Annotated in this window: 106 protein-coding genes and 2 pseudogenes (2 of these 108 running past the window's edge); 75 read left to right on the top strand and 33 right to left on the bottom strand. The window is 55.8% G+C overall.

Annotation, left to right across the window (positions count from 1 at the left end; translation table 11 throughout):
- Positions 1 to 185, top strand: the end of a protein-coding gene (gene tcdA / locus IAE27_RS14665) for a tRNA cyclic N6-threonylcarbamoyladenosine(37) synthase TcdA (RefSeq protein WP_004105082.1). It extends 625 nt beyond the left edge of the window; the window shows 185 of its 810 coding nt (coding positions 626-810); its start codon lies beyond the left edge, outside the window; its stop codon occupies positions 183 to 185.
- Between the two features lie 141 nt (positions 186 to 326).
- Here tcdA and csdE read toward each other — a convergent pair whose 3' ends face one another.
- Together csdE and csdA are read right to left on the bottom strand one after the other, a co-directional pair.
- Entirely contained in the window at positions 327 to 764 is a 438-nt protein-coding gene (csdE, locus tag IAE27_RS14660) for a cysteine desulfurase sulfur acceptor subunit CsdE (RefSeq protein ID WP_004105080.1), read from the bottom strand.
- Positions 764 to 1,969, bottom strand: a complete 1,206-nt coding sequence (csdA, locus tag IAE27_RS14655) for a cysteine desulfurase CsdA (protein ID WP_004114970.1) — start codon at positions 1,967 to 1,969, stop codon at positions 764 to 766. The genes csdE and csdA overlap by 1 nt, the downstream gene beginning before the upstream one ends.
- Positions 1,970 to 2,167: 198 nt before the next feature.
- Here csdA and IAE27_RS14650 point away from each other — a divergent pair, with 198 nt between their 5' ends.
- The 4 genes from IAE27_RS14650 (at position 2,168) to rlmM (ending at position 5,171) form a co-directional block, all read left to right on the top strand.
- Positions 2,168 to 2,392: a YgdI/YgdR family lipoprotein gene (locus IAE27_RS14650; protein WP_024274638.1), complete on the top strand. Its 225-nt coding sequence runs from the start codon at positions 2,168 to 2,170 to the stop codon at positions 2,390 to 2,392.
- Between the two features lie 353 nt (positions 2,393 to 2,745).
- On the top strand, positions 2,746 to 3,663 hold the full coding sequence (gcvA, locus tag IAE27_RS14645) for a glycine cleavage system transcriptional regulator GcvA (RefSeq protein WP_004114967.1): 918 nt from the start codon (positions 2,746 to 2,748) through the stop codon (positions 3,661 to 3,663).
- A 19-nt stretch (positions 3,664 to 3,682) separates the two neighbouring features.
- Positions 3,683 to 4,078 carry a DUF423 domain-containing protein gene (locus IAE27_RS14640; protein WP_004105073.1) on the top strand — a complete coding sequence of 132 codons (396 nt, stop codon included), beginning with the start codon at positions 3,683 to 3,685 and terminating at the stop codon, positions 4,076 to 4,078.
- Positions 4,071 to 5,171, top strand: a complete 1,101-nt coding sequence (rlmM, locus tag IAE27_RS14635) for a 23S rRNA (cytidine(2498)-2'-O)-methyltransferase RlmM (RefSeq protein ID WP_004114964.1) — start codon at positions 4,071 to 4,073, stop codon at positions 5,169 to 5,171. Before IAE27_RS14640 ends, rlmM begins: the two co-directional genes overlap by 8 nt.
- 208 nt (positions 5,172 to 5,379) lie before the next feature.
- Here rlmM and fucR read toward each other — a convergent pair whose 3' ends face one another.
- From fucR to fucP, 5 genes are all read right to left on the bottom strand, one after another.
- Positions 5,380 to 6,090 (bottom strand): L-fucose operon activator, encoded by a 711-nt coding sequence (gene fucR, locus IAE27_RS14630; RefSeq protein WP_004105071.1) that lies wholly within the window; start codon positions 6,088 to 6,090, stop codon positions 5,380 to 5,382.
- A 57-nt stretch (positions 6,091 to 6,147) separates the two neighbouring features.
- Positions 6,148 to 6,570 (bottom strand): L-fucose mutarotase, encoded by a 423-nt coding sequence (gene fucU, locus IAE27_RS14625; protein WP_154022856.1) that lies wholly within the window; start codon positions 6,568 to 6,570, stop codon positions 6,148 to 6,150.
- Between the two features lies 1 nt (position 6,571).
- Positions 6,572 to 7,990, bottom strand: a complete 1,419-nt coding sequence (fucK, locus tag IAE27_RS14620) for an L-fuculokinase (protein WP_064370261.1) — start codon at positions 7,988 to 7,990, stop codon at positions 6,572 to 6,574.
- 103 nt (positions 7,991 to 8,093) lie between these two features.
- Positions 8,094 to 9,869 carry an L-fucose isomerase gene (gene fucI / locus IAE27_RS14615; protein ID WP_023321544.1) on the bottom strand — a complete coding sequence of 592 codons (1,776 nt, stop codon included), beginning with the start codon at positions 9,867 to 9,869 and terminating at the stop codon, positions 8,094 to 8,096.
- Between the two features lie 31 nt (positions 9,870 to 9,900).
- Positions 9,901 to 11,211, bottom strand: coding sequence for an L-fucose:H+ symporter permease (fucP, locus tag IAE27_RS14610; RefSeq protein WP_004105064.1), 1,311 nt, complete (start codon positions 11,209 to 11,211; stop codon positions 9,901 to 9,903).
- A gap of 559 nt (positions 11,212 to 11,770) precedes the next feature.
- Here fucP and fucA point away from each other — a divergent pair.
- On the top strand, positions 11,771 to 12,418 hold the full coding sequence (gene fucA, locus IAE27_RS14605; protein ID WP_004114950.1) for an L-fuculose-phosphate aldolase: 648 nt from the start codon (positions 11,771 to 11,773) through the stop codon (positions 12,416 to 12,418).
- A gap of 273 nt (positions 12,419 to 12,691) precedes the next feature.
- On the opposite strand, the gene xni is transcribed toward fucA, so the two are convergent.
- Both xni and IAE27_RS14595 read right to left on the bottom strand, forming a co-directional pair.
- A complete protein-coding gene (gene xni, locus IAE27_RS14600; RefSeq protein ID WP_154022859.1) occupies positions 12,692 to 13,447 on the bottom strand; it encodes a flap endonuclease Xni in 756 nt (251 codons plus the stop codon).
- Positions 13,448 to 13,691: 244 nt separating this feature from the next.
- Positions 13,692 to 15,635: a sigma-54-dependent Fis family transcriptional regulator gene (locus IAE27_RS14595; RefSeq protein WP_142475336.1), complete on the bottom strand. Its 1,944-nt coding sequence runs from the start codon at positions 15,633 to 15,635 to the stop codon at positions 13,692 to 13,694.
- A 271-nt stretch (positions 15,636 to 15,906) separates the two neighbouring features.
- On the opposite strand from IAE27_RS14595, the gene ssuD reads away from it, so the two are divergent.
- The 3 genes from ssuD (at position 15,907) to IAE27_RS14580 (ending at position 20,000) form a co-directional block, all read left to right on the top strand.
- Positions 15,907 to 17,079 (top strand): FMNH2-dependent alkanesulfonate monooxygenase, encoded by a 1,173-nt coding sequence (gene ssuD / locus IAE27_RS14590; protein WP_154022860.1) that lies wholly within the window; start codon positions 15,907 to 15,909, stop codon positions 17,077 to 17,079.
- Positions 17,080 to 17,120: 41 nt separating this feature from the next.
- On the top strand, positions 17,121 to 18,518 hold the full coding sequence (locus IAE27_RS14585; RefSeq protein WP_142475335.1) for an FAD/NAD(P)-binding protein: 1,398 nt from the start codon (positions 17,121 to 17,123) through the stop codon (positions 18,516 to 18,518).
- A gap of 75 nt (positions 18,519 to 18,593) precedes the next feature.
- Positions 18,594 to 20,000, top strand: a complete 1,407-nt coding sequence (locus tag IAE27_RS14580) for an LLM class flavin-dependent oxidoreductase (RefSeq protein ID WP_064343745.1) — start codon at positions 18,594 to 18,596, stop codon at positions 19,998 to 20,000.
- A 164-nt stretch (positions 20,001 to 20,164) separates the two neighbouring features.
- Here IAE27_RS14580 and IAE27_RS14575 read toward each other — a convergent pair whose 3' ends face one another.
- The 5 genes from IAE27_RS14575 to queF form a co-directional block, all read right to left on the bottom strand.
- A complete protein-coding gene (locus tag IAE27_RS14575) occupies positions 20,165 to 21,106 on the bottom strand; it encodes a sulfonate ABC transporter substrate-binding protein (protein WP_016809760.1) in 942 nt (313 codons plus the stop codon).
- A gap of 146 nt (positions 21,107 to 21,252) precedes the next feature.
- Entirely contained in the window at positions 21,253 to 22,620 is a 1,368-nt protein-coding gene (locus IAE27_RS14570) for an L-serine ammonia-lyase (RefSeq protein ID WP_154022861.1), read from the bottom strand.
- Between the two features lie 49 nt (positions 22,621 to 22,669).
- Positions 22,670 to 23,959 (bottom strand): HAAAP family serine/threonine permease, encoded by a 1,290-nt coding sequence (locus tag IAE27_RS14565; protein WP_004105047.1) that lies wholly within the window; start codon positions 23,957 to 23,959, stop codon positions 22,670 to 22,672.
- Positions 23,960 to 24,508: 549 nt separating this feature from the next.
- Positions 24,509 to 25,876 carry a nucleotide 5'-monophosphate nucleosidase PpnN gene (gene ppnN, locus IAE27_RS14560; protein WP_004105045.1) on the bottom strand — a complete coding sequence of 456 codons (1,368 nt, stop codon included), beginning with the start codon at positions 25,874 to 25,876 and terminating at the stop codon, positions 24,509 to 24,511.
- Positions 25,877 to 25,987: 111 nt separating this feature from the next.
- A complete protein-coding gene (gene queF, locus IAE27_RS14555) occupies positions 25,988 to 26,833 on the bottom strand; it encodes an NADPH-dependent 7-cyano-7-deazaguanine reductase QueF (protein ID WP_004114939.1) in 846 nt (281 codons plus the stop codon).
- Positions 26,834 to 26,902: 69 nt separating this feature from the next.
- Between queF and syd the strand changes: the two genes are divergently transcribed.
- The 8 genes from syd to IAE27_RS14515 all read left to right on the top strand — a co-directional run bounded on the left by syd (position 26,903) and on the right by IAE27_RS14515 (position 35,493).
- Complete coding sequence (syd, locus tag IAE27_RS14550) at positions 26,903 to 27,448, top strand: SecY-interacting protein (RefSeq protein ID WP_004105039.1); 546 nt, start codon at positions 26,903 to 26,905, stop codon at positions 27,446 to 27,448.
- Positions 27,449 to 28,079: 631 nt separating this feature from the next.
- Positions 28,080 to 28,409, top strand: a complete 330-nt coding sequence (locus IAE27_RS14545; protein WP_070555454.1) for a YqcC family protein — start codon at positions 28,080 to 28,082, stop codon at positions 28,407 to 28,409.
- Positions 28,409 to 29,203, top strand: a complete 795-nt coding sequence (truC, locus tag IAE27_RS14540) for a tRNA pseudouridine(65) synthase TruC (protein WP_004105035.1) — start codon at positions 28,409 to 28,411, stop codon at positions 29,201 to 29,203. Before IAE27_RS14545 ends, truC begins: the two co-directional genes overlap by 1 nt.
- 2 nt (positions 29,204 to 29,205) lie before the next feature.
- Positions 29,206 to 29,649 (top strand): flavodoxin, encoded by a 444-nt coding sequence (locus tag IAE27_RS14535; RefSeq protein ID WP_004105033.1) that lies wholly within the window; start codon positions 29,206 to 29,208, stop codon positions 29,647 to 29,649.
- 577 nt (positions 29,650 to 30,226) lie between these two features.
- Positions 30,227 to 31,585 carry a galactarate/glucarate/glycerate transporter GudP gene (gene gudP / locus IAE27_RS14530; protein WP_004105031.1) on the top strand — a complete coding sequence of 453 codons (1,359 nt, stop codon included), beginning with the start codon at positions 30,227 to 30,229 and terminating at the stop codon, positions 31,583 to 31,585.
- Positions 31,582 to 32,922 (top strand): enolase C-terminal domain-like protein, encoded by a 1,341-nt coding sequence (locus IAE27_RS14525; protein WP_004105029.1) that lies wholly within the window; start codon positions 31,582 to 31,584, stop codon positions 32,920 to 32,922. The genes gudP and IAE27_RS14525 overlap by 4 nt, the downstream gene beginning before the upstream one ends.
- A gap of 19 nt (positions 32,923 to 32,941) precedes the next feature.
- Positions 32,942 to 34,282, top strand: coding sequence for a glucarate dehydratase (gene gudD, locus IAE27_RS14520; protein ID WP_023329991.1), 1,341 nt, complete (start codon positions 32,942 to 32,944; stop codon positions 34,280 to 34,282).
- A 71-nt stretch (positions 34,283 to 34,353) separates the two neighbouring features.
- Entirely contained in the window at positions 34,354 to 35,493 is a 1,140-nt protein-coding gene (locus IAE27_RS14515; protein ID WP_070555458.1) for a glycerate kinase, read from the top strand.
- 40 nt (positions 35,494 to 35,533) lie between these two features.
- On the opposite strand, the gene barA is transcribed toward IAE27_RS14515, so the two are convergent.
- Positions 35,534 to 38,287: a two-component sensor histidine kinase BarA gene (barA, locus tag IAE27_RS14510; RefSeq protein ID WP_004105019.1), complete on the bottom strand. Its 2,754-nt coding sequence runs from the start codon at positions 38,285 to 38,287 to the stop codon at positions 35,534 to 35,536.
- Between the two features lie 124 nt (positions 38,288 to 38,411).
- Between barA and rlmD the strand changes: the two genes are divergently transcribed.
- The 6 genes from rlmD (at position 38,412) to eno (ending at position 46,593) form a co-directional block, all read left to right on the top strand.
- Complete coding sequence (rlmD, locus tag IAE27_RS14505) at positions 38,412 to 39,755, top strand: 23S rRNA (uracil(1939)-C(5))-methyltransferase RlmD (protein ID WP_070555461.1); 1,344 nt, start codon at positions 38,412 to 38,414, stop codon at positions 39,753 to 39,755.
- A 97-nt stretch (positions 39,756 to 39,852) separates the two neighbouring features.
- Positions 39,853 to 42,090, top strand: a complete 2,238-nt coding sequence (gene relA, locus IAE27_RS14500) for a GTP diphosphokinase (RefSeq protein WP_004105015.1) — start codon at positions 39,853 to 39,855, stop codon at positions 42,088 to 42,090.
- 157 nt (positions 42,091 to 42,247) lie between these two features.
- Positions 42,248 to 42,520 carry a hypothetical protein gene (locus IAE27_RS14495; RefSeq protein WP_224226417.1) on the top strand — a complete coding sequence of 91 codons (273 nt, stop codon included), beginning with the start codon at positions 42,248 to 42,250 and terminating at the stop codon, positions 42,518 to 42,520.
- A gap of 28 nt (positions 42,521 to 42,548) precedes the next feature.
- A complete protein-coding gene (gene mazG / locus IAE27_RS14490; protein WP_200092599.1) occupies positions 42,549 to 43,349 on the top strand; it encodes a nucleoside triphosphate pyrophosphohydrolase in 801 nt (266 codons plus the stop codon).
- A 227-nt stretch (positions 43,350 to 43,576) separates the two neighbouring features.
- Entirely contained in the window at positions 43,577 to 45,214 is a 1,638-nt protein-coding gene (gene pyrG, locus IAE27_RS14485) for a glutamine hydrolyzing CTP synthase (RefSeq protein ID WP_004105009.1), read from the top strand.
- Between the two features lie 80 nt (positions 45,215 to 45,294).
- Positions 45,295 to 46,593: a phosphopyruvate hydratase gene (eno, locus tag IAE27_RS14480; RefSeq protein WP_004105008.1), complete on the top strand. Its 1,299-nt coding sequence runs from the start codon at positions 45,295 to 45,297 to the stop codon at positions 46,591 to 46,593.
- A gap of 66 nt (positions 46,594 to 46,659) precedes the next feature.
- Here eno and IAE27_RS14475 read toward each other — a convergent pair whose 3' ends face one another.
- The gene (locus tag IAE27_RS14475; RefSeq protein WP_004114914.1) at positions 46,660 to 47,769 is read right to left on the bottom strand and encodes an SDR family oxidoreductase; all 1,110 of its coding nucleotides are present in this window, start codon (positions 47,767 to 47,769) and stop codon (positions 46,660 to 46,662) included.
- Positions 47,770 to 48,229: 460 nt separating this feature from the next.
- Between IAE27_RS14475 and queE the strand changes: the two genes are divergently transcribed.
- Positions 48,230 to 48,901, top strand: a complete 672-nt coding sequence (gene queE, locus IAE27_RS14470) for a 7-carboxy-7-deazaguanine synthase QueE (RefSeq protein ID WP_154022862.1) — start codon at positions 48,230 to 48,232, stop codon at positions 48,899 to 48,901.
- A 188-nt stretch (positions 48,902 to 49,089) separates the two neighbouring features.
- The gene (locus IAE27_RS14465; RefSeq protein ID WP_004114907.1) at positions 49,090 to 49,878 is read left to right on the top strand and encodes an SDR family oxidoreductase; all 789 of its coding nucleotides are present in this window, start codon (positions 49,090 to 49,092) and stop codon (positions 49,876 to 49,878) included.
- Between the two features lie 90 nt (positions 49,879 to 49,968).
- On the opposite strand, the gene queD is transcribed toward IAE27_RS14465, so the two are convergent.
- The gene (gene queD, locus IAE27_RS14460) at positions 49,969 to 50,331 is read right to left on the bottom strand and encodes a 6-carboxytetrahydropterin synthase QueD (protein ID WP_004104999.1); all 363 of its coding nucleotides are present in this window, start codon (positions 50,329 to 50,331) and stop codon (positions 49,969 to 49,971) included.
- 318 nt (positions 50,332 to 50,649) lie between these two features.
- On the opposite strand from queD, the gene cysJ reads away from it, so the two are divergent.
- The 8 genes from cysJ to IAE27_RS14420 all read left to right on the top strand — a co-directional run bounded on the left by cysJ (position 50,650) and on the right by IAE27_RS14420 (position 61,033).
- On the top strand, positions 50,650 to 52,449 hold the full coding sequence (gene cysJ, locus IAE27_RS14455; RefSeq protein WP_154022863.1) for an NADPH-dependent assimilatory sulfite reductase flavoprotein subunit: 1,800 nt from the start codon (positions 50,650 to 50,652) through the stop codon (positions 52,447 to 52,449).
- Positions 52,449 to 54,161, top strand: a complete 1,713-nt coding sequence (cysI, locus tag IAE27_RS14450) for an assimilatory sulfite reductase (NADPH) hemoprotein subunit (RefSeq protein ID WP_004104995.1) — start codon at positions 52,449 to 52,451, stop codon at positions 54,159 to 54,161. The genes cysJ and cysI overlap by 1 nt, the downstream gene beginning before the upstream one ends.
- 96 nt (positions 54,162 to 54,257) lie before the next feature.
- A complete protein-coding gene (gene cysH, locus IAE27_RS14445) occupies positions 54,258 to 54,992 on the top strand; it encodes a phosphoadenosine phosphosulfate reductase (RefSeq protein WP_049095061.1) in 735 nt (244 codons plus the stop codon).
- 648 nt (positions 54,993 to 55,640) lie between these two features.
- Positions 55,641 to 56,027, top strand: a complete 387-nt coding sequence (locus IAE27_RS14440) for a hypothetical protein (protein WP_154022864.1) — start codon at positions 55,641 to 55,643, stop codon at positions 56,025 to 56,027.
- A 684-nt stretch (positions 56,028 to 56,711) separates the two neighbouring features.
- Positions 56,712 to 57,242 (top strand): DUF3304 domain-containing protein, encoded by a 531-nt coding sequence (locus IAE27_RS14435; RefSeq protein ID WP_200092587.1) that lies wholly within the window; start codon positions 56,712 to 56,714, stop codon positions 57,240 to 57,242.
- Positions 57,243 to 57,320: 78 nt separating this feature from the next.
- A complete protein-coding gene (locus IAE27_RS14430; RefSeq protein WP_142472857.1) occupies positions 57,321 to 57,851 on the top strand; it encodes a DUF3304 domain-containing protein in 531 nt (176 codons plus the stop codon).
- 78 nt (positions 57,852 to 57,929) lie between these two features.
- Positions 57,930 to 58,451, top strand: coding sequence for a DUF3304 domain-containing protein (locus tag IAE27_RS14425; protein WP_142447869.1), 522 nt, complete (start codon positions 57,930 to 57,932; stop codon positions 58,449 to 58,451).
- Positions 58,439 to 61,033, top strand: a complete 2,595-nt coding sequence (locus tag IAE27_RS14420) for a T6SS phospholipase effector Tle1-like catalytic domain-containing protein (protein ID WP_154022373.1) — start codon at positions 58,439 to 58,441, stop codon at positions 61,031 to 61,033. The genes IAE27_RS14425 and IAE27_RS14420 overlap by 13 nt, the downstream gene beginning before the upstream one ends.
- Positions 61,034 to 61,229: 196 nt before the next feature.
- Here the strand turns inward: IAE27_RS14420 and IAE27_RS14415 are convergent.
- A pseudogene (locus IAE27_RS14415) lies at positions 61,230 to 62,285 on the bottom strand (aminopeptidase).
- 248 nt (positions 62,286 to 62,533) lie between these two features.
- Here IAE27_RS14415 and cysG point away from each other — a divergent pair.
- The 11 genes from cysG to IAE27_RS14360 all read left to right on the top strand — a co-directional run bounded on the left by cysG (position 62,534) and on the right by IAE27_RS14360 (position 71,354).
- Complete coding sequence (cysG, locus tag IAE27_RS14410) at positions 62,534 to 63,940, top strand: siroheme synthase CysG (RefSeq protein WP_181554164.1); 1,407 nt, start codon at positions 62,534 to 62,536, stop codon at positions 63,938 to 63,940.
- A gap of 9 nt (positions 63,941 to 63,949) precedes the next feature.
- Complete coding sequence (gene cysD / locus IAE27_RS14405) at positions 63,950 to 64,858, top strand: sulfate adenylyltransferase subunit CysD (RefSeq protein WP_004104981.1); 909 nt, start codon at positions 63,950 to 63,952, stop codon at positions 64,856 to 64,858.
- Positions 64,859 to 64,867: 9 nt separating this feature from the next.
- Positions 64,868 to 66,295 (top strand): sulfate adenylyltransferase subunit CysN, encoded by a 1,428-nt coding sequence (gene cysN / locus IAE27_RS14400; RefSeq protein ID WP_070555479.1) that lies wholly within the window; start codon positions 64,868 to 64,870, stop codon positions 66,293 to 66,295.
- Positions 66,295 to 66,900: an adenylyl-sulfate kinase gene (cysC, locus tag IAE27_RS14395; protein ID WP_004114883.1), complete on the top strand. Its 606-nt coding sequence runs from the start codon at positions 66,295 to 66,297 to the stop codon at positions 66,898 to 66,900. Before cysN ends, cysC begins: the two co-directional genes overlap by 1 nt.
- Positions 66,901 to 66,953: 53 nt before the next feature.
- On the top strand, positions 66,954 to 67,280 hold the full coding sequence (locus tag IAE27_RS14390; protein WP_004104978.1) for a DUF3561 family protein: 327 nt from the start codon (positions 66,954 to 66,956) through the stop codon (positions 67,278 to 67,280).
- A 139-nt stretch (positions 67,281 to 67,419) separates the two neighbouring features.
- Positions 67,420 to 67,737 (top strand): cell division protein FtsB, encoded by a 318-nt coding sequence (gene ftsB / locus IAE27_RS14385; protein ID WP_004104977.1) that lies wholly within the window; start codon positions 67,420 to 67,422, stop codon positions 67,735 to 67,737.
- 19 nt (positions 67,738 to 67,756) lie between these two features.
- Positions 67,757 to 68,467 carry a 2-C-methyl-D-erythritol 4-phosphate cytidylyltransferase gene (gene ispD / locus IAE27_RS14380; RefSeq protein WP_004114882.1) on the top strand — a complete coding sequence of 237 codons (711 nt, stop codon included), beginning with the start codon at positions 67,757 to 67,759 and terminating at the stop codon, positions 68,465 to 68,467.
- A complete protein-coding gene (gene ispF, locus IAE27_RS14375; RefSeq protein WP_004104972.1) occupies positions 68,467 to 68,946 on the top strand; it encodes a 2-C-methyl-D-erythritol 2,4-cyclodiphosphate synthase in 480 nt (159 codons plus the stop codon). Before ispD ends, ispF begins: the two co-directional genes overlap by 1 nt.
- A complete protein-coding gene (gene truD / locus IAE27_RS14370) occupies positions 68,943 to 69,992 on the top strand; it encodes a tRNA pseudouridine(13) synthase TruD (RefSeq protein ID WP_070555482.1) in 1,050 nt (349 codons plus the stop codon). Before ispF ends, truD begins: the two co-directional genes overlap by 4 nt.
- Positions 69,973 to 70,734 (top strand): 5'/3'-nucleotidase SurE, encoded by a 762-nt coding sequence (gene surE / locus IAE27_RS14365; RefSeq protein ID WP_200092585.1) that lies wholly within the window; start codon positions 69,973 to 69,975, stop codon positions 70,732 to 70,734. The genes truD and surE overlap by 20 nt, the downstream gene beginning before the upstream one ends.
- Complete coding sequence (locus IAE27_RS14360) at positions 70,728 to 71,354, top strand: protein-L-isoaspartate(D-aspartate) O-methyltransferase (protein ID WP_004104966.1); 627 nt, start codon at positions 70,728 to 70,730, stop codon at positions 71,352 to 71,354. The genes surE and IAE27_RS14360 overlap by 7 nt, the downstream gene beginning before the upstream one ends.
- A 99-nt stretch (positions 71,355 to 71,453) precedes the next feature.
- On the opposite strand, the gene IAE27_RS29930 is transcribed toward IAE27_RS14360, so the two are convergent.
- Positions 71,454 to 71,588: a peptidase gene (locus IAE27_RS29930; RefSeq protein WP_224226457.1), complete on the bottom strand. Its 135-nt coding sequence runs from the start codon at positions 71,586 to 71,588 to the stop codon at positions 71,454 to 71,456.
- On the opposite strand from IAE27_RS29930, the gene nlpD reads away from it, so the two are divergent.
- Complete coding sequence (gene nlpD, locus IAE27_RS14355) at positions 71,530 to 72,594, top strand: murein hydrolase activator NlpD (protein ID WP_230133338.1); 1,065 nt, start codon at positions 71,530 to 71,532, stop codon at positions 72,592 to 72,594. The two genes, IAE27_RS29930 and nlpD, sit on opposite strands and share 59 nt — an antisense overlap.
- A gap of 156 nt (positions 72,595 to 72,750) precedes the next feature.
- Positions 72,751 to 73,743 (top strand): RNA polymerase sigma factor RpoS, encoded by a 993-nt coding sequence (gene rpoS, locus IAE27_RS14350; RefSeq protein WP_004104962.1) that lies wholly within the window; start codon positions 72,751 to 72,753, stop codon positions 73,741 to 73,743.
- 67 nt (positions 73,744 to 73,810) lie between these two features.
- On the opposite strand, the gene IAE27_RS14345 is transcribed toward rpoS, so the two are convergent.
- Entirely contained in the window at positions 73,811 to 74,188 is a 378-nt protein-coding gene (locus IAE27_RS14345; RefSeq protein WP_135800251.1) for a DUF4440 domain-containing protein, read from the bottom strand.
- Positions 74,185 to 75,398: pseudogene (locus tag IAE27_RS14340) on the bottom strand (MFS transporter). The gene IAE27_RS14345 and the pseudogene IAE27_RS14340 overlap by 4 nt, the downstream one beginning before the upstream one ends.
- A 107-nt stretch (positions 75,399 to 75,505) precedes the next feature.
- Between IAE27_RS14340 and IAE27_RS14335 the strand changes: the two are divergent.
- Positions 75,506 to 76,393 (top strand): LysR family transcriptional regulator, encoded by an 888-nt coding sequence (locus IAE27_RS14335; RefSeq protein ID WP_135800279.1) that lies wholly within the window; start codon positions 75,506 to 75,508, stop codon positions 76,391 to 76,393.
- Here IAE27_RS14335 and IAE27_RS14330 read toward each other — a convergent pair.
- Positions 76,390 to 76,803, bottom strand: coding sequence for a MarR family winged helix-turn-helix transcriptional regulator (locus tag IAE27_RS14330; protein WP_004104957.1), 414 nt, complete (start codon positions 76,801 to 76,803; stop codon positions 76,390 to 76,392). The two genes, IAE27_RS14335 and IAE27_RS14330, sit on opposite strands and share 4 nt — an antisense overlap.
- A gap of 170 nt (positions 76,804 to 76,973) precedes the next feature.
- Here IAE27_RS14330 and IAE27_RS14325 point away from each other — a divergent pair, with 170 nt between their 5' ends.
- The 4 genes from IAE27_RS14325 (at position 76,974) to IAE27_RS14310 (ending at position 79,733) form a co-directional block, all read left to right on the top strand.
- On the top strand, positions 76,974 to 77,567 hold the full coding sequence (locus tag IAE27_RS14325) for a non-oxidative hydroxyarylic acid decarboxylases subunit B (protein WP_004104955.1): 594 nt from the start codon (positions 76,974 to 76,976) through the stop codon (positions 77,565 to 77,567).
- A complete protein-coding gene (locus IAE27_RS14320) occupies positions 77,567 to 78,994 on the top strand; it encodes a non-oxidative hydroxyarylic acid decarboxylases subunit C (RefSeq protein WP_004114871.1) in 1,428 nt (475 codons plus the stop codon). Before IAE27_RS14325 ends, IAE27_RS14320 begins: the two co-directional genes overlap by 1 nt.
- Positions 78,995 to 79,004: 10 nt before the next feature.
- Entirely contained in the window at positions 79,005 to 79,241 is a 237-nt protein-coding gene (locus tag IAE27_RS14315) for a non-oxidative hydroxyarylic acid decarboxylases subunit D (RefSeq protein ID WP_004104951.1), read from the top strand.
- A gap of 339 nt (positions 79,242 to 79,580) precedes the next feature.
- Positions 79,581 to 79,733, top strand: coding sequence for a Hok/Gef family protein (locus IAE27_RS14310; protein ID WP_009651623.1), 153 nt, complete (start codon positions 79,581 to 79,583; stop codon positions 79,731 to 79,733).
- Between the two features lie 120 nt (positions 79,734 to 79,853).
- On the opposite strand, the gene mutS is transcribed toward IAE27_RS14310, so the two are convergent.
- Positions 79,854 to 82,415: a DNA mismatch repair protein MutS gene (mutS, locus tag IAE27_RS14305; RefSeq protein WP_200092583.1), complete on the bottom strand. Its 2,562-nt coding sequence runs from the start codon at positions 82,413 to 82,415 to the stop codon at positions 79,854 to 79,856.
- Positions 82,416 to 83,035: 620 nt separating this feature from the next.
- Here mutS and IAE27_RS14300 point away from each other — a divergent pair.
- From IAE27_RS14300 to IAE27_RS14210, 19 genes are all read left to right on the top strand, one after another.
- A complete protein-coding gene (locus IAE27_RS14300; protein WP_004104944.1) occupies positions 83,036 to 83,578 on the top strand; it encodes a fimbrial protein in 543 nt (180 codons plus the stop codon).
- 79 nt (positions 83,579 to 83,657) lie between these two features.
- Complete coding sequence (locus IAE27_RS14295) at positions 83,658 to 84,212, top strand: fimbrial protein (protein WP_004104942.1); 555 nt, start codon at positions 83,658 to 83,660, stop codon at positions 84,210 to 84,212.
- Positions 84,213 to 84,287: 75 nt separating this feature from the next.
- The gene (locus IAE27_RS14290) at positions 84,288 to 86,756 is read left to right on the top strand and encodes a fimbria/pilus outer membrane usher protein (protein WP_004104940.1); all 2,469 of its coding nucleotides are present in this window, start codon (positions 84,288 to 84,290) and stop codon (positions 86,754 to 86,756) included.
- A 25-nt stretch (positions 86,757 to 86,781) separates the two neighbouring features.
- Entirely contained in the window at positions 86,782 to 87,525 is a 744-nt protein-coding gene (locus tag IAE27_RS14285) for a molecular chaperone (protein WP_004104938.1), read from the top strand.
- An 18-nt stretch (positions 87,526 to 87,543) separates the two neighbouring features.
- Entirely contained in the window at positions 87,544 to 88,173 is a 630-nt protein-coding gene (locus tag IAE27_RS14280) for a fimbrial protein (protein WP_004104936.1), read from the top strand.
- Positions 88,173 to 89,225, top strand: coding sequence for a fimbrial protein (locus IAE27_RS14275; RefSeq protein WP_070555496.1), 1,053 nt, complete (start codon positions 88,173 to 88,175; stop codon positions 89,223 to 89,225). Before IAE27_RS14280 ends, IAE27_RS14275 begins: the two co-directional genes overlap by 1 nt.
- 9 nt (positions 89,226 to 89,234) lie before the next feature.
- Positions 89,235 to 89,783 carry a fimbrial protein gene (locus tag IAE27_RS14270; protein WP_070555499.1) on the top strand — a complete coding sequence of 183 codons (549 nt, stop codon included), beginning with the start codon at positions 89,235 to 89,237 and terminating at the stop codon, positions 89,781 to 89,783.
- Between the two features lie 22 nt (positions 89,784 to 89,805).
- A complete protein-coding gene (locus tag IAE27_RS14265) occupies positions 89,806 to 90,477 on the top strand; it encodes a hypothetical protein (RefSeq protein ID WP_004104924.1) in 672 nt (223 codons plus the stop codon).
- A gap of 103 nt (positions 90,478 to 90,580) precedes the next feature.
- On the top strand, positions 90,581 to 90,790 hold the full coding sequence (locus IAE27_RS14260; protein ID WP_004104922.1) for a DUF4762 family protein: 210 nt from the start codon (positions 90,581 to 90,583) through the stop codon (positions 90,788 to 90,790).
- 70 nt (positions 90,791 to 90,860) lie between these two features.
- Positions 90,861 to 91,529, top strand: coding sequence for a DsbA family protein (locus IAE27_RS14255; protein ID WP_004104920.1), 669 nt, complete (start codon positions 90,861 to 90,863; stop codon positions 91,527 to 91,529).
- A 2-nt stretch (positions 91,530 to 91,531) separates the two neighbouring features.
- Positions 91,532 to 92,482 carry an ABC transporter gene (locus IAE27_RS14250; protein WP_004104910.1) on the top strand — a complete coding sequence of 317 codons (951 nt, stop codon included), beginning with the start codon at positions 91,532 to 91,534 and terminating at the stop codon, positions 92,480 to 92,482.
- 9 nt (positions 92,483 to 92,491) lie between these two features.
- A complete protein-coding gene (locus IAE27_RS14245) occupies positions 92,492 to 94,603 on the top strand; it encodes a peptidase domain-containing ABC transporter (RefSeq protein ID WP_023321512.1) in 2,112 nt (703 codons plus the stop codon).
- Positions 94,600 to 95,760: an efflux RND transporter periplasmic adaptor subunit gene (locus IAE27_RS14240; RefSeq protein WP_200092570.1), complete on the top strand. Its 1,161-nt coding sequence runs from the start codon at positions 94,600 to 94,602 to the stop codon at positions 95,758 to 95,760. The genes IAE27_RS14245 and IAE27_RS14240 overlap by 4 nt, the downstream gene beginning before the upstream one ends.
- Positions 95,760 to 97,703, top strand: coding sequence for an ABC transporter permease (locus IAE27_RS14235; protein ID WP_105889071.1), 1,944 nt, complete (start codon positions 95,760 to 95,762; stop codon positions 97,701 to 97,703). Before IAE27_RS14240 ends, IAE27_RS14235 begins: the two co-directional genes overlap by 1 nt.
- Entirely contained in the window at positions 97,700 to 99,097 is a 1,398-nt protein-coding gene (locus tag IAE27_RS14230; RefSeq protein ID WP_154022376.1) for a TolC family protein, read from the top strand. Before IAE27_RS14235 ends, IAE27_RS14230 begins: the two co-directional genes overlap by 4 nt.
- Positions 99,084 to 100,337, top strand: coding sequence for a beta-ketoacyl-[acyl-carrier-protein] synthase family protein (locus tag IAE27_RS14225; protein WP_154022377.1), 1,254 nt, complete (start codon positions 99,084 to 99,086; stop codon positions 100,335 to 100,337). Before IAE27_RS14230 ends, IAE27_RS14225 begins: the two co-directional genes overlap by 14 nt.
- Positions 100,334 to 101,128 carry a MaoC/PaaZ C-terminal domain-containing protein gene (locus IAE27_RS14220; RefSeq protein ID WP_154022378.1) on the top strand — a complete coding sequence of 265 codons (795 nt, stop codon included), beginning with the start codon at positions 100,334 to 100,336 and terminating at the stop codon, positions 101,126 to 101,128. The genes IAE27_RS14225 and IAE27_RS14220 overlap by 4 nt, the downstream gene beginning before the upstream one ends.
- 16 nt (positions 101,129 to 101,144) lie before the next feature.
- Positions 101,145 to 101,396 carry an acyl carrier protein gene (locus IAE27_RS14215; protein ID WP_004104899.1) on the top strand — a complete coding sequence of 84 codons (252 nt, stop codon included), beginning with the start codon at positions 101,145 to 101,147 and terminating at the stop codon, positions 101,394 to 101,396.
- 1 nt (position 101,397) lies between these two features.
- Positions 101,398 to 102,129: an SDR family NAD(P)-dependent oxidoreductase gene (locus tag IAE27_RS14210; RefSeq protein ID WP_004114789.1), complete on the top strand. Its 732-nt coding sequence runs from the start codon at positions 101,398 to 101,400 to the stop codon at positions 102,127 to 102,129.
- Positions 102,130 to 102,152: 23 nt separating this feature from the next.
- Here IAE27_RS14210 and IAE27_RS14205 read toward each other — a convergent pair whose 3' ends face one another.
- The 3 genes from IAE27_RS14205 to IAE27_RS14195 are packed head-to-tail and all read right to left on the bottom strand — an operon-like array spanning position 102,153 to position 104,605.
- Positions 102,153 to 103,349 (bottom strand): HD domain-containing protein, encoded by a 1,197-nt coding sequence (locus IAE27_RS14205; protein WP_023321509.1) that lies wholly within the window; start codon positions 103,347 to 103,349, stop codon positions 102,153 to 102,155.
- Positions 103,350 to 103,383: 34 nt separating this feature from the next.
- Positions 103,384 to 103,872: a hypothetical protein gene (locus tag IAE27_RS14200; RefSeq protein WP_200092567.1), complete on the bottom strand. Its 489-nt coding sequence runs from the start codon at positions 103,870 to 103,872 to the stop codon at positions 103,384 to 103,386.
- The gene (locus IAE27_RS14195) at positions 103,865 to 104,605 is read right to left on the bottom strand and encodes a winged helix-turn-helix domain-containing protein (RefSeq protein WP_004104891.1); all 741 of its coding nucleotides are present in this window, start codon (positions 104,603 to 104,605) and stop codon (positions 103,865 to 103,867) included. The genes IAE27_RS14200 and IAE27_RS14195 overlap by 8 nt, the downstream gene beginning before the upstream one ends.
- A gap of 171 nt (positions 104,606 to 104,776) precedes the next feature.
- Here IAE27_RS14195 and IAE27_RS14190 point away from each other — a divergent pair, with 171 nt between their 5' ends.
- From IAE27_RS14190 to fucO, 3 genes are all read left to right on the top strand, one after another.
- Positions 104,777 to 105,097, top strand: coding sequence for a FaeA/PapI family transcriptional regulator (locus IAE27_RS14190; protein ID WP_004104889.1), 321 nt, complete (start codon positions 104,777 to 104,779; stop codon positions 105,095 to 105,097).
- Positions 105,098 to 105,460: 363 nt separating this feature from the next.
- Positions 105,461 to 105,646 (top strand): hypothetical protein, encoded by a 186-nt coding sequence (locus tag IAE27_RS14185; protein ID WP_070555515.1) that lies wholly within the window; start codon positions 105,461 to 105,463, stop codon positions 105,644 to 105,646.
- 216 nt (positions 105,647 to 105,862) lie between these two features.
- Positions 105,863 to 107,014, top strand: coding sequence for a lactaldehyde reductase (gene fucO, locus IAE27_RS14180; protein WP_070555517.1), 1,152 nt, complete (start codon positions 105,863 to 105,865; stop codon positions 107,012 to 107,014).
- Between the two features lie 112 nt (positions 107,015 to 107,126).
- Here the strand turns inward: fucO and IAE27_RS14175 are convergent, their stop codons facing one another.
- The 5 genes from IAE27_RS14175 to IAE27_RS14155 all read right to left on the bottom strand — a co-directional run bounded on the left by IAE27_RS14175 (position 107,127) and on the right by IAE27_RS14155 (position 113,190).
- A complete protein-coding gene (locus IAE27_RS14175) occupies positions 107,127 to 107,906 on the bottom strand; it encodes a heme ABC transporter ATP-binding protein (protein WP_070555519.1) in 780 nt (259 codons plus the stop codon).
- Positions 107,899 to 108,894 (bottom strand): FecCD family ABC transporter permease, encoded by a 996-nt coding sequence (locus tag IAE27_RS14170; protein WP_070555521.1) that lies wholly within the window; start codon positions 108,892 to 108,894, stop codon positions 107,899 to 107,901. The genes IAE27_RS14175 and IAE27_RS14170 overlap by 8 nt, the downstream gene beginning before the upstream one ends.
- Positions 108,894 to 109,712: a heme/hemin ABC transporter substrate-binding protein gene (locus IAE27_RS14165; protein ID WP_154022380.1), complete on the bottom strand. Its 819-nt coding sequence runs from the start codon at positions 109,710 to 109,712 to the stop codon at positions 108,894 to 108,896. The genes IAE27_RS14170 and IAE27_RS14165 overlap by 1 nt, the downstream gene beginning before the upstream one ends.
- The gene (locus IAE27_RS14160; RefSeq protein WP_064356447.1) at positions 109,709 to 110,749 is read right to left on the bottom strand and encodes a hemin-degrading factor; all 1,041 of its coding nucleotides are present in this window, start codon (positions 110,747 to 110,749) and stop codon (positions 109,709 to 109,711) included. Before IAE27_RS14160 ends, IAE27_RS14165 begins: the two co-directional genes overlap by 4 nt.
- A 71-nt stretch (positions 110,750 to 110,820) precedes the next feature.
- Complete coding sequence (locus IAE27_RS14155; RefSeq protein ID WP_115239278.1) at positions 110,821 to 113,190, bottom strand: TonB-dependent receptor domain-containing protein; 2,370 nt, start codon at positions 113,188 to 113,190, stop codon at positions 110,821 to 110,823.
- Between the two features lie 215 nt (positions 113,191 to 113,405).
- Here IAE27_RS14155 and IAE27_RS14150 point away from each other — a divergent pair, with 215 nt between their 5' ends.
- Together IAE27_RS14150 and IAE27_RS14145 are read left to right on the top strand one after the other, a co-directional pair.
- Positions 113,406 to 113,690, top strand: a complete 285-nt coding sequence (locus tag IAE27_RS14150) for a SelT/SelW/SelH family protein (protein ID WP_004104881.1) — start codon at positions 113,406 to 113,408, stop codon at positions 113,688 to 113,690.
- Positions 113,691 to 113,766: 76 nt separating this feature from the next.
- Positions 113,767 to 114,117 carry a nitrous oxide-stimulated promoter family protein gene (locus IAE27_RS14145; protein WP_004104880.1) on the top strand — a complete coding sequence of 117 codons (351 nt, stop codon included), beginning with the start codon at positions 113,767 to 113,769 and terminating at the stop codon, positions 114,115 to 114,117.
- Between the two features lie 177 nt (positions 114,118 to 114,294).
- On the opposite strand, the gene sitD is transcribed toward IAE27_RS14145, so the two are convergent.
- Positions 114,295 to 115,149, bottom strand: coding sequence for an iron/manganese ABC transporter permease subunit SitD (gene sitD / locus IAE27_RS14140; protein WP_070555525.1), 855 nt, complete (start codon positions 115,147 to 115,149; stop codon positions 114,295 to 114,297).
- Positions 115,143 to 115,343, bottom strand: partial view of an iron/manganese ABC transporter permease subunit SitC gene (sitC, locus tag IAE27_RS14135; protein ID WP_049593564.1) — the 3' end only. Its footprint extends 648 nt past the window's final position; the window shows 201 of its 849 coding nt (coding positions 649-849); its start codon lies off the right edge, out of view; its stop codon occupies positions 115,143 to 115,145. The genes sitD and sitC overlap by 7 nt, the downstream gene beginning before the upstream one ends.

The raw sequence follows: 115,343 nt of genomic DNA, 5'->3' as shown, positions 1-115,343 counted from the left end.
CGCTGGTTTATCCGCAGGCGGACGGCAGCGTTTGTGCGATGAAAAGCACCGCTGAGGGGCCGAAGCGAATGGATTGCGCATCCGGGTTTGGCGCCGCGACGATGGTAACCGCAACCTTTGGCTTTGTCGCCGTCTCCCATGCGCTGAAGAAAATGCTGGCGAAGGCGGAGCGGCAGACGGCGTAAATTCCCGGGTCGCGGCGCAGGCGCCTTACCCGGGCTACAAGACAATTCCCCGGAGGCGGTGCTGCGCACCTGTCCGGGCGACAAAACCGCACGAACCCGTAGCCCGGACAAGGCGCGTCAAGCGCCGCCCCCGGGATGAGCTTAAACCTCAACCTCGCGGGCGGCGGCGAGCACCGCCTCACTCAGGGCGTTGAGCCCCTGGCTGCGCGAGGCGCTCAGCTGGCCGCGCAGCCCCAGCGCATCAAATAGCGCCAGCGGATCCTGCGCCAGCAGATCAGCGGCGCTTTTGCCTTCAATGGCGGTCAACAGCACCGCCAGCATGCCGCGTACGATACGGCCTTCGCTATCGCCGAAGAAATGCAGCTTGCCGTCGACGTCAATGAAGTGTCCCAGCCAGACGCGGTTTTCACAACCGGCAATCTCTTTGGCCCGCGCTTTGAGGTCGTCCGGCAGCGCAGGGAGCTGCTTACCCAGTAAAATTAGCTGGCGGTATTTATCCTCCCACTGGCTGAGCGGGGTAAACGTCTGGAGAAGGGTCGCTTCGGTGACGCGGGTACCAAAAGGGTGAGAAGTCGTCATTAATCCACCAGTATTTCCAGAGCGCGGTCCACGGCGTGCACCAGCGCGTAAACATCGTCCTGCGTGTTATAAGGCGCGAATGAGGCCCGCAGGGTACCGCTGACGCCAAGCGCCGCCAGCAGCGGCTGAGCGCAGTGCTGACCGGCGCGCAGCGCAATCCCCGATTCCGCCAGCAGCGTCACCATATCGCTATGGTGAACGCCGTCAAAATCAAACGCCAGCAGGCTGGCGTCCTGGCAGCGGAATGAACGGAATCCCGGACGTTTCGCCAGTTCCTCTTCCGCCAGCGTCGCCAGCCCACGGCTCCAGTTTTCCGCCTGTGCGATATCCGTCTCGTCCAGCCACTCCAGCGCTGCGCTCAGGCCAATCACCCCGGCGATATTGGGCGTTCCCGCTTCGAAGCGCCAGGGCGCGGGCTGGGTTTTAAAGCCGTCGAAAGTGACTTCGGCGATCATTTTACCGCCGCCGAGCCACGGCAACATCTCCGCCAGCCGTTCGCTTTTGCCATACAGCGCGCCGATGCCGGTCGGCCCGTAGAGCTTATGGCCCGAAAAAGCATAAAAGTCGATATCCAGCGTCTGAACGTCCGCCGGGAAATGCACCGCCCCCTGCGCGCCGTCGACCATTACCACCATCCCGGCATCGTGGGCCAGGCGAATCGCCTGCGCCAAATCCGGACAACCGCCGGTGACGTTGGACATCTGGCCAATCGCCAGCACCCGGCTGCGCGGCGTGATGAGGGCGCCAAGCGCGGCCACGTCCGGCAGGCGATCGGGAGCGATCGGTAGCTTCACTATCCTCGCGCCGGTTTGCTCTGCAACCATTAACCACGGCACCAGATTGGCATGATGTTCCGCTTCGCTGACGATAATCTCATCGCCGGGCTTCAGGCGCGGGCGCACGTAGCATTGCGCCACCATGTTAATGGCTTCAGTGGTGCCGCGCGTCCAGACGATATCCTGGCCGGAAGGGGCGTTGAGCAGCGCCGCCACGCGTTCGCGCGCGTTTTCATAGCGGTCGGTTAGCTGCCGGGCGGCAGCAAACTGGCTACGGTGGACGTTACCGCCGCTGAGGCGATAGAACTGGTCGCTGGCCTCAATGACCGCCAGCGGCTTGAGCGCCGTCGCTGCGCTATCAAGATAGACGCCAGCGTCGGCCAGCGCCGGAAACTGAGCGCGAAATTGGGCGGGGTTGAATGCGTTCATGAGACTCCTCGTATCGATACCAGGATCGTCGCGCAAATCAGCGGGTGATACAAGTTTTCTGCTAACTACTGGAATTTTCTGAATATGAATTCGCCGGCGTGAAAGATGGTTATGCTAAATAGTGTTGGGTTTGTGTTTTAACCTGGTACAGAACGAATCATAAACAGTATAAATAGTCGTAAGGAGAGAAAGATGAAAATGAATAAGACTGCCGCCATTATTTCTGCCTGTGTGCTGACCTTTGGCCTGAGCGCCTGTTCCTCTAACTACGTGATGCACACTAACGATGGGCGCACCATCGTCACCGACGGTAAACCGCAAACGGACAATGATACTGGCATGATTTCGTACAAAGATGCCTGGGGTAACAAGCAGCAGATTAACCGTTCTGACGTCAAACAGCTGGGCGAGCTGGATAACTGATTCAGGTATAGCAGGCAAAAAAAAGCACCGCGCAGTGCGGTGCTACATTAAATCACTATGGACAGACAGGGTAAATGTACAGGAAGTGAAAAGGGGTAGCTTCGCTACCATGGTCCGCAAACCCGGACCAATTGCAAACACAACAACACAACATCACAACCGTAAGCCAAAAGCTTGTTGGAACACGCATTCCAAAAAAAGCTCTTCGTTCCGGCTCAGGAAGTGCCGCCACTATAGGTATTTGCTGGTAGAAGCTCAACGGACAAATTATAATAGCTCAGATAAAAAAAACTAATAGGTTAACTGTTGTTTCCTATTTGTTAAATTGCCTTAACATCTAAGCCAGAATAACTATGTCCAAGCGTTTGCCACCTCTGAATGCATTACGTGTTTTTGATGCAGCCGCCCGCCACCTTAGCTTCACTCGCGCCGCCGATGAGCTTTTTGTGACGCAGGCCGCAGTCAGCCACCAAATCAAGTCCCTGGAGGATTTCCTCGGCCTCAAGCTGTTCCGTCGACGCAATCGTTCTCTTCTTTTAACGGAGGAGGGGCAGAGCTATTTTCAGGATATCAAAGAGATTTTTTCGCAGCTCACCGAAGCGACCCGCAAGCTTCAGGCCCGAAGTGCAAAAGGGGCCTTAACCGTCAGTATGCTCCCCAGTTTTGCCATCCAGTGGCTGGTGCCGAGGCTGACAAGCTTTAATTCAGCTTATCCGGGAATTGATGTCAGAATCCAGGCGGTGGACCGCCAGGAAGATAAGCTGGCCGACGATGTCGACGTGGCGATTTTTTATGGCCGCGGCAACTGGCCGGGGCTGCGCGTGGAAAAACTGTACGCCGAATATCTGCTTCCGGTATGTTCCCCGCTCTTACTTACCGGCGATAAAGCGTTGAAAACGCCTGCCGATCTGGCGCAACATACCCTGCTGCACGACGCTTCCCGCCGCGACTGGCAAACTTATACCCGTCAGCTGGGTCTAAACCATATCAATGTTCAACAGGGACCTATTTTTAGCCACAGCGCAATGGTGCTGCAGGCGGCAATCCATGGACAGGGGGTCGCGCTGGCCAACAATGTGATGGCGCAGTCCGAGATTGAGGCAGGCCGACTGGTCTGCCCGTTTAATGATGTTCTGGTCAGTAAGAATGCGTTTTATCTCGTTTGTCATGACAGTCAGGCAGAACTGGGTAAAATAGCCGCCTTCCGCCAGTGGATTCTGGCAAAAGCGGCTAATGAACAAGAAAAATTTCGCTTTCGTTATGAACAATAAATCATCGTAGGGTAAACACATGACCAGCCGTTTTATGCTGATATTCGCCGCGATAAGCGGTTTTATCTTTGTGGCTTTGGGCGCGTTTGGCGCGCACGTTTTAAGTAAAACGATGGGCGTTGCGGAAATGGGCTGGATCCACACCGGCCTGCAGTATCAGGCTTTCCATACGCTGGCTATTTTTGGCCTGGCGGTGGCGATGCAGCGCCGCATCAGCATCTGGTTTTACTGGAGCAGCGTCTTTATGGCGCTTGGTACCGTTCTTTTTAGCGGCAGCCTCTACTGCCTGGCGCTATCGCATTTACGCCTGTGGGCGTTCGTTACGCCGGTAGGGGGCGTCTGCTTCCTCGCCGGTTGGGTATTAATGTTAATTGGTGCAATTCGTCTGAAACGTAAGGGCGTTGTTCATGAATAAAGTTGTCCTCTATTGTCGCCCTGGGTTTGAGAAAGAGTGCGCAGCAGAAATTACCGATAAGGCCTCGCGCCTTGAAGTATTTGGTTTTGCCCGGGTCAAAGATGACTCCGGCTATGTGATTTTTGAGTGCTATCAGGCTGAAGATGGCGAAAAGCTGGTGCGCGAACTGCCGTTCAGCTCGCTGGTATTTGCCCGCCAGATGTTTGTGGTCGGCGAACTGCTGCGCGATCTGCCGCCGGAGGACAGGATTTCCCCAATCGTCGGTATGCTGCAGGGCGTTGTGGAAAAGGGCGGCGAGCTGCGCGTAGAGGTCGCCGATACCAACGAAAGCAAAGAGCTGATGAAGTTCTGCCGCAAGTTTACGGTACCGCTGCGCGCTGCGCTGCGCGAAGCGGGCGTGCTGACCAGCTATGAAACGACAAAACGTCCGGTGGTGCACGTTTTCTTTATCGCGCCGGGCTGCTGCTACACCGGCTATTCGTTGTCTAACAACAACTCACCGTTCTATATGGGCATTCCGCGCCTCAAGTTTCCGGCCGATGCGCCGAGCCGCTCGACTCTCAAGCTGGAAGAGGCGTTTCACGTCTTTATTCCGGCGGATGAGTGGGACGAGCGCCTGGCGAACGGTATGTACGCCGTGGATCTCGGTGCCTGCCCCGGCGGCTGGACCTATCAGCTGGTGAAACGCAATATGTGGGTCTCCTCGGTGGATAACGGCCCGATGGCGCAAAGCCTGATGGATACCGGCCAGGTGACCTGGCTGCGCGAAGATGGCTTCAAGTACCGCCCAACGCGCAACAACATCTCGTGGATGGTGTGCGATATGGTGGAGAAGCCGGCGAAAGTGGCTGCGCTGATGGCGCAGTGGCTGGTGAACGGCTGGTGCCGTGAAACCATCTTTAACCTTAAGCTGCCGATGAAAAAGCGCTATGAAGAGCTGTCGCGCAACCTGGCCTATATCCAGGAGCAGCTGGATGAGCACGGCATCAACGCGCAAATCCAGGCGCGCCAGCTGTATCACGATCGCGAAGAGGTGACGGTTCACGTTCGTCGCCTGTGGGCTGCCGTCGGCGGTCGCCGCGACGAACGCTAGTTTAGCCGCTTTTGTAGGCCGGATAAGGCACTAAGAGCCTATCCCATTAGGGCTATTTTGTTTGCCATTTTGAACCTGGGCAGTGCTCAGAATCCTCACGTACTACGTGTACGCTCCGGTTCTTCCGCGCTGTCCGTGTTCAAACTGACTGCACCAATAACGCCTATTGGGATAGGCTCTAAGCCGCTATCCGGCGCTGCAATAGCCGTTACGACTGCGACACGTCCGAAACAATATGCGTCACATCATCCAGATGGCCAATTCGGGCCTCCCCTGAACGATTAAACTTGCTCTTATCAATCAGCAAAAGCGATTGCGAGGCGCGCTTAAGCAGCAGCGATTTGAACTCGGCGTTGACCGTATTTGAATCCCAGAGCGCGCCGCCGCTGTCGATACCTTCACAGGAAAAAATGAACAGATCGATCTCCAGCGATTTGAGCTGGGAGATAAGCGATGAACTCACGTAACAGCCGTATTTACGCTGAAGCGTCCCCCCGGAGCAGGTGAGCTGAATGTTCTCTCGCTTGCTCAGCTCCTGGCATATCGGCTGACTGTTGGTAAAAACGTGAAGGTTGAGATCAGGTAGCTGGCGAGCCAGGTACCAGCAGGTGGAACTGGCATCGAGGGCGATAACCATCCCTTCGTCTATCCAGGCCAGCGCCTCGCGGGCGATATCCGCTTTGTGCGCATAGTGGCTTTTTAAACGAATATGAAAAGGGTCGCCGCTGTCCTGGCTTTGCCGGTGAATGACTTTTGCCCGACCGTGGTTACGCAGTACTTTTCCCTGGGACTGAAGCTCGCTGAGATCGCGGCGGATGGTTTCTCTGCTGACGTTAAGCTGTAGCGATAAGGCTTCGGTGGTCAGACTATTATGGTTTATGAGCAGGTCTAGTATCGCTTGCTGTCGTGCCGCTTTCATTTTTCTCACCCTGGCGTTCGCTGAGCGCCCGCACCAGACGGGCGCTGCGGCATGAGATTACGGCGTTACTCCTTTTTTTAAAAGAATATTCCCGTACTTAGCGCGCTCACCTGTGATAACGATCGCAAAGGCTTTTTGCGCCCGCTCGTAGAAAGCAAAGCGGTCAATGCGGGCGATCTCAGGGCAGGGTGCGGCGGCGGAAAGCGCCTCGCGATAGCGCGTTTCGACCTGCGGGTCGAGGGTGTCGCCTTCCACGGCGGCCATCATCACCAACGGCGGAGCGTAGCTGTCTAACTCAAACAGCGGAATAATCGCCTGCAGCAGGTCGCTTACCCGCAGACCGTCGGCGCGAATGACCTGTGGACCTATGCTGTGCGCCGGGAAGTGGGCATCGGAAAAGACGATCTCATCTCCGTGCCCCATTTCCGCCAGGACTTTCAGTAGCTCCGGCGATATTAACGGGGAAATCGTTTTTAGCATCTCATACTCCCTCAATCAGTTCGGGTTCGGTTTGCGGGTAAAAATAGCGATACTGATAGCTCACCTGCGCTCTGGCCTGTTCAGGGCTGTGGAATTCACCGACGCCGTACCAGCCAAACATGGCGGCGCCAGCCACGGTGGTTTCGGCGTCATCCAGTACTTTGACAGGCATATCGAGCGTATTGGCTTTGATCTGATTCCACAGCGCGTTGCGGCTGCCGCCGCCGACCAGCAGCAGTTCGCTGGCGTTAAAATGGCCGATTTTTTGTAGCGTTTGCAGGTTACGCGCCAGCTGTTCGGCTAATCCTTCCAGCGCGGCGCGATAGAAATGGCCGCGAGTGGTATTCAGCGTGACGCCCTGCCAGCCCGCATTCCGGCAGGAGAGCAGATCGCACTGCATCCTTACCCCCTCAGAACCGGCGGGAATGACGCGCGCTTCTTCAATCAGCGTGCGCCACGGCGTTTCTGGCGTCCACAGCAGCTGGCGTACCCACTCCAGCACGCCTGAAGCCAGCCACTGCATACCGGGGTTATAGCATCCCGGCTGGCTATCCAGTTCGCAGGTCGATCCCGCATAGTGGCTGAGCAGCGGCGTATTCACCTGAACGCTACGCACCATCAAAATTTCCCACGTACCGGAAGAGAGCACTGGTTCATCCTGCTCCGCGCCGGCGCCAAACAGCGCGAACTGGGTATCGTGCCCGGCGGAGATAACCGGGATCCCGGCGGGTAATCCCAGCATCTTCGCGGCATCGTTTTGCAGGGTACCAATCTGCTGGCCCGCCTCCACCAGCCGGGGAAACAGGCGGCGCGGCAATCCCGTTGCCTGCAGAATCTGCGCGCTGAAATCTCGCTGGTGGATATCCAGCATCTGGCTGGTACCCGCCATGGTGATATCGGTCGTGAATTCCCCGGTCAGGCGCTGGTTGATCAGCGAGGAGATGAATAGCCAGGCATGGGCCTGCTCCAGCAGCTGCGGGTGGTTTTCTTGCAGCCATATCAGCTTATAGAGGGTGTTAAAACCAAATGCGCCGACGCCGGCGATCTGCTGGAGCTGCTGCGCGGGCATAAAGCGGCCGATATTGTCCATCACCGCTGCGGTTCGCGGGCATTTCCAGCTGATGACCGGATAGAGCAGCTTGCCCTGTTCATCCACCAGCGCGCCGTCCACGCCGAAGGTGGTGACCGTGATGCCGCGAACCGTGCAGGATGAGAGCGCATCGCCAATCTGCCGACAGCACTCGGCGAAGCGTTGCAGGATGGCCTCCAGCGACCACTGGTGCCATGCGCTGTTCTCTGCGGCGATATCGCTGGCGTTAGCCGTTGCGGCGCGGGCGATAATATTCCCCTGGCGATCAACGGCAATCGCCCTGACGTTGGTGGCGCCGCAGTCGAGAACCAGGATGACTTCATTCTTCATAATCTCTCCCGAGACGTTGCCGGATGGCGGCGTAAACGCCTCATCCAGCCTACGGAGACGTTATCATCCGTAGGCCGGATAAGCGCAGCGCCATCAGGCATTTTTAACGTTTATACAGCGGGCCGTAGTTCTGGCAGGCGCGGTAATCCTGGCCTTCGCTATCCATCCCGTGCGCAGCCCAGCTGGACGGGCGGTAAATTTTCGCCTCTTCTACGTTATGCATGCATACCGGGATCCGCAGCATAGACGCCAGAGTGATAAAGTCGGCGCCAACGTGGCCGATGGTCAGCACGCCGTGGTTAGCGCCCCAGTTCGCCATCACCGAGTAGACGTCGGAGAACGGGCCCTTACCGGTCAGGCGCGGCGCAAACCAGGTGGTGGGCCAGGTGGAGTTGGTGCGGGCATCCAGCCGATCGTGCATCTCTTTCGGTAGTTCCACGCTCCAGCCTTCGGCGATTTGCAGAACCGGGCCAAGGCCTTTAATGATATTCACGCGAGTCATGGTAAAGGGCACGCCGCCTTCGGTCAGAAAGCGGGAGGAGAAGCCGCCGCCGCGGAAATATTCATGAATCGCCGGGCACCATTCGGTGGCGGCGAGGCAGGCGTCGGCCTCCTGCTGGCTGATTTCCCAGTGCGGCTTCATGGTTGGCTTGCCATCCGCATCGCGCTGTTTGCAGGCGCCGTCCAGCGCCGCCGATCCGGAGTTGATCAGATGGATAATGCCGTGTTCCGCCAGCCCGGTGAGCGGTTGGCCGGTGACGCGTTCTACCGCTTCCGGCGACCAGTAGGTACGCACGTCGGCAAACACCTGGGCGGTACCGGTCAGCTGATGGCCCATTAGCATCGCCACGCCGTTGAGGCTGTCGTTTTCCGTGGCGACAACGAAGGGTTCGCGTACGCCATTCCAGTCGAACGAGCTGTTAAGCAGCGCTTCGGCGGTGTCGCCGTTAGGGTATTGATCGGTCCAGTGACGCTGGCCCTGGAAGCCTGCGGCAATGGCGTTGTAGCCAAGCGACTCTTCGACCAGTCCTTTTTCCGCCAGCTTCTTGTTGCCCTGCATCATGTCGCGAATGCACATCGCCATCAGCAGGCTCTCTTTGAGTACCGCGCGGCTCTGCTCGGCATTACGTTTATACTGCTGCGCGTTCTGGTCTTCGCCGTAGCGGAAGGTTTTATCCGCCCACGCCAGCGCCATTTCCAGCTCGCTTTCATCATAGATTTTCTGATCGATACGGCGGCGCAGTTCGGTCATATCCACCGCCTGTACCTTCATACCGAGCCAGGACTCGAAGAAGTTGTGATCGACGATAGAACCGGCGATTCCCATCGATACGCCGCCGACGGAAAGATAGCTTTTGCCCTTCATGCTGGCGACCGCTAAACCGGCGCGGGCAAAGCGCAGCAGTTTTTCTTCAACATCAGACGGAATGGAGGTGTCGTCGGCGTCCTGTACGTCGTGGCCGTATATGGAGAACGCCGGGATGCCCTTCTGGCTGTGGGCTGCCAGCGCTGCCGCAAGGTAAACCGCGCCTGGTCGCTCGGTGCCGTTAAAGCCCCAGATAGCTTTTGGCCGCATCGGGTCCATATCGATAGTTTCGCTGCCGTAGCACCAGCAGGGGGTGACGGTGATGGTGACGCCGACGTTCTGGCTGCTGAATTTCTCTTCGCAGGCGGCGGATTCTGCCATCCCCGCAATGCAGCTATCGGCGATGACGCACTCGATCTGCGCGCCGCAGGCGTGGCGCAGCTTTTCCGTAATCAGCGCAGCGGTAGCCTTCGCCATATTCATGGTTTGCTCTTCCAGCGACTCGCGTACCCCCATGCGGCGTCCATCGATCACCGGGCGAATGCCAATTTTCGGTAAACTGATTTTTTTCATTCCAGATCCCTCACGTTATGCGGATAAATGTTTAGTTAGCTGCCGTTTGCGAACGGAAACGGGCAAAGATGAAGATGACGGCAAAGCACAGCGCCGGTACCAGCTCGGCGGTAGGGATGTTGCCGGCGGCGTCGCTGACAAAGCCCATAACCGGAGTGACGATGCCGCCACCAATAATGGTCATGACGATAAACGAGGAGCCGTATTTGGTGTCCTGCCCCAGATTCTTGATGCCCAGCGAGAAGATGGTCGGATACTGAATCGACATAAAGGCACTGCACAGCGTCAAGGCCAGCAGGCCCACATGGCCGCCGCTGAAAGCTGAGATCAGGCACAGGAGCATGGCGAGCAGGGCATAGGCCGCCAGCACTTTATGCGGCGCGAAGCGGCTGATGAGCCAGGTGCCGGAGAAACGGCCGATAAAGAAGCACACCATAGTGCCGGTCAAATAGTTGGCGGCGAAACCGGGCGTCATGCCGGGGATCTCTTCGATGGCGTAGCGAATCAGATAGCTCCAGCAGGCGGTTTGTGCGCCGACGTAGCAAAACTGCGCCAGCACCGCCCAGCGCCAGTGGCGAACGCGCACCAGGCGGGCAAGAGAAGCGGAGAAGGAACTCTGGTTGGCATCACTGTGGTCGTCGCTCTGCAGGGCCGGAAATTTGGTCAACATAATCAACAGAGCGACCAGTAAGACAACCGCGACGATGATCATATAGGGGGTTTGCACCGAGAGCACCAGGCTGTGCTTATAAGCGCTAAGCTGCTCCGGAGCCATTTTATCGAGTACATCCTGCGATTGATGCGGCACGTTAGACAAAATAAGGCTTTGCCCAAAGACCACCGCAATAATGGCGCCAAAAGAGTTAAAGGTCTGCGCCAGATTAAGCCGGAAGTGGCCGCCGCTTTCTGGCCCTAACACGGTAACAAAAGGGTTTGCTGCAGTTTCTAAACAGCCTAACCCCGCCGCAATAATAAACAGGCCGATCAGGAATAAGGTATAATTCATGACCTCGGCGGCGGGCCAGAATAGCGCGGCGCCAAAAGCGTATAAGAATAGCCCGGTAATAATGCCGGCTTTGTAACTGAGTTTTTTCATCAAGATCCCGGCCGGGATCGGAATAACAAAATAGCCAAAATAAAAAGCGGATTGAATCAAACCAGCCTGGAAGTTAGTTAAGGTAAAGGCTTGTTGAAATTGTGGTAATAAAATATCGTTAAGATTATTAGCGACCGCCCAAAGAAAAAATAGCGAGCACAGCAGGGCAAAGGGAATAATGTAGCGCTTGCTTTGCCCTGTCTCGACCGCATGAAAACTCTGCGTTTGTATCGTTGTGTTTCCCATAGCATCCTCATTGGTTCAGAAGCGTATTCAGCAGCCGGCTTTGCCCACCAGACCGCAAAAATCAGGTGAGTTCCTGTGACGAGAACGATGATGAAATAAACATCGCGGGATGAACTCATGAATTCATTTTCAAATAAAAAATGCCTTTTAATATGATGGCGGTCACACTAAGCATGCGGTGAGTGATTTTATGTGATTATCATCACTTTAATAATCAGGAAAACATGACCGTTTGAGAAAGATAATTCTAAAACCCACAGAACGAATGCCCGATTTAATTTATAATGTGGAAAACGGTCAGTTGTTAACATTATCGGTAAAATGACCGTTTTTAAATCTATTGATGATAACGGGCATTTTTTCACAACGTAAAAATGAGCAAACGGTTTTTTTAAGCTGAAATAAGTGAGGGGTATCACAGAACCAGTGGATGTAAATTCCTTTCTGATTATTCGGGATGATGATGGTGAGCAATTATTTGAGTTATTCAACAGCGTCGGCGCGCCATGCCCGGCGAGCGGTCTGTTGTCGTATTGCGCATTATTAAGAGAGGTAAAGAATGGAACGTAATAGACTGGCCCGGCAGATTATTGATACCTGCCTGGAGATGACCCGCCTGGGGTTAAATCAGGGGACGGCAGGCAACGTAAGCGTGCGGTACCAGGGGGGGATGCTGATCACACCAACCGGTATACCTTATGAAAAGCTGACGGAAGCGCACATTGTTTATATCGATGCTGAAGGTCAGCATGAACAGGGCAAACTGCCGTCAAGCGAGTGGCGTTTTCATATGGCGGCTTATCAGACGCGTCCTGATGCTCATGCGGTGGTGCATAATCATGCGGTTCACTGCACGGCGGTATCGATCCTCAATCGTCCCATTCCCGCCATTCACTATATGATTGCGGCGGCCGGCGGTAACTCCATTCCTTGCGCACCCTATGCCACTTTTGGTACTCGTGAGCTGTCTGAACACGTGGCCGTGGCGTTGAAAAATCGCAAAGCGACCCTGCTGCAGCACCATGGCCTGATCGCTTGTGAAGAGAATCTGGAAAAGGCCCTGTGGCTGGCGCATGAAGTTGAGGTACTGGCGCAGCTCTATCTCAGCACCCTGGCCATCATCGATCCGGTTCCGGTGCTTGATGATGAGGCTATCGCCATCGTGCTGGAGAAATTCAAAACCTACGGATTGCGTATCGAAGAGTGATCTCGTACGCGAACGTTTCTGCCGGCTGCGGTGTACAGATTCACCGCCGTCTGCGACTGGGTAACCCGGACAGATGCGCAGCATCGCCTCCGGGAAATTCAGCCACGGTGCACTTTGGTCCCGGGGGCGGCGCTTGACGCGCCTTGCCCGGGCTACAGGTACTCCGCCGTCTGCGGGCCGGTAGTCCCCACGGTTCACCGCCGTCTGCGGTTGGGTAGCCCGGACAGATGCGCAGCATCGCCTCCGGGAAGCTGGACGCTCCGTAGCCTGATGCTATCGTGCCAGCCGCAGCTGCTGCAGGTTGCCATCCAGCTGTAAATCGGTTTGCAGGCGCGCGATTTCCCGGCAGGTGAAGGCCATCTCTTTGTGTTCTTCCAGCTTTTTACGCCACTTATCCGGCACGTCCGCCAGCCGGGCGTAGATCCCTTCCAGATCCTGAAAATCGGTTAATAACTGGGCTGCGCTTTTGGGCCCAATGCCCGCCACGCCGGGAACCCTGGAGCTGCTGATGCCCGCCAGCCCCCAGTAGTCGGGTAGCTGCTCCGGCGTCACGCCGAACTCTTTGGCGATAAACGGCGCGTCGAGCCAGCGCTTCTGGAAATAGTCGCGGATGCGGATCGTCGGCGACAGTAGCTGGCAATAGCCTTTGTCGGTTGAAACGATGGTCGCCTGGTGCCCGGCCTGCGCCACCTTAACCGCCAGAGTCGCGGCAAGATCGTCGGCTTCGCTGCCGCTGAGCGCCCAGCAACGAAACCCGCGCTGCTCAAATGCCGCCCGCAGCGCCGGCATTTCCGCCTCGAGGGTTTCCGGCATCGGCGCGCGCCCGGCTTTATAATCGGGCAGGCGCTGGTGCCGCCAGCCGTGGCCGCGATCTTCGTCATCAAATACCGCCACCACGTGGGTCGGCTGGCTGTGGAGCACCAGCTGCTCGAGGGCATGTAAGCAGGTATCGACGCAGGGTGAACCCTGCACCGCGTGGATGCGGCGAATCAGATTAAGTGCGTCGACGATGAGTAAATGAACGGCCACGATTCTCCCCTTAAAACCTGGCCCATCAGGCTATTTTATTTGCTGGTTTGACGCCGGGCAGTGCGCAAAAGCCTCACGTACTACCTCTACGCTCCGGCTTCTGCACGCTCTTCGGGCCAAACTGTCTGCAACGATGATGCCTGGTGGGTTAGGCTCCTGTTCTCAATGCTTTTTAGGGTAACATCGCCGCGCCGATGAGGCTATTGGCGCCTGGAAAATCAGGAAGATGACTCGCAGTTTCCGGCTAATCGACGTGCATCAGCAGGCCGAGATCGCTATTGGTGGCTTCGCCGTACCACACGGCTTCGCGCACTGAAACCGGTTTGTTGATAAGCCCCAGCGCGTAAAACCGATCGGCGATACTTTGCTGGGCGCGAATCACCTTGAGGTCCATTGTGCGCGGGCGATGGCTGCGGCGCGCCAGGGCTCGGGTCAGAGAAGCGGCGTTAAGACCCAGCTCGGCGGAGAGCAGCTCCGCGGCTTCTTCCCGATGCTGGTCGATAAACTGCCCGGTCTGCGCCAGCTCGGCGAATAGCCGCTGCATAATATCGCTATTGCGGCTGGCGTAGCCGCGGCGCGACAGATAGAACTGATGGTTGTTGACGCGCCCCTCGCCGCTGGCTACTACCCGTAATTCGCCGCTATCTTCCGCGTCGCTAAGCAGTGGATCCCACATCATCCAGGCGTCCACCGCCAGGTAGTCGCTGGCGGTCAGCGGATATTTTGGCGGAATATAGACCGCTTTAACGTCGTTTAATCCCAGCCCGGCCTCTTCCAGAATATGCAGCAGCAGCCAGTGCACGTTCGAACCTTTATTCAGCGCGATACGCTTGCCGCGCAGGTCGGCAATGGTGCGAATGTCGCTGTGCTGTGGGACGACCATGGCCACGCTTTGCGGCGCGGGCGGTTCCCAGGCGACGTAGACCAGCTCGCTATTATTGGCCTGAGCGAAAACCGGCGGCGCTTCGCCGGTGGTGCCAAAGTCGATTTCATCGCAGGCCAGCGCGTGCAGGAGCTGCGGCCCGGCGGGAAACTCGCTCCACAGCACGCTGACGCCGCGGCTGGCAAAGGCTTTCTCCAGACTTTGCCGCGCCTTCAGAATGCCAAGATTGCCAAAACGCTGAAAGCCGATGCGCAGTTCCCGATCGCGAGAAACGTTATTGACCGCCGCTCCGAAGAGGGGTTCCTGGCGGCGGCGGCTTTTAATGATGCCAAAATTGGCCAGCTGCGTGCGCAGCGTGTGGCGGCTAATGCCGAGCAGCGCTGCGGCCTGGCTTTGGTTATCGTCGCATTGCGCCATCGCGCCGCGAATCAACGCCCCGGTGACCCTTTCCCACAGCGGCTCGCCCGGCAGGGAGAGTTGATGACGAATAAAGTCGTCCAGTTCGTTATCGCTTACCGCCGGTGAGGCGTCGCTTAGGGTGGTTAACCGGAGCTGAGCGGGGGCGATCTCCTCTTCTTTACTCAGCAATACCGCATTATGCAGAGTGTTCTCAAGTTCGCGAATATTGCCCGGCCAGGGGTACTCCATCAGCCTTGCCAGCGTCTCCGGGGCCAGACGACGAACCGACCGACCCAGGCGGCGGGCGTAGAGCGTAAGGAAATGGTCCGCCAGAACGGGAATATCCTGGCGGCGCTGGCGCAGCGGCGGCAGCGGGACGATGGCGATATTCAGGCGATAGTAGAGGTCTTCGCGGAAACGACGCTCGCGGATAGCCTGCATCAGGTCTACGTGGGTGGCGGCGATCACCCGGACATCGACCTTAATCGCTTTACGCGAGCCGACGCGGGTAATTTCGCGTTCCTGCAGGACGCGCAGGAGCTTCACCTGGAGCGCCAGGCTAAGTTCGCCGATTTCATCCAGCAGCAGCGTGCCGCCGTCTGCCGCTTCGAACCAGCCGGGATGGCTTTGTACCGCGCCGGTAAACGCGCCTTTTTCATGGCCGAACAGCTCCGCTTCCGCCAGGCTTTCGCTGAGCGCGCCGCAGTTAACGGCGAGAAACGGCCGCTGACGACGCGGACTGTGGTGATGCAGGTAACGGGCGACAACCTCTTTACCAGTACCGGTTTCGCCGACGATCAGCACGGTCGCTTCGGTGGGGGCCAGTTTATCCAGCAGGCTCTGAAAGGCTTTTGACGCCGGATCGATGAGCGCGGGCGTGGCGGCTGGGGTTTGCGGATTCAGCATGGGTGACCTCCGGTATGTGATGTCCTGAACTTATCCTTTGCCGGAGACGGAAACCAGAGGGCAAACCCGTCGTGCTGCTGCAAAGGCGGCAGCCTGAACTCATTGGCTGCTGCATTTGCAACAGCGTTATAAAACTAACTTTTATTTAACTCAATGATTTAAATATGTAAATTTTTTATTCACCATTGGCATGATTATCGCTAACACTCATATAACCAAATTAAAACATCTCTTCGATAAATATCGGATATGGTTATATAGGAAGTGGATAATGACGCAAAAAACCGACGATAAAATCAATGTGTTCTGGTTTCTGCCTACCCACGGCGATGGCCGCTATCTGGGTACCGCAGAAGGTGGCCGCCCGGTTGACCTGCCTTACCTGCAGCAGGTGGCGCTGGCGGCCGACAGTCTCTGCTACTACGGGGTGCTGATCCCGACGGGGAAAAGCTGTGAAGACTCATGGCTGGTGGCATCGGCCCTGGCGCCGCTGACCCGCCGCCTGCGCTATCTGGTGGCCGTTCGTCCTGGCCTGCAGCCGCCAACGCTGGCGGCGAGAATGGCGGCGACGCTCGATCGCCTGTCGGGCGGCCGGCTGCTGATTAACGTCGTTACCGGTGGCGATCCGGTGGAGAACAAAGGCGACGGCATTTTCCTCAGCCACGGCGAACGCTATCAGGTGACCCGCGAATTTCTCGACGTCTACTCGCGCCTGCTGCAAGGTGAAAAGGTGGACTATCGCGGTGAGCATATCCACGTGGAAGGCGCTGAAGTGCTGTTTCCACCGGTGCAGGAAAACGGCCCGCCGCTCTACTTTGGCGGATCGTCCGAGGAAGCCATCGACGTCGCCGCCGATCAAATTGATACCTACCTGACCTGGGGCGAGCCGCCTGCGCTGGTGGCCGAAAAGCTGGCTGTGGTGCGCGAGCGCGCCGCCGCCCGGGGCCGTACGCTGCAGTACGGGATTCGTTTGCACGTGATTGTTCGCGAAACCGAAGAAGAGGCGTGGGCCGCCGCCGATCGGCTGATTTCTCATCTTGACGACGAGACTATCGCCCAGGCGCAGAAAATTTTTGCCCGTATGGACTCTACCGGCCAGGCGCGAATGAGTTCGCTGCATAAAGGATCGCGCGACAATCTGCGTATTGCCCCGAATCTGTGGGCGGGCGTGGGGCTGGTGCGCGGCGGGGCCGGAACGGCGCTGGTTGGCAATCCGCAGCAGGTAGCAGAACGCATCCGTGAATATCAGGCACTCGGTATCACCAACTTTATCTTCTCCGGCTATCCGCATCTGGAAGAGGCCCATCGCTTTGCCGACCTGGTCATGCCGTTATTGCCGCTGGCAGGCCATGAGCAGCCGAAGGCGCGTAGCGTCAATACCGGCCCGTTCGGTGAAACTATCGGCGGCGATAAACGTCCGGTGAAACAGGTGAGCGCAAGCTGAGGGGGACCGTATGTTGCACAGGTTTCTGAAGGCGGTGGGCTATGCAAACTGAACCGCACGTAGTGATTGTCGGCGGCGGATTTAGCGGCGCGGCGGTGGCGATTCATCTCCTGCGCCTGGCGCCGGTTGGCGTGCGGGTCACGCTACTGGAGCCGCGCGAGGTGCCCGGCGCGGGCGTGGCCTACTCCACGACCGAACCGAGCCACAGAATCAACGTTCCCGCCGCGCGAATGCAGCTTGCCGGTGAAGAGGAGGGCGCGTTCGATCGCTGGTACCGCAGCCAGCCTGCTTTTGCAGAAGATCCGCAGGCGCTGCTGGAGGATGGCGCGGTTTATCCGCAGCGCGGTCAGTTTGGCCGCTACGTCGCCCAGCGTTTCGCTGAGGAGGCGCGCGCCAGCGCAGGGCGGCTGACGCATCTGCGCGAGCAGGCGCTGAGCATTCATCATGGCGAGGTCGTTACCGACAGCGGTCGGCGGCTATCGGCCGATCTACTGGTGCTGGCCATTAGCCATCCGCCCCCCTCTCTGCCGACGCTGACGATGCCGTTTGCGACTCATCCGGCGCTCATTGCTAATCCCTGGCGAGCGGGCGTGCTGGAAGCTATCGCACCGGAAGCGAGCGTCGCGATCGTGGGCACCGGCCTGACGATGGCGGATACCGTTGCCACCCTGACGCGGTTGGGCCATCGGGGGCCGATAACCGCATTTTCACGCCGCGGGCTGCTGTCCCGCAGCAACCTGAGCGGCAGCGGTGACCCCTGGCCAGGCGAATACGATCGCGGATCGCTGCGCCAGCGGCTGCGGCAGATCCGCGAGGATATCGCTCGCGCGGAGCAGCAGGGGCTGGCCTGGCAGGTGGTGATGGACGCGGTACGTAATCAGGGACAACGCATCTGGCAGGGGCTGACGGGCGCCGATCGCCAGCGCTTCTTGCGTCATTTGCGCAGCTACTGGGACGTTCACCGCTACCGTATCGCTCCGCAGGTCGCCGGGGTTATTGAGCAGCGCCAGCGCGACGGCAGCCTGCGGGTGCTGGCGGCCCGGCTGACGGCGCTGGAAGGCGACGCGCAAAGGCTGACGTTAACCCTGGCGCTCCGGTACGGTGAAGCACTGCGGGTGAGCGCTGACCACGTTATTTTAACCACCGGCCCGGCGCACGGGGCGCTGACCGATAGCCAGCCGCTGCTGCGCCAGCTAAGCCAGGATGGGCTGATTCGCGCCGACGCGTTCGGCCTCGGCCTGGACGTCGATCTTCGCTCGCGAGCCATTGGCCGGGAAGGGCAAGCTAATCCCAAACTACTGGTTTCCGGCCCTGCCGCGCGGGCCCGCTTCGGAGAGCTGATGGGGCTACCGCAGGTGGCTGACCATGCCGCTGACGTGGCCGCCGAAGCGCTGCAGACTCTGGGCGTCAAACAATCCGTCCGATGTCCGGCGTTCTGAACGCCTTTTATCCCCTGATTCCCTTAACTGATTATGCGCGCGGCCCGACTGTGGGGCGCGCCGTGGAGAAGCGCTATGTCATCACAACGTGAAATTCGTCTGAATGCTTTTGATATGAACTGCGTCGGCCACCAGTCGCCGGGGCTGTGGGCCCATCCGCGCGACCGCTCCTGGCAGTATAAAGACCTCGAATATTGGGTCGACCTGGCGCGTCTGCTGGAGCGCGGCAAGTTTGACGGGCTATTTATCGCCGATGTGCTGGGCGTCTATGATGTGCTGAACGGCAACGGCGATGCGGCGATCCGCCAGGCGGCGCAGGTGCCGGTCAACGATCCGCTGGCGCTGATTACGCCGATGGCGCTGGTGACGGAGCATCTGGGATTCGGCCTGACCGCTTCGCTCTCCTTTGAGCATCCCTATCCGTTCGCCCGCCGTCTTTCGACCCTCGACCATCTGACGAAGGGGCGGGTGGGCTGGAATATCGTGACCTCCTATCTGGAGAGCGGGGCGCGGAACATTGGGCAAAAAGCGCAGACCGACCATGACGCCCGCTACGACTACGCCGATGAATACCTGGAGGTGGTCTATAAACTGCTGGAAGGCAGCTGGGAAGACGGCGCGGTGCTGCGCGACAGGGAGCGCAGGATCTTCAGCGATCCGCGAAAAATTCATCCGATCAACCATCAGGGGAACTTCTTCTCGGTACCGGGGATCCACCTTTGTGAGCCGTCGCCGCAGCGTACGCCGGTGCTCTATCAGGCGGGCGCCTCCAGCCGCGGCAAGCAGTTCGCCGCCGGCCACGCGGAGTGCGTATTTGTCGGCGCGCCGTCGAAGGTACTGCTGAAAAAGACGGTGGCGGATATTCGCCGTCGCGCCGAGGAAGCCGGGCGCGATCCGCGCAGCATCCTGATCTTCAATATGCAGACGGTCATCGTCGGCGAAACCGACCGTGAAGCCCAGGCTAAATGGCAGGAGTATAAACCGTACGTCAGCTACGAAGGGGCGCTGGCGCTGCTCTCCGGCTGGACCGGTATCGACCTTGGCCAGTATCAGCCGGACCAGGTGCTGGAGTATCTGCATACCAATGCGATTCAGTCGATGGTGGAGGCGTTTTCCACTGCCGATCCGAACAGCCAGTGGACCGTGCAGAAGCTGGCGGACTGGGCGGGAATTGGCGGCTTCGGGCCGCTGGTGGTCGGCAGTCCACAGACGGTCGCCGATGAGCTGCAGTCCTGGGTCGAAGAGACCGACGTCGATGGGTTTAATCTCGCCTATGCGGTGACCCACGAAACCTTCCGCGACGTGGTGGATTTACTGGTCCCGGAGCTGCAAAAGCGCGGCGTGTTTAAGCAGGAGTATCGCGAAGGAACCCTGCGCGAGAAGCTGTTCGGCGCCGGCCCGCGGCTGGCTGCGCCGCATCCGGGTGCAGGTTATCGCCACGGCGCGCGGGTGACGGTCGGGAGCGAAGAGAAGGTGAGTTAATTTTGCTGGTCCCCCTCTCCCCGAAGGGCGGGGGACTGAACTGTGGGGCGGTAGGTTTTTCCCGGAGGCGGCGCTTGACGCGCCTGTCCGGGCTACGGGTCCATCGATGTCTGCGGGGCGATAGCCCGGGTAAGGCGCTGGCGCCGGACCCGGGAAGGGAAAGCTTACTGCTTATCCAGCGACCAGGTCGCGCTGCGGACGTCCACCTTCACCGGTAGCAGACCGATGCGGGTGAAAGTGTCCGCCAGCGCCTGCTGCTCGTTATAGACTGCAGGCGTCATCCGTTCGGCGCCATAGGGCAGGCGCGCCAGCGTCTTCAGCCAGATAGCCTTATCCAGCCCGGTAGAAGCCGAGAGGATCCCGGCGGCATCGTCCTGATGGCTGTTGGCCCATTCGCTCAGTTTACCCAGTTCATCGACCACCTGCTTCGCGGTTTCAGGATAAGCGTCGGCAAATTTGCGGCTGGCCAGGTAGAAGGTATAGTGCGGTACCAGCCCTTCGGCATTGCGGATCTGTCGGGCTTTGGCGTTTGTTTCCACCTCGGCGAGGAACGGATCCCAGATAACCCATGCGTCAATCGCGCCGCGCTGGAAGGCGGCGCGGGCGTCGGCAGGCGGCAAATAGACCGGAGTGATATCTTTATAGCTTAATCCGGCTTTCTCCAGCGCAGCCACCAGCAGGTAGTTTACGTCGGAGCCTTTGTTGAGCCCCACGCGCTTGCCCTTAAGGTCGGCCACGCTCTTAATCGCCGAGTTTTCCGCCACTACGATGGCCTCGGTTTTTGGATTCGCCGGCGAGTGGGCTAAGTAGACCAGATCTGCCTTCGCCGCCTGGGCAAAGGCCGGCGGCGCATCGCCGGTTGCGGCGAGGTCGATGCTGCCGACGTTCAGCCCTTCCAGCATTTGCGGCCCGGCGGGGAATTCAATCCAGCGCACGGCGATGCCCTGCTTTTTAAACGTTTCATCGAGGGTGCCGCGATATTTCAGCAGCGCGAAGATATTGGCTTTCTGATAGCCGATATTGACGGTTTCCGGCGTTTTCGCCAGCGCGGAAGCGGATACGCCAGCCAGCATGAGCAGCAGCGCCGGACGAGACAGTCTGAGCATGATTTGTTCTCCTTGAGCGGTTTACCGTAAGGTAACAAATCGTCTTTATAACTAATAAATAACTAAATTATCATTTATATAACATAAATGAAGGGGGAGAGCAGGGGAAGGAAACCCGGCATGCCGCAGCATACCGGGAGGGGGCGTTAATCGCAGGCGACAATCTTCATGGCCAGGCCGCCGCGTGAGGTTTCACGATATTTGGCGTTCATATCTTTGCCCGTTTCGTACATGGTCTCGATGACTTTATCGAGGCACACCCGCGGCTCGCTGGTGCGGCGCAGCGCCATGCGCGCGGCGTTGACCGCTTTAACCGCAGCGATAGCGTTACGCTCGATGCACGGCACCTGCACCTGACCGGCGACCGGGTCGCAGGTCAGACCGAGGTTATGCTCCATACCGATTTCGGCGGCGATGCACACCTGGCCCGGGCTGCCGCCCAGCAGTTCCGCCAGTCCGGCCGCCGCCATCGAACAGGCAACGCCGACTTCGCCCTGGCAGCCCACTTCGGCGCCGGAAATCGAGGCGTTCATCTTATAAAGTGAGCCAATGGCACTGGCGACCAGCATATAGCGCGCCAGCGAGTTGGCGTTCACTTTGCGGATAAATTTGTCGTAGTAGGCCAGTACCGCGGGCACGATGCCGCAGGCGCCGTTGGTTGGTGCGGTCACGACGCGTCCGCCGGCGGCGTTCTCTTCGTTAACCGCCAGGGCGAACATATTAATCCAGTCAACAACCGCCATCGGGTCGCTGCTGGTGTTGTCCTGGCTTACCAGCATCCGGCGCAGCGCGGCGGCGCGGCGGGGAACCCGCAGCTTGCCCGGCAGAACGCCCTCGGTGGTGATGCCGCGCTCAATGCCGCTGCTCATCACTTCCCAGACGGCGGCAAAGTGCTGTTCCAGCGCTTCTTTACTGTGCAGTGCCAGCTCGTTTTGCATCATCAGACCGGAAAGCGACAGCCCGCTTTCACGGCAGTGGCGCTGGAGGTCGGCGGCGTTTTTATATGGAAAAGGTACGGCGACCGGCGCTTCGCGGGTGACGCCGAAATGCGCTTCGTCGACGATAAACCCGCCGCCGATGGAGTAGTACGTCTGGCTGTAGAGAACCTGGTCGCCGGCGAGGGCGGTAATTCGCATGCCGTTCTCATGCAGCGACAGATTGTCGGCATGGAAATTCATGCACTGATCGACCGGGAACGCCACTTCCTGCTGGCCGTTTGCCATCATCAGGCGGCCATGGGTGTTGACGTCCTGGATAAAACTGGGGATAGCGTCAATGTCGACGGTATCCGGCAGGTTGCCCGCCAGGCCCATAATAATCGCGATGTCGGTATGGTGGCCTTTACCGGTCAGGGAAAGGGAGCCGTAGACATCGACGATGACTTTGGTCACCTCGGAGAGCAGCCCGCGCTCAATAAGATCGTCCGTGAATTGTTTGCCCGCTTTCATCGGTCCAACGGTGTGGGAGCTGGAAGGGCCAATGCCGATTTTAAAAATATCGAATACGCTGATCATGATGCATCCAGTGCTGTCGGGAGCGCCGCCGTCAGGCGGCGCGGGGATATTAGCTAAACAGAGAGTAGAAAATCGCGGAGATAGCAATCAGGCCCATAATCACCACGAAAACGTTGCTGACGTGGCCGCTGTATTTGCGCATAGCCGGGACTTTCTGAATGGCGTACATCGGCATCAGGAACAGAATCATCGCAATGATCGGGCCGCCCAGGGTCTCGATCATCCCGAGGATGCTTGGGTTCAGCGTTGCCACAATCCAGGTGGTGACCAGCATGAACAGGGCAGTGATTTTGTTCAGTTTATTGATTTCGATGGACTTGCCTTTACCGCGCAGGGATTTAATCACCATGCCGTTAAAGCCTTCGCGAGCGCCCAGATAGTGGCCGAGGAAGGATTTAGTGATGGCGATCATCGCGATGATCGGCGCCATCCAGGCGATGATTGGCGCGTTAAAGTGGTTCGCCAGGTAAGACAGAATCGAGATGTTCTGCTCTTTTGCCGCCGCCAGATCCGCCGGGGAGAGGCTCAGTACGCAGCTGAAGACGAAGAACATAACGGTCAGCACCATCATAATGTGCGCGCGGGCCAGAATGCTGGAGCATTTTTTCTCAGCGCCTTCGCCGTACTCTTCGCGTTTAGCAACGGCGAAGGAGGAGATGATCGGCGAGTGGTTAAAAGAGAATACCATCACCGGTATTGCCAGCCACAGGGTCATCCACAGGCCGTTGCCGGTTGCGGTAGCGCTACTCAGGGAGAGGGTTTCCAGCGCCGCGCCGTTCCACTGCGGGATCAGGTACAGAGCCAGAATCATCAGCGCGACCACGAACGGGAATACCAGCACGCTCATCGCTTTGACGATCATCTGCTCGCCGAAGCGCACGATAGTCATCATGCCGACAATCAGTATCAGGGAAAGAATGGCGCGCGGCGGCGGCGTTATGTGCAACTGGTGCGCCATAAAGCTTTCGACGGTATTGGTGATCGCCACGCTGTATACCAGCAGAATCGGGTAGATGGCGAAAAAGTAAAGCAGGGTAATCAGTTTACCTGCGCCGACGCCGAAGTGCTCCTCGACGACTTCGGTGATGTCTTCGCCCGGGTTCTTACCGGACAGCACGAAACGGGTCATTCCGCGGTGGGCGAAGAAGGTCATCGGAAAGGCCAGAATCGCCATGATGATCAGCGGGATCATACCGCCGACGCCGGCGTTGATCGGCAGGAACAGTACGCCCGCGCCGATAGCCGTGCCGTACAGGCCCAGCATCCACATGGTGTCCGTCTTACGCCAACCGCTACGGGTAGCATCCGTAACGATGGTGCTGGTTTGAGTGGTTTCCATCTGTATCTCCTGGAGGAAGCAACAAAATCTAATGAAAAAAAACGACTAAATAATATGAAATTCGTTTGTGTACGGTTTTTTAGGCATTTTCTCCGTAACAATTGGTGCGGGAAGATACATTTATATGGTGAATGCATCAGTGATCGCGATCCCAAATGCAATAATCCACTTTTAATGTGCGTATTTTTAGTCCAACAGCCTGTTTCTGGTGATCAGCCAGAGAATTGTGGCGCGGAGGCTATCATTTTCAGCATATGAGATAATAGTGGTGTGACGTAATAACGAGGTTTTTACTGTAAAAATGCGATGTTATCGACGTTTTTGCGTTAAAAGGCGTTTTTCCTGGTGATATTTATTGCTGTATCTGGAAACGCAAACGATTGGCTTTGTAAAAATGCATCTGGAAAATTCACAAAGTAAATGAATCATTTGGAAATAATACGCGCTGAGTGATGAACGAGGGAGCGGGGCAGCAGTACTGTGGCCTGGCGAGGAAGCGTTGCCCGGGCAGAGCGCGAACCGCTGCCCGGAAGAAGAACAGAAGAGAACTCAGGAACAGATTTCGTAGCAGGGGATATAGGCGGTGCCGCCCGGCAGCTTCATACGATGCTGAGCGACGAAGCCCTGCAGCAGATCGTCCATGCGGCGCATCATTGCCGGGTCGCCGTGAATTTTATACGGACCGAATTTCTCGATAGCCTGGATGCCCACCTCTTTGACGTTACCAGCGACGATACCGGAGAAGGCGCGGCGGAGATCCGCTGCCAGCACTTCTACCGGCTGGTCCGGATAGAGTTTGAGATTGGCCATATTCTCATGGGTAGGATCGAACGGCATCTGCAGATCCGGAGCAATGCGCATCGACCAGTTGAAGCTGTAAGCATCGCCGGTCTCGCGACGATTCTCTTTCACCATCGGCATTGCTTTTTTCATCTGGCGGGCTACTTCAGCGGCGTCGTCAACGATAATGCGATAGTGGCGACGGGCGGATTCGCCCAGCGTATGGACGATAAACTCATCCAGCACGCGGAAATAATCGGCGCTCTCTTTTGGCCCGGTAAGAATCAGCGGCAGAACCTGCGACTTGTTCGACGGATGCATCAAAATGCCCAGCAGATAGAGCAGCTCTTCCGCTGTACCTACGCCGCCCGGGAAGATGATAATGCCGTGAGCGATGCGCACGAAGGCTTCCAGACGTTTCTCGATATCCGGCATGATGATCAGCTCGTTGACCAGCGGGTTAGGCGGCTCGGCGGCGATAATGGACGGCTCGGTCATGCCGATAAAGCGGCTGTCTCTGTAGCGCTGCTGCGCGTGGCCGACGGCTGCGCCTTTCATCGGCGCTTCCATGGCGCCCGGACCGCAGCCGGTACAGATATTCAGCTCACGCAGGCCCAGCTGAGTGCCGACGCGGCGAGCGTAGAGATACTCGTTTTCATTAATCGAGTGGCCGCCCCAGCAGACAATCATATTTGGCGCTTCGCCGACGTGCAGGGCGCGGGCGTTGCGCAAAATAGAGAACACCAGGTTGGTGATATGTACCGAGCTTTCAAGATCGAGATTCGGGAAGCGGACGGTGTTATGGATCTGGCCGTAGACAAACAGGATATCGCGCAGTACGGCAAACAGGTTGGCCTGCAGGGAACGGATAATACGCCCGTCAACGAAAGCATCTTCCGGCGGGTTAATCAGTTCCAGCTTCACGCCGCGTTCGCGACGCAGCACGTTAATATCGAAGTTTTCAAAACGAGACAGGAGCTCCTTGCTGTTATCGGTCAGGCTCCCCGAGTTGAGCACAGCAAGCGAGCAGTTGCGAAAGAGTTGATACAGGTCACTGCTGGCGGTGCGTTTAAGCATATCCACTTCCAGCTGCGACAGCATATCCATTGAACCAAGCGGGCTAACATGTGTAATCAAGTGAACTCCTTACAGGACGATTATCGTCTTCCTGTGATTACAATAGCCCTGCTGATGGCGTTTTCACAACCTTGCGCACGGGTTAACGCACGCAAATTGTGAAAATGTTTACTATTGGCGAGCGAGGCGGCCGATGGCCGGAACAAAATCGGTGTTGCTGCGCCACGGGTTGATGTCCAGGCCGCCGCGTCGCGTATAGCGCGCATAAACGGAAAGGGCTTCCGGCTGGCAGAAACGCTGAATATCGCTGAAGATGCGCTCTACGCACTGTTCGTGGAATTCGTTGTGATGGCGGAACGAAACCAGATAGCGCAGCAGCTTTTCGCGATCGATTTTTGCCCCGCGATAGCGGATCTGTACCGAACCCCAGTCGGGCTGGTGGGTAATCAGGCAGTTGGATTTCAGTAAATGGCTGACCAGCGTCTCTTCTACCACTTTGCCGCCAGCGGCATCCTGCAGGTAATCAGCGCTGAACTGATAGTTATCAATTTCAATATCCTGATCGTCAATACAGGTGCCGTGCAGATGCGCCACCGGCTGGCCTTCGAGTTCATCGAGGCGATACAGCGACACCTTGACTTCCCCTTGCGCACAGGCGCTGAGATCGCGCGCCAGCGTCGCCTCGACCTCCTGCCAGTCGGCAAAACGCGTCTGGTTAAAGCTATTGAGATAGAGCTTAAAGCTTTTTGATTCCACCAGATTCACGGTCGTGTCGCTGAGCTCAACGTGGCCCACGGCAACCTGCGGCAGGCCTTTCGCATTCAGCCAGGAGAGTTCATACAGCGTCCAGATATCGGCGCCGTGAAACGGCAGGCTATCGGCGTGCAGGCCCAGCGGATCGCGGTTCAGGCTGCGCGGTACGCCCTGAAGCAGGCTGGCGTCGTAAGTATCGCGGTAATCGGTTGATTTACCGAGCGTCAGGCCGGCGAGCGCCTGGTGGTTATCGTAAGAAGACATGTTTCACCATAGTTAAAGCGGTTACACTATATGCCAAGTGTATCCTGTCTAACGTGAAGAGAGAAACCGGTGGATCAGCAAACCGCAGAAGCGCTACAAGCATTTACCCAACGTTATTGTGAGGCGTGGCAGCAGCAGCGCTCCAGCCTGCCGCGTAGCGAAGAGCTTTATGGCATTCCGTCGCCGTGCATCAGCGCCACGGATGATGATGGCGTTTTCTGGCAGCCGCAGCCGTTTTCTTTAGAACAAAACATTAACGCGGTTGAACGGGCGCTGGAGATTGTGGTACAACAACCGCTTCATGCTTATTATACCACTCAGTTTGCCGGCGATATGCAGGCACGTTTTGCCGATGAGAGCATGACGCTGCTGCAAACCTGGAGTCCGGACGACTTCCAGCGGGTGCAGGAAAATCTGATTGGCCATCTGCTGGTGCAAAAGCGTTTGAAGCTGTCTCCCACGCTGTTTATCGCCACGCTGGACAGCGAACTGGACGTCATTTCGGTCTGTAATATGAGCGGCGAAGTGATCAAAGAAACGCTCGGGACCCGTAAACGTACGACCCTTTCTCCCTCGCTTGCGAGTTTCCTTAATTCCCTTAAGCCCGTTCTGTAATCTAAAGTTCCTGAGCTTTTGTGAGAGATCTCTTACAAGACCTGTAAGAGATCGTCATCATTTGAGGCGATCCCCTGCAAATACTATTTCAATAAAATACATTAATTTCAAATGGTTAATGGTTTTATGATTCATCATGAAGACGATAAATCTTAAGATATTGTCTTAACAAGGGTTGTAAGACGGGGCGGAATCAGGGATTCTATACACGTCGACAGGGAGTCGATAAATGAAGTGAACATCAGGATGATGACGCTTCGAGAGGACCCGCCAGGACGGCGTCGCAAGGACAGGCTTCAGGATGAAGCACAGGATAGCGCAGGATTGCGTAAAGGACACCTCCAGGAAGGAGAAAGAGAGCCGGTCAGGATGCCCGGTGGATCAGGAAGATCGGGATAGACTTACGGATGAGTTATTTCACATCGGGGTGGTGTGAAAGCAGGATGCAACAGTTTACGGATGAACATGGTCAGGAGGCCTCAGGAAAAGTTTTCAAGGACGAGCAGGGAGCACCAATGTAGCTGGATTGCTGCAAAACGAACCGGGAGCACTGTTTATACAGTGCTCCCTTTTTTTATTTCTCTTCTGAATTTGCTATTCTGCGCCGGTTTTCAACTCATCGAGGTTTCCCATGACTCTTGACCATCGCGTGCGCGAGCGCCTGCTCGCCATTGAAGCGCTGCTGCGCGAAACGGAACACTGGCAGGATAACGCTCCCGACAGCCGCGCGTTTGCCAGCGAACAGCCGTTTTGCCTCGACACCATGGAGCCGCTTGAATGGCTGCAGTGGGTATTAATACCGCGCATGCATCAGCTTCTGGAAAGCGGCATGCCGCTGCCGCAAAATTTCGCCGTTGCTCCCTACTATGAGATGGCCCTGGATAATGCTCATCCCGTGCGCGAGCGGGTGCTTGCCGAGCTGCTTCTGCTGGATGCGCTGTTTGCCGGCGGCGACGCCTGATGCTGGAGATTTTATATCAGGACCCGTGGCTGGTAGCGGTGAACAAGCCTTCGGGCTGGCTGGTGCATCGTAGCTGGCTGGATCGTGATGAAAAAGTGGTGGTGATGCAGACCGTGCGCGACCAGATAGGCCAGCACGTGTTCACCGCTCACCGCCTCGACAGGCCGACTTCCGGCGTGCTGCTAATGGGACTGTCGAGCGAAGCAGGAAGACTGTTGTCGCAGCAGTTCGAGCAGCATCAAATGCAGAAACGCTATCATGCGATAGCCCGCGGCTGGTTGAGCGAAGAAGCGGAGCTTGATTATCCTCTGGTTGAGGAGCTGGATAAAATTGCCGATAAGTTCGCCCGCGAAAATAAAGATCCGCAGCCGGCGGTCACCCATTATCGCGGCCTGGCGACGATAGAAATGCCGGTGGCGACCGGACGTTATCCTACCACCCGCTATAGCCTGGTGGAGCTGGAACCGAAAACCGGACGTAAGCACCAGCTGCGCCGTCATCTTGCCCATCTTCGCCATCCGATTATCGGCGACAGTAAACACGGCGATCTGCGGCAGAATCGCAGCGCGGCCGAACACTTTGGCTGCGATCGGCTAATGCTTCATGCCAGCCAGCTATCGTTAACGCATCCTTTTACCGGTGAACCGCTGGTTATTCGCGCTGGCCTTGACGACGTCTGGATGCGCGCGCTGTCGCAGTTTGGCTGGCGCGGCCTTCTCCCGTTAAATGAAAGGGTTGAGTTTGCCGACGACTGCGGTCAGGATGAAGAGATACAGGTCACTTCAGGGAGATAGTCATGGCAGAAGTCGGAATTTTTGTCGGTACGATGTATGGAAATTCGCTCCTGGTCGCCGAAGAGGCGCAGGCTATTTTGAGCGGACTGGGGCATCAGGCGAAAGTCTTTGAAGATCCCGAAGTCAAAGACTGGGAGTCGTATACCGGAAAATATGCGCTGGTGGTGACATCGACCACCGGGCAGGGCGATTTACCGGACAGCATAGTGCCTTTATACGAAGGCATCAAAGATATGTATCAGCCGCATTTGCGCTATGGAATTATTGCCCTGGGCGATAGCACCTACGCTAACTTCTGCGGCGGCGGTTTGAAGTTTGATGCATTATTGCAGGAACAGGGCGGCACGCGCGTTGGCGATATGCTGACGATCGATGCCAGCGAAGATCCGGAACCTGAAAGCGTTGCTAACCCATGGGTAGCGCAGTGGGCGTCGCTGCTTGATTAACAACTTTATCCCACCAGGGCTATTTTGTTTGCCATTTTGCCCCCGGGCGGTGCTCAGACTGTTTGGCTAATATCCTGTCGGCACAGCTCCTAAAAGTTTCGCCCTCTCCCTACACTAGAGGCGCCCCTTTCTTTACTGATGTTAAATGCCAGTGGCCAGATAAACGGCCAAAATCATCGTAGCAATTCTTCAGGCGCACGGCTTCGGGCATTTGCCTTAAAACCTGTGTAATGCCATGGTCTTTACCGGGCTATTTCACGGGGTCAAGAGAGTTGATTCACACTCCTGTCTTTTGCACCGCGCTTTGCGTCTATGAACGGGCGCGGCTTTTCATTTCCGTGAACCATCCCCCATCTCATTAGGCATAAGCCATAAATCAGATTTACTCAGGCGGCGAAAGCTGTGTATTTGCACGGTGAGCCCGTCAGCCCCTCTTTTTATACTTTTCCTGCCAGTTAAAAATGCAGTGCCAGATATAACGAAAATTATGAAAAACACTAACACGTCATTCTGAGTACCCTACAGGTTGTGCTGTTCAGAATGAACGTAGCTAACGCTATGATTCAGGAGTGCAACAATGAGTTCATTAAGTCAGGCGGCAGGCGGCGCTGAAAAGCGCACCAATGCTCGCTACTGGATAGTGGTGATGTTGTTTATCGTCACATCCTTCAACTACGGCGACCGCGCCACCTTATCCATTGCCGGTTCGGAGATGGCCAAAGATATTGGTCTTGATGCCGTTGGCATGGGCTACGTCTTTTCCGCGTTCTCCTGGGCCTACGTGATCGGCCAGATCCCGGGCGGCTGGCTGCTTGACCGCTTCGGTTCTAAACGCGTCTACTTCTGGTCCATTTTTATCTGGTCCATGTTTACTCTGCTGCAGGGTTTCGTCGATATCTTTAGCGGCTTCGGCATTATCGTCGCGCTGTTCACCCTGCGTTTTCTTGTCGGCCTGGCCGAAGCGCCTTCCTTCCCCGGCAACAGCCGGATCGTCGCGGCGTGGTTCCCGGCGCAGGAGAGGGGCACGGCGGTGGCTATCTTTAACTCCGCGCAATATTTTGCCACCGTTATTTTTGCGCCGATCATGGGTTGGCTGACGCATGAGGTGGGCTGGTCGCACGTGTTCTTCTTTATGGGCGGTCTCGGCATTATCATCAGCTTTGTCTGGCTGAAGGTGATTCATGAACCTAACCAGCATCCGGGTGTAAACCAAAAAGAGCTCGATTACATCGCCGCAGGCGGCGCGCTGATCAATATGGATCAGGCGGCGGCCAAAGCTAAGGTGCCGTTTAGCGTAAAATGGGGGCAAATCAAGCAGCTGCTGGGTTCTCGCATGATGATTGGCGTCTATATCGGCCAGTACTGCATTAACGCTTTGACCTATTTCTTTATCACCTGGTTCCCGGTTTATCTGGTGCAGGCGCGCGGCATGTCGATCCTGAAGGCCGGTTTTGTCGCGTCGGTTCCGGCGATCTGCGGTTTCGCGGGCGGGGTTCTCGGCGGGATTATTTCCGACTGGCTGATGCGTCGTACCGGCTCGCTGAACATCGCACGTAAAACGCCTATCGTCATGGGGATGCTGCTGTCGATGGTGATGGTGTTCTGTAACTACGTCAACGTGGAGTGGATGATTATCGGCTTCATGGCGCTGGCCTTCTTCGGTAAAGGCATCGGTGCGCTGGGCTGGGCGGTCATGGCGGATACGGCGCCGAAAGAGATCAGCGGCCTGAGCGGCGGTCTGTTCAACATGTTCGGCAATATCTCCGGTATCGTGACGCCCATTGCTATCGGCTACATCGTTGGCACCACCGGTTCGTTTAACGGCGCGCTGATTTATGTGGGCGTTCATGCGCTGGTGGCGGTGCTGAGCTATCTGGTACTGGTGGGCGATATTAAACGTATCGAACTGAAACCTGTCGCAGGAAAATCATCATGACAACGCAATCGAGCCCTATTATCACCGATATGAAGGTTATCCCGGTGGCCGGGCAGGACAGTATGCTGCTTAACATCGGCGGCGCGCACAATGCGTACTTTACCCGCAATATTGTGGTGCTGACCGATAACGCCGGCAATACCGGGGTCGGCGAAGCACCGGGCGGCGAAGTGATTTATCAGACGCTGGTGGATGCCATCCCGACGGTATTAGGCCAGGAAGTCGCCCGCCTGAACAAAGTGGTTCAGCAGGTGCATAAAGGCAACCAGGCCGCGGACTTTGATACTTTTGGTAAAGGCGCCTGGACATTCGAACTGCGGGTGAACGCGGTGGCGGCGCTGGAGGCTGCGCTGCTGGATCTGCTGGGCAAGGCGCTCAACGTGCCGGTTTGCGAGCTGCTGGGGCCGGGCAAGCAGCGCGATGAGGTGACCGTGCTGGGCTATCTGTTCTACGTGGGCGATCGCACCAAAACCGATCTGCCCTATCTGGAAAGCACGCCGGGCAACCATGAGTGGTATCGTCTACGCCATCAGGAAGCGCTGAACAGCGAGGCGGTGGTGCGCCTGGCGGAGGCCTCACAGGACCGCTACGGCTTTAAAGATTTTAAACTGAAAGGTGGCGTGCTGCCCGGCGAGCAGGAGATCGAAACCGCCCGCGCGTTGAAAAAGCGTTTTCCCGATGCGCGCATTACGGTTGATCCCAACGGCGCCTGGCTGCTGGATGAAGCCATCGCCCTGTGTAAAGGGCTGAACGAGGTGCTGACCTACGCGGAAGACCCCTGCGGCGCCGAACAGGGCTTCTCTGGCCGTGAAGTGATGGCGGAGTTTCGCCGCGCCACCGGTCTGCCGGTGGCAACCAATATGATCGCCACTAACTGGCGCGAAATGGGCCACGCGGTGATGCTGAATGCCGTGGATATTCCGCTGGCCGATCCGCACTTCTGGACCCTTTCCGGCGCGGTGCGCGTGGCGCAGCTGTGCGATGACTGGGGTCTGACCTGGGGCTGCCATTCCAATAACCACTTTGATATTTCACTGGCCATGTTCACCCACGTCGGCGCAGCGGCGCCGGGTAACCCCACGGCCATCGATACCCACTGGATTTGGCAGGAGGGAGATTGCCGCCTGACCAAAAATCCGCTGGAGATTAAGCACGGAAAAATTGCTGTTCCGGACGCGCCTGGACTCGGCGTCGAGCTGGACTGGGAGCAGGTGCAGAAAGCGCATGAGGCGTATAAAAAGCTGCCCGGCGGCGCGCGTAATGACGCAGGCCCAATGCAGTATCTGATCCCCGGATGGACTTTTGACCGTAAACGCCCCGTTTTCGGCCGTCACTGATTTGAATAAGGACTAAATTATGAGCGCACAATTTTCGACCCCCGTTGTTTCTTCTATGCAGGTCATTCCGGTCGCGGGTCACGACAGCATGCTGATGAACCTGAGCGGCGCGCACGCCCCGTTCTTCACGCGTAATATCGTGGTAATCAAAGATAATTCCGGCCATACCGGCGTCGGCGAAATTCCCGGCGGAGAGAAAATCCGCAAGACCCTTGAGGACGCGATCCCGCTGGTGGTCGGTAAAACGCTGGGTGAATATAAAAACGTGCTGACCGCCGTACGCAATACTTTCGCCGATCGGGATGCCGGCGGACGCGGTTTGCAGACCTTCGATCTGCGTACCACAATTCACGTAGTGACCGGGATCGAAGCGGCGATGCTTGACCTGCTGGGCCAGCATCTGGGCGTGAACGTGGCGTCTCTGCTGGGCGATGGACAGCAGCGCAGCGAAGTGGAAATGCTGGGCTATCTGTTCTTCGTCGGCAATCGTAAAGCTACACCGCTGCCTTATCAGAGCCAGCCGGATGACCCGTGCGACTGGTATCGCCTGCGTCATGATGAGGCGATGACCCCGGATGCGGTGGTGCGTCTGGCGGAAGCCGCATATGAGAAATATGGTTTTAACGATTTTAAACTGAAAGGCGGCGTACTGGCCGGGGAAGAGGAAGCGGAGTCTATCGTCGCGCTGGCTAAGCGCTTCCCGCAGGCGCGCGTGACCCTCGATCCGAACGGCGCGTGGTCGCTGGATGAAGCGATCAAAATTGGTAAATACCTGAAAGGATCTCTGGCCTATGCGGAAGATCCGTGCGGCGCCGAGCAGGGCTTCTCCGGGCGTGAAGTGATGGCGGAGTTCCGCCGCGCCACCGGTCTGCCGACGGCGACCAATATGATCGCGACCGACTGGCGTCAGATGGGCCACACGCTGTCGCTGCAGTCCGTGGATATTCCGCTGGCGGATCCGCACTTCTGGACCATGCAGGGCTCCGTCCGCGTGGCGCAGATGTGCCACGAGTTCGGCCTGACCTGGGGCTCGCACTCTAACAACCACTTTGATATCTCGCTGGCGATGTTTACCCACGTGGCGGCAGCCGCGCCGGGTAAAATTACCGCTATTGATACGCACTGGATCTGGCAGGAAGGCAACCAGCGCCTGACCAAAGAACCGTTTGAAATTAAAGGTGGGATGGTACAGGTACCGACGAAACCGGGGCTGGGCGTGGAGCTCGATATGGATCAGGTGATGAAAGCCCATGAGCTGTATCAGAAACACGGTCTGGGCGCGCGCGATGATGCGATGGGAATGCAGTATTTGATCCCGAACTGGACGTTTGATAACAAGCGTCCGTGCATGGTGCGCTAAGGAGATTCCGGTCCCTTCGGGGGCCGGTTTCCTGCACGGCGTCGGGTAATCGTTCATTTTAAGGACAGCATATGAAGATAGTGATCGCACCGGATTCATACAAGGAGAGCCTGAGTGCGCTGGATGTTGCAACCGCGATAGAGCAAGGTTTTCGGGAAGTTTATTCCGATGCGGAATACGTCAAACTGCCGGTCGCCGACGGTGGCGAAGGAACCGTTGAAGCCATGGTTGCCGCGACCCAGGGATGCCGGATAGCGGTCACCGTCACCGGTCCGCTCGGCGAGCCCGTAGAGGCTTTTTTTGGTCTTTCGGGCGATAAGCAGTGCGCGTTTATTGAAATGGCGGCGGCAAGCGGTCTGGAGAGCGTGCCGCCGGCGCGACGTAACCCTCTTCTGACGACTTCATGGGGTACCGGCGAGCTGATTCGCCATGCGCTGGACGCGGGCGTCAGGCAAATTATTATCGGTATCGGCGGCAGCGCGACCAACGATGGCGGCGCCGGGATGGTGCAGGCGCTGGGGGCGAAACTACTGACCCGGGATAACCAGCAGATTGGCGCCGGCGGACAAGCGCTGGAGAGCCTCGCGCGCATCGACGTGAGCGAGTTAGATAAGCGCCTCGCCGGATGCCGCATTGACGTCGCTTGCGATGTCACCAATCCGCTGACGGGCCCGCAGGGCGCGACGGCAGTATTTGGCCCGCAGAAAGGGGCGACGGCGGAGATGATCGCCAGCCTCGATAAGGCGCTGGCCCATTTTGCTGAGATTATCCATCGCGACTTAGAGCTTGATGTGTTGCATCTTGAAGGCGGCGGCGCGGCGGGCGGCATGGGCGCAGGCCTGTATGCCTTTTGCGGGGCTAAGCTGCGGCCGGGCATTGAGATCGTGACCGACGCTTTGCATCTTGCCGATATCGTGGCGGATGCGGATCTGGTGATCACCGGCGAAGGGCGCATCGACAGCCAGACGATTCACGGCAAAGTGCCGGTTGGCGTGGCGCGGGTGGCAAAACGCTATAATCTGCCGGTTATCGCGATTGCCGGGAGCCTGACGGCGGACGTCGGCGTAGTCCATGAGCACGGGCTGGATGCGGTATTCAGCGTTATTTATTCCATTTGCACCCTGGATGAGGCGCTGGAAAATGCCGCCGAAAATGTGCGCATGACGGCGAGAAACGTCGCCGCTGTGCTGAAAATGGGCCTGGTATTATAGATTCTCCCCCGGTCGCAGTGCGCGAGCCGGGGCAGGCGTTTTAGATTCCCTGAAGCTTACAGGCTTCCCGCGCGACGTTGTCCATTTCATCCAGCAGTTCCAGAAGCTCCGGCTCCAGCTCCTCGGCGGCGGTGCCCGCGCGCAGCTGGCTCTCGAGAGTGTGGCAGAGTTTCTTCAGGCGCGGCACGCCGCTGTAGCTACAGCTGCCGTGCAGCTTATGAATGAGATCCAGCAGGCCTTCCGGCTGCTCTCCCACCAGCTGTTCTTCCACCTTGTTACGCACTTCCGGCATAAAAGCGAGCAGCATCTGCAGCATTTCCCGCGCCAGATCCGGTTTCATCGCCGCCTGGCGTAGCGCCAGCTGCCAGTCGAGGGTGATGTCATGGTTAACCGGTAGGTCAACCGGCTCCGCCGCGGCCTGCGGCGCAGCGGCCTGTCCCGGCTGGTAGCGCAGCAGCAGATTGTAGAGCTTATCTTCCTCAATGGGCTTCGCCAGATAATCGTTCATCCCCGCGCTGAGCAATTTCTCTCGCTGCCCTTCCAGAGCATGGGCCGTCACGGCGATCACCGGCGTTTGCTGTTGATGAGGGAGCTGATGGATCAATTCGCAGGCGCGGATGCCGTCCATTTCCGGCATTTGAATATCCATCAGAATCAGATCCTGCTGCATTTCTCTGGCTCGTTCAACGGCGTTCTGGCCGCTGTCGCAGAGGATGACATGCTGGACTAAATCTTCAAGCAGAGCGCCGATGAGCTTAAGATTCGCCGGATTGTCATCGACGGCCATTACCGTCATGGGCAGCTTTGTACTACCGGAGCGCGGCAGCAGGAGCGTCGGCTGGGTCTGGCAGGTGGCCGTCAGCGCCGGAAGCAAGCGCGTTGAGGTCAGGGGCTTAAGCAGACAGGCTGCGATACCGTCGTGTTTAAGCGTTTCGGCGCTCACCTGGGCGTGGCACGGTAGCGCCAGCAGCAGATGATCGGCAAGCTTACGGGCTCTGGCCAGCTTATCGCGATGCTGGTTCAGATCGCGTATCGACACCGGAATGCCCGCCAGCAGGATATCGTAATGGGCATCCGGTAGGGCAGTCATCGTCGGACTGTAGACCACCTCCAGCGGCGTTGTCGCCAGCAGCTCCATGGTGCACTGCGCCGCCGCTGCGTTAGCCTCAATGTAGGCCAGCTTTTTACCCGCCAGACATTGGGTCGGTACGCTGTCGGGTACCGCGTTAGGGTTGAGATCGAGGCTGATATGGAACCAGAACGTCGAGCCGCGATTAGGCTGGCTATGGAAGGAAATATCGCCGCCCATCTCTTTTACCAGCCGCTGGGTGATAACCAGCCCCAGCCCGGTTCCGCCGTGGCGACGGGAAATACTGGCGTCTGCCTGGCGGAAAGCCTGAAACAGACGCGACTGGTCGCGCTCGGGAATACCGATGCCGGTATCGTGGATCTGAACTTCGATTTGCACTCTTGAATTGCTGATAGCCCGCTGTTCCACCAGCACGTCAATGTTGCCATGTTCGGTGAACTTAATGGCGTTGCCCATCAGGTTAGTAATAATTTGCTGCAGGCGCAGCGGGTCGCCAATCACGTTATCCGGCACATCGTTTTTGATGTTCAGGGTCAGCTCCAGCCCCTTATCGTGCGCCGAATGCGCCAACAGCGTGACCACCTCGTCGAGCGAATTTCGCAGCAGGAACGGAATGCTCTCCAGAATGAGCTTCCCGGCTTCGAGCTTAGAGAAGTCCAGAACATCATTAATGATGGCCAGCAGATTGTTCGCTGAACGCTCAATAGTGGTCAGATGATCGCGTTGGGTGGTATTTAAATCGGTTTTCAGCGTCAGGCGGGTAAAGCCAATGACGCCGTTAAGCGGAGTGCGCAGCTCGTGGGACATATTGGCGAGGAATTCGGATTTGATTCGCGCCGCTTCCTGCGCGCGTTTTTTCGCCAGGTCCAGCTCAACGTTCTGGATTTCCATCTGTTCAAGCGTTTCACGCAGGTCGGAGGTGGCCTGATCGACGTTATGCTGCATCTCTTCATGATACGCCGCCAGCGACATCGCCATGGAGTTGATCCCGTTTTTCAGCATATCCAGTTCGCCGAGCATAAAACCTTCCACGCGGCTATCAAGCTGGCCCCGGCGGATGCGGTCAACGGTATTCACCATGTTGCGAATCGGCCCGGTCACGTCGCGCATCAGTCGCCAGCCGAAGATCAGCGCGATGCCGATGCAGAACAGCATCATCACGCTGGAGATGAAGATCTCTTTGTACTGCTGCAGCCGCACCGATTTGAGATCCAGCTCCAGCGCCACGTAGCCCAGCATATTGTCCGGCATCTTGGCATCGCTTCCCGGTGATTCATCCGGTGAATAGCTTTCTGAAATAATTGGGGTGCGCAAAATCATCAAATCGCCGTGACGAATCACGCTTAAACGGCGGGGAAAAGGCGCCCCTTTTGGTAGCTGAAGTTCGCCGGGATCGAGCTGAAAGTTGGAGGTGACAAACAGCCTGTTGTGCGAGTCATAGATGGAAATGGCGCGCACAATATCGGAATGGCGGCGATGCAGCACGCTGATCAGCTGCCCGATTGACTCGCGGTTTTGCAAATTCATGCCATATTCACTGGAGACCGCCAGCGGTTCGATGATACTGGCTCCGGCATCTTCCAGCTGGCGCTGTAGGTCGTTATAGCGGTGTGCGACGAAGAATATACTGAGCAGCAGACCGATCAGAACGGTTGGCGCCAGAATAAGAATCATCATGCGGGCACGAAGGCTGTAGTTGGTCATGCGGTTCCATTATGGGAGAATATATACATCATCCTTACAGGCTGCTGAGGCATTGGTTACGCTGGCTCACCCTGAAAGAACTCGTGTATAGAGTCAGTATATTTAATTGAGACAAATCTCTACGATGGCGCAATTCTACTCTGCAAAACGGCGTGTGACGACGCGCCAGATCATAACCGTTACAGTAAATGACCTTGATCCCTTTGGGCAGGGCGTTGCGCGTCACCAGGGTAAGGCGCTGTTTGTTAACGGTTTATTACCGCAGGAGCAGGCCGAAGTGGTCCTGGTCGAGGATAAAAAACAGTATGCCCGCGCGCAGGTTAAACGCCGTCTTAGCGACAGCCCGCAGCGGCAGGCGCCGCGCTGTCCGCATTTTGGTATCTGCGGCGGATGTCAGCAGCAGCACGCCAGCGTTGAGCTGCAGCAGCAGAGCAAACGCGCCGCCCTCGCGCGGTTAATGAAGCGCGAGGTTGATGACATTATAGCCGCTTCGCCGTGGGGCTATCGCCGCCGGGCGCGTCTGAGCTTGAATTATCAGCCAAAGACCCAACAATTACAGATAGGCTTCCGGAAGGCCAACTCCAGCGAAATTGTTGATGTGGTGCAGTGCCCTGTTTTGGTGCCCACTCTTGGTGCGCTACTGCCCGCGGTACGAGAATGTCTCAGCGGATTGCAATCGCTGCGTCAGCTTGGCCACGTGGAGCTGGTGCAGGCTGACAACGGCCCGCTGATGGTTTTACGCCATACCGCGGCCCTTCCGGCTGCAGATAAAGAAAAGCTGGAACGTTTTTCGCAATCTCACGGTCTTTCACTGTATCTCGCCCCGCAAAGCGAGATACTGGAACAGATTCGCGGGGAAGCGCCCTGGTATACGTCCGACGGTCTACGCTTAGTGTTCAGTCCGCGCGACTTTATTCAGGTCAACGACGGCGTAAACCAGCTCATGGTGCATACGGCGCTGGAATGGCTGGATATCCAGCCTCAGGATCGCGTGCTGGATCTCTTTTGCGGCATGGGCAACTTTACCCTGCCGCTGGCAAAGCGCGCGGCGCAGGTCGTGGGGGTTGAAGGTGTTCCGGCGCTGGTGGCGAAGGGGCAAGAAAACGCGGCGCTGAACGCGTTGCATAATGTGACGTTCTTTCATGAAAATCTTGAAGAGGACGTCACCCGCCAGGCGTGGGCGAAGCACGGTTTTGATAAAGTTCTGCTCGACCCGGCGCGCGCCGGTGCGGCGGGCGTTATGTTACATATAATTAAATTAGCGCCGCGTCGGGTGGTGTATGTTTCTTGTAATCCGGCGACTCTGGCGCGCGATAGCGACGTTTTATTGCAGGCGGGATATACCATTCAACGCCTGGCGATGCTGGATATGTTCCCGCATACCGGTCATCTGGAATCAATGGTGTTGTTTGAGCACAAGAATCATTCAAATCGCAGTGCAGCGGCATCCACAGGCGCAGGCGACTGAGATAAAAGACGAACGCCAACGTTGATGCGGTTTGAAGGATGAAGTGTAAAAGTTGAGGCTTGCCGACTTCGGCAGGCGGTCCCTTAAGGAGAGGACAATGGTTGCGGTAAGAAGTGCACATTTAAATAAAGCTGGTGAATTTGACCCGAAGAAATGGATCGCGAGTCTGGGAATTTCCAGCCAGCAGTCGTGTGAACGCTTAGCCGAAACCTGGGATTATTGTCGAGAGAAAACGCAGGGACACCCGCAGGCCGATCTCCTGCTATGGCGCGGCGTGGAGATGGTAGAAATTCTCTCCATGCTCAGTATGGACATCGATACGCTGCGAGCGGCGATGCTATTCCCGCTGGCGGATGGCAACGTCGTCAGCGAAGAAATCATGCAGGAGAGCGTCGGGAAATCCGTCGTCACCCTGATCCACGGCGTGCGGGATATGGCCGCGATACGTCAGCTTAAAGCCACCCATACGGATTCGGTCTCCTCTGAACAGGTGGACAACATTCGCCGCATGCTGCTGGCGATGGTTGATGACTTCCGCTGCGTGGTGATTAAAATCGCCGAGCGTATTGCCCATCTGCGTGAAGTGAAAGATGCGCCGGAAGATGAGCGCGTGCTGGCAGCGAAAGAGTGCACCAATATTTACGCGCCGCTGGCCAACCGTCTGGGGATCGGCCAGCTTAAGTGGGAGCTTGAAGATTACTGCTTCCGCTATCTGCACCCGGCGGAATATAAACGCATCGCTAAGCTGTTGCACGAGCGGCGCATCGATCGTGAACATTACATTGACGAGTTCGTCAGCCACTTACGCACGGAAATGAAAACCGAGGGCGTCAAGGCTGAGGTTTACGGTCGTCCTAAGCATATCTATAGCATCTGGCGCAAAATGCAGAAAAAACATCTCGCTTTCGACGAGCTGTTTGACGTGCGGGCGGTGCGGATTGTCGCCGAGCGCCTGCAGGACTGCTATGCCGCGCTGGGGATAGTGCATACTCACTACCGCCATCTGCCGGATGAGTTTGATGATTACGTCGCCAACCCTAAGCCCAATGGCTACCAGTCCATTCATACCGTCGTGCTTGGTCCCGGCGGCAAGACGATCGAAATTCAGATCCGTACCCGCCAGATGCATGAAGATGCCGAGCTGGGCGTGGCTGCGCACTGGAAGTACAAAGAGGGCGCCAGCGCGGGGGCCAGCGGCGGACGCGGCTATGAAGATCGCATTGCATGGCTGCGTAAACTGATCGCCTGGCAGGAAGAGATGGCCGATTCCGGCGAGATGCTGGATGAAGTGCGTAGCCAGGTCTTTGACGACCGGGTTTATGTCTTTACGCCGAAGGGTGACGTAGTGGATTTACCTTCGGGTTCGACTCCGCTCGATTTTGCCTACCATATTCACAGCGATGTCGGTCACCGCTGCATCGGGGCGAAAATCAGCGGACGTATTGTGCCGTTCACCTATCAGCTGCAGATGGGCGACCAGATTGAAATCATCACTCAAAAACAGCCTAACCCAAGCCGTGACTGGCTGAATCCGAACCTTGGCTACGTCACTACCAGCCGCGGGCGTTCCAAAATTCATGCCTGGTTCCGCAAGCAGGATCGCGACAAGAATATTCTTGCCGGACGGCAGATCCTCGATGATGAGCTGGAGCATCTGGGCATCAGCCTGAAGGATGCGGAAAAATATCTGCTGCCGCGCTACAACTTTAATGAGCAGGACGAACTGCTGGCGGCGATTGGCGGCGGCGATATTCGCCTCAACCAGATGGTTAATTTCCTGCAGGCGCAGTTTAATAAGCCCAGCGCGGCGGAGCAGGATGCGGCGGCACTTAAGCAGCTGCAGCAGAAAACCTATACTCCGCAGAATCGCAGCAAAGACAATGGTCGCGTGGTGGTGGAAGGCGTCGGCAATCTGATGCACCACATTGCGCGCTGCTGCCAGCCGATCCCCGGCGACGAGATTGTGGGCTTTATCACCCAGGGCCGAGGGATCTCGGTGCACCGGGCGGATTGCGATCAGCTCGCGGAGCTACAGTCTCATGCTCCGGAGCGCATCGTTGACGCAGTGTGGGGAGAGAGCTACTCGGCGGGCTACTCGCTGGTGGTGCGGGTCCAGGCCAACGATCGTAGCGGCCTGCTGCGCGATATCACTACTATTCTCGCCAATGAGAAGGTCAACGTGCTGGGCGTTGCCAGCCGCAGCGATACGAAGCAGCAGATGGCAACCATCGATATGACCATTGAGATCTACAACCTGCAGGTTCTGGGCCGGGTACTTGGCAAGCTGAATCAGGTTCCGGACGTCATCGACGCCCGTCGCCTGCACGGCGGATAAAGGAAAACGGTAAAAACGCAGCTCAGCTAACAGCTGCGTTTTTACCCTGATAGCCATGGAGCTCCCTGACGGGCGCTGGCTTACTGGATAGGCTTCAATGGATTTGAGCTTAAGTTTCTTTATTCTTTATCTCCTCTCATCCCTCACGCTGATCGCTGTGCAAATCTGGCTGTTTTTTATCGTTTATTCGCCAGACGGATCCTTGAGTTCACACCTGATATGCCGCGCTGCAAATGCCCTTGCCATGTTTGTGCAGCTTTGCGTGACGGTGAAAGGGGAGTTTCCTTTTAACATGCTTTCGTCGCAAATCCGCTATATTGACGACCCGGTGCGCATGCTGGCGTTGGTATTTATCGTGCTGCACGGCATAGTTTATGTTTTTGTAATACGCGGCGGCTTGCCAAAACCGAAACGCGAATGGCGTGACTGAAATGATGAAAAGTGCAGGATCAATAACTATGAAGGCAAATAATGAGATGGAACGGCTGCTCGGCATTATGCAGCGGCTACGCAATCCGGAAAACGGCTGTCCGTGGGACAAAGAGCAGACGTTTGCCACCATCGCTCCCTATACGCTTGAAGAAACCTATGAAGTGCTCGACGCCATCTCCCGCGAAGATTTTGACGATTTGCGCGGCGAGTTGGGCGATCTGCTGTTCCAGGTTGTCTTCTACGCTCAAATGGCGCAGGAAGAGGGGCGCTTTGATTTCAGCGATATCTGCGCCGCTATCAGCGACAAGCTTGAGCGCCGCCACCCGCATATTTTCGGCGATGCCTCCGCCGGTAGCAGCAGCGAAGCGCTGGCCCGCTGGGAGCAGATCAAAAGCGCTGAGCGAGCGGAAAAGTCCCAGCACTCCGCGCTGGACGATATTCCGCATAGCCTTCCGGCGTTGATGCGCGCGCATAAAATCCAAAAACGCTGCTCGGCGGTGGGTTTTGACTGGACCTCTCTCGGACCGGTGCTGGATAAAGTTCATGAAGAAATAGATGAAGTAATGCATGAAGCGCAGCAGGCCGTGGTGGATGAAGCTAAACTGGAGGAGGAAGTTGGCGACCTGCTGTTTGCAACGGTCAATTTATCCCGCCATTTAGGCGTCAAAGCCGAGGTTGCGTTGCAAAAAGCCAATCTCAAATTTGAACGTCGCTTCCGTGAAGTTGAGCGGATTGTCGCCGCGCGCGGCCTGGAAATGACCGGCGTCGACCTCGATACTATGGAGCAGGTGTGGCAGGAAGTAAAACGCCAGGAAACTGATCTCTAAAGAGTTTTCGTGATCAAGCGCTATTTGTGTGATTTTTTAAATAACAAGCGCTTGATTTACGTCAAAAACATTTCGCCAAAAGCGGCTATTTTCTCACTCCCCGCGTTTGTGTGGGCCTGATGAAAAGGAGGGATAATGAAAGTTTGTGGCGTCAGTCATGATCGGGTATACTGCTTTCCCGTCCTGGTTATTCCATCGTCTTTTAAACCTAACTTCTCAGGTTCAGCATGACAACGAACTATATTTTTGTGACCGGCGGGGTCGTATCCTCTCTGGGTAAAGGCATTGCCGCAGCTTCCCTCGCAGCCATTCTTGAAGCCCGTGGGCTTAACGTGACCATGATGAAACTGGATCCGTACATCAACGTCGATCCGGGTACCATGAGCCCAATCCAACACGGGGAAGTGTTCGTTACCGAAGACGGCGCTGAAACCGATCTGGACTTAGGTCACTACGAGCGCTTCATTCGCACCAAGATGACTCGTCGCAACAACTTCACCACCGGCCGTATCTACTCTGATGTCCTGCGCAAAGAGCGTCGTGGCGACTATCTGGGCGCGACCGTGCAGGTGATCCCGCACATCACCAACGCGATTAAAGAGCGCGTGCTGGCGGGCGGCGAAGGTCATGATGTGGTGCTGGTTGAAATCGGCGGTACCGTAGGCGATATCGAGTCGCTGCCGTTCCTTGAAGCGATTCGGCAGCTGGCGGTGGATATCGGTCGTGAAAACGCCCTGTTTATGCATTTGACCCTGGTGCCATACATGGCCGCCGCGGGCGAAGTCAAAACCAAACCGACCCAGCACTCCGTAAAAGAGCTGCTCTCCATCGGTATTCAGCCAGACATTCTGGTTTGCCGCTCCGATCGCGCCATTCCGGCGAACGAACGCGCCAAAATTGCTTTGTTCTGCAATGTGCCAGAAAAAGCCGTTATTTCGATGAAAGACGTCGATTCCATTTATAAAATTCCGGGCCTGTTGAAATCTCAGGGGCTGGACGATTATATTTGTAAACGATTCAGCTTAAACTGTCCGGAAGCGAACCTGGCCGAATGGGAACAGGTTATCTACGAAGAAGCGAACCCGGCAGGCGAAGTCACTATCGGTATGGTCGGCAAGTACATTGAACTGCCGGATGCCTATAAATCAGTGATTGAAGCGCTGAAACACGGCGGTCTGAAAAATCGCGTTACCGTCAACATCAAGCTGATTGATTCGCAGGATGTGGAAACGCGCGGCGTCGAAATTCTGAAGAATTTAGACGCTATCCTGATTCCTGGCGGCTTCGGCTATCGCGGCGTCGAAGGTAAGATCGCTACCGCGCGCTATGCGCGTGAAAACAACATTCCATATCTGGGTATTTGCCTGGGTATGCAGGTTGCGCTGATTGAGTTTGCGCGCAACGTAGCGGGGATGGAAAACGCCAACTCAACGGAATTTGTGCCAGACTGTAAGTACCCGGTCGTGGCCCTGATTACCGAATGGCGTGATGAAGACGGTAATGTCGAAGTTCGCTCTGATAAGAGCGATCTCGGCGGCACGATGCGCCTCGGCGCACAGCAGTGCCAGCTGGCTGAAGATAGCCTGGTGCGCCAGCTGTATGGCGAACCAACCATTACTGAGCGCCATCGTCACCGCTACGAAGTCAACAACATGCTGTTGAAGCCGATTGAAAATGCGGGCCTGCGCATTGCGGGCCGTTCCGGGGATGATCAGTTGGTCGAGATCATCGAGGTGCCTAACCATCCGTGGTTCGTCGCCTGTCAGTTCCATCCGGAGTTTACTTCGACGCCGCGTGATGGTCACCCGCTGTTTGCCGGCTTTGTGAAAGCCGCTGGCGAGTACCAGAAGCGTCAGGCGAAGTAAAAGAGTTAGAACGGCAATGCACCCATCCGGGTGCATTGTTTGTCTGGAGTTTTAGTTTAACTTGTACTGAGGAAAACCTAATGTCCAAAATCGTTAAAGTCATCGGTCGTGAAATCATCGACTCCCGTGGTAACCCGACTGTTGAAGCCGAAGTACACCTGGAAGGTGGTTTCGTCGGTATGGCAGCTGCTCCGTCAGGTGCTTCTACTGGCTCCCGCGAAGCGCTGGAACTGCGCGATGGCGACAAATCCCGTTTCATGGGTAAAGGCGTACTGAAAGCTGTTGCTGCGGTAAACGGCCCGATCGCTCAGGCAATCCTGGGCAAAGATGCCAAAGATCAGGCTGGCATCGACAAAATCATGATCGACCTGGACGGTACTGAAAACAAATCTAACTTCGGTGCGAACGCTATCCTGGCCGTCTCTCTGGCTAACGCCAAAGCTGCCGCTGCTTCTAAAGGTCAGCCGCTGTACGAGCACATCGCTGAGCTGAACGGCACTCCGGGCAAATACTCCATGCCGGTTCCGATGATGAACATCATCAACGGCGGCGAGCACGCTGACAACAACGTCGACATCCAGGAATTTATGATTCAGCCGGTAGGCGCTAAATCCCTGAAAGAAGCCGTACGTATGGGTTCTGAAGTGTTCCACAACCTGGCTAAAGTTCTGAAAGCTAAAGGCATGAACACTGCTGTTGGTGACGAAGGTGGCTACGCGCCGAACCTGGGTTCCAACGCTGAAGCGCTGGCTGTTATCGCTGAAGCCGTTAAAGCCGCTGGCTACGAGCTGGGCAAAGACATCACTCTGGCGATGGACTGCGCGGCTTCTGAATTCTACAAAGACGGTAAATACGTTCTGGCCGGCGAAGGCAACAAAGCGTTCACTTCCGAAGAGTTCACTCACTTCCTGGAAGAGCTGACCAAACAGTACCCGATCGTTTCTATCGAAGACGGTCTGGACGAATCTGATTGGGACGGTTTCGCATACCAGACTAAAGTACTGGGCGACAAAATCCAGCTGGTTGGTGACGATCTGTTCGTAACCAACACCAAGATCCTGAAAGAAGGTATCGAGAAAGGCATCGTTAACTCCATCCTGATCAAATTCAACCAGATCGGTTCTCTGACCGAAACTCTGGCTGCGATCAAAATGGCGAAAGACGCTGGCTACACTGCCGTTATCTCTCACCGTTCTGGCGAAACTGAAGACGCTACCATTGCTGACCTGGCTGTTGGTACCGCTGCAGGCCAGATCAAAACTGGTTCTATGAGCCGTTCTGACCGCGTTGCTAAATACAACCAGCTGATTCGTATCGAAGAAGCGCTGGGTGAAAAAGCGCCGTACAACGGTCGTAAAGAGATCAAAGGTCAGGCATAAGCCTGTCTTAATCTGATATGAAAAAGCCAGCCTACGGGCTGGCTTTTTTTATCTCTACAAAAGTGGCTACTTAAAATCTACCGCCATTTGCTGCGGGATAGAAAGCCCGCGCGTGGTCTGTACGCAGCGGTCAATGTAATCGGTAAAGCGCGGCGGTTTTGGCATACCCATGCTGAGCAGCTTGTCGTTGCTGAATCGTACGTTGAGCGTGGCGAAGGCGCCGTAAAGGCGCATGGCTTTTAGCATCAGCCGTTCGTTGCAGGGGCCAAAAATAGCCTTCAGCTCACGACGCATTTTGACCAGCGTTTCATAGCTGACCTGCGCGTATTTATCACCGACCGGCGCCTGTTCGAGGGCGGAGGCCATTGCGTTATCGATATCCGCAAACCTTACGCTGTTTTCTTCCCCCGCAGAAATATGCACCACTTCTCCGCGCGCCAGCGGGCTGACAAGCAGCATCAGCAGCGCATCGGCACAGTAATCGACGGGGATCACATCAATGCGGTCTTCCATCGAACACATAAATTTTTGCAGCATCAGCCCCATGCTGAATACCCAGAAAATACTGCTGGAGGGCTGACAGCCGTGATGAGTGTGGCCAACAACAATAGAGGGACGGGCGATCGCCAGCGGTAGGGTTGAGCATTCCTGCTGCATGAGACGCTCAATCATTGATTTAGAGTGCGTGTACTCGACCAGATGCGCAGCGCGTTCACGAAACGCTGTGCTTTCCGCTACCAGAGAATCGGGGTCTGGCGAGCAGGACATCGCGGTGCCGACGTGCAGAAAGCGCTCAAGGCGGCTGACCTGAGCCATCCGCCGGGCAAACTGCAGCGTACCTTCGACGTTGACCTTCCAGATAAGCGGGTTGTTACCAAATGAGGCGACGGCGGCGCAGTTGAGCACGTGGGTAACCTGATTCAGGCGCGGGTCGTCGAGAAAGGGCTGCGGATTGGCCAGATCCCCCAGCAGAATGTTGCCTGGCGTCAGGGCCGTTAGTCTCTCTTCGCTAATATTGAATTTTCGCAGATTTTCCTTTACCCGCTCTACGGCCGCTACACTATTATCTGCACGAACTAACAGTAATAGATTAGGCGCATTCTTTTTATTCAGAATGCTTTCTAACACTGCTCCACCGAGAAATCCGGTCGCGCCAGTAATTAATAATGTATTCATGAATGCAGTCTCATTATGGTTGGTGGACTGGATTCTAGGCGCGAAAAATTAAACGGATATTAAATGGGTGAAGATCATAACGTACGGTTTATTAAGGTTATTTTAAGGTTGTTTTACGTCGTGGATCGAATTTGACCCTTCGCTATGGCAATAAATTCATTATTTCGTGTATCCATTTGTACATCATTGAAATTTATTATTTTTAAATTTGTTATTTTTATTTTTGGCTTTCAGGGTGATACATGTTTTGTTACACCAAAAATTTCTGCTATGCCGCTTAATAGTAGCCTTATTATTATCAGGCTAGTTAAATCAGCCGCCCCTGGATAGAGATATCGACCACCTGACGGACGTTTATCAATAAGGATTAGGCTTACCCACCACGCGGCGCAGCGCAGGACAAGATCTGCGCGAGTAAATCTGCGATAATGCGCGCTCTTAACCCAATACAGAGATGATTATGCAGTACCCGATTAACGAGATGTTCCAGACCTTGCAAGGCGAAGGTTACTTCACCGGCGTTCCCGCCATTTTTATTCGTTTACAGGGATGCCCGGTTGGTTGCGCCTGGTGCGATACCAAACATACCTGGGATAAACTTGCCGATCGAGAAGTCTCTCTGTTCAGCATTCTGGCAAAAACCAAAGAGAGCGATAAATGGGGCCCGGCAAGTAGCGAAGATCTGCTGGCCATCATCGGGCGTCAGGGCTGGACTGCTCGTCACGTGGTGATTACCGGCGGCGAACCCTGTATTCATGATTTAACGCCGCTGACCTTGCTGCTGGAGCAAAACGGCTTTAGCTGCCAGATTGAAACCAGCGGCACTCACGAAGTTCGCTGTACGCCTCATACCTGGGTGACGGTATCGCCGAAGGTGAATATGCGCGGCGGCTATGATGTCCTTTCTCAGGCGCTGCAGCGAGCTGATGAAATAAAACATCCTGTTGGACGCGTGCGCGATATCGAAGCGCTCGAAGAACTGCTGGAGACGCTGGCTGACGACAAGCCGCGCATCATCGCGCTGCAGCCAATTAGCCAGAAAGAGGACGCGACGCGCCTGTGCATCGAAACCTGCATCGCGCGCAACTGGCGTTTATCTATGCAGACGCATAAGTATCTGAACATCGCCTGATCCCTCCTTTTTTGCCGGGCTGGCTGATAGCTGTCCGGCAAACACTTTATTCATATATGAATTCATCAAGCCCCCTCGCTTCAGCGTAGTAGTTAAGATTCCCGCTCATACCTGCGGTGGTATAATCGATTCGTACATCAGCCGCCCCGGCGCGCTGTCGATATGTTGACTTAAGGATCGAGTTAAACATGCAGCCAATTGAGCCATCCCATGCTTTTTCTATGGAGTTCTTCTCCCTCAAAGGGAAAACCGCCATCGTCACCGGGGGGAATAGCGGACTGGGGCAGGCTCTTGCCCTTGCTCTGGCCACGGCGGGAGCCAATCTGTTTATTCCCGGACGACGCGTCGATAATGCGCAAACCCGTGAACGCATTGAGCAGCAGGGCGCTGAAGTGGAGTTCATGCTGGCGAATATTACCGACAACGGCATGCCGCAGCGCATTATCGCCGCCTGCTGCCAGCGTTTCGGCACGGTCGATATCCTGGTGAACAATGCCGGTATTTGTCGTTTGAATAAGGTCCTGCGCTTTGGCCGCGCCGACTGGGACCCGATGATTGAGACCAACCTGACGGCGGCTTTCGAGCTCAGCCATGAAGCGGCGAAAATAATGGTTCCCCGCCGCGGTGGCAAAATTATCAATATCTGTTCGGTGTTTTCTTATTTAGGCGGCAGCTGGTCGCCGGCTTATGCAGCAACCAAACATGCCCTCGCGGGGTTAACCAAAGCCTATTGTGAAGAGCTCGGTCCATATAACATTCAGGTTAACGGTATTGCCCCCGGCTATTATGAGACCGACATGACGGCGATCGTCCGCAACACGCCTAAGGAAAACAGGCGCGTCCTGGCGCATATTCCGGCCGGCCGTTGGGGTGAGGCGCAGGATCTGATGGGCGCAGTCGTCTTCCTGGCCAGCCGGGCTTCGGATTACGTGAATGGCCATATCCTGGCGGTAGATGGCGGTTATCTGGTGCGCTAGCCGTGAACTTGCCCAGGCAAGGCGGGAAACGGCGAGAGGCGAAAAGGCCATCGCGCCGCTAACAGGCGACCTACGCGATGGCGAAAGGGATCACTCGCCGCGATAGACGCAGCCCGCCGTGCAGGTTTCTTTGATCATCACCGCGCTGAGTAGCGGAACCAAAGGCTTCATCTGCTCCCAGATCCATTTTGCCAGGACTTCGCTGGTAGGATTGGAAAGTCCCGGAATATCGTTCAGATAGTAGTGATCCAGGCGATCGTAGGTGGGTTTGAATGCGGCTTTCAGCTCGGCGAAATCCATGATCCACCCGGTATGGGGATCGACTTCACCGGTAATCTCCAGGCGCACCATAAAAGAGTGACCGTGCAGGCGTCCGCACTTGTGGCCTTCCGGTACGTGCGGCAGGCGGTGAGCGGCTTCGAAAGTGAAATCTTTAAACAGCGTGGTGGACATCTTTTATTCTCAATATGGCAAAAAAACCGCCGTAGGGTACCGGAAAGTACATTTTTGATCATTAACTAAAACGGTCCTGAACACAAAATGGACATATCCATGCGGTTTATGGGAATTATATCTTTATATTACAGCAGCTTATTTAATCGATTTTGTTGTTAATAACTATAACTAAAACAGGTTAGTCCATTTGGTTATTTGTTATTTCCATCCCTTCTTTAATTGTTACTATCTGCGCCGTTAACCTTCTATTCTCTTCTGTTTTATCACGCTGACAGGGCGTGAATCACAGCTTTGCTTACTGGAACATAACGACGCATGACGACACAGGCCCCACCTTCCAATTTGCTACCGCTGAGTCCGGAGCAAATGGCGCGCCTTCAGGCGGCCACGACTGACTTCACGCCTACCCAGCTAGCCTGGGTTTCCGGCTATTTTTGGGGGATGCTGAATCAGCAGCCCGGCGCGGCGGTTGTTGCGCCAGCCCAGGCGGCTGAAGTGCCGTCCATCACGCTGATTTCGGCCTCGCAAACCGGCAATGCCCGCCGCATCGCTGAAGCGCTGCGTGACGATCTACAGGCGGCGCAGCTGAATGTGAAGCTGATTAACGCAGGCGACTATAAATTTAAACAAATTGCCGCCGAAAAACTGCTGGTCGTCGTGACGTCAACACAAGGCGAAGGTGAGCCGCCGGAAGAAGCCGTCGCACTGCATAAGTTCCTGTTCTCGAAGAAAGCGCCCAAGCTGACCGATACGGCATTTGCCGTGTTTGGCCTCGGCGATACCTCCTATGAATTCTTCTGCCAGTCCGGCAAAGATTTTGATAACAAGCTGGCCGAGCTGGGCGGTGAACGCCTGCTGGATCGTGTTGACGCTGATGTGGAGTATCAGACCGCCGCTGCCGAATGGCGCGCTCGCGTGGTTGAGGTGCTGAAAGCGCGCGCGCCTGCTGCTTCTCCGTCTCAGCTGGTTACCAGCGGGGCGGTGAATGAAATCCACACCAGCCCGTATACCAAAGAGGCACCGCTGACTGCGACGCTGGCGGTGAATCAGAAAATCACCGGCCGTGATTCAGAAAAGGATGTGCGCCATATTGAAATCGACCTCGGCGACTCCGGCCTGCGCTATCAGCCGGGCGATGCGCTGGGCGTCTGGTATCAGAACGATCCGGCGCTGGTGAAGGAGCTGGTGGATCTGCTCTGGCTAACAGGTACGGAACCGGTCACGGTCGACGGCAAAACGCTACCGCTTGCTGAAGCGCTGGAATGGCATTTTGAGCTGACGGTCAACACCGGCAATATCGTGGAAAACTACGCCACCTTAACCCGCAGCGAGTCTTTACTGCCGCTGGTGGGCGATAAGGCACAGCTTCAGCACTACGCCGCAACCACGCCGATCGTCGACATGGTGCGTTTCTCGCCGGCGCAGCTGGATGCCCAGGCGCTGGTTGACCTGCTGCGCCCGTTGACGCCGCGGCTCTACTCGATCGCCTCTTCGCAGGCGGAAGTGGAAAGCGAAGTCCACGTCACCGTTGGCGTAGTGCGTTATGATATTGAAGGTCGCGCTCGTGCCGGCGGCGCTTCCAGTTTCCTGGCCGACCGCGTCGAAGAAGACGGCGAAGTTCGCGTTTTTATCGAGCATAACGATAACTTCCGTTTGCCTGCGAACCCGGAAACGCCGGTGATCATGATTGGTCCCGGTACCGGCATCGCGCCTTTCCGCGCGTTTATGCAGCAGCGCGCGGCGGAAGGCGCAGAGGGTAAGAACTGGCTGTTCTTCGGCAACCCGCACTTTACTGAAGATTTCCTCTATCAGGTGGAGTGGCAGAGCTACGTCAAAGAAGGCGTGCTGAGCCGCATCGACCTGGCCTGGTCCCGCGATCAACAACAAAAAGTCTACGTTCAGGACAAACTGCGCGAGCAGGGAGCCGAACTGTGGCGCTGGATTAACGACGGTGCCCATATTTATGTCTGCGGCGATGCCAATCGTATGGCAAAAGACGTTGAGCAGACGTTACTGGAAGTGATTGCCGAATACGGCGCGATGGACGCCGAAGCGGCGGACGAATTTTTAAGTGAGCTGCGCGTAGAGCGCCGTTATCAGCGAGATGTCTATTAATGAGCGAAAAACATCCAGGCCCGCTGGTGGTCGAAGGTAAACTGACTGACGCCGAGCGCATGAAGCTCGAAAGCAACTACCTGCGCGGCACCATTGCGGAAGATTTGAATGACGGCCTGACCGGCGGTTTTAAAGGCGATAACTTTCTGCTGATCCGTTTTCACGGTATGTATCAGCAGGATGACCGCGATATCCGCGCCGAACGTGCGGCGCAGAAGCTGGAGCCGCGTCACGCGATGCTACTGCGCTGCCGCCTGCCGGGCGGGGTGATCACCACCAAACAGTGGCAGGCGATCGATAAATTCGCCGCCGATAACACCATCTACGGCAGTATCCGTCTGACCAACCGTCAGACCTTCCAGTTTCACGGCATTCTGAAGAAGAACGTCAAGCCGGTGCACCAGATGCTGCATTCGGTCGGACTGGATGCGTTGGCCACCGCTAATGACATGAACCGTAACGTGCTCTGTACGTCCAACCCGAACGAGTCTCAGCTGCACGCCGAAGCTTATGAATGGGCGAAGAAGATCTCCGAGCACCTGCTGCCGCGCACTCGCGCCTATGCCGAGATCTGGCTGGATCAAAAGAAAGTCGCCACCACCGATGAAGAACCGATCCTCGGCCAGACCTATCTGCCGCGTAAGTTCAAAACGACCGTGGTGATCCCGCCGCAGAACGATATCGATCTGCACGCGAACGATATGAACTTCGTGGCTATTGCTGAAAACGGCAAGCTGGTGGGCTTTAATCTGCTGGTGGGCGGCGGTTTATCGATTGAGCACGGCAATAAGAAAACCTACGCTCGTACGGCGAGCGAGTTTGGCTATCTGCCGCTGGAGCATACCCTGGCGGTAGCGGAAGCGGTGGTGACGACCCAGCGCGACTGGGGCAACCGTACCGACCGTAAAAATGCGAAAACCAAATACACCCTGGAGCGCGTTGGCGTTGAGACCTTTAAAGCAGAAGTGGAGCGTCGGGCGGGCATCAAGTTTGAACCGATTCGTCCATACGAGTTCACCGGCCGCGGCGATCGTATCGGCTGGGTGAAAGGTATCGACAATAACTGGCATCTGACGCTGTTTATTGAAAACGGACGTATCCTTGATTATCCGGGCCGCCCGCTGAAAACGGGTCTGCTGAAGATCGCGAAGATCCATAAGGGCGAATTCCGTATTACGGCAAATCAGAACCTGATTATTGCCAGCGTACCGGAAGATCAGAAGGCGAAGATCGAGAAGCTGGCCCGCGAGCACGGCCTGATGAACGCCGTTACGCCGCAGCGCGAAAATTCGATGGCTTGCGTCTCATTCCCGACCTGCCCGCTGGCGATGGCGGAAGCCGAGCGCTTCCTCCCGTCATTCATCGATAAAGTCGAGGCGGTGATGAGCAAACATGGCGTTGGCGACGAGCATATCGTTACCCGCGTCACCGGTTGCCCGAACGGCTGCGGTCGCGCGATGCTGGCGGAAGTGGGCCTGGTGGGTAAAGCGCCGGGCCGCTACAACCTGCACCTTGGCGGCAACCGTAGCGGGACGCGGATTCCGCGCATGTACCGGGAAAACATTACCGAGTCGGAAATTCTCGACTCAATCGACGAACTGGTAGGGCGCTGGGCGAAAGAGCGCGAAGCGGGTGAAGGCTTCGGCGACTTTACGGTGCGTGCGGGCATTATTCGTCCGGTGCTCGATCCTGCCCGGGATTTCTGGGAATAACACCCGCTGCCCGGTGGCGTTTCGCTTACCGGGCCTGCGGTCTTGTCGACCGGGTAAACGCAGGGCCCCCGGCAAAAACAGGCAAATGAGGTTCTTATGTCCGTACTCGATTTAAACGCGCTGAACGCATTACCGAAGGTCGATCGCGTTTTACAGCTAGCGGAAACCAATAGTCAGCTGGAAAAGCTGAGCGCGGAAGCGCGCGTTGCGTGGGCGCTGGAAAATCTGCCGGGGGAATACGTGCTCTCTTCGAGCTTTGGTATTCAGGCGGCGGTGAGCCTGCATCTGGTCAATCAGGTACGCCCGGATATCCCGGTAATTCTGACCGATACCGGCTATCTGTTTCCCGAAACCTACCAGTTTATCGATGAGTTAACGGACAAACTCAACCTGAACCTGAAGGTCTATCGGGCGAAGGAGAGCGCCGCATGGCAGGAAGCGCGCTACGGTAAACTGTGGGAGCAGGGCGTTGAGGGCATTGAAAAATATAATGACATCAACAAGGTTGAGCCGATGAACCGGGCACTGCAAGAGCTGAACGCGCAAACCTGGTTTGCGGGCCTGCGCCGCGAGCAATCCGGCAGTCGCGCCCACTTACCGGTGCTGGCGATCCAGCGTGGCGTGTTTAAGGTGCTGCCGATCATCGACTGGGATAACCGCACGGTTTACCAGTATCTGCAAAAGCACGGCCTGAAATATCATCCGCTTTGGGATCAGGGCTATTTGTCGGTAGGAGATACCCACACCACGCGCAAATGGGAGCCGGGGATGGCGGAGGAAGAAACGCGCTTCTTTGGCCTGAAAAGAGAGTGCGGGCTGCACGAAGGTTAATATGAGTCCCGGCGCTGCCCTGCGTAACCCCATAAAAGCTGGGTAAAATAGCTGAACTCTGTTTAGCGATGGCCAGGGCATGCTGGCCGTCACGCTCCTGACTTCCACCATCTTCGAAAAATCAACAGTAAAAGGTGCTGTGACCGCTTAATCGGCTGAGCTGCACCGTATTTTAGGCATAACTGTAGCTCCTTCAACACAACCGGGTGCTGAAACTGGCATGGGAAGGCCGAAAGATAAGCTGCCGGGATTCGACTCAATTTTCTGCGGCCCGTGTTCAACACAAGCCGGGGCTTTCCTGGGTTTTGCTGCAACTAAGAATCTCATTTTATTAATTCATTATTGATTCATATATTCTTATTGTTAGTTGTGTAGCCGGCATGGATGAACAACGTAAGTGATTCATGTTTTATTACGAGCTTATCTAATAATTATCCGCTACGCGCTAATTTCTTGTTTCTTCCCGGCTTGACACAGACTACGAATTATATTTATATTTTTTCCTTCGGGGCGAATGCAGAACGAATAAATTTCACATTTTCTTTCACCATATGAATACCGTAATGTTTTTCTGAACGCCTTGCTTATGCCTCTCCGTATTTATGTCTGCTGGGGATCTTTATCTTAAGTAAAGCGCAAGGTAGCGTCATGTTCTTTGAAAAGGAAATAGTTACAAAAGACAATTATTATATCTCCCTTGAAGGGGGAATTGAACGCTGTTACGCCAAAAGTGCCGGTAAACGATGTATATATCTCGAAGATGAACATTTCATTCAGCAATCTGGTACGGACGAGTTTGCATTCGACATGCTATCTGATGCAGTTTCTTTCAGAAAAAACCTCATCAGTAAATATCAAAGAATTTTCAAACTTTTTTGCGGTATTCTGGTAGATGAACCGGGAACTGCCTGTTCTCAAGAAAGTAGCACTTTCCCTCAACCGAGAAGACATCAGAAAAGCAAACGACAGAACAATTTTCTGCGTAAATTGAAGGGATTATCAAGGAATGTTCTCTCATCATACGCGATAAATTAATGATTATTTACGAGTGAACCAGGAAAAAATTGGGCCGTCGAAAACATAAACGAGAAACTTAAGGATAGCGCCGAAAGGTTACTGATTATTAAAAATGGAACGCAGTGCGATATCGACTACCCAGGCAGATCGTATGGCTGCCTCACAGGAAATGGATATAAATATGATTTACCTGAACCATCACGCTACAACTATCATCGCTTCTGCAGTTCGCTCTACCGCCACTGCGTTTTGGTTCCAGACGCATTTCCAGCGGCATACAATGCCAGCGCGCGTTTAATTGATTTACCATCTGCATCCGGATTTTTCCGCGCTATTTGCTCTCTGGTTAATGCGTAAAACGTTTGCTGCGCATGTTGTTTTCGGCGGCGGGGTGGATACTGTCAGGGATGTGCTTTCCGGGCATATCTAAAGATTTTTTCGAATCGTACTAACAAAACCCACCGGATCGGTTACGTGGATTGTAGTGGCGTGCTTTCATTGGCCAGAGAAGGGCACGCAGCCCTGCCAGAGGGACAGTAATTGCCCTTTCTCACCTGCAGGTTGGCTAGCAAGCGCAATTATGACTGGCGCTTCTGCAATGGCAGACTGGCTGAGCAGAAGGAACTTTTCTGGCGGATGTAAGCCGTGGAGACGGTAAAGGATACACACGGGATAGTTATGATATGAAACGGAGTTCGTACTATGCAGGAAATAGTTAAAGCAGTGCCGCTGTTATGTTTTTTACTGCTGGGCTGTGATCCGGCAGAAAAAGAAGCACCGCGCGGCAGCGGGAAGACCAGCTACGTGGCGGCTAATCTGCTGGGCTATAACCATATGGCAGGCACGAATATCAACTGGTTCTCCGTCAACGGCTACCGGGGACACGCCGGGGGGTTTACCTGCTGTATAGCGCTGCCGGAAAAATGGCGGCCCAATATGCAGGTGGTAGTGGAGTGGGAGGTTAACCCTAACCCGTTTCCGAAGGATCTCCCCCACTTCTATGATCCAAACTATGAACATTATATGGAAAAATATAAGGCTACCTTTCGTCAGTATAAAGCGGTGGCCACTATTCCCGAATATGAAGATTCCTGCGGCCTGCAGGTGCATTTCTTGCCCTGTCAGCAGATTAAAGTAACGGCCACCTGCCACGGGCCGACTCATCCTGACCACCCGATTAAAGAACCTTTCGATCTGCCGGAGCCTGCCCAGTGCCCGCCAGAAACGCCATGATTTTATTGTTGTGAGCTGTGCATTATTAACCGCAGCAGAGGCTGCGCCTTCAGTGTGACATGAAACGGAATTCGTACTATGCAGAGAATAGTTAAAGCAGTGCCGCTGTTATGTTTTTTACTGCTGGGCTGTGATCCGGCAGAAAAAGAAGCACCGCGCGGCAGCGGGAAGACCAGCTACGTGGCGGCTAATCTGCTGGGCTATAACCATATGGCAGGCACGAATATCAACTGGTTCTCCGTCAACGGCTACCGGGGACACGCCGGGGGGTTTACCTGCTGCATATCGCTGCCGGAAAAATGGCGGCCCAATATGCAGGTGGCAGTGGAGTGGGAGGTGGATCCTGACCCGTTTCCGAAGGATATCCCCAGATTCAGCGACCCTAAGTATGATGAATATATAGAAAAACACAGGGCTAACTATCGCCATTATAAAGCGGTAGCCACTATTCCCGAATATGAAGATTCCTGCGGCCTGCAGGTGCATTTCTTGCCCTGTCAGCAGATTAAAGTAACGGCCACCTGCCACGGGCCGACTCATCCTGACCACCCGATTAAAGAACCTTTCGATCTGCCGGAGCCTGCCCAGTGCCCGCCAGAAACGCCATGATTTTATTGTTGTGAGCTGTGCATTATTAACCGCAGCAGAGGCTGCGCCTTCAGTGTGACATGAAACGGAGTTCATACTATGCAGGGAATAGTTAAAGCAGTGCCGCTGTTATGTTTTTTACTGCTGGGCTGTGATCCGGCAGAAAAAGAAGCACCGCGCGGCAGCGGGAAGAGCAGCTACGTAGCGGCTAATCTGCTGGGCTATAACCATATGGCAGGCACGAATATCAACTGGTTCTCCGTCAACGGCTACCGGGGACACGCCGGGGGGTTTACCTGCTGTATATCGCTGCCGGAAAAATGGCGGCCCAATATGCAGGTGGTAGTGGAGTGGGAGGTGGATCCTGACCCGTTTCCCAAAAATATGCCCCCAATGGGAACAAAAGAATTTCGTGATTATGCGAAAGATCATGAAGCAAATTATCGCCACTATAAAGCGGTGGCCACTATTCCCGAATATGAAGATTCCTGCGGCCTGCAGGTGCATTTCTTGCCCTGTCAGCAGATTAAAGTAACGGCCACCTGCCACGGGCCGACCCATCCTGATCACCCGATAAAAGATCCCTACCGCCAGTCGGAGCCTGCCCAATGTCCCCAATAACCGAATCTTTTAAGAAACGTTTTGGTAATCATCAGCTTACCACTACGGGCGATCCGTGCTGGGTTCCTCCCGCTTTTCCGAAAGAGGGCCGGTTGCTTTTAAGCCAGCGGCAGGTCAACGCCAATATAATCAAAATCGACAGGGAGGAGGCATTATTTCGCCAGGAGTCCCGCCGGCAAAAAAGCAGCCCCTGCTGTAAGAGCCTGCATATCAGCCTGTTTTTTGACGGTACCAATAATAATGCGCTAAAAGATACCGCCTGCATGCCGCCGCACCCGTCGAACGTGGCAAAACTATACCGTGCCTGCGCGCCTGATGATCTCATGGCAAATGAGCGTGGATTTTACGCCTTCTATATTCCCGGCGTTGGTACGCCTTTTCCGCAGATTGGCACCTATGACTATTATTCGTCGGGACTGCAGTTTGCTGTCGGCGGCGAGGACCGTATCAACTGGGGGATGGTGCAGCTGTGTAATGCCCTGAACCATACCGTGACAAAAAATTTCCTCGGCAACGGCATAATGAAAAGGGCGGTTCAGGCGATGAACAGCTCCAGCACTTCGGCGGCTGTGGAACTGGGGTTATTCGCGGGCAGCGCGGCGATGTCTTACAACCGTGAAAAAGTAAACCAGGCCTATCTGGACTCGCGGAAGACAATGCCTGGTCAGATGCGGATGCGGCTGCGTATGTTTGAACAACTCTTAAGGCTGGTGCAGGAAAAATTCGTGCGCGCGCAGTGCAAGACGGCAGCGATAAAGCTGTTTGTGTACGGTTTTTCCCGCGGCGCGGCAGAAGCCCGCGCTTTTGTCAGCTGGCTGGATGAGGCGCTGGCCGAAGGGCTACTCGGTTTCCCGGCAGGAACGCTGCTCGGCGTGAAGGTTTCGGTGGAATTTTTAGGCCTCTTTGATACCGTGCCGGCAGTGGGAATTGCCAATGTGGTTCCGGGCTTTACCGGTCACAACGGCTGGGCGGAACAGACGCAGCCGCTGACGCAGTCAGGGTTAATCAAGCGCTGCTATCATCTGGTGGCGGCTCACGAGCAGCGCCAGGCATTTTCGTTGGACTCCATCCGTACCGCCGCTGGCAGCTATTTATCCCAGACTCAGGAAGTGGTCTACCCCGGTATGCACTCCGACGTTGGCGGGGGATACCCCTGTGGGGATCAGGGCAAGGGCCGGGGCGGTGCGGGCGATCTGTTATCGCAAATTACTCTGCATGATATGTATGCGGCCGCGATGGATGCCGGGGCGCCGCTGTCGTTTCATCCTGATGTTTTTGCCCTGTTGCACCCGGATTTCAGGCAAATGTATATCTTTCGGGAAATGAGTTTTGCTTCAGTTGGGGAATTTGATTTTTATCCCGGACTGGTAGACACCTTTAACAACTGGCGATCGACCCTCTCCCTTGACAATCAGCAGGAGGATCCGCTGTCTGACGATGCTATCTACGCGCCGTTTCGTTTTGAGTCAGTCTGTCTGGAAGAGATGCTGGAAGCGGAAATGATCTGGATGACCGGCTGGCGTATCGCACGTTTTGCTTCGCCCAGGACATCGCCAATAAATCTCACGTCGCAGCCCTTCTTCCAGCATGCGGCCCAGCACCCGGAGATTACCGTCCAGCCGTATGCGGCAGGGTTCAGCCAACAGGCGCAGCGCGCCCTTGCCCGTGAGTGGTCGCTTTTGCAATGCAAAGCTGAGGCGATAGCGCAGGCGCGTAATAAAGAGGCGTCCAGACACAGGGGCGATGAAAATTGGTTCCCTGGCCCGGAGCTTGTTGGGCAACCGTTGTTCGATGCCAACAACGCCCGCGGTCAGCTTTGGGAAGCCGCCACCGAGTTTGCGGCGGACTACATGCGTAAAGCTCGCCCCCAGGCGCTGTTTAAACCGGCGATGAAGCAGAAAGCGCAGGGGGCGATCGATTCGGCCACCTGCACTATTGCCGCAAGTGCCGAAACCGGCTTTTCATGGGAGATAAGCACGACGGCGGCAAATCTACAGATACTGGATCCACTGCTCGCCCAGGCGGCCTACTTTTATACCCATCAGAATGAAGCCTATGAATATCTGCGATTTAAGCAGGCGGGCGAGTACAGATTCCGTCAGCATATTGAGCCGTGCCTGTTGAAACGAGAGCAGAACGATAAAATCAGCGGGCTGATCACTCTGTATGATAACTATATCCATGATTCCCGGGCCTGGTTTATGCACTCGGAAAGCGGCGTCAGAGAGCCTTTTGGCAGCTACTTTTTATCCAGAATGATCTATTTTGGCGATAAGTGGAGCAAGGCCGTCCAGCTGCGCTTTGATGGGCAAACGATGTCAGGTATTAGCGAGGCGCTGCAGGATAAGGCCATTTTTGCTCATGTGCCAACCTACGGTGTAAAGGTCTTTAACCGTGATACCGGGCAAGAAATTCCCGTTGACGAAAGCAGTCTGCCAGCGCCCACGCATGAGTTTATCGTGCAGCTTAAACCCCTGGTTAAACAGCGCCAGCAGGCAACGGAAACGGCCAGACGCGAGCGCATCGCAAATGCGCTCAACGACTTATGGGACTCCGAAATACTCCATTCACCTCAGGTATAATTTGACAGAGGTGAGAGGTCAGTGGTGGCGTATTTGTTATCTGAACAGGTTCGGGGCAGCGTTTTTTCAGCTCCCCAGATATAGACCTGGCTGTCGGCGATGGAGCGCATGCTAACAGCCAGTAGCAGGAACAACGGTATTAAAAAATGAAAACGCATCATGGCGACAGTCCTTGTTGCCGCACTTTATCGTTAGTCTATTTTGAGGCGGGTCTCTTCTCCGCCTTCGCCAGCTCTTTCACCAGCGGCAGCATAACCCTCATCACATCGCGGCTGCGCTGAGCAATACGGCCCGGCAGGGCTTTATCAATATATTGCTGGTTATCCAGCTGAACGTTGTGCCAACTGGTACCGTCCGGGAACGAACGAGATTTGGCGCGCTGCTGGTAGCCATCTTTGCGTCCCAGAGACCAGTTGGTGGCTTCGACGGTCAATACCGGAATCCCGGCTTCGTCAAACACGCTGGCATCATTACAGCAGCCGGTCCCTTTTGGATAGTCAGGATTCAGGCCAGGATTGCTGGCGGCGCTAATACCTTTACTACGAGCGATAGCCAGCGCCCGGTCGCGGGTGAGTTTGCGCACCGAGGATGGCGTGCTGCGGCCGCTATTAAAATAGAGCTTATCGCCCACCACCAGATTATCGAGGTTAATGACCAATAGGGTATTTTTCTTCTCCGCGTCGCTCATACGCTTAAGCATATTCTGCGCACCCAGACGACCCTCTTCTTCACCGCTGGTGGCGACGAAGCGAATACCATAACGCGTAGGGATATTCTTTAACTGCTCAGCAAGTTCCAGCATGACTCCCAGACCGAGGGCGTTGTCATCGATGCCCTGCAGCGTCAGGCCGCCGAGGTTATTTTCTATATCGGCATCGGTCTGCGGCGCGTAGGTATCGAGATGGGCCATGATGATGATTTGCTGGCGATCTTTCCCCTCATGCGCGGCGATAACCGTGCTGCCGGTGACGTTTTACCAGTTTTTGCGATTATCGTTGTTGGTGTAAATGTATCGGGTATTAAAACTGCGAATATCGCTCTCGTAGCCCATTTGCGTGAACTGCTGACGCAAATAATCAGCCGACAGCATCTCGGCGGGCGAACCGGTCATTCTTCCGGGAAAAAAGGTAGCGATGTGACGAGCCTGAGCATTGGCGGTGTCGCCCAGAGCGCTTATTGCCGGGGCGGCGGTGAAGACAAAACCTGCGCTCAACGCCAGGGGAAGCAGGCGACGGCACAATGCGGAAAACATAGGGGGGGTCCTTTAGCACTTAAAACAATTTCACCCGCGTAGTATGAAACTGTGATCGGGGTTAAACAATTTCAATCGCTCTTAAATGGTGGAAAAACCGCGTGTTAAGCACTTTTTGATATTAGCTTTTCCAGGCCGTTATTCTTTTGAGTCACAACTCATTCCATTTCGTAATTTCATTTGCTCTAAACCGCACCCTATAGTCGCTCTATTGCTGATTGTAAGAGAGTTGTTGCGCAGTGGAATACTTGCCGATATTTGCCGAAGTGAAAGAGAGACCCGTACTGGTGATCGGCGGCGGCGAGATTGCCGCGCGCAAGATCACCTTTCTGCTGCGTGCTGAAGCGAAGGTACAGATTGTCGCCGACGCGCTAATTCCGGAACTTGCCGGCAAGGTTGAGCGTCAGGAAATTCAGTGGCGGGCCACCGAATTTGAAGAGCAGCAGCTTGATAACGTATTCCTCGTGATTGCCGCTACCGAAGATGACGCGCTGAACCTGCGCGTTTATGCCGCGGCCAACGCGCGCTACCGGCTGGTCAACGTGGTTGATAATCAGGCGCTGTGCTCGTTTGTTTTCCCGTCAATCGTCGATCGTTCTCCGCTGCTGGTGGCTATCTCTTCCAGCGGCAAAGCGCCGGTGCTGTCGCGAATTTTGCGCGAAAAAATCGAAGCGCTGCTGCCCACCAACCTGGGGCGGCTGGCCGAAACGGCGAGCTACTGGCGTCATCATATTAAAACCCATCTGAAAACCACTGCCGAACGCCGTCGTTTTTGGGAACGCGTGTTTACCGGCCGCTTTGCCAGCCTGATGCTGGCGGGCAATAAAGCCGAAGCGGAAAAGGCGCTGGAAGATGAGCTCCGACAGCCGGAAAAGCGGCTCGGTGAAATTATCCTCGTCGGCGCGGGGCCTGGCGATGCTGGATTGCTGACCCTGCGCGGCCTGCAGGCTATCCAGCAGGCGGATGTGGTGTTTTACGACAATCTGGTCACGCCGGAAGTCCGCGAGCTGGTGCGTCGCGACGCGGAGACAATCTGCGTGGGTAAAAGCGCCGCCGGCGTCTCCGTACCGCAGCAGGACATTAACCGCATGCTGGTAGAGGCGGCGAAAGCGGGCAATACGGTGATTCGCCTGAAAGGCGGCGACCCGTTTATTTTCGGGCGCGGCGGCGAAGAGCTGCAGGCTGCGGCTGAAGCCGGTATTCCGTTTCAGGTTGTCCCGGGCGTGACGGCAGCGGCTGGCGCCACGGCTTATGCCGGGATCCCGCTGACCCACCGCGATTACGCGCAAAGCGCAACTTTTATTACCGGGCACTTCGGTGCGGAAAACTCCCCGCTCAACTGGACTCGGCTGGCGCAAAGCGGCCAGACCCTGGCGATTTATATGGGCAGCCTGAAAGCGGCGGAAATCAGCGCTCAGCTGATCGCTAACGGTCGCGCGGGCGACACCCCGGTGGCGGTGATCTCGCGGGGTACTCGCGCCGATCAGCAAACCCGGACCGGCACATTACAACAACTCGAAAACCTGGCGAAAGATGCCCCGATGCCCGCGCTGCTGGTAGTGGGCGAAGTGGTGCGATTACATCATCAGCTTGCCTGGTTTCAACACACCTCATCCTCAGACGCCTTTAAGGCTTCTGTAGTAAATCTGGCTTAAGGAACGGTTATGGACCAAAAACGACTTACTCACCTGCGGCAACTGGAGGCGGAAAGCATCCATATTATTCGTGAGGTGGCCGCCGAATTCTCTAACCCGGTGATGATGTACTCCATCGGTAAAGACTCCAGCGTAATGCTGCATCTGGCGCGTAAAGCGTTTTATCCAGGAACTCTGCCGTTCCCGCTGCTGCACGTTGATACCGGCTGGAAATTCCGCGAAATGTACGAGTTCCGCGACCGTACCGCTAAAGCCTACGGCTGCGAACTACTGGTGCATAAAAATCCGGAAGGGGTGGCGATGGGGATTAACCCGTTCGTTCACGGCAGTGCCAAACATACCGATATCATGAAAACCGAAGGCCTTAAGCAGGCGCTGAACAAATACGGCTTCGATGCCGCGTTCGGCGGCGCGCGTCGCGATGAAGAGAAATCTCGCGCCAAGGAGCGTATTTACTCCTTCCGCGACCGCTTCCATCGCTGGGACCCAAAAAACCAGCGCCCGGAACTGTGGCACAACTATAACGGCCAGATTAACAAGGGGGAAAGCATCCGCGTGTTCCCGCTCTCCAACTGGACCGAGCTGGATATCTGGCAGTACATCTATCTGGAAAATATTGAAATTGTTCCGCTGTACCTGGCGGCAGAGCGTCCGGTGCTGGAGCGCGACGGGATGCTGATGATGATCGATGACGATCGCATTAATCTGCAGCCCGGCGAGATGATCAAAAAACAGATGGTGCGCTTCCGTACCCTTGGCTGCTGGCCGCTGACCGGCGCGGTGGAGTCCAATGCGCAAACGCTGCCGGAGATCATCGAAGAGATGCTGGTGTCGACCACCAGCGAACGACAGGGGCGCGTGATTGACCGCGACCAGGCAGGCTCCATGGAGCTGAAGAAACGTCAGGGTTATTTCTAAGGAGCCGCCATGAACACTACGATTGCACAACAAATTGCTGATGAAGGCGGCGTAGAAGCCTATCTGCACGCCCAGCAGCACAAAAGCCTGCTGCGCTTTCTGACCTGCGGCAGCGTTGATGACGGTAAAAGCACGCTGATTGGTCGATTGCTGCACGATACCCGACAGATTTACGAAGATCAGCTCTCATCTCTGCATAATGACAGCAAACGTCACGGTACGCAGGGCGAAAAATTGGATCTGGCGCTGCTGGTGGATGGCCTGCAGGCCGAGCGCGAGCAGGGCATCACCATCGACGTCGCCTATCGCTATTTCTCTACCGAGAAGCGCAAGTTTATTATCGCCGATACGCCGGGGCACGAGCAGTACACCCGTAATATGGCGACCGGTGCATCAACCTGCGAACTGGCGATCCTGCTGATCGACGCCCGCAAAGGCGTGCTCGATCAAACCCGTCGTCACAGCTTTATTTCGACACTGCTGGGGATCAAACACCTGGTGGTGGCGGTGAACAAAATGGATCTCGTCGAGTTTAGCGAAGAGACTTTCAACACCATCCGCGAAGCGTATCTGACCTTTGCGGAGCAGCTGCCTGGCGATCTCGACATTCGCTTTGTTCCGCTTTCTGCCCTGGAAGGGGACAACGTCGCCAGCCAGAGTGAGAAAATGCCGTGGTACAGCGGTCCGACGCTGCTGGAAGTGCTGGAAACCGTTGAGATTCAGCGCGTGGTGGAAAGCCAGCCGTTGCGCTTCCCGGTACAGTACGTAAACCGCCCGAACCTCGACTTCCGCGGTTTTTCCGGGACGGTGGCCTCCGGTAGCGTGAGGGTAGGGCAGCGTCTTAAGGTGCTCCCGTCCGGAGTGGAATCCACCGTTGCGCGCATCGTCACCTTCGACGGCGATCTGCCAGAAGCGGCGGCCGGGGAAGCGATCACCCTCGTGCTGAAGGATGAAATTGATATCAGCCGTGGCGATCTGCTGGTCGATGCGGCGGTTTCTCTGCCCGCAGTACAAAGCGCCAGCATCGATGTGGTATGGATGGCGGAGCAGGCGCTGACCCCGGGCCAAAGCTACGACATTAAAATCGCCGGTAAGAAAACTCGCGCCCGCGTTGATAGCGTTCGCTACCAGGTGGATATCAACAACCTGACCCAGCGCGAAGTGGAAACGCTGCCCCTGAACGGCATCGGGCTGATCGATCTCACTTTTGACGAGCCGCTGGTGCTGGATAAATACCAGGATAACCCGGTTACCGGGGGCCTGATCTTTATCGACCGTTTGACCAACGTCACCGTTGGCGCAGGTATGGTTCATGAACCCCATGAACGGGTTCAGGTGAGCGCTTCACAGTACAGCGCGTTTGAGCTTGAGCTGAACCAGCTTATTCGCAAGCACTTCCCGCACTGGGACGCTCGCGACCTGCTGGGAGGCAAGTAATGGCCCGACATGACGAAAACGTCGTCTGGCATGACCATAAGGTAACACGTAAAGATCGAGAAGCGCTGCATGGGCATAAAGGCGCAGTGGTCTGGTTTACGGGACTTTCCGGTTCGGGAAAATCAACCATTGCCGGCGCGCTGGAAGAGGAGCTGCATCGGCTCGGCGTGAGCACCTGGTTACTGGATGGCGATAATGTGCGTCACGGCCTGTGCAGCGATCTTGGCTTCAGCGACGACGACCGCAAAGAAAACATTCGCCGCGTGGGGGAAGTGGCGAAGCTGATGGTCGATGCCGGGCTGGTTGTATTGACGGCGTTTATATCTCCGCATCGTGCAGAGCGACAAATGGTGCGCGAACGTATAGGGGAAGGGCGCTTTATCGAAGTGTTTGTCGATACGCCGTTAGCGATCTGCGAAGCGCGGGATCCGAAGGGCCTGTACAAGAAGGCGCGGGCCGGGGAATTGCGCAACTTTACCGGGATCGATTCAGTGTATGAATCCCCGAAGAGGGCAGAAATTCACCTCGACGGTGAACAATTGGTAACAAATTTGGTGCACCAACTATTAGACCTGCTACGACAGAGCGATATTATCAGATCCTGAAACGGCGGCGGCATCAGCGAATGATGCCGGTCGCCAGGTCAACAGGATTCGATATGCGCAATACCCAGAACCTCAGTATTATTCGTTCAGAACCGCCGCCGGCCGCCAGCGACGAGACCACGTGGTCTCTGTCGGGTGCGGCCGTGGGCTTTATTTCATGGCTGCTGGCGCTGGGTATTCCCTTCCTGATCTATGGCAGTAACACGCTATTTTTTCTCCTCTACACCTGGCCGTTCTTCCTGGCGCTGATGCCGGTTGCCGTTGTGGTTGGCATCGCGCTGCATTCGCTGCTGGACGGCAAACTTCAGTACAGCGTCTGCGCGACGATTCTGACCGTCGGGCTGATGTTCGGTCTGCTGTTCCTCTGGCTACTGGGGTAGTCTTTTCACGAATGAATCTGGCCTGGGTATCAACGGTAAAAATGTGGTACAGTCCCCGCGTTACGCGGCGTCGTCCGCGCGCCAGAGTAGAGAACTCGGGCGAGTTATGGGATGATGATGCCGTTTTTCAGGGGGCAGGATGGGTAAACTAACGCTGCTGTTATTGGCTTTGCTGGTCTGGCTACAGTACTCGCTGTGGTTCGGCAAAAATGGTCTGCATGACTATAGCCGGGTTAATGACGATGTCTCCGCGCAGCAGGCAACTAACGCTAAATTAAAAGCACGCAACGATCAGCTGTTCGCCGAAATTGACGATCTCAACGGCGGCCAGGAAGCTATCGAAGAGCGCGCGCGCAATGAACTCAGTATGACCCGCCCGGGCGAAACGTTTTATCGTCTGGTGCCGGATGCGTCGAAACGCAACCAGGCCGCGGGGCAACAGCAGAATAATCGATAAACAGGCCCAGGATTACAACATGGCAGCCACTTTTCCGGGCGTTTGCGCCGTGGTGCCGGCAGCCGGTTTTGGCCGCCGCATGCAAACGGAATGCCCGAAACAATATCTCTCTATCGGTAACAAAACGATTCTCGAACACGCGGTCGCCGCGCTGTTGGCAAACTCGCGTATACAGCGGGTGGTGATTGCCGTCAGCCCGGGAGACGAGCGCTTTAGCCAGCTGCCGTTGGCGAATCATCCTCAGATCACCGTTGTTGATGGCGGTACAGAACGTGCGGACTCCGTCCTTGCGGGCCTGAAGGCTCTTAGCGAGGCCGATTGGGTGCTGGTACACGATGCCGCGCGCCCCTGCCTGCACCAGGACGATCTCAGCCGCCTGCTTCAACTCTGTGAGACCAGCCGAACGGGCGGCATTCTGGCCGCTCCGGTTCGCGATACCATGAAACGAGCGGAGCCGGGCAGGGCGGCTATTGCCCATACCGTCGAACGCAACGATTTATGGCATGCGCTGACGCCACAATTTTTCCCTCGCGAACTGCTTGTTGATTGCCTGACGCGGGCGCTTAATGAAGGGGCGACCATCACCGATGAAGCCTCGGCGCTGGAGTACTGCGGCTTTCATCCTGAGCTGGTCGCCGGACGAGCTGATAATATTAAAGTGACGCGCCCGGAAGACCTGGCGCTGGCCGAATTTTACCTTACCCGTTCCCGACACCAGGAGAAGGCTTAATGCGAATTGGACACGGTTTTGACGTACACGCTTTTGGCGGTGAAGGCCCCATCATCATCGGCGGCGTGCGCGTACCTTATGAAAAAGGGCTGCTGGCGCATTCCGACGGCGACGTCGCGCTGCACGCGCTGACCGATGCGCTGTTGGGCGCGGCGGCACTGGGCGATATCGGCAAGCTGTTCCCGGATACCGACCCGGCCTTTAAGGGGGCCGATAGCCGCGAACTGCTGCGCGAAGCGTGGCGGCGCATCCAGGCAAAAGGCTTTACCCTTGGCAACGTTGACGTCACTATCATCGCCCAGGCGCCGAAAATGCTGCCGCATATTCCCCAGATGCGCATCTTTATTGCTGAAGACCTCGGCTGCCATATGGACGATGTAAACGTCAAAGCCACCACCACTGAAAAGCTGGGCTTTACCGGCCGTGGCGAAGGCATCGCCTGTGAAGCGGTGGCGCTGCTGCGTAAGGCGGAGAAATGATCGCTTTTGACGAACTCACTTATCTGCATGGAAAACCGCTGAGCCAGGGGCTGCTAAAAGCCAATCCGGAAGACTTTGTGGTGGTTGAGGATCTCGGCTTTGCGCCCGATGGCGAAGGCGAACATGTGCTGGTGCGTATTCTGAAAAACGGCTGCAATACCCGTTTTGTCGCTGACGCGTTGGCCAAATTCCTTAAAATTCATGCGCGCGAAGTGAGCTTTGCCGGGCAGAAAGACAAACATGCGGTGACTGAACAGTGGCTGTGCGCCCGAGTGCCGGGCAAAGAGATGCCCGACCTGAGCAAATTCCAGCTTGAAGGCTGTCAGGTACTAGAGTACGCGCGCCATAAGCGCAAGCTGCGCCTCGGGGCGCTGAAGGGGAACCAGTTTACGCTGGTGCTGCGCGAAATCAGCGATCGCGACGATGTCGAAACGCGTTTACAGGCGATTGCTGAGCATGGCGTACCCAACTATTTTGGCGCCCAGCGCTTCGGTATCGGCGGCAGTAACCTGCTGGGGGCGCTGCGCTGGGCCGAGAGCGGCGCGCCGGTGCGCGATCGCAATAAACGCAGTTTTTGGTTGTCGGCGGCCCGCAGCGCATTGTTTAATCAACAGGTTGGTATTAGATTAAAAAAACCGGAATTTAATCAGGTTGTTGATGGCGATGCGCTACAATTAGCGGGGCGCGGAAGCTGGTTCGTTGCGACTTCTGAAGAACTGACGGAGCTCCAGGCGCGGGTAAATAATCGCGAACTGATGATTACCGCTGCGCTTGTAGGCAGCGGCGACTGGGGCAGCCAGCGGGACGCGCTGGCCGCCGAACAGGCGTCCGTCGTTGAAGAGACGCAGCTACAGACGCTGCTGGTGCGTGAAAAAGTAGAGGCCGCCCGCCGGGCGATGCTGCTTTATCCCCAGCAGATGAGCTGGAACTGGTGGGATGACGTTACCGTTGAACTGCGTTTCTGGCTGCCCGCAGGCAGCTTCGCCACCAGCGTAGTAAGGGAGCTTATCAATACAACGGGTGACTATGCGAATATTGCTGAGTAACGATGACGGGATCCACGCGCCGGGCATTCAGACCCTGGCGAAGGCCTTACGGGAATTCGCTGAGGTTCAGATAGTTGCACCCGATCGTAACCGCAGTGGGGCGTCGAATTCCCTGACGCTGGAGTCTTCGCTACGCACTTTCACTTTCGACAACGGCGATATCGCCGTGCAGATGGGCACGCCGACGGACTGTGTCTACCTCGGCGTCAACGCCCTGATGCGGCCGCGTCCGGATATTGTGGTCTCCGGCATTAACGCCGGGCCCAACCTTGGCGACGACGTCATCTATTCCGGCACCGTTGCCGCCGCCATGGAAGGCCGTCATCTGGGCTTTCCGGCGCTGGCCGTTTCGCTAAACGGCTACCAACACTATGAGACCGCCGCTGCGGTCACCAGCTCGATTCTCCGGGCATTAAGCCGCGAACTGCTGCGTACCGGACGCATTCTCAATATCAACGTGCCAGATCTTCCGCTTGATCAGATAAAAGGTATACGCGTTACCCGCTGCGGCAGCCGCCATCCTTCCGATCAGGTCATTCCGCAGAAAGATCCGCGCGGCAATACGCTGTACTGGATCGGTCCTCCGGGGGAAAAGTACGACGCCGGTCCGGATACCGACTTTGCCGCGGTGGATGAAGGCTATGTCTCGGTCACGCCGCTCCATGTCGATTTAACCGCCCACAGCGCGCATGAGGTGGTTAGCGGCTGGCTCGATCGCGTTGGGGTTGATACACAATGGTAAGCAAACGTGTTGAAAGTCTTCTCAATCAGCTTCGCACTCAGGGCATTGTCGACGAGCGCGTGCTGGACGCTATCGCGCAGGTGCCGCGAGAAAAGTTTGTTGATGAAGCCTTTGAACATAAGGCGTGGGAAAACACGGCATTGCCGATTGGCCAGGGGCAAACTATTTCGCAGCCCTATATGGTGGCGAGGATGACCGAGCTTCTGACGCTTACGCCGGAGTCAAGGGTGCTGGAAATCGGCACCGGCTCTGGTTATCAGACGGCAATTCTGGCGCACCTCGTGCACCACGTTTGCTCGGTCGAGCGTATTAAGAGCCTGCAGTGGCACGCGCGCCGTCGTCTGAAACAACTTGATTTACATAATGTTTCAACCCGTCACGGAGATGGATGGCAGGGTTGGCAGGCACGCGCGCCGTTTGACGCGATTATCGTGACCGCAGCGCCGCCGGAAATCCCGGCCGCACTGCTGGCGCAATTAGACGATGGCGGCGTGCTGGTGCTGCCGGTAGGCGAAGAGCACCAGTTTTTAAAGCGCATCCGTCGACGCGGCAATGAGTTTGTCATTGATACCGTCGAGGCCGTGCGCTTTGTTCCCCTCGTTAAAGGGGAGCTGGCCTGAACCGGATTATTCCAGGTTTTTTTGCCTGCATTTAGGCATAGGGTGGACGCATTTTTCGTGTCCTGGCCGGGCACCGTCCGGTGAGCAAGATATTGGTAGTTAACATATTCCTGGGGGATAAATGAGCGCGGGAAGCCCAAAATTTACCTTAAGCCGCATTGCGGCTTTGTCACTGGTGTCACTCTGGCTGGCAGGCTGCAGCAGTTCCAACAATCCGCCTGCGCCGGTCAGCACGGCTGGCGGGGCTTCGTCTTCGGGCACCAATTCCGGGATGCTGATCACGCCTCCGACCAATACCGCGCCGCAGGCTCGTCCGGTACAAACTCAGCCGGTACAGACGCAGCCTGTGCAGATCCAGCCGATGGCTCAGGAGCCTGTGCAAACGGTAAACGGCAAAATCGTCTACAACCGTAAGTATGGGGATATTCCGAAAGGTAGCTATACCGGCGGCAGCACCTATACTGTTAAACGCGGCGACACGCTATTCTACATTGCGTGGGTTACCGGGAACGATTTCCGCGACCTGGCGCAGCGCAATAATATCCCGGCACCGTACGCTTTGAACGTCGGTCAGACGTTGCAGGTTGGCAATGCATCCGGCCAGCCGATTACCGGTGATAATCCTGTTGCCCAGGCGAGCGTGAAGGCCAGTAATGGTGGAATGTTGAGCGCAAATTCTGCACAAAAATCCACCGCGGTAGTTGCGTCACAACCAACTATTACGTATTCTGAATCTTCAGGTGAACAGAGTGCTAATAAGATGTTGCCGAACAACAAGCCCGCGACGACGACAACCGTCGCGCCAGTTACGGCTCCAGCTGTCAGCACCACCCAATCGACTGCAAGCAGTACGTCTACCAGTTCGCCGATCTCTTCATGGCGCTGGCCGACTGATGGCAAGGTTATCGAGAACTTTAGTGGGGCCGAAGGTGGCAATAAAGGTATTGATATTGCAGGCAGTAAAGGACAGGCTATTGTCGCGACCGCAGATGGGCGCGTCGTCTATGCCGGTAACGCACTGCGCGGTTACGGTAATCTTATTATCATCAAACATAACGATGATTACCTGAGCGCCTACGCCCATAACGATACGATGCTGGTAAAAGAGCAACAAGATATCAAGGCGGGGCAGAAGATCGCTACCATGGGTAGCACAGGTACTAGTTCGACACGATTGCATTTTGAAATTCGTTACAAGGGGAAATCCGTCAACCCGCTGCAGTATTTACCGCAGCGATAATTTGGCAAAGTACGGATAGCTCAGTATTGCTAAGAAAGGCGCCAGGGCGGCAACGATGTCTTCTTTAACGGGGCATAAAGGTTATCGTCCGGGCGTCCTTCGAGTGATATTTAGCCAAAGTGCTTTGCTCAGGGATCACGGGTAGGAGCCATCTTTATGAGTCAGAATACGCTGAAAGTTCATGATTTAAATGAAGACGCGGAATTTGATGAGAACGGAGTCGAGGTTTTTGACGAGAAAGCCTTAGTTGAAGAGGAACCCAGTGATAGCGATCTGGCTGAGGAAGAGCTTCTTTCGCAGGGAGCAACCCAACGGGTGCTTGATGCGACGCAGCTTTATCTCGGAGAGATTGGTTATTCCCCACTGCTGACTGCCGAAGAAGAGGTTTATTTTGCCCGTCGCGCGCTGCGTGGTGACGTTGCGTCACGCCGCCGGATGATCGAAAGTAACCTGCGTCTGGTTGTCAAGATTGCCCGCCGTTACGGCAATCGTGGTCTGGCTCTGCTGGACCTGATTGAAGAAGGTAACCTGGGGCTGATTCGCGCAGTTGAGAAGTTTGACCCGGAACGTGGGTTCCGTTTTTCAACTTACGCGACCTGGTGGATTCGCCAAACGATTGAACGGGCAATTATGAACCAAACCCGTACCATTCGTTTACCTATCCACATCGTCAAAGAGCTGAACGTCTATCTGCGTACTGCGCGCGAGTTGTCCCACAAGCTGGACCACGAGCCGAGCGCCGAAGAGATAGCCGAACAGCTGGATAAGCCAGTTGATGACGTAAGCCGCATGTTGCGTCTGAACGAGCGCATTACCTCAGTGGATACTCCGCTGGGTGGCGACTCGGAAAAAGCGCTGCTGGACATCCTGGCCGATGAAAAAGACAACGGCCCGGAAGACACCACGCAGGACGATGATATGAAACAAAGCATCGTCAAATGGCTGTTCGAACTGAACGCCAAGCAGCGTGAAGTGCTGGCTCGTCGCTTTGGCCTGCTGGGGTATGAAGCCGCGACGCTTGAGGATGTTGGCCGTGAAATTGGCCTGACCCGCGAACGCGTGCGTCAGATCCAGGTTGAAGGTCTCCGCCGTCTGCGGGAGATTCTGCAAAGCCAGGGGCTGAACATCGAAGCGCTGTTCCGCGAGTAAGACACCTTTCGTTAAAAAGGCTCAATCGTTTTTCGATTGGGCCTTTTTCTTTTTCAGCGTCTGCTCTCTATATCCGGGCCGTTTCGTGGAGATGCAGCCAGCTTATCTGCCCCTCCTGCTGGCGGAAAAGCGCCGTTGACCAGCGCGCTGTATCAGCTTTGCCGGGTAAAACGTGCGTTTCCCGATATATCACCGCGGCCCCATCGTGCCATTCGGCAAGCATCGCGGCGCTATCAATGACGATTTTTAAGCCGGGGCGGCTGGCGCGTGCCCCTTGAAAAAAAGCGCTGACCGCCTGCTGGTCCATGCGTGTCCCGTTAATCGGGATCATGGTAAATTCCGCGCTGAAGCGCTGCATTAACCCTTCGATGCTGCCAGTTCCCTGATTCAGCCAGGCTTCAATGGCCACATGGGCGGCAATGACTTCTTCAATATAGCGACTCATTTGTTCTCCGTTTTACCGTGCAGGCGCATGATTATCGCCCGGTTATTAAATGTAAGGCAGCGCAGCAGCGGCAGCAGCGTAAAAATAGCGGCGGCGATAAACACGCCACGCCAGGCCTGCGGTGCTGGCCAGTAAAGCAAAAATGCGCTCAATAACCCCGCCAGCAGCGCAGCGCCAATCAGGAAACTCAGTTGACGATTGAGATTCCACAGCGCGCTGGCGTCCGGCATATCGCAGTTAGCCACATTAAGAAACGCGCTGCTTTGGGCCGTACTGCTGCACAGACTGCCGCCTGCGCCCATTAAGACAATGCCGCGATCAGCGTGCTGCTGGCGGTTGGTGAATTAACGCTGGCCAGCGCGACGATCCCGGCGGCCTGAAGCAGGCAGCCGGCCGTAATCAGAGGGCGGGGGCCGAGACGATTAAAATAGCGACCGGTCGTGACGATCGCCACGAAAGAGGCCAGTGACCAGGGCAGCATCAGGGCGCCGATAGCGGAGGGTGACAACCCCGTTACGCTTTGCAAATAAAACATCCCGACGACGTTAATTCCGATAAACGTCCCCGGCACGCAGAGATACACCAGCATAGAAAAACGCAGCAGCGGGTCACGCAGTAAAGCGAGCGGTAATAAACCTCCCGCTCGCACAACGCTTCTCTCTTCTTTTAGCCACAACGCTGCCAGCGCTAACGTCAGAAGGGCTATCGGCAGGCTGGCAAGGAAGACCCAGCGCCAGCTAAGTAATTGCACCAGAAGACCTCCCAGCGCCGGGGAGCACGCCGGCGCCAGCAGCCCGACCAGCATCACCGCGGCAGAGAGCTTTGCCCGCTCGTGAGTCTTAAACTGCTGCCAGGTTAATGCCTGACCTATTGGAATCAACAGTCCACCGCCCATTCCCTGCAGGACGCGCCACAGAACCAGATTTAGCAATGAGTCGGCCATCCCTGTTGCCAGCGCGCCGATGCTAAACAGGCTGAGCGAAAGCAGAAACACCCGTCGGGCGCCAAACCGCTGGCTGAGCCTGGCGCTAAACGGCAGCACCAGGGTGAGTCCTGCAATATAGCCATTGCTGACCCACGCCAGTTCGCCTGGCGACGCGTGCAGCGTCCGGCTCATCGCCGGAAAAGCGACGCTGGCGATAAACATATTGATTAAGTCGAGAAAGAAACCCAGCAGAAAAAGGGTTGCGACCTTGTTGCGATACGTCATTGAATACTCTCCCCATGAAGGCCGCTACTGTAAACCTCAGCATCAGGGCGAATAAACGCGACATTCGGATATATACTGTCTGAAATTTTTTGACAATGAGCGATATGATGCTGAACCTGCAGCGGATGACCATGTTTGTGGCGGTGGTGGAAAGCGGCAGTTTTACCGCGGCGGCGGCGGCCCTCGGGCAAACCAAGGCCGTGGTCAGTTTTAACGTCAGGCAGCTGGAGAGCGAGCTGGGCGTTACGCTGCTGTTGCGATCGACCCGACGGCTTACGCTGACTGAAGCCGGGTCGCTGTTTTATCAGCGTGGCCTCGCGCTGCTGAAGGCAGCGGAAAATCTGCAGGACGACGTCCGGGGCAGCCATGTGGGATTGAGCGGCGAACTGCGGGTCGCGACCACGGCAGAATATGGTGCTCAGGTGATTGTTCCGGCGCTGGCGGCGTTCAGCCTGCCGCATCCAGCGCTCCGCGTGCGGCACGTTTCTTCTTCTCACCACGCGGATTTAATCTCAGATCGTGTTGATGTGGCGATTCGTCTCGGGACGCTGGCGGATTCACGTTACCGCGCAGCGCTGATCTCGCGCTTTGCCATCGTAGCGGTCGCCTCCCCGGCGTGGCTGGCGCAGCACCCGGTGAAGACGCTAGAGGATCTGGCCCATTCCGCGTGGATTATTCATGAACGTCTGACGACGCCGCTGCGCTGGCAGCTCAGCGGGCTGCAGGAACGGTGTATCCCCTTTGAAATTAAAAAGGCGCCACGGATATCGGCGGATAGCGCCAGCGCGCTGATGGCTTTTGCGCTGGCCGGGAGCGGCGTCGCGCTGCTCCCCGAATGGCTGGCGGCCGCTGCGCTGGCGGATAACGCCCTCGTGCGGATTATGCCGGAATTCCGCTTCCCGTCTCAGGGAGTGTATGCGGTTTATCCGGACGCGCAGCATGTTCCCGCCAGGGTTCGGGCGTTTATTGATTTTCTCCGCGAGCGTTTGGGTTAGCGCTCTTGCGCCATCAGCTTATGGATGAGTTGCGAAAACTGGCGGCGCTCTTCATCACTGAGACGGCCTAAAAACTCTTCATCAACGGCGTTACCCAGCGGCATAGAGCTTGCCAGAAGCGCTTCGCCTTCGGCGGTTAAATAGACAAACCGCCGGCGTTTGTCCGCCGGATCGTGTTCGCGACGAACCAACCCCCGGCTTTCCATACGGCTCAGCATTTCCGCCAGCGTCGCTTTGGTGCTGACCGCCGCTTCCGTTAACGTCACCTGTTCGATGCCGGGATGCTCGGCAATTGAACGCATTACCGCATACTGCGGTTTGGTCAGGTCCGGCAGTTCGTGCTGCCAGCGAGCGGTGTGCTGCTGAAAAAGCTGGCGCAACAGGTGGAACGCCTCGTTTCTTAACTCCATGACAACTCCGTAATCAAACCGTCGATTCTATGATAGCCGTTCGCACGGGGATTTAGCATTTTTCCTTTTTTGATTAAAAATGCGGCCGTATACGAACGAACTTGCATGGATAGCCCTACAAGAGTAGCTTTAATAAAAACGTTCGTATACGAACAAAGTATGAGGCGATGATGAAGCTAATTGTTGGGATGACCGGAGCGACAGGCGCTCCGTTGGGGGTTGCGCTGCTTAAAGCGCTGCGTGAGATGCCGGAAGTGGAAACGCATCTGGTGATGTCAAAGTGGGCCAAAACGACCATTGAGCTGGAAACGCCTTACAGCGCCCGTGAAGTCGCCGCACTGGCCGATTTCTCCCATAGCCCGGCGGATCAGGCCGCCGTCATCTCATCAGGTTCATTTCGCACCGACGGCATGATTGTTATTCCCTGCAGTATGAAAACGCTGGCGGGTATTCGTGCCGGTTATGCCGAGGGGCTGGTTGGCCGGGCCGCGGACGTGGTGCTGAAAGAGGGGCGTAAGCTGGTACTGGTACCGCGCGAAATGCCGTTAAGCACCATCCATCTGGAAAACATGCTGGCCCTGTCACGCATGGGGGTGGCAATGGTGCCGCCCATGCCCGCTTATTACAACCATCCTAAAACCATTGAGGACGTCACGGACCACGTTGTCACGCGAGTGCTGGATCAGTTCGGTCTGGAGTATCACAAAGCGCGCCGCTGGAGCGGGTTACGGGCGGTAGAGAATGTTTCACAGGAGAATGAATAATGGCTTTTGATGATTTGCGCAGCTTTTTGCAGGCGCTGGACGACCAGGGGCAACTGCTGAAAATTAGCGAAGAGGTTAACGCGGAACCGGATCTGGCCGCCGCGGCGAACGCCACCGGACGCATCGGCGATGGCGCGCCGGCGCTTTGGTTCGATAATATTCGCGGATTTACCGATGCTCGCGTAGCAATGAATACTATCGGTTCCTGGCAGAACCACGCTATCTCGCTGGGCTTGCCGCCGAATACGCCGGTGAAAAAGCAGATCGACGAGTTTATTCGCCGTTGGGATAAGTTTCCGGTAACGCCGGAGCGGCGGGCAAATCCGGCGTGGGCGGAAAATAGCGTCGACGGTGAAGACATTAATCTGTTTGATATTCTGCCCTTGTTCCGTCTTAACGACGGCGACGGTGGTTTTTATCTCGATAAAGCCTGCGTGGTTTCGCGCGATCCCCTCGACCCGGATAATTTTGGCAAGCAAAACGTCGGCATTTACCGTATGGAGGTGAAGGGTAAACGTAAGCTCGGCCTCCAGCCGGTGCCCATGCATGATATCGCCTTACATCTGCACAAAGCGGAAGAGCGCGGTGAAGATCTGCCGATCGCCATTACCCTGGGCAACGATCCGATTATTACTCTGATGGGCGCTACGCCATTGAAATACGATCAGTCGGAATATGAGATGGCGGGCGCGCTGCGGGAAAGCCCGTACCCTATCGCCACCGCGCCGCTGACCGGCTTTGACGTGCCGTGGGGCTCAGAGGTCATCCTCGAAGGGGTGATTGAGAGCCGCAAGCGTGAAATCGAAGGTCCGTTCGGTGAATTTACCGGCCACTATTCTGGCGGCCGTAATATGACGGTGGTGCGTATCGATAAGGTTTCATACCGTAGCAAGCCGATTTTCGAGTCGCTCTATCTTGGTATGCCGTGGACCGAAATTGACTACCTGATGGGCCCGGCCACCTGCGTGCCGCTGTATCAGCAACTGAAGGCCGAATTCCCCGAAGTGCAGGCGGTCAACGCAATGTACACCCACGGCCTGCTGGCGATTATCTCCACCAAAAAACGCTACGGCGGCTTTGCCCGCGCGGTTGGCCTGCGCGCGATGACCACCCCGCACGGCCTGGGCTACGTGAAGATGGTGATTATGGTTGATGAAGATGTGGATCCGTTCAACCTGCCGCAGGTGATGTGGGCGCTCTCTTCAAAGGTCAACCCGGCGGGGGACCTGGTGCAGTTGCCGAATATGTCGGTACTTGAGCTTGATCCCGGCTCCAGCCCGGCGGGAATTACCGACAAATTAATTATCGACGCCACCACGCCGGTTGCGCCGGATCTCCGCGGCCACTACAGCCAGCCGGTACAGGATCTTCCTGAAACCAAAGCCTGGGCTGAAAAACTGACCGCCATGCTGGCCAACCGTAAATAAGGAGGAAAAGATGATTTGTCCACGTTGCGCCGATGAACATATTGAAGTGCTGGCAAAATCGCCGGTAAAAGATGTCTGGACGGTATTTCAGTGCCAGCACTGTTTCTATACCTGGCGCGATACTGAACCGCTACGCCGCACCAGCCGCGAACATTATCCGGAAGCGTTTCGCATGACGCAGAAGGATATTGATGAATCGCCGATGGTACCGAGTATTCCGCCGCTGCTGGCGGAAGATAAACGATAAAATAAACGGGCCCGCTCAGTCGGGCCTTTTTTATTTGCTTGGTTAATCAATGCAAAATATTTATTAATTAATCTTTCAAATGTCAAAATGGTTGATAGAGCAGATACGTTTGCGAGCCTTCTTCCAGTTGATAATAAAATCAACGGGTTTGATAAATTACCGATAAGTTTCGCGGCCGGGGAAATATAGAATAGCGGCGGGTGCTTGAGGCTATCTGGCTTTGAGCATTGACAAGGATTCAGATAGACGAAAGCCCCAGGAGATATTTCTATCAACTGAGGCTGACGGATGAACCTGAACAATTCAGATGTTAGTCTCTTCTTTGCAGGGAGGCAAGACATGCTGACAAAATATGCCCTTGTGGCAATCGTCGTACTGTGTATTACGGTACTGGGATTTACGCTTTTGGTGCGCAGCTCGCTGTGCGAACTCAGTATTAAAGAGCGTAGTATGGAGTTTAAAGCTGTTCTCGCTTACGAATCGAAGAAGTAGCATCAGCGCGGGGGGAGACCCCGCGTATTGGTTGTCAGGATGCATCCTCTCGCACCCAGTTTGCATTTGTTAAAACGGCAGCACCGCAGAGTGCTGCCGTTTTTTCCCTTTAAAAGGGAACTACACCAGTCTTTTCAGACGATAGATCCACTCCAGCGCCTGGCGCGGAGTCAGCGAGTCCGGGTCAAGATTCTCCAGCGCTTCAACCGCGGGAGAGGTCTCTTCCGGAGCAGAAAGCAGCGACATCTGGGTACCGTCCACCTGCGTGGCGGCAGCGCTCGGCGCGATGCTCTCCAGTTCGCGCAGCTTCTGCCGCGCGCGTTTAATCACCTCTTTCGGCACACCGGCCAGCGCGGCAACCGCCAGGCCATAGCTCTTACTCGCCGCACCATCCTGCACGCTGTGCATAAAGGCAATGGTATCGCCGTGCTCCAGCGCATCAAGATGGACGTTGGCCACGCCTTCCATTTTCTCCGGCAGCTGGGTTAGCTCGAAGTAGTGGGTGGCAAACAGGGTCAAGGCCTTGATCTTATTCGCCAGATTTTCCGCGCAGGCCCACGCCAGCGACAGGCCATCGTAGGTCGAGGTGCCACGACCGATTTCATCCATCAGCACCAGACTATGCTCGGTGGCGTTATGCAGAATATTGGCGGTTTCGGTCATCTCTACCATAAAGGTTGAGCGGCCGCTGGCCAGGTCATCCGCCGCACCGACACGGGTGAAAATACGATCGATAGGGCCGATTTCGACTTTATCCGCCGGAACGTAGCTGCCGATATACGCCAGCAGGGCGATCAGCGCGGTCTGACGCATATAGGTACTTTTACCGCCCATATTCGGGCCGGTGATAATCAACATTCTCCGCTGCGGAGCGAGGTGCAGCGGGTTAGCGATAAAGGGCTCTTTCAGTACCTGCTCAACCACCGGATGGCGGCCTTCGCTAATACGAATGCCCGGTTTATCGCTGAAGGTCGGGCAGCAGTAGTTGAGGGTCTCGGCGCGCTCGGCAAGGTTCACCAGCACATCGAGCTCCGCCAGCGCGCTGGCGCTCTGCTGCAGGTCGCCAAGATGCGGTAGCAGTAATTCGAAAAGCTCATCGTACAGCTGCTTTTCCAGCGCCAGCGCTTTCCCCTTGGAGGTCAGAACCTTATCTTCATACTCCTTCAGCTCAGGAATAATATAGCGCTCGGCGTTCTTAAGGGTCTGGCGACGGACGTAATGGATCGGCGCATGCTGGCTCTGACCGCGGCTAATCTGGATGTAGTAGCCGTGAACGGCGTTGTAGCCGACCTTCAGCGTATCCAGCCCCAGACGCTCGCGCTCGCGAATTTCCAGCTTGTCGAGGTAATCGGTCGCGCCATCGGCCAGACCACGCCACTCATCCAGCTCCGCGTTGTAGCCGGGGGCGATAACGCCGCCGTCGCGAACCAGCACCGGCGGCGCATCGATAATCGCCCGTTCAAGCAGGTCGCGTAGTTCGTTAAACTCGCCCATTTTCTCGCGAAGCCGCTGTACCGGCGCGCAGTCGACGTCTGCCAGCATCGCACGCAGCGCAGGCAGCTGCTGGAATGCGTGACGCATGCGGGCTAAATCTCGTGGACGAGCGGTGCGCAGCGCCAGGCGAGCCAGTATACGTTCAAGGTCGCCAACCTGACGGAGTATCGGCTGCAGTTCAGTGTAATGCTCCTGCAGCGCGCCAATGGTCTGCTGGCGCTCTACCAGTACTGCGGTGTCGCGCGCCGGCATATGCAGCCAGCGCTTAAGCATACGGCTGCCCATCGGAGTGACGGTGCAGTCGAGTACCGAAGCCAGAGTATTATCAAAGCCGCCGGCCAGGTTCTGGGTTATCTCCAGGTTGCGGCGAGTAGCGGCATCCATAATGATGCTGTCCTGCTGGCGTTCCATGGTGATGGAACGGATGTGCGGCAATGACGTACGCTGGGTGTCTTTGACGTATTGCAGCAGGCAGCCGGCGGCACACAGGCCGCGCGGGGCGTTTTCAACGCCGAATCCGACCAGATCGCGCGTACCGAACTGGAGATTGAGCTGCTGGCGCGCGGTGTCGATTTCGAATTCCCACAGCGGACGACGGCGCAAGCCGCGGCGCCCCTCAATCAGCGAGGATTCGGCAAAGTCTTCCGCGTACAGCAGTTCGGCGGGGTTGGTGCGCTGGAGCTCCGCCGCCATTGTCTCGCGGTCAGCGGGTTCGCTCAGGCGAAAACGTCCTGAGCTAATATCGAGGGTGGCGTAGCCAAAACCTTTACTATCCTGCCAGATGGCGGCCAGCAGATTATCCTGACGTTCCTGCAGCAACGCTTCATCGCTGATAGTTCCGGGGGTCACAATGCGAACGACTTTGCGTTCAACCGGCCCTTTAGTGGTCGCCGGATCGCCAATCTGTTCACAAATGGCCACCGACTCCCCCTGATTAACCAGCTTGGCGAGATAGTTCTCCACCGCATGATGCGGGATCCCGGCCATCGGAATCGGTTCGCCTGCGGAAGCGCCGCGTTTGGTCAGCGAGATATCAAGCAGCTGCGATGCCCGTTTCGCATCGTCATAGAAGAGTTCGTAAAAATCACCCATCCGGTAAAACAGCAGGATCTCCGGATGCTGGGCTTTCAGCTTGAGATACTGCTGCATCATGGGCGTATGGGCGTCAAGATTCTCTAGTGTACTCATCAGTTTTGATGTCCATTTACTTAAGTTTTAATGAGTTAGCGGATTTTATTGTTTTCATGACGTCACGCTGCGGCTCATTGGTTCCCGTGAAATTGTGCTTTTCTTTTCATTGACTCATGAGCCGCATGATAACGGAGTCTTCTGGCCAGGAAAACAAGAAGCGGCAACGGCGTGGTGCGGAAAGATTCTCCGGTTGTGTCTACGTATGACCCGCAGAAAGAGCTGATAACTTCTTTGTTAAAAAATTGTGATCTATGTTAAAATTATTTTACGGTGAATTCACGGCATCTATAATTTATTAATTACCTGGCGTAATTTGTTTTTAGGATATATCTCAGTGTTCTGCGAGTTAAATTTCTGACGCGGGATTGTTCGCGAGGTTAAATCTTTTTTTAATTCCCTGCTAAATGTATTTCTTTTTACCCCAAAAATGATTTGTTAGTATTTTTGCCGACCAGGGGATCTGGATTTAATTAAATTATTAATATTAATTAATAGTCTAATTATTGAAACGGATTTTTCGGTGATGCGGAGGGCTGCAGATTGTTGTGAGAATATACCGCAGCAATTTTATAGCTCCTTACTCTTTAGGATAAAAATTTATAACGCAGGAATTTTCTATGAAACTGAATAAAGTTGCTATGGCTGTGGCATTAACTGCTGCTCTCGGCTCTATGTCTGCTCTGGCTGCTGATACAACCAACGGGGTTATCGAGCTTCAGGGTGAACTGGTGAACACTGCTTGTGGTTTGGCCCCGTCGTCCAGCCCGGTAACCGTTGATTTTGGTCAGGTTCCAGTTTCCCTGCTGCAGGGCGGTGGTCAGGCAACTGAAGCTAAAAGCATCGAACTGCAGTACTGCGACACCACCATCGCTAGCAGCGCCGTTGTTTCCTACACCCCGACTTCGGTTAACCCGAACGATCCTACTCTGGCTGCATTCACTTCTGGTACCGCATCCGGCGCGGGTATCGGCCTGAAAGACAGCGCTAGCCAGACTGTGACCTGGGGCGCGCAGACGACTCCGGTCACTCTGGTTGATGGCACCAACACCATTCCTTTCGTGGCCTTCCTGAAAGCGGAAGCTGCTGCGAGCGGTTCTACCACTACCGTTACCGCGGGTGCATTCCAGTCAACGATCAACTTCACTATCGATTATCAATAATCGATTTTGAATTATCGCTCGCGGGGAGACTTCTCCCCGCGATATTGGAATGGGTGCCAGATAATATGGAATTCTGAGTATGGTTAAGGATACAGAGAAAAAGAGACTGATGGCGTTATTCGTATCGGTATTACTCTTCTCCGGACATGCTTTGAGTACTAATTTTACGCCCGGACAGTTGGCGCTTTCGGGGGAGCTGGTTGCTGCCGCCTGCGATATCGATCCCAACTCGCGGGAACTGTGGGTGGATTTCGGTAATATCTCGGCTCGCGATATTAATATGGACCAGGAAGGTAAGCTGATCCGACCTTTTTTGGTGCGCTTAGTCGGCTGCGCCTCTTTCGGTAGCGAAAATCCATCAACGCCCGGTGCCTATGCCACCATCACCTTTACCGGAAATGCTTCGTCGCAAGACCCGACGGTATTAATTCCGGATGGCGAGGGAAAAGGCTTTGGGATACAGATTCGCGATCGCCACGGGGAGATTTTAACTTTTGGAGAACCCTCTTCCGGGTATCTTCTGAGTGATGAGAATAATACGCTGAAATTTACCGCTTCGTTGGTTCCGGTTCAGCAACATATTAAGGCTGGAGATTTTTACGCCGTCACTCGTTTCTTTATGGATTACAACTAGAAATAAGCCAGCTATTGCTGTTGTAGCTTGTTTGTCGCGCACGATATTTTACTGAATGATTCGGGATGAATAGTCATGTCAGCAGAACTAAAAATAAAAATAATCCTCTCTCAGATCCTTTTTTTCTGCTGTGCTTCTGTGGCTTGCGCCTCTACTGATGTGGAATTCAACACCGACGTCTTGGATGCCGCCGACCGCGACAATATCGATTTAACGCGTTTCGCCACCGACAACTATGTGCCACCGGGCGAGTACTTATTAGACATTAAAATAAATGGTCAGGCTGTAGGGCAGCAAAAGGTTCGCTATCTGGCTTCCAAAGACGAGAAGCATACTCAGGCCTGCATTAACGGCGAAATTCTTGCAAGATTGGCATTAAAAGAAGAAGCCCAGCAGAAGGTCGCGCAGCCGTTTGCCGATTGTTATGACCTCCTCAGCCTTCCGGGCGCCACGCTCAGTAACTACGCCGGGGTGCTGGATATCACCATTCCGCAAGCGTGGATGAAATATAACGATCCAAACTGGACGCCGCCTGAGCGCTGGGACCAGGGGATCGGCGGATTTTTGCTCGACTATAGCCTCACCGGCCAATATACCCGCCAGCTTGATATGCACAAGGATTACAGCACCCTGAGCGGATATGGCCAGACAGGCTTCAACCTCGGCGGCTGGCGCGTACGCGGCGAATATCAGACCAGTTACTACAGCGCGACGCATCAATTTGATTTCGATATGAATCAGTTCTACGCCTATCGTCCGCTGCCGATGATGGCGGCAAAACTGACGGCAGGGGAGATCTATCTTGATTCGCAGGTTTTCGACACCGTTCGTTTTACCGGGCTGAATCTCGCCAGCGATGAGCGTCAACTGCCGCCAAACCTGCAGGGCTACGCGCCGGAAATCCGCGGTCTGGCAAAGACCAACGCTAAGGTGACGGTGAAGCAGAGCGGACGCATCATTTATGAAACGACGGTGCCTGCCGGGCCGTTTAATATTCAGGATTTACGGAGCTCGGTGCGCGGTACGCTGGATGTTCAGGTGGAAGAGCAGGACGGCTCCATTTCCACATTCCAGGTTAACACTGCCAATATTCCTTATCTTACGCGTCCAGGCTACGTGCGCTACAACGTAGCTATCGGCGCGCCGTCCCGCTATAGCCATAAAATTCAGGGGCCAGGTTTCGCTTCCGGTGATTTCTCCTGGGGGATCACCAATGCCTGGTCGCTCTACGGCGGGTTGCAGAGCGCAGGGGCCGAATATACCGCGGTTTCCGCCGGTATCGGTCGCGATCTCAGCGTCTTCGGCGCGCTCTCGCTGGATGCCACGGAATCTTACAGTCAGCAGTCGAACCAAAAGCGACTGAAAGGAACCTCGTTTAAGCTGAGCTATGCGAAAACCTTCGACGAATATAACAGTTCAATTACCTTCGCCGGATATCGCTTCTCGCAGGAGGACTTCCGTTCTTTCTCGCAGTATCTCAACGAGCGTTATGAGGGGTACGACAGCCTTGGCCGTGAAAAAGAAGTTTATACCATCACCGGTAATAAAACTTTCTGGGCCGATGAGCCAGGTAAGGCGACAACCGTCTTTCTGACCTATACCCACCAGAATTACTGGAACAGAAGCAGCCAGGATCGCTACGGCATTTCGTTAGGACGCTCGTTTAACGTCGGTAATATTCGAGGGATCACCACCAATATTTCGGCCTATCGTTCTGATTATGAAGGTCGGAAGGACGACTCTATTGCTCTCTCACTTTCTATTCCGGTTGGTGATAGCAAATGGAGCGGCCTGGACGTGCAGACCAATAACGGTAAAACCAGCCCGATGCTCTCGTATACCGATAGCAGCGACTATAACAACCTGTGGCGGTTGCGTGCGGGAGCGAGCCAGAGCGGTTATGCCAACGTCGATGGCTATTATCAGCGCCGCTCGCAGTATGCCGAAATCAACAGTAACGCCAGTTATCAGCAGGATAACTATCTCTCTCTGAGCAGCACGCTGCGCGGCGGATTCACCGCCACCCGACACGGCGCGGCGCTCCACAACAGCGGTGCGACGCTCAATACGGCCCGCGTTATGGTGAATACCAACGGTATCGGCGACGTTCCGCTTAATGACGGTAAATCAAGAACCAATAATTTCGGCATCGCCGTTATTCCGGACATCGTGAGCTACAACAGCTTTGACACCCGAGTCGACGTGGATGCGATGTCGGAATCCATCGAACCAGCAAAAGCTATCAGCACCGCCACGCTGACCGAAGGCGCCATTGGCTATCAGACCTTTGGCATGGCGAAGGGCGAAAAAATGATGGGCATTATTCGGCTGGCTGATGGCACCTATCCGCCGTTCGGCGCTGAGGTGATTAACGACGATGGCGTAAGCGTATCCATGATTATGGAAGGCGGGCAGGGATGGCTGGCAGGGGTTAATCCTCAGGAGCTGCTAAGCGTCGTTTGGGGCGGGAAGAAGCAGTGTCAGATCGCTATCCCGCCCACCATAGAGCGTCGTGCGACAGCCGCGCTATTGCCGTGTAAATGACAGTGACAGTAATAAAAGGTCAAAAATGAGCATAACAAGCAACAAACTCTGCTGGATGGGCGCTCTGATGCTGGCGGCGGTAAGCGGTACCGCTCAGGCAGGCGTTTCGCTGGACCGCACTCGCCTGATTATCACCGGTAAAGACAGCTCGGCGAGCGCCAATTTAACCAACACCAGTCCGGATATTCCGTTTCTGGCGCAATCCTGGGTCGAGGACAGCAAGGGCAACAAGATTACCTCTCCGCTGGTGGTGCTACCGCCTTTACAGCGTATCAACGGCGGACAAAAAGGGGTGGCGCGGGTCACCAAAACGGATGGCATTAACCAATTACCGCAGGATCGCGAAAGCCTGTTTTATTTAAGCGTGCGCGAAATTCCGCCCAAGCCGGATAAAGCTAATGTCCTGCAGTTAGCCATGCAGTCGCGGATTAAATTATTTTTCCGCCCGACCGCCATTATTCCCAAAAGCAAAAGCGAGATATGGCAGGACCAGGTCGTCTTCCAAAAGAGCGGAAATAAGATGACCGCGCAAAATCCGACGCCTTATTACATCACCATCATTGGCTTATCCCGCGTGAAGGGTGAAAAAATCACCAAATTCCCGGGGATCATGGTTGCGCCGAAGTCCAGCCTGGAATTCAGCGTCACCGATGGCGGCGTGCGAGAGTTTGCCATGATGTATGTGAATGACTATGGCGGCCATCCTGAACTGAAATATCGCTGTGAAGGAAATACCTGTAAAGCTCTGCCGCCATCGCAGCAAGGGTAATTAAAGAGGAACCTGATGATGAAAACGCGTTTATCGCTTTTAGCACTGTTTGTATTCGGTATCAGTATGCCCGCGTTGGCCGAGGCTGATATTCCGCTACAGCCGCAGCACTATAACCGGGATCATCAGGGGGAAGATGGCGGTAACGTCATATTCAACGGCTCCGTCTATGCCTCACCTTGCGTGCTGGCGCCGCAGAGCCGTCTGCAGATAATTGAGATGGGTGAAATTAGCGCCCGTCGTTTTCATCAGGCGGGCGACCGCAGCCAGCCGGTGCTGGTTCGCGTCGAGCTCAGGGATTGTCTGAAGGGCGCATCGCAGGCGCGGGACAGCATCGCATCAAGAACGACGGGCAATAGCAAGCACCTCTACACCACCGGCGAGCAGGCGGTACAGCTGACCTTTATCGGCGAGTCCGATGAGCACAATCGCCAGCTGCTGCGCCTGACCGGCAGTATTTCTGGTGCCGGTATTCGCCTGCTGGATATCAAAGAGCGGGCGCTGGATATTAACCAAACGCAGCCGCCGTTTATTGTGAAAACCGGCGACAGTAGCCTGACGTTTATTGCCGTGCTGGAGTCGACCGCGCGTAACGTGACCGCGGGTAATTTTAGCGGACTGCTGCGTTTAAAAATGGAGTATCTCTGATGGCGAAGCGGGTTATCGGGCGGAAATCTTGCGTCACTATTTTACTCTGCGGCGGTTTATTTTCCCTGAACGTCGGTGCGGCGGTTGAAGGGGAAATTACCCCGGTCGGCGGGCCTAAAATGTATAATATTGACGTGGCCAATCAGGATATTACCAATAATAGCCCCGGAGCAACCATTCCTTATGTCTTTTCCCTGGGTGGACAATATTCTGGGGTTGCCAGCTGTACGATTCCGATGGAAGATCAAGCTATTTATTACTCGGCTACCGCATCAATACTGCAGCAGGGAAGCTCACCTGGGTATTTAAAGCTTAATGATTATATGGATGTAAAAATAGAGATTTATATTCGCGGTCAACGGATGGATTATTTTGCTGTTCCTTTTAATAATGAAACGAACGGAGCGTATCAGAACAAATGCGTTCCGCCCACGACCCAGTTTAATAACTTTGAGTCCGGCGCTCAGGGGCGGGTAACGTTTATGATTACCAAGCCGATTGTCAACGGCGTGAACCTGCTGGGTACAGAAATCGCTAAGCTTTATGGGCGTCTGGGGAATTACAGCGCAGGGATGGGCACTACGCCAATGTCGATTATCTCAATTAATTCCGGGGTGATTACCGTCCCGGATAAATGTGTTGTCAATTCGGGCTCACCGATCACCGTTGATTTCAATACTATCCCCAGCGCGGGTTCCCTGCTTAATGGCAACAACTACAGCCAGTCTGTGCCAATCCAGGTGAAATGCGAAGGGGGAAGCTTTGCAACCGGTAATCTGAATATTCGCCTGGGGATCCAGCAGGCCAATACCGCCAGCTTTAATAGTGATTATTTAGGCACGACTGGCGCCGTCGATCGCTCAAATCTTGGCATTATCCTCAAGGATTCGGGCGGCAATTTAGTTGCGGCGAATAGGTTTTATGACGTCCCGGGTTTTACCAATAACCAGGGAACCTGGAATCTGACGGCCGCGCCGATTGCGAATGCCGGGACCAACGTTCTCGAAGGGGATTTCCAGGCATCGGCCACCGTGGTCGCTGAGTTTCAGTAAGGGGACAGCATGCGTCAATTTATCGCATCAATGGTACTCATAGGTTCGCTATCGGCGGCCACCCCGGCACAGGCTATCGGGGAGCTGATCGGCGGCGATTTAAACTTCAAGGGAACCGTCGTTGCCCATGGTTGCAGTATCGTTCCCTCGTCAAAAAATATCGCCGTAGATTTTGGCGAAATTTCCACCCGTACGCTCTATGCGGAGAGAAAATCCCAACCTAAAGCTTTTGTGATTGAGCTTAAGGATTGCAGTACTGATGTGTTTAATTCCGTTACCGTAACTTTTAGCGGAACGGAAAATGCCAATATAAGCGACCGTCTGGCGATAACGCCGATAGCGCCTAACTCCGCCAGCGGTATTGGCATTGGTTTTGAAGAGAATGATGGTACGGCGATTTCACTAAATACGCCAACGACCGCGGTTGCCATTTCCAATGCCACCATGCAGTTAAATTTTAAAGCTTTTGTGGAAGGGGAACCGGATGCCTTGAGTAACAAAACTTTGCAAACCGGGGCCTTCCAGGCAACTGCGAATTACACCATAAATTACCAGTAGATTAGATCAAGGATGATTAACTATGAGCCGTCATTTCTTTCTCTACGATAAAAACATCTTTTTCGCGGAAGGCGTGCGTTCGGTGGTGGCCGATCTGGCCGCGCATGAAGACGACTGCGCTTTCTCCAGGCTTGACCAATTCTCACAATTGATCAACACCCTGCGTCAGCCAAAGCAAAAAGATGAACTGCGCTGGATCCTCTGCGATGTCGACAGTTTGCCGGATGAGCGTTTTAATGCGCTCTACACCATTAAAGAGTATTACTGCCGGGAAAATCAGCAGCTGGTAATTTTATTGGGAGAAAATAATATCTCTCTGTTTTTTGCGTTGCATTCTTTGCTGCCGGAAGCGAGCTGGCTATTAAAGAATGAATCGCTGGATAATTTTTTTAAATTTATCGAAAGCGCTGATGCCATGGTGGCGAAGAAAATTTTCTTCAGTCGATCCTTAATTAATTATACTCGACAGAAATGGCTCGCCAGGGATTTTAACAACAGCATCTCCAGCGATGACTGGTGGTTAATGGAAGAAATATTCAAAGGGAAAACGCTGTCGCAAATTTCCTCTGAGCAAAAAATTGATGTTCGTCGGTTGAGCCGCTGTAAACGCGGGTTGATGAAAAAATTAAACGTAAAAAATAACGTGGAATTGTTTAATATTTTCAAATGCATCGTGGCTACCCCCTGCGTTTAATAACGTACCAGCGATGACATCGCAAGAATTACTGGCAGGTATTTAAGCCAGTAGGTAAGTGTAAGAAAATACATTTCAATATAAATAGTTAAGGATCTAACAAATGAAAAAATTAAGCATGATTGAAGCATCAACAATTATTGGCGGGACCTGCAAAGAAACTTGCACCAGCTCTTACGAGACAGTGGTTGTTGGCGGTATCTCTACCTGTAAACAAGTGACTACCTGTACGGATAAGCACGGTAACTCAACCGTGACCTCCAAAGATGCGCCTGACGGTATGTGTGTTGTACCGAATAGCATCCGTCAGTAATTTCTGATGTGGTACATGGAGGGGGAACCCTCCATGTATTTCTCCGCCGTATTCGCGAGCCTGGTATCAAATGAAGATAAAACCTATTACCGCTGTTGGCTATACATTTCTGGTGGCGTTAATTTCGTCGCTAATTACCGTGCTGTGCTATCACATTTTTGTTTTCAACACGTTTTCGCTGGATAGCAGTCAGCCTTCGGCCCTGCGAGAAATTGATAGCGCCACCGTTGCCAGTAGCCCAATCAAGAATGAGAAAAGCATCATTGAAGTGATGTCCTACGGCTGTCACTACTGCGCGTCGAACGAAGAAGAGATCGAAAAATTCGCCGCCACGTTACCGGCGGATAGCGCCTTTGATGTTATCCATATTACGGCCGAAAGAAACGGCCTGGCCATTTATGCGCCGGTTTTCGCCACGCTGGAGGTGATGGGCCTTGAGCGCCAGATGCGCGATCGGGCTTTTAACGCCGTGCTGACCCGCGGTATTAATTTAGCGGATGATGACGCGCTTAACGGCTGGCTGAAAAAAAATGATATCGATGTCGAGAAATACCATCAGATACGCCAAAGTCAGGCCGTTGCCGAGCGCCTGGAATATATGGCGAAAATTACCGAACTCTACGACATTAACGCGACGCCGTTGTTTATTGTTAATAAAAAATACGTGGTTGCGAAGGATCGCCAGTTCCCTGAATTTGCCGACTATATGCGCCAGCTGTTAACGCAGGACAAGGAGTAAGCGTGACGCGTTTTCTCATCGTCTGGAGCGTTTTCAGCGTAAGAAAATGGTTCGCGCAGCTGAGCTGGCGCTACCGGCCTTTTACCGGCTATGGCCAAAAGGCGGTGCGCAGGATCATGCGTTTCACCCCCATGCCGCTGCTGTTGATAGCGGTTCGCGCGCTATGTCGGCTACGGTTATTGGGCCGACACTACCGCGGCCGTACCGCCGTGGCGACGCAAAACTACCGCTGCCTGACGGGCGCCGACGGGCGAATCGATGCCGCATGGATAGCCATGCGCCGTCAGTTGCTGGAAATGGGTGCGACCTGGGGACAGCATCCGGCTACGCTGGCCCAGATGCAGGCGTGCACGCGAGAGCTTGATGCCGTTGTCGCGCCTCTGGTGGCGCAAAAGACGCCGGTCGTCCTCGCGCCGCTGCACTGCGTTTCCGATATTTTAGCGGCAATGGTCGGGGCCGGCGTGACGCCGGGAAAAGCCAGCGTGGTGGTCTCCTCAAGCGCGGAAAGCTACACCGTCGCCAGCCGAAAAATGGGCGGCGTCGCGCTCTCTTACTGCTCAATCCACCAGGATAATACGTCGCTGGCCAGCGAGCTTATGGCGTTAATGACCAATGTATCGGAAGGGCGGGAAAATATGATTATTTTCCCCGACATTCCTGCCGATTACACCGTGCAGACCCATGAAGCGCAGTCCGGGAAAATAAGCTGCCGGCTATTTGGCCGCCCGGCGAAATTACATAGCGGGGTACAGCGATTTTCTCGGATCGTATCGGCGCAGGTGGTTTTTTATCACCTCTATTATCAGCAGGGGATAAAAATAAAGATCTATTCTCCGCTGAGGCCAAAAGAGGTCGCGGCAAAGCTACCGACGATGATCGAAAACACCCTGCGTGACTATCCGCAGGACTGGCTTTTGTGGCACAGCCATTCGCTCTATTTTATTAATCACTGATGCATCATCATGAAAAAGATTATCCCTGATATGGTTTTCCAGGAAGAGACCAATGAATGCGGCCTCTCCTGTATTGCGATGCTGGCGCAGACCCAGAATATTCCGTGCTCTCTCCCGGCATTGCGGGAAATTTTCCCCGCATCCGATCATGGGACATCGTTGAGCGATCTATCCGTTATCCTGCAACAGGTCGGCATTGCCACCGCGCCGGTGTTGTTTGACCACGATGAACTCCATGCGCTGCCGTTCCCGTCCATTCTGCACTATGGCGCCAGCCACTATGTCCTGCTGGCCTGGCGCAAAGGGGATTACGTTTGCGTGATGAATCCGGCGATTGGCCAGCAGTGGCTGCCTTTCTCGGCATTAAAAAAAGAGATTAGCGGCTATGCGCTGATCCTCGAAGAATCTCCCGGCGCGATCGCCAGTCCGGATCCGGTTATTGCCGGGGCGCAGCAGGAGATGCCGCGCGCGATGAGCCTGAAGGAGACCGCGGCGGTACCGGGTATTTATAAACTGATGCTATTAACCTTCCTGGTATCGCTAACGCTGTTTTTAATGCCGACGATGGTCAGTCGGGCGATAAACCAGGCCTTCTCAGACGTTCAGAATACGCAGTTTCCTTATTTATGGTTCATCCTCGCTTTTGTCATATCCACGCTGTTAGCGCTGGGGGTGAGGGTGATTAGCGAGCGCTTTATCCGCCGCTTTGTCCTCCTCAAGAGCGATATCGGTTTTTCCCGCTTGCTGAATAATCCGCTGCGTTTTTTTGAAAAACGCGCGCCGGGGGATGTTTTCAGCCGCTTTATTGCCTGGCAGGGAGGGATGCTGCAAAAAATCGAGCTGGATAACGGACTCCGCTCGGACTGGATAATCTGCGTTATCGCTATCGGCATTATGTTCTGGATCTCACCGGTGCTGGCGCTCATTTCCGCTGCAGGCATTGTCGTGATGGGGCTGATCAGCGTCTGGGCGATATTCCGCGACCGCTGGTATACGCAGCAGCTGCAGTTGAAAAGCGCGACGCTGAATGACTTTTTCATGGAAACCCTTCAGGGGGTGTTAACCATTAAAACTGCCGGACTGGAAACGCAGCGCAAAGCGCAGTTTGCCCGTTTGTCACACGACCTTTTTACCTGCCTTCAGCGGCAGAAAGTTTACCAGCAGGTAAAAGAAGGTCTGTATCAGCTCACCGGCAGCCTCGAGATGGTGGTCTTTATGCTGGTGGTGCTGCCGCTGGTGAGCGCAAAGCTTATCTCGCTGGGCGACTTTTTTGCCTATAGCTTTTTACGGCAGATTTTTACCTCTTACGTCACGCGGATATTCTATGCCGTGATCCGTAAATCGCAGCTACACGTGATTGATACCCGCGCGCAGGGCCTGTTTACCCGTGAGGAACCTGCAACTCCTCAGTTATCTCCGCTGCGTGGGGAGGCGGTTCCACAGCTGGCGTTTGAGGCGGTGAGCTTTCATTACGCTCCGCAAAGCCCGGTGCTGAATGCCGTTGATCTCCGGCTGGAACCCGGCGATCGGGTGGCGATTGTCGGCGATTCCGGCGCCGGAAAAAGTACCCTGCTACGGCTGATGGCCGGGCTTTTTTCCGCACAGCATGGGCGCATTCTGCTGGACGGTGAAGAGGCGACCGCCCGCCAGCTGGCCTCGCAGGTATGGCTGCAGAGCCAGGAAGATATTTTGTTTAACGCCTCGGTGCTGCAAAACATCACCCTGTTTGACCCGTGGTACAGCGACAGCGATCGCGGGCGAGTGGAGGCGCTGGTCGATAAAATGGCGCTGGGGCCGGTCGTTCAGGCGCTGCCGGGAGGCATGGAGGCGCTGATCCGCGAGAGCCATTCGGCGCTCTCTTTAGGCCAGCGTCAGCGGCTGATGCTGGCGCGGGCGCTCTACAGCGCCCGGCCTATTTTGCTCTGCGATGAACCGACCGCCAATCTTGATGACGAAACCGCGGAAACGGTGATCGCCGCGCTGTGCCAGCACTGTCGTGAACAGGGCAAAACGCTGATCGTGGTAACCCACAGTGCGCCCATTCTGCATCACTTCACGCGGGTATATCGTCTGGATGAAGGCGAGCTGCGCGATATCGCACAGGGAGCGCCGGGCCAATGAGGCGACAATTTTTACGCCGCCGTAAAGCGTGGCTACTTGCGCTGGTCGCGATCCTGGCCATTATCGCCGCCGTTTTTTATCAGTGCTCGCTTCCGGCCCAGGCCGAGTCGCTCTACACCGTTGCGCTCGATCGCGGGGATATCGAAAAAGTAGTGCTGGCGAGCGGGACGATTAAACCTGCCGTCCAGGTGAGCGTCGGCGCGCAGGTCAGCGGCCAGCTACGTAAGCTGTACGTGCGCCAGGGCGAGCGGGTACGTAAGGGGCAGCTATTAGCCGAAATTGACCCGACGCTGCAGCTTTCCGATTTACGCAACGCCACCGCGCAGCTGGCCAGCGCCAGGGCGCAAAAGCTGGCTTCCGAGGCCACGCTGGTACAGTACCGCAAAGCGCTGGCGCGCGAGCAGGCGATGCAGCGCGATGGCTCGGGAGTGAGTAGCGATCTTGAGCAGGCGCAAGCGCAGTATAGCGCGCAGGTCCAGCAGATTGCGGTTAACGAAGCGCAGATCGTACAGGCGGAAATGAGCGTGCAGACCGCCAACGCCAACCTCGGCTACACCCGCATCCTTGCTCCTGTGGATGGTGAAGTGCTGGGCATCGTCACCCGTGAGGGGCAAACCATTGTCTCCTCACAAATCGCGCCGACGATTCTGGTGCTTGCCGACCTCGATAAAATGCAGGTGCAAACGCGCATTTCCGAAGCCGATATTCAGAAAATCCATCCCGGTCAGCCGCTGTGGTTTTACGTCATCGCCGATCCGCAGACGCGCTATGAAGGGGAGCTGGGCTACGTCCAGCCCGCGCCGCAGGAGGCGCTGGAGGAACAAAACGGCGGAGCTTCTGCCGGTAATCAGCAGAGCAGCGCCATTTACTATAACGGTACCTTCGAAGTCGATAACCACCAGCGCTTGCTGAAAACCTCAATGACCGCCCAGGTGTTTATCCGCATCGCGCAGGTAAAAGACGCGCTGCGCGTGCCGGTCGCCGCGCTGGGGCGTTCGCTCGGTGATGAGCGTTACATTGTGATGGTGCAAACGGCGAGCGGTAGCGAGGAGCGCACCGTCCGTATCGGGATTAACGATCGTCAGTACGCGCAGGTGCTGGAAGGATTACGGCCCGATGAGCGGGTGGTGATCCCGCAGGACGCGGGGTCTGTGTGATGGCTGAGCCGCTGATCGTGCTGAACAATGTCACGCGTCATTTTACCGCCGGGACGCAGATTATTCCGGTACTAAAATCCGTCTCTCTGACCATTATGCCCGGCGAAATGGTGGCGATTATGGGCGCTTCCGGCTCGGGTAAATCGACGTTGATGAACATTATTGGTTGCCTGGATAAGCCCAGCAGCGGCGAGGTTTATATCAACGGGATCCCCACTCACCGGGCGGATAGCGCGGCGCTGGCCGAGCTGCGCAGCCGCTGGCTGGGGTTTATTTTTCAGCGCTACCACCTGATGCCTTATCTGACGGCGGAAGAGAATATCGCCATCCCCGCGCTCTATACCGCGATGCCCGCCGCTGAACGCCAGGCGCGCATTGCGCTACTGGCTGAAAAGCTGGGCATTGATGCGCGGTTACAGCACAAACCCGCTCAGCTTTCCGGCGGCCAGCAGCAGCGGGTCAGCGTCTGCCGGGCGTTAATCAACGGCGCGCAGATTATTCTCGCCGATGAGCCCACCGGGGCGTTGGATAGCGTCAGCGGTCGGGCGCTGATGGATGTTCTGCACCAGCTGAACGCCGACGGGCACACGGTCATCATCGTGACTCACGATCGCGAGGTGGCGCGGCAGGCGCAGCGGATCGTCGAGATCAGCGACGGACAGGTGGTTGCCGACAGTACCCACAGCGCTCGAGATAATCGCGGCATTCAGCGCCTTCCCGCAGTACAGGATAATGGTCGGGCCTCGCTGTCGCGCAGTATCGGAGAGTCGGTGCGGATGGCCTGGCGTTCCTTACTGGGACATCGGATGCGCGCCTTTCTGTCGATGCTGGGGATAATCATCGGCATTTCGTCCGTGGTCTCCTCCATGGCGGTGGGGGAAGGCGCCCGGCAGAGCATCATGAACGAGATTGGTAAGCTCGGAAATACCACGCTTGAAATCCGCCCGGGTACCGGCTGGGGCAGCAAGCGTCCGGATATGGAGCGGGCGCTGTCGCTGGATGATATCGCCAGCCTCGGCAGGCAGCCCTGGGTTCTGGGGGTATCGCCGATTGTTTCCAGCATGACCACCGCGGTGCGTCAGGGCTTTGATTCTTCGATAATTCTCTCCGGCGTTTCCGCAGACTACTTTTCGCTGCAGGGGATTCGTTTTATTCAGGGCAACGGTTTTACCCGCCGCGATGTCGAGGATCGCGAACCGGTGCTGGTACTGGATGAAACCAGCAGGGAGACGCTGTTTCCCGGCAATGAAGATCCGCTGGGTAAAATTGTGCAGATTGCCGGCGCGCCGTGGCGGGTAATCGGCATTGCCAGCAAGCCCGGGCCAAAGGTGGTCAGCGGGTTTATGTCGGCGTGGATCCCCTATAGTTCGTTATTGCAGCGGATTTCCGGCGATAAGCCGCTGGAGGCGCTGACGCTGCGCTTCCAGGAAACGCTGTCGCCGCAGGAAGCAGCGCGGCGCGCGGAAAGGCACCTTATCCGCGAGCACGGCAAAAAAGATTTCTTTGTCCAGACCGATGAGCAGCTCGCCAAAGCGCTGCAAAAAACCTCCGACTCCATGTCGCTGCTGATCACCGCTATTGCCGCCATCTCGCTGCTGGTCGGCGGCGTGGGGGTGATGAATATCATGCTGGTTTCCGTTACCGAACGCACTCATGAGATTGGCATTCGGCTATCGGTCGGCGCCCGCCCTACTGACATCATGCACCAGTTTTTAATTGAGGCGGTGATGATCTGCGCGCTCGGCGGCTTAACGGGAGTGCTGGGCTCATGGGCCGCCGGTAACCTGTTTGCCCTGCTGACGCAGGAGTTTTCCATGGTCTTTACCTGGCTGCCGGTGGCGATGGCCTGCGGCTTTTCCGCCCTGATAGGCCTGACGTTCGGCTATTTCCCGGCGCGTCGTGCGGCGCGGCTAAACCCGACGGAGGCGCTGGCCCGCGAATGAGATCGCTGACTTTATTATCGTTAATTGTATTGCTGACGGGCTGTGGAAATTTGACCCGCAGCGATTATCAGCGGCCGCTGCTGTCGGTGCCGGAGGACTGGCAGCGAACGGAAGGGCAAAGCGCCGAGCTTGCGTCGGAGAAGGCGGGTCGCTGGTGGGACCGTTTCGGCGATGAACGTCTGTCGCGGGTGATGGGGCAGGTTCTGGAAAGCAATAACGATCTGGCCGCTGCCGCCTTAATCCTTCGACAGGCGCGCATTTCCGCCGGGCTAGCCCGAACCAATATCTCTCCCGACGCGACGCTTAACGGCGCCGGCAGTAACTCAAAGCCGCTCAATAGCGGAGGTTCGCAGGAGAGCTACAGCGCCTCGTTATCCCTGAGCTATGAGCTGGATCTGTGGGGCAAGCTGGCGCGGGTTCGTGAACAGAGCGAGTGGGAGGCGATTGCCAGCGAACAGGACTATCGGGCGACGATCCTGTCGACGATTGATACTACCGCGCAGCTCTACTGGAATATCGCGCTGCTGAATCAGCAAATGGCTTATCAGGCCGCCAGCCTGGATATCGCCAGGCAGACGCTGGCGCAGATTGAGTCCTGGCAGCGGGCGGGGAAAGTAGGGCTGCTTGACGTTCTGCAGTCCCGGCAGACGGTCATCAGTCGCCAGAATCAGCTGCTAAGCCTGAAACAGCAGCGGGCGATCTCCCGCAACGCGCTGGCGCTGCTGCTCAACAGGCCCCCCGCGCAGCATAGCGATGAAGCACCGGCGCTTGACGTCCATCAGCGTGTCGCCATTGCCAGCGCCACGCCGCTGGCCGCGCTCGCCAGCCGGCCCGATCTGCAGGCGGCGGAGTCGCGGCTGCGCGCGGCGCTGGCGGGTTCCGATGCGGCGCGGCTGAGCTTTTATCCCACGCTCTCGCTGCAGGGGACGCTGAGCGCCGGCAGCCAGATCTTTCACCAGTGGTTTAACGACCCGCTGCGTACCGTCGGAAGCAGCGTCGGCGCGCCCTTTATCCAGTGGAACACGGTACAGCTTACCGTGGAGCAGGCCAGCGTAAAGGTGCAGCAGGAGGCGGTGAACTTCCGCCGTACGGCCTACACCGCGCTGTCGGAGGTGGACGATGCGATGGAGAAGCGGCTTAACGCCGACGAGCAGCGCGAGCGCCTGCTGCAATCGCTGCAGCTGGGCCAGCGGCGCCTGACGCTCACCGAAAGCCGCTATCGGGCGGGCGCGGTGGACTACCAGACCCTGCTGAACGCACAGGACGCGCTGCTCGACGTACAGAACAGCCTGGCGCAGAACCAGTACGACTATCTTTATGCCACTTTGCAGCTTTGGCTGGCGCAGGGAGGCAATAACCCGCAACAGAGGATTTCCCAGAATGAGTCACAGTAAACCCCCTTATCGCGTGGTGATAACCGGCTATGGCGCGGTGACTCCCCTTGGCGATAGCGCTGCCGAAAGCTGGCAGGCGATCATGGATTATCGACGCGGTTACCGCTATGTGGATCTCTCCGCTAACGGCATCCACACCCATTTTATCGGTCAGGTAGAGAATGAACCCAGCCTCAAGGGGGTTCCCGCCGCTATTCGTCGGCGTCTGCCGCGTCACGCTCGCCTGGCGCTGGCCGCCGCGCGGGAGGCGGTGGCGATGGCCTTTGCTGGCGAACCCCCCACCGATGCTTATGACCCGCTGAGGTGTGGCGCCATTATCGGCTCCGGCTGGGCAGGGCTGGATGAAAGCTATCTGGCGGTACCGGAGTTTGAGAAAACGGGCGTCTCTTCGCCCTTCAGCTGCTTCTTTTCGATGCCGAACGTGACCACCGCGGCCTGTAGTCAGCTGTGGAATCTGCGCGGTTATCAAAATACTCCGGTCGCCGCCTGCGCCACCGGCACTATCGCCATTGGCGAGGCCTATGATGCGATTCGCTTTGGCCGGGCCAGCATGATGCTCGCCGGGGCCGGGGAGTCGTTAAACAGCGTTTGCGCTATCTGGAATATCGATGTGCTTGGCGCGTTGAGCAGGGAATCGTCATCGCCGGAGCGGGCCAGCTGCCCGTTCAGCCTGCAGCGCAGCGGGTTTGTCCTTTCTGAAGGCGGCGCGGTGCTGTGCCTGGAAGAGCGCGAAAGCGCCCTGGCGCGGGGCGCGACAATCCTCGCGGAGGTCACCGGTTATGCCAATTTCTCCGATGCGGTGGATTTTACCTCACCGGCCGAAGACTGCGTGGCACGTGAACAGACTATCCGCTGGGCGCTGCGCGACGCGGGCCTGCAGCCTGCCGATCTCGATTATATCAACGCTCACGGCACCTCCACGCCGCTCAACGATATGAATGAAACGCAGTCGCTGAAAAAAGCGCTCGGCGACGAGGCGTACCGGATCCCGGTCTCCAGTACCAAAGCCTACTCCGGACATCTGATCGCCGCCGCGGGGAGCTTCGAGACCATTGTTTGCCTGCAGGCGATGGCGGCGGGGATCATGCCGGCGACGGCGCATCTGACGCAGCCCGATCAGCAGTGCGATCTCGACTATATCGCCGAAGGGCATCGTCAGGGAGAGATCCGTCGGGCGCTGAATCTGAGCTTTGGTTTCGGCGGAGCGAACGCCGCGCTGGTACTGGAGAAACACGCGTGACGCTGCTGCGCTACACCCTTGCCGATGCGCAGCAGTGGGCGGCGTTTTCCGGCGATGAAAACCCCATTCACTTCGACTACGCGGCAGCGCGCGCGATGGGGGCGGGGCAGCTGAGCGTCCACGGAATGCGCGCGCTGCTGGACGTGAAGCGCGATGTCCAGTCGCGGCTGTGCCGCCCGGAGGGATACGTAAAATGCCAGGTCCGCCTGCGCAGGCCGCTATGGTGCGATACCGACTGGCTGTTAACGCCCGGGACGGCGAAACAGCGGATTCTCTCCGCCGCATCGGTTAGCCACCCGCAGAATGGCGAAATCTGTTTGTCATGCCAGATGAGCCTGGCGGCTGAGCCGGAATCGCTGGAGGGTAAGCAGCCCAGCAAACTGGCGTCCACGACGCTGCTCGCGCTGCAATCCCATTTCAACCGCGCCTGGCCCGACCTGGCGCAGTGGCAGTTCCTTGATGCGCTGCTGTTCCGTCAGCTGATTTGCGATGAGGCGCTGCTGCGCCAGGAGAATATTGCCGCCCTGCTCGGACCGGGGGAAACCTCGCTGCAGCAAATTTTTTCCCGCTACCCGGTGCTGCAAACCCATCAGGAAGTGGTTTTTGATGCTCATCTGGCAGGCAAAGGGACGCCGGTCCAACCCGGCTCGCTGTCGCTCTGGCTGTTGCCTTCATTGGTGGTCGGCCAGGCTGAGCAGGGCGCGCTGGTGCGTATTGCAGCGGCGGCGCAGCTGGATGATCAGGTCATAACGAATGTGGTTACGCTAAAGGTTGGACCAATTACTAATTGATAATTAAGGATAATTTATGATTCCCTATGATGAAGTTCTGCAAAAAGTGTGTGAAATGATTTGTGACGCCAAGGACCTGGAGCCGGATGAGGTGGATGAGAATACGCCGCTGGTTCGCTTAAAGTTAGATAGTCTGGACTACGTCGAGCTGATGGTGCTGGCAAAACGTGAATTCAATATTACCCTGGAAGCGGACTGGTTTATTCAAAATCCGGGGATCACGCTGGGTGAACTGTGTCAGCACATCAGCAAAGAGTCAGGCAGCTGATATGGCGCAAAAATGGGTGCTGATTACCGGCGGCAGCCGGGGGATAGGCCGGGCGCTGGTCGCCGGCCTGGCGCAAAACGGGAACGTGGTGTTTACCGGGCGCAATGAAGCGGCGATTAACGCCACTCTGGCGGAGTGTGAAAATTCATCGTATCAGGTGCAAGGATACGCCTGCGACGGCAACGACGAGTCGCGGGTTGAAGAACTTGCTCAGGCGCTGCTGGCCGAGCGGGGCGCACCGGAGGCAATTATTCACAATGCCGGAATGGCTCGCGATGGCCTGCATATTCACCAGAACGCCGCGCTATGGCGCGAGGTGCTGGACACCAATGTTATCTCAATGATGAACTGGAACCGGGTTCTGCTGCCGGCGATGTTGATGCAGCGGCGCGGCTCCATCGTGATGATGTCGTCGGTCAGCGCCTTCAAGGGTAACGTCGGGCAGACGGCGTATGCGGCGAGTAAAGCGGCGATGAGCGGCATTGCGCGTTCGCTGGCGCTGGAGATCGGGCGCTTCGGCATTCGGGTAAACTGCCTGGCGCCGGGCCTGATCCGCACGGAGATGCTGGAAGAGATACCCGCGCAAAAATTGAAAGAGATGCGCCAGTCGATACCTCTGCGCAGATTGGGCGAAACGGATGATGTACTGAAGGCCGTGGCGTTTTTAATCGGCGAGGGGAGTGAATATATGACCGGACAAACTCTGATTCTGGACGGCGGATTAAGCGCCTGAGGACGTTCAGGCGGGGTGGCTCTTTACGCGGAGCTGGTGAGTTGCTCAACGCGATTCACCAGCTCTTTTATTTCTCCCGCAGTTGCGCGATAGATCTGAATAATTTGTGAAGCGTGCTGCGCGATAGGCGACAGCATAAACGAGGGAATTTCATTTCCCGGGTTATTTTTAATTAACTGGGCCAGCGATTTTTCTTCTCCCTTCGGCCCGCTCAGGGCATGGACCAGCAGTCGACTAACCGTAATGAGCAGGGCTTCCGTTTGTAGCGATTCAGCGTGCCATTTAGAGGACGCATTACGATTTTGCATGGCTATCCATTCAGTAATATCATCAATTCCTTCAATACTATAGAGAGAGGCTTCTGCTCTGCCTGGCGAAGCGGATCGCGCTGGCGGCGGGCTATGATCCAGGCAGGAGATATTATGCAGCAATCCGCCAATCTCAACTTTTAGCGTTTGCGTCGCGCTCATTTCCATGGTGGTCGCCAGATAGCCGGCAATATGGCCGACGGCCGCGGAGTGCCACGGCGTCTGCTGGCTGAACTGATCGACAATAAAAGAGACCAGTTCAGCAATATCGCGGAGGTTATGTAAAGAGATGGTATCGTTATGTACGCCAGGAATCGCTTTGATGTAATCGCGATAGTCGGTGGAGGCCATGACTGACCAGAAATGTTCATCGGCGGAAAGCGTTCTGAACGCCTGGACGTACTCTTGTTTATAGAGAATATTCGCCCCGGCGGCGACGATGTCGACCAGCTTTTTGCTTAAAAATGCGATATGACTGGTACGGTGCTGGCAATAAAGTACATCCAGCCGGTCGGCGAAGAACAGCAGGTGACTCTCTTCGGGGACCAGTTCTCCTTCAATATAATGTCCAAGACCGTTGCGCCAGTGGGTGTGATGATAGCGAACAATCCTGTTAAGAGGACGAAACAACGGGATGCGGCTAAGCAATTCGCTGCCGATAAGCGCGTGGTTGTTATGCTCGTTATCGATGTAATTTAGCGGCTCAAGACGTGATTTTTCATTTAACCCACCGACATCGTGAATTAACGCCGCCAGAATGGTTTTACGCCGCTGGGCCGGAGAGAATTCCACTAAATTAGCCAGATGTGATGCGATAAACGCCGTTCTGACATGGTGCAGGTTCAGCCGGGGGTTAATCATATCAATGATATTGGCGATGCTGGCTAATGTCGGAAGTAAATGTATCGTCATGATATCGTTTTAATTAAAATTAATGAGATGAATCTCAATCAATGATGGTTTTCTGACGGCGACAACCATATTGTGGAAACTTTTGGGTGCCTAACAAAATAGTATCATCATTGACGTGATTTATATAGATGATTTTATCATTAGTTCGGCTTCCAAAGAGATTTTTTTGCGCAATATCTTCTGGCGTATTATCAGCGTGGTGGCGAATGACTTGCGAGTCTTTTATATAAAAAAGATGGCTGGGAACGATGTTTCTTTTTAATGTGATGGCGATAGTGCGTGAGACGATATATTTATCGCCATTGCTGGTGAGTAAACCCTCCAGATTGATTAAAAGATGGTTTTTGAAAAGTTCTGCGGATAGCTCCCCTTGGGAGCGAAGAATGTTCTCATTTATATTCTCCGTCAAATCGTAGCGTGATTCACAGGAAAATGAGTCCTCAGAACTGAGATAAAGGTACAGGGTTGAAAATAATACCAGCGCGAACGAACAGGCGGCAAATATCAAGACATATTTACGCATTTTTTATTTCCTTATAGTAATAACTATGGCATTGCTGGTCTTTAATGTCGCACTCAAGCATGAAGATATCCATGTAAATACCTAATCCCTGCTCCTGATTCATTTGTCGGTTAAAGAAGTAGATTTTCTTTGGCGTGGAACAGTCCAGCCCCGAGGTAAAGAGCTTTTTATTCCTGAGTATTTCTGTCACCGGGATAGCTTCGGAACCATAAATAGTGCATTTATCTTGGGTGAACATGAGCTTAGCTGTTTGTTTTTTATAGATAAAAAAATAAGAGAGCAGCATCGCGACTGCTGCGAACGCGATCAGTAACATCGCCGCTTTGCAATGTTGTTGCAGCAAGTTACGCTCAGGCAGCTGTGGAGAAAGGGTTGGCAGTGTGATAGAGGAAGAGTAATCATTGTCGGTAGTGATAATGACATCCTCAGAAATTTTAAAGCCAATTCGCGGTACCGTAATAATCACATTCTTTTCAATACCCAGATCCGCAAGGCTGCGACGCAGCGTTGAGATGTACTGATTAAGATTACTATTAGATGGCCTCGCACCATATTTTTCAAACACCGTCTGGAAAATATCAACCCGCGAAATAATATCCCCCCGGTATTGCAACAGACTAGTAAGAAGGCGAGTCGAAGTGGCGGAGAGTTCAATACAATCGCCGGTCAAGAGATTGACCAGAGAGGCCTCCTCAGTATCAAATGTAATAAATCCCTCTATATCGAACCGCATTTTTATCTCCACACGGAATTAAAAATTCACTCTTTATATCAGGTTTTTTATCATAAAAAAAAGTGAATTTCAGATAAATGTACTGTTTAAGTTGAAATTTAAAGTTAATGTTGCCGTTTTTATGGGGTCGTCCCATACTCCCAAGCACTGAATGACAGAAGGAGCTGACTCATGAAGATTGCAATTTCACCCAGTACGCCAGATTCACATCATGGTTCGCTAACCGCAGTTGAGAGTTTAAGAACATTGATGACCACAATGGGCATCAATAAATTCTCCGGGGTGAACGTACCAGAGCAGGAGTATATTCTTTATGTATTGAAAGAACATGAGCCTGAGGGGTTACTTACTCGTGAGTTAGCGGACAGGTGCGAAATGTCAATATATAAGGTCAGACATTTACTACTGCCGTTAGAGAAGTATGGTCAGGTGATCAGAATAAAGGTTAACAAACATCATAAGTGGTATTTTTATAATAAACATATTGACTAAAGGTCATACTAACAAGAGGCTGTGATGTTTGCAATAAATATAGAAATCTTAGGCGTTTTTTGTTTTTTTTAAGGTTTTTTGAGAATCGATATCTCGCAAATAATAGAGAAAGTTCTTAATGCTGATATCTTTTTCTTACTCGTAACAAGTCATTTCGCTATTCAGAGGGTGATAAATTTTTATCAGCGATGATAGATAATTCTTAGAGGGTCATTTGAGCGAAGGACGATGATCGCAGGAGGGCTTTTTTTGTTGATGAAATGACACGCTTGTTTCTGATATGTTAAATTGGCGGCCGGGTTGTCAGATGAGCATAACGACAGAGCGCAATGAGCTAAGGATGCCGGTAGCAAAGGTAGAAAAATGAAAATCCCGATCCTGGCTCTTCTTTATGTACTTCGGTTGAGTGGCGCCCTCATTCCTGTTTTGGCGCTTGCTGATAAAATATCTATTTTCCCGGGAAGGGATGTTGATCATAGAAAACAAAATAATGTGATCCAGTTCAATAATATTTATCTGAGAATAGTGGTTGGTTGCTACTTATATTGAGGAGCGAGGCTTATCACTCGATTAAGCGCAGGGAGTCGCTGATGTCCAATATACTGGACTCACTTTGTTGTATATGACCGATACGTGAATTAACTGCGCCAACGTGCAGAGCAATTAGGGTGTTATTTGATATGAAATAATAAAATGGCTGCGTCAGTCACGTTACTGTAGGGCTAAATATTATGGTTATCAAACACTCGAATTGAGGGAGCACAAATGGCTTACAGAATGATTTTAAACGAAACCTCTTATTTTGGCCCAGGTTCGATTCGTTGTATCGTAGATGAAGTTAAAAAACGCGGCTTCAAAAAAGCGCTGGTGGTCACGGATAAGGATCTTATTCGTTTTGATGTAGCAACCAGGGTGTTCGCTATCCTCGACGGCGCCGGATTGCCCTACAGCGTCTTTGATGAAGTGATCCCGAATCCCACGATTGAGGTTGTGCAGCAGGGCGTAGAGGCGTTTAAACAGTCAGGCGCCGACTACCTGATCGCGATCGGCGGCGGCTCGCCGCAGGATACCTGTAAGGCAATAGGCATTATCATTAATAACCCCGAATTTGCCGACGTTCGCAGTCTCGAAGGCGGGGCGGATACGAAAAACGCCGCCGTACCGATGATTGCCATCCCAACGACCGCCGGTACCGCGGCGGAAGTCACCATCAACTACGTAATAACTGACGTACAGAATCGCCGCAAGTTTGTTTGCTACGACCCGCATGATATCCCGGTGGTAGCGATCATCGACGCCGAAATGATGAGCAGCATGCCTGCCAGCCTGAAGGCGGCCACCGGCGTTGATGCCCTGACCCACGCCATTGAAGGCTATATCACTAAAGGCGCATGGGAATTAACCGACATGCTGCATCTGAAGGCCATCGAGGTGATTGGCCGCTCGCTGCGCGCTTCCGTACAGGGCGACGCGCAGGGCGCGGAAGGAATGGCGCTGGGGCAATATATTGCCGGGATGGGTTTCTCCAACGTCGGTCTGGGGCTGGTTCATGGTATGGCTCATCCGCTGGGCGCTTTTTACGGCACGCCGCACGGTGTGGCTAATGCGGTGCTGCTGCCGCATATTATGGCTTATAACGCCGAATTTACCGGCGAGAAGTATCGCGACATCGCGGTTGCGCTTGGTAACAACTCGGCGGCAACCCTGCCGATTGCCGAAGCGCGTGCCGCGGCAATTGAGGCGGTGGCGCAGCTGAATCGCGACGTCAATATTCCGGCGCGCCTGCGCGACGTGGGAATGAAAGAAGAAGATATTGATGCTCTGGCCGCCGCGGCCCTGGCGGACGTGTGTACCGGCGGCAACCCGCGCGATACCAATCTGGAAGAGATTAAAGCGCTCTATCGGCAGATCTTCTAATTTGCCAATCACAACGAAGCCGGTAAAGGTATCGGCTTCGTTGTTTATCAAGGAACGTTTTCACAGGACGGGCAGAGCGTTAGCCTACGCCCGGCACAATCATTTCCTCAGCTCACGGCGCCAGATACACCTGCGGAACGGCCGCATCGGGATGTTTGCCCGTGCTGACCTCCGCGCCGTACCAGCGGCTGATAATCGGCTGCTGGATCACCTCCTGCGGCGTGCCCTGAGCCACCAGTTTCCCCTGATGCAGCAGCAGAATCCGATCGGCCCATAGCGCTGCGAGGTTCAGATCGTGCAGTACCACGCAGACGTGCAGGCGGCGGCTGCGGGTCAGGCGCTTGAGCAGGCGCAGCAGATGCTGCTGGAAATAGAGATCCAGCGCCGAAGTGGGTTCATCAAGGAACAGCCAGCCCTCGGGGGCGCCGTCGCGCCAAAGCTGCGCCAGGCAGCGGGCCAGCTGCACCCGCTGCTGCTCGCCGCCGGAGAGGGTAGGATAGCGTCTTCCGGCCAGATGATCGCAGCCGGTCTCTTTCATTACCTGGCAGATCATCTCCTGGTTTATCGCGCCGCCCCACGGTGAACGCCCCATAGCGATAATTGTTTCTATCGGCCAGTCTGCGTGCAGCTGGGTGCGTTGTAGCATCACCGCCCGGCGGCGCGAAAGCCTTTCTGCCGACCAGCTCTCCAGCGGTCGGCCTTCCACCACCCGTTGGCCCTCGTCGGGCGTTAAATAACCGGTCAACAGGCGCAGCAGGGTCGATTTACCGGCGCCGTTGGGGCCAATCAATGCCGTCATCTCGCCGCCGCAAAGCTGGAGCGAAACATCATGAATAATCTGCCGGTTACCCAGACGCAGCGAAAGCGAACGCGCGCTATAGCGGTTATCCATGAGCCATTTTCTCCCGACGAAAAATCAGCCACAGAAACCACGGCGCGCCGAGTACGCTGGTCAACAGCCCGACCGGCATCTCGGCGGGAGCGGCAACGGTGCGCGCCAGCGTGTCGGCCAGCAGCAGCAACATTGCGCCGCACAGTAGCGAACCGGGGACCAGGCCGCGGTGGTCCGGCCCCAGCCACATCCGCATCAAATGCGGCACCACCAGTCCGATAAACCCGATAATGCCGCTGATGGCCACCGCCGACGCCACCAGCAATGCGCTGCACAGCAGCAGCAGCCGCTGCAGGGCGCGAACGTTGACGCCGAGATAGTGCGCCTCTTCATCGCCCAGCTGCAGCAGGTTGAGCCGCGAAGCCATCGCCCAAACCACCAGCGAGGCCGGGATCATCAGCGTGGCGGCCACCAGCAGCGTCGACCATTCCGCTTGCCCGAGGCTGCCCATCCCCCAGAGGGAAAGCTGGCGCAGCTGGGTATCATTGCTGATCCACGAAAGTACCCCGACCAGCGCGCCGCACAGGGCATTAATGGCGATGCCGACCAGCAGCAGGCGCGAAAGCGAGGCGTCGCCCGCCCGGCTGAGAATAAAAATTACCACCATCACCGCCATGCTGCCGATAAACGCCGCCAGCATCGGGGCGTACAGCGCCACGAGCGCCGGCACCGACAGGGGCAGTACCAGCCAGCAGGCGACCGCCAGCGCCGCGCCGCTACTAATGCCTAGCAGCCCGGGGTCGGCGAGAGGGTTGCGAAACAGCCCCTGCATCACGCAGCCGGAAAGCGCCAGCGCGGCGCCGACCAGCAGCGCCAGCAGCACTCGCGGCAAACGAATGGTCAGCCAGATATTCCTCAGGATTTCATCGCCGGAGGGCAACAGGCTGGCTAATGGCAGGCGCATTGCGCCCAGGGTCGTGGCGAGCAACGTCAGGACAATCAGCAGCAGCGTCATTAACCACAGATGACGGGCAGGGTGGGTGCGCATCAGGGCAGATGCTCCGCTTTTTGCCGTAACGCGAGCACCGCCTGCGGGGTACGCGGGCCAAAGCCGAGCAGGGCCATATCATCTATCACCAGCACCTGCTTATTGCGCCCCGCTGGCGTCTGCGCCAGTCCCGGCAGTTTCCAGAGCCCGGCTTCGCCGCCCATGCCTTTCAGCCCATCGGCGGAGATCACCACCAGGTCCGGTTTACTGGCGATAACGCCCTCCTGCGACATGCTGCGATAATGGTCGAAGCTTTGCATGGCATTCTCTAACCCGGCCGCCCTGATTGCCCCATCCGCTGCGGTTTGTTTCCCGGCCACCATGGTATTCATGCCGCCGTGGCTGAGGATAAACAGCACCCGCTTGTTTACAGGCTGGGAAGGAATTTGCGCGATCTGCTGAAGAAGCTTGTGGCGCAGAGCTTTTCCTTCGCTCTGCTTACCGAGGGCGTCGGCAATCACGTCAATTTTTGCTTCGATTGCCGGAAGGTCGTAGCCGCCCGGCACGTTGACGACCTTAACCTTATTCTCTGCCACCTTTTTCAGCACCAGCGAGGGCTGCGCCTGGGCGCTGGCCAGCACCAGCGTCGGGCGCAGGGAGAGGATCCCCTCGGCATTCAGCTGGCGGATATAACCCACATCCGGCAGGCTCTGCGCGGCGGCAGGCCAGGTGCTGGTGCTGTCTTTCGCCACCAGCTGCCGCTGGGCGTTGAGGGCGTAAACCACATCCGTGACGTCGCCGCCGAGTGACACAATGCGCTCGGCGGCGGCGCTGGCCAACAGCGGGAGCGCCGCAAGCAATATCAGCCAGCGCTTCATGCGATGAGTCCTTCGGTAGTCAAACGATCGACCTGCGCACGCCACTGCGTCTGCTCCGGATGGCCTTCGCTGCGTTGACCGAACAGCTGTGCGATCTGCGTGCCGTCTTTGGCGAACAGCTCGACGCTGGTGACGTGGCCGTCAGAGGTCGGTTTGCGGGTCACCCAGATTTCATCCACGCTCTCCTCGCGCAGATGCAGGGTAAAAGCGGTGTTGAAGATATTCAGCCAGCCGCGCATCGGAGCGACTTTTTCCAGCGCGCCGGTGAAGATCTGCACGCAGCCGCGGTTGCCGACAAAAATCATGATCTCGTTGCCGTCCTGGCGGATGGTTTCCAGCAGGCCCGGCAGCGTCTGGTTGTCAATGCGGCAGGCGAGGTCGTCGCTGACCAGGCGGAAAGCCTGCTGGCGCGACAGGTTATATTTTCTCAGCAGGCCGAAGAACTGGTGGACGTCGGTCATGGCGCGCCATTCGTTTTCCAGCGCCTCGCCGTCGGCGGAGTCGGCAAATTTCAGCGGATCGGCCGGGCGAATCGCCAGCGGGGCAGGCGATTGCTGCGTCTGCGCGACAATCAGCGCATCCCAGGCCGCCATGTCGGTATTTTCTGTGGTGTAAACCTTGAGCAGCGCGTCGCCGTGCGGATCAAAGAACTGGATGCTCTGGCGGCCGTTGTCGTTCAGGCGAAAAGCGCTGGCCCACTGGCTCAGAAACAGGCGCAGGTCGAGGGCGCGCGGATTGAGCACCAGTCCGGCGTGGCCGCTTAAATGCTGATGGGTAAATTCGCCGACCTGTTCATGCACCGCGTATTCGTTGCGACAGATGCATTTGGTTTCCCCCACGGCTTCCAGTGCCGTCAGGATGGCGCGGGCGTCGTTCTGCAGACGTACGGCGTCGTAGCCCTGGCGGGCTTCGGTTAGCTCCGCTTCGCTAATCCCCATTTCGGCGGCGATATCGCGGGCGTATTTCGCGGAAGATTGCGCTTTCGTGGTCAGGTAGCGTTGCCACAGCGGGGCATGTTGCGGTTGGGTGTTTTGCATAATTCACATCCTTCTCTACGATGAGTTTCCCCGGCGCGCGGCCGGGGAGCAGGTTTCTTATTATTGGCCGGTCAGAAATCGACGTTCACGCCCAACTGCCAGGTACGGCCAGGCATCACCGCCAGCGCTCTGTCGTTGGCGTCCTGATTCGTCGCCGTTTCGATATTGCGGCTGCTCAGATAATCCCAGTATTTACGATCGGTAATGTTGTAAACGCCGCCGTTCAGGCGCACGTTCTTCGCGACCTGCCAGTACGCGGTCCAGTCCAGCATGCCGTAGCCCGGAACGCGCATATATTCGTTGGTCGAATCGGTAATGGCGGAACCGGTGTTGGTATAGCTTTCACGGTTGGTGGCGGTGGCGCGCTTGCCCTTAACAAAGGTGGCGGTCAGCGCGGTGCCGTACACTTTTGCCGGATCGTCCCACGCCACGCCGACGATAGCCTTCATTGGCGCGACGCTATCGAGGTCAACGTACTTGTCGCCGCTGTAGCTGGATTTCGATTGCCCCTCGCTATAACCGTAAGCGAGAGTGGCGCTCAGGCCGTTAACCTCTTCAAACCAGGTGCCAAAGTTGAATTTAGCGCTGATTTCGCCGCCGTAGATATAGGCTTTATCGCGGTTTTCCGCCTGGTAAATGGTGTAGATGTTCGACGGAACGCTGGCGAACTGCAGCGGGTTATTGGCGCGGGTGTAGCGGGTATAGGCGATAAAGTTCTTATAGGTGTTGTAGAACAGCGCGGTGCGCATGGTGATGCCTTCCGTCACTTCGCCTTTCATCCCCCACTCAACGTTATCGCTGGTTTCGGTTTTCAAATCGGTGTTGCCGATCAGCGCATACTGGGCGCGTCCGGCGTAGCTGGAGCCGAGGTTCCAGGAACCGTACAGCTGGCTGGCGTTAGGGAACTGCGCGCCGCGCTGATACTGCAGATAAGTCATCAGGCGCGGAGTGATATCGTACTGCAAGACCAGCGACGGCAGCGCCTGAGTATCAGCGTTCTTACCGTACAGATTTGACACGTCGGAACCGGTCAGTACGCTGCTGTTGTTGGCCAAATCGGAGACGTTTTCCGGTTTGGTCGACTGATGCATCACACGAATGCCCGGGATAACCGCGAAGTTATGGCCGTCGAGATCGAAGTTAATTTTGTCCTGCAGGAAGCCCGCAACGATATAGCCGCGGCTATCGGCGTCCGGCTGCATAATCTGGCTATAAGCGCTTGGGGTTGGCGACTGGGTTAACGGCCGCTGGGTTTTCGTCGTGCTGGCGTTAAAACCGGCGCTCAGATCGTGGCGGCCTATCGATTTCGCCAGCGCGCTCTGAATACCCCAGGTGTCGGTGTCATAGTCGGAGCTCACCGTTTGCATCGCACGGGTGATGCTGTCCGGCATATATGTCCAGTCGTGGGCCTCGGTATGCTGGTAGTAGACTTTAGTCGATACGCTGTCGATATAATCATTCATCGGCGTCCAGTCATCTTTCAGGCTCAGGCCCCAGCGACGGGTCTGACTGGTCTGGTTTGACGTGCCGATAACGCTGTTGCCGCTGGAGTCCCAGGCGTCGTAATGGGTGTGGTTCGTTTTATGGTAATAATCGAAGGTGCTGGTGAACTTATGCTCGTCATTCGGCTGCCAGATCCCGGAGGCCATAAAGGCGTCCGAGTGCCAGTTTGCCGGATAGGAATCAACGGTCCCGCTGTTATTTTCCGTCTCCTGACCGTCGCGACGGCTGTAGACGAAGATCCCGCGAAGGGTCTCGTCGCCGCCGGCAACGGTGACTCCGTTGTGCCAGCTGCGATCGGATGAGTCGTAGCCGCTGCGGTAGCCGAAGGCGCTGGTTTTGCCCGGATGCAGATAGTCATCCGCAGATTTCGGACGGAAAGAGACGTTGCCGCCGATGGCGCTGTTGGCGGTTTCTGTTGATGTCGCCCCGGACTGAATATCAATGCTGCCGTACATATAGGGGTCAATATAGTCGCGACCCATACCGAAGGTATTGAGGCCCGCGCGGCTGGCGTAGCTGCGTCCGGTGGCGTTCGGCTGGGCGATGCCGTCGACGTCGATCCCGACGCGGTTGCTCTCCATGCCGCGGATATTGTAGCCGGTATAGCCGCCGCGGTCGAAGCCGCTTTTGCCGTTGCCGGAACCGCCGCTGGCGCCAGTGGCGCTAATCAGCGGCTCGTAGCGCATGATCGAGCCAAAGTCGTTGGCCCCTTTATCCTGCAGCTCCTGAGCGCCGATCGAATGTTCGCTGCCCGCTTTCAGTAACGGCGCCGGCGCGGTAACGGTCATCCGTTCCGAGCTGTCATCAGTCGATGCGCTGCTGGTGATTTTCGCGGTGGTATCAGCCGCCCCGGCGGAAGTCTGATAAATTGCTGTAAGCAAAGAAGTCACCAGCAGGCTTTTTTTGAACCATGCTGTTGATTGAGTGGAGTTATACATAGTAGCCACGCCTTAATCATTATTAGTATTGGCTCACGCGTTACTTCCAGAGTGCAGGTGTGTCCGGTTATTCCGTTACTGGACGTTTTTTCTCCATGCTTGTTGATTGCGAATGGTAATGATAGGTATTATCGTTTGCAACAAAATAATCATGTATTCTTCAATTAATCTGCAAGTTGTTTACAATTTGCCCTTTTACTGACAGCGAGAAGCCGATGAGCCATAAAGCCGCGATTACCATCACCTACTGTTCGCAGTGCAACTGGATGCTGCGCGCCAGCTGGATGGCCCAGGAGCTGCTGCACAGCTTTAGCACCGACATCGCTTCGGTCACGCTGGTGCCGGGGACCGGCGGGATCTTCGTGGTCGCCGTTGATGATGTGCAAATCTGGGAGCGCAAGCAGGACGGAGGTTTCCCCGATGCGGCGGAGCTCAAGCGCCGGGTACGCGATGTATGCTTCCCGGAAAAACCGCTGGGGCACCTGGACAAGCCGGCATAATCCTCAGGGAGTATGGGGCTGCATCGCCCTCTCTGAATGTGTATTATAAATACATCTTTTTCGGGAGGAACAGGCGATGGCGGGCAAACGTATTGCGCGGGAAAAAAAGACCATTAGCAGCATGATCGCGCTCTACCAGCGCCGCTGCCCGGAGGCCCGTGACGATACCGAACACTATCAGGCGCTCAACGCCTATGCCGACAAGCGGCTGGATAGGTGCGTATTTGGCGAAGAAAAGCCGGCCTGCAAGCAGTGCCCGGTGCACTGCTATCAGCCCGCGAAACGCGAAGAGATGAAGCAGATTATGCGCTGGGCGGGGCCGAGGATGCTCTGGCGGCATCCGATCCTGACGATTCGCCACCTGATCGATGATAAACGCCCGGTGCCGGAGTTACCGGAAAAGTATCGACCCAAAAAGCCGCAATAAACTCCCCGGCTTGCGCTGCGCTTAGCCGGGCTACAATTCGTGCGGTCTGTAGCCCGGGTAAGGCGTCAGCCGCGATCCGGGGCCTCGCTGGCCTAAAAAATGGCGAATTTTCCCCGGAGGCGATGCTGCGCATCTGTCCGGGCTACGTCCTACGGGAGAGGTAGGCCGGGTAAGGCGTCAGCCGCGACCCGGGGCCTCGCCGGAACGGGCTGTGGTCTGACTATCGCGAACCGACGTCCAGATAAACGCGATAACGAACAGAACGGTAAACAGCACCACAATGGTCGGCGCCGGCGCGCTGTCGAGATAAAACGACAGCCACACGCCGCCCAGCGAACAGCCTAACGCCACCGCCACCGCCAGCAGCAGGGCGTTGATAAACCGCCGCGTCAGCAGCAGAGCGATCGCCCCCGGCGCTATCAGCAGCGAAATCGACAAAATGATCCCCACCGCTTTCAGCGTCGCCACGATGGTCAGCGCAATCATGCACAGTAGCCCATAATGCAGCAGCCCGCAGCGCAATCCGCTGGCCTTCGCCTGCTGCGGGTCAAAGGCGTGCAGCAGAAAATCACGCCACTTAAACCCGATAATCAGTGCTATTCCCAGTGCGATCAGCGACGTTTGCGCAATATCGCCGGCGGAAATTCCCAGCATATCGCCAAACAGAATATGATCGAGATGCACCTCCGACTGAATCGACACGTACAGCACCAGGCCCGCGCCAAACATCCCGGAAAACACGATGCCCATGATCGTATCGCGTTTAATGCGGCTGTTATCGTCGAGATAGCCGGTGGCGATGGCGCAGAATAACCCGGCGATAAACGCGCCGATGGCGAAGGGGATACCGAGGATATACGCTACCACTACCCCCGGAAAAATCGCGTGGCTCATGGCATCGCCCATCAGCGCCCAGCCTTTGAGCACCAAAAAGACCGACAGCAGCGCGCAGGGAACGGCAACGATCGTCGCCACCAGCATGGCGTTGACCATAAAGGAGAACTGAAAAGGTTCAAGCAGCGCGCTCAGCATGAGGCCTCCCTGGCGCGGCGACGGCTGGCGAGCAGGCCGTGCTTCGGCGCGAAAACAAAAGCGGTTAAAAACAGCAGCGTCTGGGCGACGACGATAATCCCGCCGGTCGCCCCGTCCAGATAGTAGCTCAGCCAGGCGCCGAAAAAGCTGGTCAGGCTGCCAATCGCAACGGCAATCGCCAGCAAGCGCGGGAA

The organism is Klebsiella sp. S69, assembly GCF_016516145.1.
Taxonomy (GTDB): Bacteria; Pseudomonadota; Gammaproteobacteria; order Enterobacterales; family Enterobacteriaceae; genus Klebsiella; species Klebsiella oxytoca.
This window is presented reverse-complemented; position numbering and strand designations above follow the sequence as displayed.

Bases quoted from the DNA above. Each gene is read 5' to 3' on its own strand.
- cysD (WP_004104981.1), top strand. From the start codon at position 63,950: ATGGACCAAAAACGACTTACTCACCTGCGGCAACTGGAGGCGGAAAGC.
- rlmM (WP_004114964.1), top strand. From the start codon at position 4,071: ATGAATAAAGTTGTCCTCTATTGTCGCCCTGGGTTTGAGAAAGAGTGC.
- ftsB (WP_004104977.1), top strand. From the start codon at position 67,420: ATGGGTAAACTAACGCTGCTGTTATTGGCTTTGCTGGTCTGGCTACAG.
- rpoS (WP_004104962.1), top strand. From the start codon at position 72,751: ATGAGTCAGAATACGCTGAAAGTTCATGATTTAAATGAAGACGCGGAA.
- queD (WP_004104999.1), bottom strand. From the start codon at position 50,331: ATGTCCACCACGCTGTTTAAAGATTTCACTTTCGAAGCCGCTCACCGC.
- eno (WP_004105008.1), top strand. From the start codon at position 45,295: ATGTCCAAAATCGTTAAAGTCATCGGTCGTGAAATCATCGACTCCCGT.
- mutS (WP_200092583.1), bottom strand. From the start codon at position 82,415: ATGAGTACACTAGAGAATCTTGACGCCCATACGCCCATGATGCAGCAG.
- truD (WP_070555482.1), top strand. From the start codon at position 68,943: ATGATCGCTTTTGACGAACTCACTTATCTGCATGGAAAACCGCTGAGC.
- cysC (WP_004114883.1), top strand. From the start codon at position 66,295: ATGGCCCGACATGACGAAAACGTCGTCTGGCATGACCATAAGGTAACA.
- IAE27_RS14515 (WP_070555458.1), top strand. From the start codon at position 34,354: ATGAAGATAGTGATCGCACCGGATTCATACAAGGAGAGCCTGAGTGCG.
- cysJ (WP_154022863.1), top strand. From the start codon at position 50,650: ATGACGACACAGGCCCCACCTTCCAATTTGCTACCGCTGAGTCCGGAG.
- IAE27_RS14325 (WP_004104955.1), top strand. From the start codon at position 76,974: ATGAAGCTAATTGTTGGGATGACCGGAGCGACAGGCGCTCCGTTGGGG.
- IAE27_RS14225 (WP_154022377.1), top strand. From the start codon at position 99,084: ATGAGTCACAGTAAACCCCCTTATCGCGTGGTGATAACCGGCTATGGC.
- fucP (WP_004105064.1), bottom strand. From the start codon at position 11,211: ATGGGAAACACAACGATACAAACGCAGAGTTTTCATGCGGTCGAGACA.
- IAE27_RS14360 (WP_004104966.1), top strand. From the start codon at position 70,728: ATGGTAAGCAAACGTGTTGAAAGTCTTCTCAATCAGCTTCGCACTCAG.
- fucK (WP_064370261.1), bottom strand. From the start codon at position 7,990: ATGAAGAATGAAGTCATCCTGGTTCTCGACTGCGGCGCCACCAACGTC.
- csdE (WP_004105080.1), bottom strand. From the start codon at position 764: ATGACGACTTCTCACCCTTTTGGTACCCGCGTCACCGAAGCGACCCTT.
- IAE27_RS14595 (WP_142475336.1), bottom strand. From the start codon at position 15,635: ATGCTGAATCCGCAAACCCCAGCCGCCACGCCCGCGCTCATCGATCCG.
- IAE27_RS14150 (WP_004104881.1), top strand. From the start codon at position 113,406: ATGAGCCATAAAGCCGCGATTACCATCACCTACTGTTCGCAGTGCAAC.
- IAE27_RS14245 (WP_023321512.1), top strand. From the start codon at position 92,492: ATGAAAAAGATTATCCCTGATATGGTTTTCCAGGAAGAGACCAATGAA.
- IAE27_RS14465 (WP_004114907.1), top strand. From the start codon at position 49,090: ATGCAGCCAATTGAGCCATCCCATGCTTTTTCTATGGAGTTCTTCTCC.
- IAE27_RS14650 (WP_024274638.1), top strand. From the start codon at position 2,168: ATGAATAAGACTGCCGCCATTATTTCTGCCTGTGTGCTGACCTTTGGC.
- cysH (WP_049095061.1), top strand. From the start codon at position 54,258: ATGTCCGTACTCGATTTAAACGCGCTGAACGCATTACCGAAGGTCGAT.
- fucA (WP_004114950.1), top strand. From the start codon at position 11,771: ATGGAACGTAATAGACTGGCCCGGCAGATTATTGATACCTGCCTGGAG.
- IAE27_RS14270 (WP_070555499.1), top strand. From the start codon at position 89,235: ATGCGTCAATTTATCGCATCAATGGTACTCATAGGTTCGCTATCGGCG.
- IAE27_RS14335 (WP_135800279.1), top strand. From the start codon at position 75,506: ATGCTGAACCTGCAGCGGATGACCATGTTTGTGGCGGTGGTGGAAAGC.
- pyrG (WP_004105009.1), top strand. From the start codon at position 43,577: ATGACAACGAACTATATTTTTGTGACCGGCGGGGTCGTATCCTCTCTG.
- IAE27_RS14525 (WP_004105029.1), top strand. From the start codon at position 31,582: ATGACAACGCAATCGAGCCCTATTATCACCGATATGAAGGTTATCCCG.
- IAE27_RS14285 (WP_004104938.1), top strand. From the start codon at position 86,782: ATGAGCATAACAAGCAACAAACTCTGCTGGATGGGCGCTCTGATGCTG.
- cysI (WP_004104995.1), top strand. From the start codon at position 52,449: ATGAGCGAAAAACATCCAGGCCCGCTGGTGGTCGAAGGTAAACTGACT.
- IAE27_RS14295 (WP_004104942.1), top strand. From the start codon at position 83,658: ATGGTTAAGGATACAGAGAAAAAGAGACTGATGGCGTTATTCGTATCG.
- IAE27_RS14275 (WP_070555496.1), top strand. From the start codon at position 88,173: ATGGCGAAGCGGGTTATCGGGCGGAAATCTTGCGTCACTATTTTACTC.
- IAE27_RS14575 (WP_016809760.1), bottom strand. From the start codon at position 21,106: ATGCTCAGACTGTCTCGTCCGGCGCTGCTGCTCATGCTGGCTGGCGTA.
- IAE27_RS14545 (WP_070555454.1), top strand. From the start codon at position 28,080: ATGACTCTTGACCATCGCGTGCGCGAGCGCCTGCTCGCCATTGAAGCG.
- truC (WP_004105035.1), top strand. From the start codon at position 28,409: ATGCTGGAGATTTTATATCAGGACCCGTGGCTGGTAGCGGTGAACAAG.
- IAE27_RS14425 (WP_142447869.1), top strand. From the start codon at position 57,930: ATGCAGGGAATAGTTAAAGCAGTGCCGCTGTTATGTTTTTTACTGCTG.
- relA (WP_004105015.1), top strand. From the start codon at position 39,853: ATGGTTGCGGTAAGAAGTGCACATTTAAATAAAGCTGGTGAATTTGAC.
- gudP (WP_004105031.1), top strand. From the start codon at position 30,227: ATGAGTTCATTAAGTCAGGCGGCAGGCGGCGCTGAAAAGCGCACCAAT.
- IAE27_RS14265 (WP_004104924.1), top strand. From the start codon at position 89,806: ATGAGCCGTCATTTCTTTCTCTACGATAAAAACATCTTTTTCGCGGAA.
- IAE27_RS14200 (WP_200092567.1), bottom strand. From the start codon at position 103,872: ATGCGTAAATATGTCTTGATATTTGCCGCCTGTTCGTTCGCGCTGGTA.
- IAE27_RS14160 (WP_064356447.1), bottom strand. From the start codon at position 110,749: ATGCAAAACACCCAACCGCAACATGCCCCGCTGTGGCAACGCTACCTG.
- IAE27_RS14585 (WP_142475335.1), top strand. From the start codon at position 17,121: ATGCAAACTGAACCGCACGTAGTGATTGTCGGCGGCGGATTTAGCGGC.
- IAE27_RS14255 (WP_004104920.1), top strand. From the start codon at position 90,861: ATGAAGATAAAACCTATTACCGCTGTTGGCTATACATTTCTGGTGGCG.
- fucO (WP_070555517.1), top strand. From the start codon at position 105,863: ATGGCTTACAGAATGATTTTAAACGAAACCTCTTATTTTGGCCCAGGT.
- IAE27_RS14260 (WP_004104922.1), top strand. From the start codon at position 90,581: ATGAAAAAATTAAGCATGATTGAAGCATCAACAATTATTGGCGGGACC.
- IAE27_RS14190 (WP_004104889.1), top strand. From the start codon at position 104,777: ATGAAGATTGCAATTTCACCCAGTACGCCAGATTCACATCATGGTTCG.
- IAE27_RS14300 (WP_004104944.1), top strand. From the start codon at position 83,036: ATGAAACTGAATAAAGTTGCTATGGCTGTGGCATTAACTGCTGCTCTC.
- fucI (WP_023321544.1), bottom strand. From the start codon at position 9,869: ATGAAAAAAATCAGTTTACCGAAAATTGGCATTCGCCCGGTGATCGAT.
- IAE27_RS14175 (WP_070555519.1), bottom strand. From the start codon at position 107,906: ATGGATAACCGCTATAGCGCGCGTTCGCTTTCGCTGCGTCTGGGTAAC.
- IAE27_RS14230 (WP_154022376.1), top strand. From the start codon at position 97,700: ATGAGATCGCTGACTTTATTATCGTTAATTGTATTGCTGACGGGCTGT.
- IAE27_RS14390 (WP_004104978.1), top strand. From the start codon at position 66,954: ATGCGCAATACCCAGAACCTCAGTATTATTCGTTCAGAACCGCCGCCG.
- IAE27_RS14430 (WP_142472857.1), top strand. From the start codon at position 57,321: ATGCAGAGAATAGTTAAAGCAGTGCCGCTGTTATGTTTTTTACTGCTG.
- ssuD (WP_154022860.1), top strand. From the start codon at position 15,907: ATGACGCAAAAAACCGACGATAAAATCAATGTGTTCTGGTTTCTGCCT.
- IAE27_RS14205 (WP_023321509.1), bottom strand. From the start codon at position 103,349: ATGACGATACATTTACTTCCGACATTAGCCAGCATCGCCAATATCATT.
- IAE27_RS14170 (WP_070555521.1), bottom strand. From the start codon at position 108,894: ATGCGCACCCACCCTGCCCGTCATCTGTGGTTAATGACGCTGCTGCTG.
- rlmD (WP_070555461.1), top strand. From the start codon at position 38,412: ATGGCGCAATTCTACTCTGCAAAACGGCGTGTGACGACGCGCCAGATC.
- IAE27_RS14280 (WP_004104936.1), top strand. From the start codon at position 87,544: ATGAAAACGCGTTTATCGCTTTTAGCACTGTTTGTATTCGGTATCAGT.
- IAE27_RS14570 (WP_154022861.1), bottom strand. From the start codon at position 22,620: ATGATCAGCGTATTCGATATTTTTAAAATCGGCATTGGCCCTTCCAGC.
- ispD (WP_004114882.1), top strand. From the start codon at position 67,757: ATGGCAGCCACTTTTCCGGGCGTTTGCGCCGTGGTGCCGGCAGCCGGT.
- ispF (WP_004104972.1), top strand. From the start codon at position 68,467: ATGCGAATTGGACACGGTTTTGACGTACACGCTTTTGGCGGTGAAGGC.
- IAE27_RS14420 (WP_154022373.1), top strand. From the start codon at position 58,439: ATGTCCCCAATAACCGAATCTTTTAAGAAACGTTTTGGTAATCATCAG.
- IAE27_RS14240 (WP_200092570.1), top strand. From the start codon at position 94,600: ATGAGGCGACAATTTTTACGCCGCCGTAAAGCGTGGCTACTTGCGCTG.
- fucR (WP_004105071.1), bottom strand. From the start codon at position 6,090: ATGAAAGCGGCACGACAGCAAGCGATACTAGACCTGCTCATAAACCAT.
- IAE27_RS14210 (WP_004114789.1), top strand. From the start codon at position 101,398: ATGGCGCAAAAATGGGTGCTGATTACCGGCGGCAGCCGGGGGATAGGC.
- IAE27_RS14185 (WP_070555515.1), top strand. From the start codon at position 105,461: ATGAAAATCCCGATCCTGGCTCTTCTTTATGTACTTCGGTTGAGTGGC.
- queF (WP_004114939.1), bottom strand. From the start codon at position 26,833: ATGTCTTCTTACGATAACCACCAGGCGCTCGCCGGCCTGACGCTCGGT.
- IAE27_RS14195 (WP_004104891.1), bottom strand. From the start codon at position 104,605: ATGCGGTTCGATATAGAGGGATTTATTACATTTGATACTGAGGAGGCC.
- IAE27_RS14315 (WP_004104951.1), top strand. From the start codon at position 79,005: ATGATTTGTCCACGTTGCGCCGATGAACATATTGAAGTGCTGGCAAAA.
- surE (WP_200092585.1), top strand. From the start codon at position 69,973: ATGCGAATATTGCTGAGTAACGATGACGGGATCCACGCGCCGGGCATT.
- gudD (WP_023329991.1), top strand. From the start codon at position 32,942: ATGAGCGCACAATTTTCGACCCCCGTTGTTTCTTCTATGCAGGTCATT.
- IAE27_RS14235 (WP_105889071.1), top strand. From the start codon at position 95,760: ATGGCTGAGCCGCTGATCGTGCTGAACAATGTCACGCGTCATTTTACC.
- mazG (WP_200092599.1), top strand. From the start codon at position 42,549: ATGAAGGCAAATAATGAGATGGAACGGCTGCTCGGCATTATGCAGCGG.
- IAE27_RS14165 (WP_154022380.1), bottom strand. From the start codon at position 109,712: ATGAAGCGCTGGCTGATATTGCTTGCGGCGCTCCCGCTGTTGGCCAGC.
- IAE27_RS14155 (WP_115239278.1), bottom strand. From the start codon at position 113,190: ATGTATAACTCCACTCAATCAACAGCATGGTTCAAAAAAAGCCTGCTG.
- IAE27_RS14345 (WP_135800251.1), bottom strand. From the start codon at position 74,188: ATGAGTCGCTATATTGAAGAAGTCATTGCCGCCCATGTGGCCATTGAA.
- IAE27_RS14435 (WP_200092587.1), top strand. From the start codon at position 56,712: ATGCAGGAAATAGTTAAAGCAGTGCCGCTGTTATGTTTTTTACTGCTG.
- sitD (WP_070555525.1), bottom strand. From the start codon at position 115,149: ATGCTGAGCGCGCTGCTTGAACCTTTTCAGTTCTCCTTTATGGTCAAC.
- gcvA (WP_004114967.1), top strand. From the start codon at position 2,746: ATGTCCAAGCGTTTGCCACCTCTGAATGCATTACGTGTTTTTGATGCA.
- IAE27_RS14440 (WP_154022864.1), top strand. From the start codon at position 55,641: ATGTTCTTTGAAAAGGAAATAGTTACAAAAGACAATTATTATATCTCC.
- IAE27_RS14290 (WP_004104940.1), top strand. From the start codon at position 84,288: ATGTCAGCAGAACTAAAAATAAAAATAATCCTCTCTCAGATCCTTTTT.
- queE (WP_154022862.1), top strand. From the start codon at position 48,230: ATGCAGTACCCGATTAACGAGATGTTCCAGACCTTGCAAGGCGAAGGT.
- IAE27_RS14215 (WP_004104899.1), top strand. From the start codon at position 101,145: ATGATTCCCTATGATGAAGTTCTGCAAAAAGTGTGTGAAATGATTTGT.
- IAE27_RS14565 (WP_004105047.1), bottom strand. From the start codon at position 23,959: ATGGAAACCACTCAAACCAGCACCATCGTTACGGATGCTACCCGTAGC.
- IAE27_RS14580 (WP_064343745.1), top strand. From the start codon at position 18,594: ATGTCATCACAACGTGAAATTCGTCTGAATGCTTTTGATATGAACTGC.
- IAE27_RS14475 (WP_004114914.1), bottom strand. From the start codon at position 47,769: ATGAATACATTATTAATTACTGGCGCGACCGGATTTCTCGGTGGAGCA.
- cysN (WP_070555479.1), top strand. From the start codon at position 64,868: ATGAACACTACGATTGCACAACAAATTGCTGATGAAGGCGGCGTAGAA.
- IAE27_RS14320 (WP_004114871.1), top strand. From the start codon at position 77,567: ATGGCTTTTGATGATTTGCGCAGCTTTTTGCAGGCGCTGGACGACCAG.
- IAE27_RS14330 (WP_004104957.1), bottom strand. From the start codon at position 76,803: ATGGAGTTAAGAAACGAGGCGTTCCACCTGTTGCGCCAGCTTTTTCAG.
- IAE27_RS14310 (WP_009651623.1), top strand. From the start codon at position 79,581: ATGCTGACAAAATATGCCCTTGTGGCAATCGTCGTACTGTGTATTACG.
- barA (WP_004105019.1), bottom strand. From the start codon at position 38,287: ATGACCAACTACAGCCTTCGTGCCCGCATGATGATTCTTATTCTGGCG.
- IAE27_RS14640 (WP_004105073.1), top strand. From the start codon at position 3,683: ATGACCAGCCGTTTTATGCTGATATTCGCCGCGATAAGCGGTTTTATC.
- fucU (WP_154022856.1), bottom strand. From the start codon at position 6,570: ATGCTAAAAACGATTTCCCCGTTAATATCGCCGGAGCTACTGAAAGTC.
- csdA (WP_004114970.1), bottom strand. From the start codon at position 1,969: ATGAACGCATTCAACCCCGCCCAATTTCGCGCTCAGTTTCCGGCGCTG.
- IAE27_RS14145 (WP_004104880.1), top strand. From the start codon at position 113,767: ATGGCGGGCAAACGTATTGCGCGGGAAAAAAAGACCATTAGCAGCATG.
- IAE27_RS14535 (WP_004105033.1), top strand. From the start codon at position 29,206: ATGGCAGAAGTCGGAATTTTTGTCGGTACGATGTATGGAAATTCGCTC.